110 protein-coding genes (1 of these 110 only partly in view) are annotated in these 112,127 nt (G+C 61.7%); 59 read left to right on the forward strand and 51 right to left on the reverse strand.

What is annotated here, in order from left to right; translation table 11 throughout:
- The 3 genes in view from HU770_RS11195 to HU770_RS11205 are tightly spaced (at most 9 nt apart) and all read right to left on the reverse strand, a layout consistent with a single transcriptional unit that may run on beyond the window.
- A protein-coding gene (locus tag HU770_RS11195) for a COX15/CtaA family protein (protein ID WP_047583839.1) crosses the window boundary here: on the reverse strand, positions 1-293 show its 5' portion. Its footprint begins 781 nt before the window's first position; 293 of the gene's 1,074 nt are visible here — the first part of the coding sequence; its start codon is at positions 291-293; its stop codon lies beyond the left edge, outside the window.
- Positions 294-302: 9 nt separating this feature from the next.
- Positions 303-887, reverse strand: coding sequence for a hypothetical protein (locus tag HU770_RS11200; protein WP_186655364.1), 585 nt, complete (start codon positions 885-887; stop codon positions 303-305).
- A complete protein-coding gene (locus tag HU770_RS11205) occupies positions 853-1,596 on the reverse strand; it encodes an SURF1 family protein (protein WP_186655367.1) in 744 nt (247 codons plus the stop codon). The genes HU770_RS11200 and HU770_RS11205 overlap by 35 nt, the downstream gene beginning before the upstream one ends.
- 52 nt (positions 1,597-1,648) lie before the next feature.
- Between HU770_RS11205 and HU770_RS11210 the strand changes: the two genes are divergently transcribed.
- A complete protein-coding gene (locus HU770_RS11210) occupies positions 1,649-1,852 on the forward strand; it encodes a twin transmembrane helix small protein (protein ID WP_186655369.1) in 204 nt (67 codons plus the stop codon).
- 154 nt (positions 1,853-2,006) lie between these two features.
- Here HU770_RS11210 and HU770_RS11215 read toward each other — a convergent pair whose 3' ends face one another.
- Genes HU770_RS11215 through coxB form a run of 4 tightly spaced genes read right to left on the reverse strand, consistent with a single transcriptional unit; the run spans position 2,007 to position 6,248 of the window.
- On the reverse strand, positions 2,007-2,894 hold the full coding sequence (locus HU770_RS11215; protein WP_033702512.1) for a cytochrome c oxidase subunit 3: 888 nt from the start codon (positions 2,892-2,894) through the stop codon (positions 2,007-2,009).
- A gap of 16 nt (positions 2,895-2,910) precedes the next feature.
- Positions 2,911-3,477, reverse strand: coding sequence for a cytochrome c oxidase assembly protein (locus HU770_RS11220; protein ID WP_033702511.1), 567 nt, complete (start codon positions 3,475-3,477; stop codon positions 2,911-2,913).
- A 10-nt stretch (positions 3,478-3,487) separates the two neighbouring features.
- Positions 3,488-5,077, reverse strand: coding sequence for a cytochrome c oxidase subunit I (gene ctaD, locus HU770_RS11225; RefSeq protein ID WP_186655376.1), 1,590 nt, complete (start codon positions 5,075-5,077; stop codon positions 3,488-3,490).
- A gap of 43 nt (positions 5,078-5,120) precedes the next feature.
- Positions 5,121-6,248 (reverse strand): cytochrome c oxidase subunit II, encoded by a 1,128-nt coding sequence (coxB, locus tag HU770_RS11230; RefSeq protein WP_047582429.1) that lies wholly within the window; start codon positions 6,246-6,248, stop codon positions 5,121-5,123.
- 368 nt (positions 6,249-6,616) lie between these two features.
- Between coxB and HU770_RS11235 the strand changes: the two genes are divergently transcribed.
- Entirely contained in the window at positions 6,617-7,258 is a 642-nt protein-coding gene (locus HU770_RS11235) for a hypothetical protein (protein ID WP_186663677.1), read from the forward strand.
- A gap of 84 nt (positions 7,259-7,342) precedes the next feature.
- Here HU770_RS11235 and HU770_RS11240 read toward each other — a convergent pair whose 3' ends face one another.
- From HU770_RS11240 to prlC, 6 genes are all read right to left on the reverse strand, one after another.
- Positions 7,343-8,875 (reverse strand): SulP family inorganic anion transporter, encoded by a 1,533-nt coding sequence (locus HU770_RS11240; protein WP_033702507.1) that lies wholly within the window; start codon positions 8,873-8,875, stop codon positions 7,343-7,345.
- Positions 8,876-9,065: 190 nt separating this feature from the next.
- A complete protein-coding gene (locus HU770_RS11245; RefSeq protein WP_033702506.1) occupies positions 9,066-9,785 on the reverse strand; it encodes a carbonic anhydrase in 720 nt (239 codons plus the stop codon).
- Positions 9,786-10,095: 310 nt separating this feature from the next.
- Positions 10,096-11,154, reverse strand: a complete 1,059-nt coding sequence (locus HU770_RS11250; protein ID WP_186663678.1) for a PA0069 family radical SAM protein — start codon at positions 11,152-11,154, stop codon at positions 10,096-10,098.
- Between the two features lie 76 nt (positions 11,155-11,230).
- Positions 11,231-13,237, reverse strand: a complete 2,007-nt coding sequence (locus tag HU770_RS11255) for a M3 family metallopeptidase (protein ID WP_186663679.1) — start codon at positions 13,235-13,237, stop codon at positions 11,231-11,233.
- A gap of 132 nt (positions 13,238-13,369) precedes the next feature.
- Entirely contained in the window at positions 13,370-13,651 is a 282-nt protein-coding gene (locus tag HU770_RS11260; protein ID WP_186655386.1) for a YheV family putative zinc ribbon protein, read from the reverse strand.
- Positions 13,648-15,699, reverse strand: a complete 2,052-nt coding sequence (gene prlC / locus HU770_RS11265; RefSeq protein WP_346014122.1) for an oligopeptidase A — start codon at positions 15,697-15,699, stop codon at positions 13,648-13,650. Before prlC ends, HU770_RS11260 begins: the two co-directional genes overlap by 4 nt.
- Before the next feature lie 102 nt (positions 15,700-15,801).
- On the opposite strand from prlC, the gene HU770_RS11270 reads away from it, so the two are divergent.
- The gene (locus tag HU770_RS11270; RefSeq protein ID WP_033702489.1) at positions 15,802-16,350 is read left to right on the forward strand and encodes a gamma carbonic anhydrase family protein; all 549 of its coding nucleotides are present in this window, start codon (positions 15,802-15,804) and stop codon (positions 16,348-16,350) included.
- Positions 16,351-16,369: 19 nt separating this feature from the next.
- Positions 16,370-17,020 carry an HAD family hydrolase gene (locus HU770_RS11275; RefSeq protein WP_033702488.1) on the forward strand — a complete coding sequence of 217 codons (651 nt, stop codon included), beginning with the start codon at positions 16,370-16,372 and terminating at the stop codon, positions 17,018-17,020.
- Between the two features lie 32 nt (positions 17,021-17,052).
- Here the strand turns inward: HU770_RS11275 and HU770_RS11280 are convergent, their stop codons facing one another.
- A complete protein-coding gene (locus HU770_RS11280) occupies positions 17,053-18,144 on the reverse strand; it encodes an aminopeptidase (RefSeq protein WP_238347472.1) in 1,092 nt (363 codons plus the stop codon).
- A gap of 67 nt (positions 18,145-18,211) precedes the next feature.
- Between HU770_RS11280 and HU770_RS11285 the strand changes: the two genes are divergently transcribed.
- Together HU770_RS11285 and HU770_RS11290 are read left to right on the forward strand one after the other, a co-directional pair.
- Entirely contained in the window at positions 18,212-18,625 is a 414-nt protein-coding gene (locus HU770_RS11285) for a hypothetical protein (protein ID WP_186663682.1), read from the forward strand.
- A gap of 55 nt (positions 18,626-18,680) precedes the next feature.
- A complete protein-coding gene (locus tag HU770_RS11290; RefSeq protein WP_033702484.1) occupies positions 18,681-19,094 on the forward strand; it encodes a hypothetical protein in 414 nt (137 codons plus the stop codon).
- A 38-nt stretch (positions 19,095-19,132) separates the two neighbouring features.
- Here the strand turns inward: HU770_RS11290 and HU770_RS11295 are convergent, their stop codons facing one another.
- Positions 19,133-19,366: a DUF1161 domain-containing protein gene (locus HU770_RS11295; protein WP_033702483.1), complete on the reverse strand. Its 234-nt coding sequence runs from the start codon at positions 19,364-19,366 to the stop codon at positions 19,133-19,135.
- 73 nt (positions 19,367-19,439) lie between these two features.
- Positions 19,440-19,865, reverse strand: a complete 426-nt coding sequence (locus HU770_RS11300; protein WP_033702482.1) for an OsmC family protein — start codon at positions 19,863-19,865, stop codon at positions 19,440-19,442.
- A gap of 170 nt (positions 19,866-20,035) precedes the next feature.
- Between HU770_RS11300 and HU770_RS11305 the strand changes: the two genes are divergently transcribed.
- The gene (locus HU770_RS11305) at positions 20,036-21,040 is read left to right on the forward strand and encodes an LLM class flavin-dependent oxidoreductase (RefSeq protein WP_186663683.1); all 1,005 of its coding nucleotides are present in this window, start codon (positions 20,036-20,038) and stop codon (positions 21,038-21,040) included.
- Between the two features lie 36 nt (positions 21,041-21,076).
- Here the strand turns inward: HU770_RS11305 and HU770_RS11310 are convergent, their stop codons facing one another.
- Positions 21,077-21,298, reverse strand: coding sequence for a DUF1161 domain-containing protein (locus HU770_RS11310; RefSeq protein WP_033702480.1), 222 nt, complete (start codon positions 21,296-21,298; stop codon positions 21,077-21,079).
- A 101-nt stretch (positions 21,299-21,399) separates the two neighbouring features.
- Positions 21,400-21,615 (reverse strand): dodecin, encoded by a 216-nt coding sequence (locus tag HU770_RS11315; RefSeq protein ID WP_033702479.1) that lies wholly within the window; start codon positions 21,613-21,615, stop codon positions 21,400-21,402.
- Between the two features lie 149 nt (positions 21,616-21,764).
- Between HU770_RS11315 and HU770_RS11320 the strand changes: the two genes are divergently transcribed.
- Complete coding sequence (locus HU770_RS11320; protein WP_027592031.1) at positions 21,765-22,088, forward strand: DUF883 family protein; 324 nt, start codon at positions 21,765-21,767, stop codon at positions 22,086-22,088.
- Here the strand turns inward: HU770_RS11320 and HU770_RS11325 are convergent.
- Positions 22,085-22,981 (reverse strand): LysR family transcriptional regulator, encoded by an 897-nt coding sequence (locus tag HU770_RS11325; RefSeq protein ID WP_186663684.1) that lies wholly within the window; start codon positions 22,979-22,981, stop codon positions 22,085-22,087. The genes HU770_RS11320 and HU770_RS11325 overlap by 4 nt on opposite strands.
- Before the next feature lie 109 nt (positions 22,982-23,090).
- On the opposite strand from HU770_RS11325, the gene trpB reads away from it, so the two are divergent.
- Positions 23,091-24,308, forward strand: coding sequence for a tryptophan synthase subunit beta (gene trpB, locus HU770_RS11330; protein ID WP_186663685.1), 1,218 nt, complete (start codon positions 23,091-23,093; stop codon positions 24,306-24,308).
- Positions 24,305-25,114 carry a tryptophan synthase subunit alpha gene (gene trpA / locus HU770_RS11335; protein WP_033702475.1) on the forward strand — a complete coding sequence of 270 codons (810 nt, stop codon included), beginning with the start codon at positions 24,305-24,307 and terminating at the stop codon, positions 25,112-25,114. Before trpB ends, trpA begins: the two co-directional genes overlap by 4 nt.
- Positions 25,115-25,234: 120 nt before the next feature.
- Here the strand turns inward: trpA and HU770_RS11340 are convergent, their stop codons facing one another.
- The gene (locus HU770_RS11340) at positions 25,235-25,567 is read right to left on the reverse strand and encodes a DOPA 4,5-dioxygenase family protein (RefSeq protein ID WP_186655399.1); all 333 of its coding nucleotides are present in this window, start codon (positions 25,565-25,567) and stop codon (positions 25,235-25,237) included.
- Between the two features lie 51 nt (positions 25,568-25,618).
- Between HU770_RS11340 and HU770_RS11345 the strand changes: the two genes are divergently transcribed.
- Positions 25,619-26,167 (forward strand): NAD(P)H-binding protein, encoded by a 549-nt coding sequence (locus tag HU770_RS11345; protein WP_186655401.1) that lies wholly within the window; start codon positions 25,619-25,621, stop codon positions 26,165-26,167.
- Between the two features lie 14 nt (positions 26,168-26,181).
- Here HU770_RS11345 and HU770_RS11350 read toward each other — a convergent pair whose 3' ends face one another.
- The gene (locus HU770_RS11350) at positions 26,182-27,081 is read right to left on the reverse strand and encodes a LysR family transcriptional regulator (RefSeq protein ID WP_033702472.1); all 900 of its coding nucleotides are present in this window, start codon (positions 27,079-27,081) and stop codon (positions 26,182-26,184) included.
- Between the two features lie 109 nt (positions 27,082-27,190).
- On the opposite strand from HU770_RS11350, the gene betC reads away from it, so the two are divergent.
- The 3 genes from betC to HU770_RS11365 all read left to right on the forward strand — a co-directional run bounded on the left by betC (position 27,191) and on the right by HU770_RS11365 (position 31,276).
- Positions 27,191-28,708, forward strand: a complete 1,518-nt coding sequence (gene betC / locus HU770_RS11355) for a choline-sulfatase (protein WP_186663686.1) — start codon at positions 27,191-27,193, stop codon at positions 28,706-28,708.
- Between the two features lie 14 nt (positions 28,709-28,722).
- Positions 28,723-29,646 (forward strand): choline ABC transporter substrate-binding protein, encoded by a 924-nt coding sequence (gene choX, locus HU770_RS11360; protein ID WP_186655405.1) that lies wholly within the window; start codon positions 28,723-28,725, stop codon positions 29,644-29,646.
- A gap of 64 nt (positions 29,647-29,710) precedes the next feature.
- A complete protein-coding gene (locus tag HU770_RS11365) occupies positions 29,711-31,276 on the forward strand; it encodes a SulP family inorganic anion transporter (RefSeq protein WP_186663687.1) in 1,566 nt (521 codons plus the stop codon).
- A gap of 27 nt (positions 31,277-31,303) precedes the next feature.
- Here HU770_RS11365 and aroE read toward each other — a convergent pair whose 3' ends face one another.
- The gene (gene aroE / locus HU770_RS11370) at positions 31,304-32,128 is read right to left on the reverse strand and encodes a shikimate dehydrogenase (protein ID WP_033702468.1); all 825 of its coding nucleotides are present in this window, start codon (positions 32,126-32,128) and stop codon (positions 31,304-31,306) included.
- 26 nt (positions 32,129-32,154) lie between these two features.
- Positions 32,155-33,066, reverse strand: coding sequence for an oxygen-dependent coproporphyrinogen oxidase (gene hemF, locus HU770_RS11375; protein ID WP_033702467.1), 912 nt, complete (start codon positions 33,064-33,066; stop codon positions 32,155-32,157).
- A 134-nt stretch (positions 33,067-33,200) separates the two neighbouring features.
- Here hemF and HU770_RS11380 point away from each other — a divergent pair, with 134 nt between their 5' ends.
- Complete coding sequence (locus tag HU770_RS11380) at positions 33,201-34,178, forward strand: NADPH:quinone reductase (RefSeq protein ID WP_186663688.1); 978 nt, start codon at positions 33,201-33,203, stop codon at positions 34,176-34,178.
- A 132-nt stretch (positions 34,179-34,310) separates the two neighbouring features.
- Here the strand turns inward: HU770_RS11380 and HU770_RS11385 are convergent, their stop codons facing one another.
- Positions 34,311-34,868, reverse strand: a complete 558-nt coding sequence (locus tag HU770_RS11385; protein ID WP_033702465.1) for an L-threonylcarbamoyladenylate synthase — start codon at positions 34,866-34,868, stop codon at positions 34,311-34,313.
- 42 nt (positions 34,869-34,910) lie between these two features.
- Entirely contained in the window at positions 34,911-36,008 is a 1,098-nt protein-coding gene (gene dprA, locus HU770_RS11390; RefSeq protein ID WP_186663689.1) for a DNA-processing protein DprA, read from the reverse strand.
- 206 nt (positions 36,009-36,214) lie between these two features.
- Here dprA and def point away from each other — a divergent pair, with 206 nt between their 5' ends.
- The 5 genes from def to HU770_RS11415 are packed head-to-tail and all read left to right on the forward strand — an operon-like array spanning position 36,215 to position 40,739.
- Positions 36,215-36,721 carry a peptide deformylase gene (def, locus tag HU770_RS11395; RefSeq protein WP_033702463.1) on the forward strand — a complete coding sequence of 169 codons (507 nt, stop codon included), beginning with the start codon at positions 36,215-36,217 and terminating at the stop codon, positions 36,719-36,721.
- 60 nt (positions 36,722-36,781) lie between these two features.
- Positions 36,782-37,714 carry a methionyl-tRNA formyltransferase gene (gene fmt, locus HU770_RS11400; protein ID WP_186663690.1) on the forward strand — a complete coding sequence of 311 codons (933 nt, stop codon included), beginning with the start codon at positions 36,782-36,784 and terminating at the stop codon, positions 37,712-37,714.
- Positions 37,711-39,021: a 16S rRNA (cytosine(967)-C(5))-methyltransferase RsmB gene (rsmB, locus tag HU770_RS11405; protein WP_186663691.1), complete on the forward strand. Its 1,311-nt coding sequence runs from the start codon at positions 37,711-37,713 to the stop codon at positions 39,019-39,021. Before fmt ends, rsmB begins: the two co-directional genes overlap by 4 nt.
- A gap of 24 nt (positions 39,022-39,045) precedes the next feature.
- A complete protein-coding gene (trkA, locus tag HU770_RS11410) occupies positions 39,046-40,419 on the forward strand; it encodes a Trk system potassium transporter TrkA (protein ID WP_033702460.1) in 1,374 nt (457 codons plus the stop codon).
- A gap of 11 nt (positions 40,420-40,430) precedes the next feature.
- Entirely contained in the window at positions 40,431-40,739 is a 309-nt protein-coding gene (locus HU770_RS11415; protein ID WP_008096550.1) for a tetratricopeptide repeat protein, read from the forward strand.
- Between the two features lie 136 nt (positions 40,740-40,875).
- Here HU770_RS11415 and HU770_RS11420 read toward each other — a convergent pair whose 3' ends face one another.
- Both HU770_RS11420 and HU770_RS11425 read right to left on the reverse strand, forming a co-directional pair.
- On the reverse strand, positions 40,876-41,763 hold the full coding sequence (locus tag HU770_RS11420) for a lysophospholipid acyltransferase (RefSeq protein WP_033702458.1): 888 nt from the start codon (positions 41,761-41,763) through the stop codon (positions 40,876-40,878).
- Between the two features lie 41 nt (positions 41,764-41,804).
- Positions 41,805-42,356 carry a DNA-3-methyladenine glycosylase I gene (locus HU770_RS11425; RefSeq protein WP_033702457.1) on the reverse strand — a complete coding sequence of 184 codons (552 nt, stop codon included), beginning with the start codon at positions 42,354-42,356 and terminating at the stop codon, positions 41,805-41,807.
- Positions 42,357-42,439: 83 nt separating this feature from the next.
- On the opposite strand from HU770_RS11425, the gene glyQ reads away from it, so the two are divergent.
- From glyQ to HU770_RS11445, 4 genes are read left to right on the forward strand one after another with little or no spacing between them, the layout of a single operon-like run.
- Complete coding sequence (gene glyQ, locus HU770_RS11430) at positions 42,440-43,387, forward strand: glycine--tRNA ligase subunit alpha (RefSeq protein ID WP_033702456.1); 948 nt, start codon at positions 42,440-42,442, stop codon at positions 43,385-43,387.
- A complete protein-coding gene (glyS, locus tag HU770_RS11435) occupies positions 43,384-45,438 on the forward strand; it encodes a glycine--tRNA ligase subunit beta (RefSeq protein ID WP_095063962.1) in 2,055 nt (684 codons plus the stop codon). Before glyQ ends, glyS begins: the two co-directional genes overlap by 4 nt.
- A 3-nt stretch (positions 45,439-45,441) precedes the next feature.
- Positions 45,442-45,969, forward strand: coding sequence for a D-glycero-beta-D-manno-heptose 1,7-bisphosphate 7-phosphatase (gene gmhB, locus HU770_RS11440; protein WP_047582464.1), 528 nt, complete (start codon positions 45,442-45,444; stop codon positions 45,967-45,969).
- 45 nt (positions 45,970-46,014) lie between these two features.
- Positions 46,015-46,800 carry a lysophospholipid acyltransferase family protein gene (locus HU770_RS11445; protein ID WP_033702452.1) on the forward strand — a complete coding sequence of 262 codons (786 nt, stop codon included), beginning with the start codon at positions 46,015-46,017 and terminating at the stop codon, positions 46,798-46,800.
- Between the two features lie 176 nt (positions 46,801-46,976).
- On the opposite strand, the gene HU770_RS11450 is transcribed toward HU770_RS11445, so the two are convergent.
- Positions 46,977-48,596, reverse strand: a complete 1,620-nt coding sequence (locus HU770_RS11450; RefSeq protein WP_033702451.1) for an MFS transporter — start codon at positions 48,594-48,596, stop codon at positions 46,977-46,979.
- Positions 48,597-48,693: 97 nt separating this feature from the next.
- Entirely contained in the window at positions 48,694-50,340 is a 1,647-nt protein-coding gene (locus tag HU770_RS11455; RefSeq protein WP_186663692.1) for a GMC family oxidoreductase N-terminal domain-containing protein, read from the reverse strand.
- A 170-nt stretch (positions 50,341-50,510) separates the two neighbouring features.
- Between HU770_RS11455 and HU770_RS11460 the strand changes: the two genes are divergently transcribed.
- Complete coding sequence (locus HU770_RS11460) at positions 50,511-51,398, forward strand: LysR family transcriptional regulator (protein ID WP_186655441.1); 888 nt, start codon at positions 50,511-50,513, stop codon at positions 51,396-51,398.
- Here HU770_RS11460 and HU770_RS11465 read toward each other — a convergent pair.
- Genes HU770_RS11465 through HU770_RS11475 form a run of 3 tightly spaced genes read right to left on the reverse strand, consistent with a single transcriptional unit; the run spans position 51,387 to position 54,406 of the window.
- Entirely contained in the window at positions 51,387-52,205 is an 819-nt protein-coding gene (locus HU770_RS11465; protein WP_186655444.1) for a sulfite exporter TauE/SafE family protein, read from the reverse strand. The genes HU770_RS11460 and HU770_RS11465 overlap by 12 nt on opposite strands.
- A complete protein-coding gene (locus HU770_RS11470) occupies positions 52,202-53,482 on the reverse strand; it encodes an FAD/NAD(P)-binding oxidoreductase (protein ID WP_186655447.1) in 1,281 nt (426 codons plus the stop codon). The genes HU770_RS11465 and HU770_RS11470 overlap by 4 nt, the downstream gene beginning before the upstream one ends.
- Positions 53,483-53,521: 39 nt before the next feature.
- The gene (locus HU770_RS11475) at positions 53,522-54,406 is read right to left on the reverse strand and encodes an MBL fold metallo-hydrolase (RefSeq protein ID WP_033702447.1); all 885 of its coding nucleotides are present in this window, start codon (positions 54,404-54,406) and stop codon (positions 53,522-53,524) included.
- A gap of 222 nt (positions 54,407-54,628) precedes the next feature.
- On the opposite strand from HU770_RS11475, the gene HU770_RS11480 reads away from it, so the two are divergent.
- Positions 54,629-55,933, forward strand: coding sequence for a sigma 54-interacting transcriptional regulator (locus HU770_RS11480; protein ID WP_186663693.1), 1,305 nt, complete (start codon positions 54,629-54,631; stop codon positions 55,931-55,933).
- Between the two features lie 134 nt (positions 55,934-56,067).
- Positions 56,068-56,490 (forward strand): RcnB family protein, encoded by a 423-nt coding sequence (locus HU770_RS11485; protein WP_047582477.1) that lies wholly within the window; start codon positions 56,068-56,070, stop codon positions 56,488-56,490.
- Positions 56,491-56,559: 69 nt separating this feature from the next.
- On the opposite strand, the gene gyrB is transcribed toward HU770_RS11485, so the two are convergent.
- Genes gyrB through dnaA form a run of 4 tightly spaced genes read right to left on the reverse strand, consistent with a single transcriptional unit; the run spans position 56,560 to position 62,777 of the window.
- Entirely contained in the window at positions 56,560-58,980 is a 2,421-nt protein-coding gene (gene gyrB, locus HU770_RS11490; protein ID WP_033702444.1) for a DNA topoisomerase (ATP-hydrolyzing) subunit B, read from the reverse strand.
- 4 nt (positions 58,981-58,984) lie between these two features.
- Positions 58,985-60,088, reverse strand: coding sequence for a DNA replication/repair protein RecF (recF, locus tag HU770_RS11495; protein WP_033702443.1), 1,104 nt, complete (start codon positions 60,086-60,088; stop codon positions 58,985-58,987).
- 15 nt (positions 60,089-60,103) lie between these two features.
- Positions 60,104-61,207 (reverse strand): DNA polymerase III subunit beta, encoded by a 1,104-nt coding sequence (gene dnaN / locus HU770_RS11500; RefSeq protein WP_027592068.1) that lies wholly within the window; start codon positions 61,205-61,207, stop codon positions 60,104-60,106.
- Positions 61,208-61,247: 40 nt separating this feature from the next.
- Positions 61,248-62,777 carry a chromosomal replication initiator protein DnaA gene (gene dnaA, locus HU770_RS11505; protein WP_033702442.1) on the reverse strand — a complete coding sequence of 510 codons (1,530 nt, stop codon included), beginning with the start codon at positions 62,775-62,777 and terminating at the stop codon, positions 61,248-61,250.
- Positions 62,778-63,373: 596 nt separating this feature from the next.
- Between dnaA and rpmH the strand changes: the two genes are divergently transcribed.
- The 25 genes from rpmH (at position 63,374) to arsH (ending at position 87,039) form a co-directional block, all read left to right on the forward strand.
- Positions 63,374-63,508: a 50S ribosomal protein L34 gene (rpmH, locus tag HU770_RS11510; RefSeq protein ID WP_003253163.1), complete on the forward strand. Its 135-nt coding sequence runs from the start codon at positions 63,374-63,376 to the stop codon at positions 63,506-63,508.
- A gap of 13 nt (positions 63,509-63,521) precedes the next feature.
- Positions 63,522-63,926 carry a ribonuclease P protein component gene (gene rnpA / locus HU770_RS11515; RefSeq protein WP_077068714.1) on the forward strand — a complete coding sequence of 135 codons (405 nt, stop codon included), beginning with the start codon at positions 63,522-63,524 and terminating at the stop codon, positions 63,924-63,926.
- Positions 63,919-64,164 carry a membrane protein insertion efficiency factor YidD gene (gene yidD, locus HU770_RS11520; protein ID WP_015268406.1) on the forward strand — a complete coding sequence of 82 codons (246 nt, stop codon included), beginning with the start codon at positions 63,919-63,921 and terminating at the stop codon, positions 64,162-64,164. The genes rnpA and yidD overlap by 8 nt, the downstream gene beginning before the upstream one ends.
- A gap of 2 nt (positions 64,165-64,166) precedes the next feature.
- Complete coding sequence (gene yidC / locus HU770_RS11525) at positions 64,167-65,849, forward strand: membrane protein insertase YidC (RefSeq protein WP_033702440.1); 1,683 nt, start codon at positions 64,167-64,169, stop codon at positions 65,847-65,849.
- Positions 65,850-65,932: 83 nt separating this feature from the next.
- Complete coding sequence (mnmE, locus tag HU770_RS11530) at positions 65,933-67,303, forward strand: tRNA uridine-5-carboxymethylaminomethyl(34) synthesis GTPase MnmE (protein ID WP_186655452.1); 1,371 nt, start codon at positions 65,933-65,935, stop codon at positions 67,301-67,303.
- A 533-nt stretch (positions 67,304-67,836) separates the two neighbouring features.
- Positions 67,837-69,729 carry a tRNA uridine-5-carboxymethylaminomethyl(34) synthesis enzyme MnmG gene (mnmG, locus tag HU770_RS11535; RefSeq protein WP_186655455.1) on the forward strand — a complete coding sequence of 631 codons (1,893 nt, stop codon included), beginning with the start codon at positions 67,837-67,839 and terminating at the stop codon, positions 69,727-69,729.
- Positions 69,726-70,376 carry a 16S rRNA (guanine(527)-N(7))-methyltransferase RsmG gene (rsmG, locus tag HU770_RS11540; protein ID WP_186663694.1) on the forward strand — a complete coding sequence of 217 codons (651 nt, stop codon included), beginning with the start codon at positions 69,726-69,728 and terminating at the stop codon, positions 70,374-70,376. The genes mnmG and rsmG overlap by 4 nt, the downstream gene beginning before the upstream one ends.
- An 18-nt stretch (positions 70,377-70,394) precedes the next feature.
- Complete coding sequence (locus tag HU770_RS11545) at positions 70,395-71,186, forward strand: ParA family protein (protein WP_027592075.1); 792 nt, start codon at positions 70,395-70,397, stop codon at positions 71,184-71,186.
- 9 nt (positions 71,187-71,195) lie between these two features.
- Complete coding sequence (locus HU770_RS11550; protein ID WP_033702437.1) at positions 71,196-72,068, forward strand: ParB/RepB/Spo0J family partition protein; 873 nt, start codon at positions 71,196-71,198, stop codon at positions 72,066-72,068.
- Between the two features lie 149 nt (positions 72,069-72,217).
- On the forward strand, positions 72,218-72,625 hold the full coding sequence (locus HU770_RS11555) for a F0F1 ATP synthase subunit I (RefSeq protein WP_033702436.1): 408 nt from the start codon (positions 72,218-72,220) through the stop codon (positions 72,623-72,625).
- 16 nt (positions 72,626-72,641) lie between these two features.
- Positions 72,642-73,511 carry a F0F1 ATP synthase subunit A gene (gene atpB / locus HU770_RS11560; protein ID WP_033702435.1) on the forward strand — a complete coding sequence of 290 codons (870 nt, stop codon included), beginning with the start codon at positions 72,642-72,644 and terminating at the stop codon, positions 73,509-73,511.
- Between the two features lie 142 nt (positions 73,512-73,653).
- Positions 73,654-73,911 carry a F0F1 ATP synthase subunit C gene (gene atpE, locus HU770_RS11565; RefSeq protein ID WP_003097235.1) on the forward strand — a complete coding sequence of 86 codons (258 nt, stop codon included), beginning with the start codon at positions 73,654-73,656 and terminating at the stop codon, positions 73,909-73,911.
- Positions 73,912-73,969: 58 nt separating this feature from the next.
- A complete protein-coding gene (locus tag HU770_RS11570) occupies positions 73,970-74,440 on the forward strand; it encodes a F0F1 ATP synthase subunit B (protein WP_003260032.1) in 471 nt (156 codons plus the stop codon).
- A gap of 12 nt (positions 74,441-74,452) precedes the next feature.
- Positions 74,453-74,989, forward strand: coding sequence for a F0F1 ATP synthase subunit delta (locus tag HU770_RS11575; protein WP_003253191.1), 537 nt, complete (start codon positions 74,453-74,455; stop codon positions 74,987-74,989).
- Positions 74,990-75,010: 21 nt separating this feature from the next.
- Positions 75,011-76,555, forward strand: a complete 1,545-nt coding sequence (gene atpA / locus HU770_RS11580; RefSeq protein WP_012274911.1) for a F0F1 ATP synthase subunit alpha — start codon at positions 75,011-75,013, stop codon at positions 76,553-76,555.
- A gap of 48 nt (positions 76,556-76,603) precedes the next feature.
- Positions 76,604-77,464 (forward strand): F0F1 ATP synthase subunit gamma, encoded by an 861-nt coding sequence (gene atpG / locus HU770_RS11585; protein ID WP_033702434.1) that lies wholly within the window; start codon positions 76,604-76,606, stop codon positions 77,462-77,464.
- Positions 77,465-77,491: 27 nt separating this feature from the next.
- Positions 77,492-78,868 carry a F0F1 ATP synthase subunit beta gene (atpD, locus tag HU770_RS11590; protein ID WP_016489910.1) on the forward strand — a complete coding sequence of 459 codons (1,377 nt, stop codon included), beginning with the start codon at positions 77,492-77,494 and terminating at the stop codon, positions 78,866-78,868.
- A 43-nt stretch (positions 78,869-78,911) separates the two neighbouring features.
- Positions 78,912-79,331: a F0F1 ATP synthase subunit epsilon gene (locus HU770_RS11595; RefSeq protein WP_033702433.1), complete on the forward strand. Its 420-nt coding sequence runs from the start codon at positions 78,912-78,914 to the stop codon at positions 79,329-79,331.
- 121 nt (positions 79,332-79,452) lie between these two features.
- The gene (gene glmU / locus HU770_RS11600) at positions 79,453-80,820 is read left to right on the forward strand and encodes a bifunctional UDP-N-acetylglucosamine diphosphorylase/glucosamine-1-phosphate N-acetyltransferase GlmU (protein ID WP_033702432.1); all 1,368 of its coding nucleotides are present in this window, start codon (positions 79,453-79,455) and stop codon (positions 80,818-80,820) included.
- Between the two features lie 260 nt (positions 80,821-81,080).
- Entirely contained in the window at positions 81,081-81,857 is a 777-nt protein-coding gene (locus HU770_RS11605; protein WP_033702431.1) for a DeoR family transcriptional regulator, read from the forward strand.
- 2 nt (positions 81,858-81,859) lie between these two features.
- Positions 81,860-83,695, forward strand: a complete 1,836-nt coding sequence (gene glmS, locus HU770_RS11610) for a glutamine--fructose-6-phosphate transaminase (isomerizing) (RefSeq protein WP_033702430.1) — start codon at positions 81,860-81,862, stop codon at positions 83,693-83,695.
- Between the two features lie 452 nt (positions 83,696-84,147).
- A complete protein-coding gene (locus HU770_RS11620) occupies positions 84,148-84,504 on the forward strand; it encodes a metalloregulator ArsR/SmtB family transcription factor (protein ID WP_033702429.1) in 357 nt (118 codons plus the stop codon).
- A 29-nt stretch (positions 84,505-84,533) separates the two neighbouring features.
- Positions 84,534-85,817: an arsenic transporter gene (locus HU770_RS11625; protein WP_186663695.1), complete on the forward strand. Its 1,284-nt coding sequence runs from the start codon at positions 84,534-84,536 to the stop codon at positions 85,815-85,817.
- A gap of 14 nt (positions 85,818-85,831) precedes the next feature.
- Positions 85,832-86,302: an arsenate reductase ArsC gene (locus HU770_RS11630; protein ID WP_033702427.1), complete on the forward strand. Its 471-nt coding sequence runs from the start codon at positions 85,832-85,834 to the stop codon at positions 86,300-86,302.
- A 23-nt stretch (positions 86,303-86,325) separates the two neighbouring features.
- On the forward strand, positions 86,326-87,039 hold the full coding sequence (gene arsH, locus HU770_RS11635) for an arsenical resistance protein ArsH (RefSeq protein ID WP_186663696.1): 714 nt from the start codon (positions 86,326-86,328) through the stop codon (positions 87,037-87,039).
- Between the two features lie 103 nt (positions 87,040-87,142).
- On the opposite strand, the gene HU770_RS11640 is transcribed toward arsH, so the two are convergent.
- From HU770_RS11640 to lpdA, 7 genes are all read right to left on the reverse strand, one after another.
- Positions 87,143-88,882 carry an FAD-dependent oxidoreductase gene (locus tag HU770_RS11640; RefSeq protein WP_186663697.1) on the reverse strand — a complete coding sequence of 580 codons (1,740 nt, stop codon included), beginning with the start codon at positions 88,880-88,882 and terminating at the stop codon, positions 87,143-87,145.
- 88 nt (positions 88,883-88,970) lie between these two features.
- Entirely contained in the window at positions 88,971-90,689 is a 1,719-nt protein-coding gene (locus HU770_RS11645) for an FAD-dependent oxidoreductase (RefSeq protein WP_186663698.1), read from the reverse strand.
- 43 nt (positions 90,690-90,732) lie between these two features.
- Positions 90,733-91,542 carry a TIM barrel protein gene (locus HU770_RS11650; protein ID WP_186663699.1) on the reverse strand — a complete coding sequence of 270 codons (810 nt, stop codon included), beginning with the start codon at positions 91,540-91,542 and terminating at the stop codon, positions 90,733-90,735.
- Positions 91,543-91,579: 37 nt separating this feature from the next.
- On the reverse strand, positions 91,580-92,923 hold the full coding sequence (locus HU770_RS11655) for an aromatic acid/H+ symport family MFS transporter (RefSeq protein ID WP_186663700.1): 1,344 nt from the start codon (positions 92,921-92,923) through the stop codon (positions 91,580-91,582).
- Positions 92,924-93,172: 249 nt separating this feature from the next.
- A complete protein-coding gene (locus HU770_RS11660) occupies positions 93,173-93,982 on the reverse strand; it encodes an IclR family transcriptional regulator (protein ID WP_033702422.1) in 810 nt (269 codons plus the stop codon).
- Between the two features lie 146 nt (positions 93,983-94,128).
- Positions 94,129-94,935: a shikimate dehydrogenase gene (locus HU770_RS11665; RefSeq protein ID WP_186655521.1), complete on the reverse strand. Its 807-nt coding sequence runs from the start codon at positions 94,933-94,935 to the stop codon at positions 94,129-94,131.
- A gap of 162 nt (positions 94,936-95,097) precedes the next feature.
- On the reverse strand, positions 95,098-96,498 hold the full coding sequence (gene lpdA / locus HU770_RS11670; protein ID WP_186655526.1) for a dihydrolipoyl dehydrogenase: 1,401 nt from the start codon (positions 96,496-96,498) through the stop codon (positions 95,098-95,100).
- Between the two features lie 208 nt (positions 96,499-96,706).
- Between lpdA and cfaB the strand changes: the two genes are divergently transcribed.
- A complete protein-coding gene (cfaB, locus tag HU770_RS11675; RefSeq protein ID WP_186663701.1) occupies positions 96,707-97,891 on the forward strand; it encodes a C17 cyclopropane fatty acid synthase CfaB in 1,185 nt (394 codons plus the stop codon).
- A 67-nt stretch (positions 97,892-97,958) separates the two neighbouring features.
- On the opposite strand, the gene cls is transcribed toward cfaB, so the two are convergent.
- Entirely contained in the window at positions 97,959-99,398 is a 1,440-nt protein-coding gene (gene cls, locus HU770_RS11680) for a cardiolipin synthase (protein WP_186663702.1), read from the reverse strand.
- A 131-nt stretch (positions 99,399-99,529) separates the two neighbouring features.
- Here cls and HU770_RS11685 point away from each other — a divergent pair, with 131 nt between their 5' ends.
- On the forward strand, positions 99,530-100,057 hold the full coding sequence (locus HU770_RS11685; RefSeq protein WP_186663703.1) for a DUF3617 domain-containing protein: 528 nt from the start codon (positions 99,530-99,532) through the stop codon (positions 100,055-100,057).
- Here the strand turns inward: HU770_RS11685 and folE2 are convergent.
- Positions 100,041-100,946, reverse strand: a complete 906-nt coding sequence (folE2, locus tag HU770_RS11690) for a GTP cyclohydrolase FolE2 (RefSeq protein WP_186663704.1) — start codon at positions 100,944-100,946, stop codon at positions 100,041-100,043. The two genes, HU770_RS11685 and folE2, sit on opposite strands and share 17 nt — an antisense overlap.
- A gap of 24 nt (positions 100,947-100,970) precedes the next feature.
- Complete coding sequence (locus tag HU770_RS11695) at positions 100,971-101,351, reverse strand: hypothetical protein (RefSeq protein ID WP_047582508.1); 381 nt, start codon at positions 101,349-101,351, stop codon at positions 100,971-100,973.
- Between the two features lie 115 nt (positions 101,352-101,466).
- Here HU770_RS11695 and zigA point away from each other — a divergent pair, with 115 nt between their 5' ends.
- Genes zigA through HU770_RS11710 form a run of 3 tightly spaced genes read left to right on the forward strand, consistent with a single transcriptional unit; the run spans position 101,467 to position 104,310 of the window.
- A complete protein-coding gene (gene zigA, locus HU770_RS11700; protein ID WP_047582510.1) occupies positions 101,467-102,675 on the forward strand; it encodes a zinc metallochaperone GTPase ZigA in 1,209 nt (402 codons plus the stop codon).
- Positions 102,672-103,298, forward strand: coding sequence for a DUF1826 domain-containing protein (locus HU770_RS11705; RefSeq protein WP_186663705.1), 627 nt, complete (start codon positions 102,672-102,674; stop codon positions 103,296-103,298). Before zigA ends, HU770_RS11705 begins: the two co-directional genes overlap by 4 nt.
- Positions 103,299-103,338: 40 nt before the next feature.
- Positions 103,339-104,310, forward strand: coding sequence for a CobW family GTP-binding protein (locus HU770_RS11710; RefSeq protein ID WP_186663706.1), 972 nt, complete (start codon positions 103,339-103,341; stop codon positions 104,308-104,310).
- Here the strand turns inward: HU770_RS11710 and HU770_RS11715 are convergent, their stop codons facing one another.
- Positions 104,311-104,703: a DUF3301 domain-containing protein gene (locus HU770_RS11715; RefSeq protein WP_095063947.1), complete on the reverse strand. Its 393-nt coding sequence runs from the start codon at positions 104,701-104,703 to the stop codon at positions 104,311-104,313. It abuts the gene before it with no gap.
- A gap of 120 nt (positions 104,704-104,823) precedes the next feature.
- Here HU770_RS11715 and pdxY point away from each other — a divergent pair, with 120 nt between their 5' ends.
- Complete coding sequence (pdxY, locus tag HU770_RS11720) at positions 104,824-105,696, forward strand: pyridoxal kinase PdxY (RefSeq protein ID WP_186655539.1); 873 nt, start codon at positions 104,824-104,826, stop codon at positions 105,694-105,696.
- Here the strand turns inward: pdxY and HU770_RS11725 are convergent.
- Positions 105,693-106,178: an acyl-CoA thioesterase gene (locus HU770_RS11725; RefSeq protein WP_186655542.1), complete on the reverse strand. Its 486-nt coding sequence runs from the start codon at positions 106,176-106,178 to the stop codon at positions 105,693-105,695. The genes pdxY and HU770_RS11725 overlap by 4 nt on opposite strands.
- 321 nt (positions 106,179-106,499) lie before the next feature.
- On the opposite strand from HU770_RS11725, the gene HU770_RS11730 reads away from it, so the two are divergent.
- On the forward strand, positions 106,500-108,260 hold the full coding sequence (locus HU770_RS11730) for a cation:proton antiporter (protein ID WP_186663707.1): 1,761 nt from the start codon (positions 106,500-106,502) through the stop codon (positions 108,258-108,260).
- A gap of 101 nt (positions 108,261-108,361) precedes the next feature.
- Here HU770_RS11730 and HU770_RS11735 read toward each other — a convergent pair whose 3' ends face one another.
- The 3 genes from HU770_RS11735 to uvrD form a co-directional block, all read right to left on the reverse strand.
- Positions 108,362-108,769: an SMI1/KNR4 family protein gene (locus HU770_RS11735; RefSeq protein WP_033702408.1), complete on the reverse strand. Its 408-nt coding sequence runs from the start codon at positions 108,767-108,769 to the stop codon at positions 108,362-108,364.
- A 114-nt stretch (positions 108,770-108,883) separates the two neighbouring features.
- On the reverse strand, positions 108,884-109,738 hold the full coding sequence (locus tag HU770_RS11740; RefSeq protein ID WP_033702407.1) for a TIM44-like domain-containing protein: 855 nt from the start codon (positions 109,736-109,738) through the stop codon (positions 108,884-108,886).
- A 149-nt stretch (positions 109,739-109,887) separates the two neighbouring features.
- Positions 109,888-112,071 (reverse strand): DNA helicase II, encoded by a 2,184-nt coding sequence (gene uvrD / locus HU770_RS11745; protein ID WP_186663708.1) that lies wholly within the window; start codon positions 112,069-112,071, stop codon positions 109,888-109,890.
- Positions 112,072-112,127: the final 56 nt, after the last annotated feature.

Genomic DNA, 112,127 nt, shown 5'->3' on the forward strand with positions numbered 1-112,127 from the left:
CGGCGTACGGCCTGCAAGGCCAGCCAGGCGATCACCAGCGCCAGGGTGCCGGCGAAGTAGCGATGGACCATTTCGGCCCAGCCCTTGGCGGCCTCCACCGGGTGTTCGGGGAAGTGCACTTCGGCGTGGGCCAGCTGAGCGTCGGTCTTGGGCACACTGATGAAACCATAACAGCCTGGCCAATCAGGGCAGCCCAGGCCGGCATGGGTCAGGCGGGTATAGGCACCGAGCAACACGACCAGCAGTGCCAGCAGGGTGGCGAACACAGCGAGGCGCAATCCGGGTCTGGCCATGGCAGGCTCCTAGCCGATGTTGGAGAGCTTGAGTAGGTGGCGCAGGTCGTCCAGCACGTGCTTGCCGTTGGCCTTGCTGTCGTAACGCAGCACCAGGTTGCCGTGGGGGTCGACGATCCACAGTTGCGGGCCAGGCTTGCCTACCTTCTGCAGGTAGTGCGGAGCATCCAGTGGGTAGCGTTGCAGCTGCGGGTACTCGCGACCAAGCAGTGCCTGGTAGTCGGCGGTCAGCGGCTGGGCGGTTGCCAGCGCATGGCTTGCGCGGCTGGCATCGCGGCCCAGGCCGACCTGGATTTGCCGGGCCAGGTACACCAGGCGCTGGCAGTCCTCGGTACAGGCTTCGGGCGCACTGACCAGCAACTGCCAACGCTCGTCCTGGCCTGCCACGCCGATATCCGTGCGGCTTTCACCATTGCCGATCATCGCGCCGTGATAGCTGCGGCCTTCCGGCACCCAGAACTTGAGCTTGTACATGCTGGTGGCCAGGATCATCGGGCCGAGCACAACCAGCAGTATCAGGACCAGCTGCAAACGCCCGCGGGCTCTGGGCTTGCGGCGCTCAGGCACTTCCAGTGGGCTGGTGGTGGCGGCCATGGTGGTTCTCCTTCTTGTTGTTGTGCCAGCCAAAGTAGAGGTAAAGCAGCACCAGCGCGGCGGCCAGGGCAAACCATTGCACGGCGTAGCCCAGGTGCTTTTCCGGGCCCATCGCGACCACTGGCCAGTCCAGGCGATAGGCGGCCGGGCCGGGTTGCAGGCGCAGTTCATGGGCGAAGCCTTCACGGCTCAGCTGCTGCCACAGCTGCGCGGCATCGATGGCGGTCAGCAGGTGCGGCCATTGGCCCCCAACCGGGTCGGGGTGCAGTTGGAAGGTGCTGCCGGGCGCCACATAGACCGAAGCCTCCAGCGCCAACGCCTGCGCCGGGGTCTCGAAGTGCACCGGCACGCGGCGGTCCGGCCAGGCTAACCAGCCACGATTGACCAGCAGCCACAGCCCGCTGGGCTGGTCATGGAAGGGCTGCAGCAGCTCGACACCGGCCTGGCCGTCGCGCATGCGGTTGTCCAGCAGCAGGCTGTGTTCGGCATCGAAACGGCCGTACAGGTGCACGCGGCGAAAAGCGCTATCGTCGCGTTGCTGCAGCTGGGCAGTAGAGAGGGGCGCATCAATGCTGCGCTCGGCATAGGTCGCCAGCAGCGCGCGCTTTTGCTCGGCGCGGCCCAGTTGCCAGCAGCCAAGCGCGATCAAGCCCGGCAGCAGCGCGAGCACCACCAAGGTCGGTAGCCAACCTGGGCGAAACGGCCTCACGGGCGCCTCGCTATACTTATCCACATCACTGCATCCCCCCCGGAGAAGCGCCATGCTCAAGGCCGCAATTGTCCTGATGCTGTTGGCCACGGTTGCCAGCCTGTTCAGTGGCCTGGTGTTTCTGGTCAAGGACGATGAAAACTCGACGCGCTTACTGAAAGCGCTGACCGTACGCGTGACCCTGGCCGCCTTGACCCTCGGGCTGGTGGCTTACGGCTTGATCAGTGGCCAGCTGGTCTCTCACGCGCCCTTCTGAATCACACCCCTGCTTTTTGTAGGAGCGGCCTTGCGTCGCGAAAGGGGCGCGAAGCGGCCCCAGGTTTTGTGTGGTGACATAAATCGCCGGGGCCGCTTCGCTGCCCTTTCGCGACGCAAGGCCGCTCCTACACAAAGCAGTTGCAGGCCAGGTTTCAAAGCACGTACACAAAGATGAACAGCCCAACCCACACCACATCGACGAAGTGCCAGTACCAGCTGGCCGCTTCGAAGCCGAAGTGCTTGTCGGCATTGAAATGCCCGCGCAGGATGCGCACGAACATGACGATCAGAATGATCGTGCCCAAGGTCACGTGGGCCCCATGGAAGCCGGTAAGCATGAAGAAGGTCGCGCCGTAGATCCCCGACCCCAGCGTCAGCCCCAGCTCGGTATAGGCCTCGTGGTACTCGAAGGCCTGCAGGGCGATGAAGCTCAGGCCCAGCACGATGGTCAGCGCCATCCACAGCTTCAGCGGCCCACGGTGGTCACGCCGCAGGGCGTGGTGGGCAATCGTGATGGTCACGCTCGAACTGACCAGCAAAATGGTGTTGATCAGCGGCAGGTGCCAAGGGTCGATGACTTCCTTGGGCGGCGGGAACAGTTTCGGGTCCGGGGTATGCAACAGCGGCCAGGTGAATTCGAAGGTCGGCCACAGCATGTGCGCGACGCCCTTGGCACCTTCGCCACCGAGCCAAGGCCCGGCCAGCACCCGCACGTAGAACAGCGCACCGAAGAAGGCCAGGAAGAACATCACTTCCGAGAAGATGAACCAGCTCATGCCCCAGCGGAACGAGCGGTCCAGCTGCGCGCTGTACAGCCCGGCGCGGCTCTCTTTCACCACCGCGCCAAACCAGCCGAACAGCATGTAGGCCAGGAACAACGCACCGACGAAGAAGATCAGCGGCCCATGCGAGTCGGGGTGCCCGGCCTTCATGTCGTTGAACCAGGTACCCAGGCCGAACACCGTGATGAACATGCCGATGGTGGCGATGATCGGCCACTTGCTCTGCGCCGGAACGTAATAGTGCTCATGACTTGCCATTGCTGTTCTCCTTCCCTTAACGGGCGCCCTGGACGTCCTGGGCCGCAACATGCGCGACCGGCGGGTGGCGAGCGGTGATGTCGAACAAGGTGTAGGCCAGTGTCAGGTGCTTCACGTTGGCCGGCAGGTCGCGGTCAACGATGAAGCGCACCGGCATCTCGATACGTTCGCCGGGCTGCAGCACCTGCTGGGTAAAGCAGAAGCACTCGGTCTTGTGGAAATACGCCGCGGCCTCGGCCGGGGTGATGCTGGGTATCGCCTGGGCGCTCATGGGCCGGTCGGTCGGGTTGCGCGCCACGAAGATCATCTGGTTGACCGCACCGGGGTTCACGTCGATCTGGTCGGCCGTGGAGTAGAAGTCCCAGACCATGTCACTGGCGTTGGTCGACATGAACTGCACCCGCACCGAGCGCGATGGGTCGCTGACCTGGCTGCCCTCGTACTGGCCGCCGGTCTTGCCATTGATGCCGAAGGCCTTGCACATCACGTCATAGATCGGCACCAGGGCGAAACCGAAGGCGAACATCACCACCGTCAGCATCAGCAGGCGCAAGACCAGGCGTTTGAGCGACAGGCCGTTCATGGGCGCTCCTCTACTTCACGTCCGGTGGGGTCTGGAAGGTGTGGTAAGGCGCAGGCGAGGGGACCGACCACTCCAGGCCTTCGGCGCCATCCCAGGGTTTTGCCGGCGCTGGAGCACCGCCACGGATGCACTTGATGACGATGAACAGGAAGAAGATCTGCGTGGCGCCGAACATGAAGGCGCCGATCGAGGAGACCATGTTGAAGTCGGCGAACTGCAGGTTGTAGTCCGGAATGCGCCGCGGCATGCCCGCCAGGCCGACGAAGTGCATGGGGAAGAAGGCCATGTTCATGCCGATGAACGACAGCCAGAAGTGCAGCTTGCCGAGGGTTTCGTCATACATGTGCCCGGTCCATTTCGGCAGCCAGTAGTAAGCCGAGGCGAAGATACCGAAGATCGCCCCGGGCACCAGCACGTAGTGGAAGTGGGCGACCACGAAGTAGGTGTCGTGGTACTGGAAGTCCGCAGGCGCGATGGCCAGCATCAACCCGGAGAAACCGCCGATGGTGAACAGGATGACGAAGGCGATGGCGAACAGCATCGGCGTTTCGAAGGTCAGCGACCCTTCCCACATGGTGCTGACCCAGTTGAACACCTTCACCCCGGTGGGCACGGCGATGAGCATGGTGGCATACATGAAGAACAGCTCGCCCACCACCGGGATACCGACCACGAACATGTGGTGCGCCCAGACAATGAACGACAGGAAAGCGATCGCCCCGGTGGCATACACCATCGAGGTGTAGCCAAACAGCGGCTTGCGCGAGAACGCCGGGATGATCGAGCTGACCGCGCCGAACGCCGGCAGGATCATGATGTACACCTCGGGGTGGCCGAAGAACCAGAACACGTGCTGGAACAGCACCGGGTCGCCACCGCCGGCGGCGCTGAAAAAGCTGGTGCCGAAGTGGATGTCCATCAGCATCATGGTCACCACGCCGGCCAGTACCGGCATCACCGCAATCAGCAGGAACGCGGTGATCAGCCAGGTCCAGACGAACAGCGGCATTTTCATCAAGGTCATGCCCGGCGCACGCAGGTTGAGGATGGTGGCGATCACGTTGATCGCGCCCATGATCGAACTGATGCCCATCAGGTGGATGGCAAAGATGAAGAAGGTCACGCTGGCCGGGGCATAGGTGGTCGACAGCGGGGCGTAGAACGTCCAGCCGAAGTTGGGCCCGCCGCCGGGGCTGAACAGGGTCGAGACCAGCAGCAGGAAGGCCGCCGGCAGCAACCAGAAGCTGAGGTTGTTCATCCGTGGCAGGGCCATGTCCGGCGCGCCGATCATCAGCGGGATCATCCAGTTGGCCAGGCCGACGAACGCCGGCATCACGGCGCCGAACACCATGATCAGCCCATGCATGGTGGTCATCTGGTTGAAGAACGCAGGCTCGACGATCTGCAGCCCGGGCTGGAACAGCTCGGCGCGGATCACCATGGCGAACGAGCCACCGAGCAGAAACATGATGAAGGCGAACCACAGGTACATCGTGCCGATGTCCTTGTGATTGGTGGTCAGCACCCAGCGCATCAGGCCCTTGGCCGGGCCGTGGGCGTGCTCATGGCCGTGGCCGTGGTCGTCGATCACTGCACTCATGTCCTGTCTCCTGCAATCCATTGATTGCCGCGAGTAACCCGGTTCATTGCGCTTCTGCCTGCTTGAGCGCCAGCACATCCTTCGGCGTGACCATGTCGCCCTTGTTGTTGCCCCAGGCGTTGCGCTCGTAGGTGACCACGGCGGCGATATCCACTTCCGAGAGCTGCTTGCCGAACGCGGCCATGGCCGTGCCGGGCTTGCCGTGGAAGACGATGCCGAGGTGGTCTTCCTTCGGCCCGGTAGCGATTTTCGAGCCCTTGAGTGCAGGGAACATCGGCGGCAGGCCCTGGCCTTCGGCCTGGTGACAGGCCACGCAGGTGGTGTGGTAGACCTTGTCGCCACGCTCGACCAGCTCTTCGAGGGTCCACTCCTTGCTGGTCAGCTCCTTGAGCTTGGCGGCCTCGGCCTTGCGCTCGCCGAGCCAGGTGTCGTAGTCGGCCTTGGACTTGACCTCGACCACCACCGGCATGAAGCCGTGGTCCTTGCCACACAGCTCGGTGCACTGGCCGCGGTAGATGCCGGGTTTCTCGATACGCGTCCAGGCCTCGTTGACGAAGCCGGGGATGGCATCACGCTTGACCGCGAAGGCCGGCACCCACCAAGAATGGATCACGTCGGCGGCGGTCACCAGAAAGCGCACTTTCGCACCCACCGGCAGCACCAGCGGCTGGTCGACTTCGAGCAGGTAGTGCTCGTCCTTGGGGGCCTTGTTATGGATCTGGTCGGCGGGGGTGGCCAGGTTGCTGAAAAACTCCACGTCCTGGCCCAGGTATTTGTAGTGCCACTTCCACTGGTAGCCGGTGACCTGTATGTCGATGTCCGATTCACTGGCGTCGTAGATGTCGATGAGGGTCTTGGTGGCGGGGATGGCCATGGCCACCAGAATCAGGAACGGCACCACGGTCCACATGATTTCGACCCAGGTGTGCTCGTGAAAATGCGCAGCTTGCTGGCCGGTCGAACGGCGGTGCACGACCATGGACCAGAACATCGCGCCAAACACCACGATGCCGATGATCACGCAGATCCAGAAAATGGTCATGTGCAGGTCGAAGACGGCGTTGGAGACTTCCGTCGCCCCTGGCGCCATGTTCACGGTCCAGGCGGCGTTGGCCTGACCGAAAACTGTCCACAACAGGAGGCCCATCCAGACAGGTGGATGTCGCATCATTGCGGGTTCCCCTTCTAATTCTTGTTGTCCCGGAGGCGTGGCCTGCGGCAAGAGGGAACGGCGGTCAAGACTGCCTGGCTTCGACGACCGAGCCCCTGCAAAAGCAGTCGGGCCTCATCAACGAATCACGTTCAACGGGAGTATAGACAGCGACCAATGGCACGCAATGACACCAGTGAAATGAACTTCATGAATTTGCCGAATGCCTTGAAAGCCGCGTGCTTGATAGGATGTGGCCCAATAATGGCATTCCGATATGCCACAGCGTGCACACGTTTGCGCGGGTTATAACAAATGCGTCTTAGGTATTCTGTATACCGAGCTAATTTAGTGTCTTCCGTTTGAAACGTAATGTCCCTGGAGTTGTCATGAACATCGCTGCTGTACGCGAGCAGATTAGCCAAGCCCATCAACACGAGCGCCAGACCAACCAACTGAAAGCGCGACTCGAGCAACAACTGCCGCATTTGCACCCTTCGATCCACCTGCCTGAGCAGGACGCCCAGGGTACTTTGGCGCGTTTCGTCAGCGCCTACATCGACCAGGTGCCAGAGCTGCTGGAGGCTGCCCACGAGGTGGCCCGCGAAGCAGGCATCGAATCGCAGATCAAGCCGGTGCTGAAAATTGCCGAGGCTTATTTCATGCAGCCGCCCAGCGTGATGCAAGGGCACGTGGGCCTGGACTGTCTGCTGGATGAGGCGTACCTGGCGCATCGCCTGGTGGAAGAGGTCAACGACCTGTATATCCAACACTTCAAGCAGCCGCTGATTCCGTTCGATACCACCATGGCCAACCTGATTGCCCATCAGCTGATCGGCGAGACGTTCGCCAACCAGCTCGATGAAGTGGTGCACCATTCGGTTGACGAAATGCTCAATGAAGAGAGCTTTGCCAAGGAATCGGTAGAGGCCTATCGCGATACCTTGTGCAGCGCCGAGACGGGCGCTGCCTGGAAGCGTTGGCCATGCCTTTCGCGCCAGCTGGGTGTGGAGCTGGGCCAGCCGGCCTGAATCCAGCATTGATGCAGTCTGATCTGGCCTCATCGCGGGGCAAGCCCGCGAAGAGGCCCGCTCAGGCAACACAACAGCTGAATACTAAGCGCCCACCCCCGCCGTCGTCCGCAAGCGCCCCTCGATGCGCCGCTTCAACCGCCGCTGCTCGATCAGCAACCGCGAGCCATTGGCTGCATTGCTGCGGCTCCAGTCCTCAAGCAGTTCCAGGCACGAGTGGTCGATGTAGCTGAGGTTGCCCAACGGCACATGCAAGGTGGTCCCCGCCGGCACCGTATCCAGCACCTGGGTCAATGCCGGCACCTTGAGGAATGTTGCTGCGCCACTCAGGCGCAATTCCATGTGCCCAGGCTTGGCCAGGCTCACCAGGTTGATCTTCAGCCGCGCCGCCTTGAACGCCAGCTTCAGCAGGGTCAAGGCAAAGCCCAGCAGCACGCCGGTCAGCAGGTCGGTGAAAATGATCGCCAAGGCGGTCGCTGCATAGGTGAACATCGGCATCCGGCCGTACCGGCCCAACCCACGAAACGCCTTGAAGTCCACCAGCTTGACGCCGGTAAACACCAGCACGCCCGCCAGGCTGGCCACCGGGATCTGCTGCAGCACGCTGCTCAACACCACGACGAACGCCAACAACCACAGGCCGTGGAAGATCGCCGAGGCACGGGTTTGTGCGCCGGCCTGGACATTCGCCGAACTGCGCACGATCACCCCGGTCATCGGCAAGGCGCCCAGCACACCGCAGAGCATGTTGCCGATGCCCTGGGCCGACAGCTCACGGTCGAAGTCCGAGCGCTGGCCGCTGTGCATGCGGTCAACCGCGGCAGCCGACAGCAAGGTCTCGGCACTGGCGATGAAGGCCAGGGCGAATGCAGCTACCAGCAGGGTAGGGTCGGCCAGTTTCATCAGGTCATCCAGGCGGATCCAGTCGATGGCCTCGGAAAGGTCTGCCGGTACCTGCACCCGATTCACCGGCAGGGCCAGCCACATGCTGATGGCCGTCATTGCCGCCACGCCCAGCAAGGCACCGGGGATAAAGCGCAGCTTCTGTGGCCGCAAGCGCTCCCAGCCCCACATCACCGCAATGGTGCCCAGGCCAAGCGCACCGGCTTGCCAGCCCGCGCCTGCGCTTTCCATCGGCAGGGCAGCCGCCAGCGTCGAAGGAAACGCCAACAGGTTCTGCAGGCCCGAAGGCTGCGGCGATGTGTCGAACATCACATGCACCTGTGACAACACGATCAGCACGCCGATACCCGCCAGCATGCCGTACACCACTGCCGGTGCAGTGACGCGGAACCAGCAGCCCAGGCGAAAGCGCCCGGCCAACAACTGCAGCAGCCCGGCCAGCAGCAGGATCGGCCCGAGCATGGCCACGCCGTGCTGGCGCACCAGCTCGAACACCAGCACCGCCAGGCCCGCGGCCGGGCCACTGACCTGCAGCGGCGAACCCGCCAGAAAGCCCACCACCAGCCCGCCGATGATGCCGGTGATCAGGCCTTTGGCGGGCGGCATGCCCGATGCGATGGCGATGCCCATGCACAAGGGCAGGGCAACCAGAAATACCACCACCGACGCTAACAACTCTCGCGGCAAGGCCGCTTTCAACTGTGTAATGTTCACCCTGTTTCTCCATTTTCTGTTGCACGGCCATTCCTCTGGCCGTGGGCACGTTGGCCCCTGAAAGGCGCGCAGGCGCGGGCCGCCAGCGAGCATGCCGGCAGGGCAGTCAGGGATTTCAAGGCAGCCGAAGGCCGCGCCACACCCCAGAGGGTGCAGCCGGCTATCAAGGTTTTGACGGTGTCAGGGTCGCTTAGTAGCGGCCTCTCGGAGTAGCGCAGGGCACCGGCTCGCCCGCCGCCAGGGGCAGAAAGCTGTCGCTGGCAGCATCATAGGCTTCGATCTTGCTGGTCTCGATGTCGTAGACCCAACCGTGGATGTACAGCTCACCGGCCGCCAGGCGCGAGGCAACCGATGGGTGCGTGCGCAGGTGATGCAGCTGGGCGATGACGTTTTCCTTGGTCAGCACCTGCATGGTCTCGTGCTCGCTGCCGCAAGAGCAGTTGTTCTCGACCACGGTGCGTGCCACTTCAGCGTGGCGCAGCCAGGCGGAAACGGTCGGCATCTTGGTCAGCGATTGCGGGTTGAGTACCGCACGCATCGCGCCGCAGTCGGAGTGGCCACAGACAATGATGTGGTGCACGCCCAGGGCCAGTACGGCGTATTCGATGGCGCTGGAAACGCCGCCGTTCATCTGGCCATACGGGGGCACTACGTTACCGACGTTACGGGTCACGAACAGGTCGCCGGGCGAGCTTTGGGTAATCAGCTCGGGGACGATCCGCGAGTCGGCGCAGGTGATGAACATCGCGCGTGGCGTTTGCGCGGTGGCGAGCTTCTTGAACAGCTCTTGCTGCTCGGGGAAGACGTCATGATGAAAGCGCAGGAAGCCGTCGACGATGTGCTTCAGAGCGGCATCGGCGCCCTCGGCGGGTACATCCGGAGCGACCTTGGATGGGTCCTTGACGGGCATGATTCATCCTCTTGGCGGTGTGTAGGTAAATCCATTTTACCGGTGAAAGATTCTGGCTATGCAGGGATTTAGATGACACGCACAGGCCACAAATCACAGTCTTCGTTGACTGATTGCCTACGCTAACGGGGAAAACTTAACTGAAACTTAATTCGGAGGCTCTAGAACAGGCGTTCCAGATAGATAAGGCGGGGTCTGAATAATAGCAAAAAAACATCAGTTGCCTAGTACTATTACTGTGATTATTCACTTGGATTAGTGGCACTGGGGTTGCTCCTGGACACAGCCCATGGACCACGCGCCAACACGGTCAGAACAATGCCAACTGGCCACCAGGCGGGCAGAACCTGGAGCAATCGAGTGCCTGCGCTTCACGCCCTTCGAATGCCAGTTTGCGTGAGGCCTTGGCAAAACGCTGAGCCAGCAGCTCGGCAAAAATGCCCTCGCCACGCATCCGTTTACCAAAGCGGCTGTCATACAGCTCACCGCCGCGGCTCTGGCGAATCAGGCTCAACACATGGGCCGCACGCTGGGGGTAATGGTCCTGCAACCATTGCTCGAACAGCGGCGCCACTTCCAGCGGCAGGCGCAACATCATGTAGGCTGCGCTCTGGGCACCCGCTTCCTTGGCGGCCTCGAGCAAGCGCTCCAGTTCGCTGTCGTTGATCATCGGAATCATCGGCGAACACAAGACCCCCACCGGCACCCCCGCCTCGCGCAGCACCCGGATCGCCCGCAACCGCGCCTTGGGCGAGGCCGCCCGCGGTTCCAGCACCCGCTTCACGTCGTCATCCAGCGTCGTCAGGCTGATCATCACCCGCGCCAGGCGCTGGCTGGCCATCTCGGCCAACAGGTCCAGATCACGCAGTACCAGCGAACCCTTGGTGACGATGGTCACCGGGTGCCGGAAGCGCAGGAGTACCTCCAGCAAGCGGCGGGTCAGCAGGTGATCACGCTCGATGGGCTGGTAGGGGTCGGTATTGGAGCCCAGGTTGATGGGCGCGCAGACGTAGCCCGGCTTGCTCAGCTGTTGTTCGAGCACTTCGGCCGCGTTGGTCTTGGCGATCAGCTTGGTTTCGAAATCCAGCCCTGGGGAAAGGTCCCAATACGCGTGTGAGGGGCGTGCGTAGCAGTAGATGCAGCCATGCTCGCAGCCCCGATAGGGGTTGATGGAGCGGTCGAATGGCAGATCGGGCGAGGTGTTGCGGCTGATGACCGTCTTTGCCGTCTCGATTCGCACCTCGGTGCCTTGGCTGATCGGCACCTCCTGGTACCAGCCGTCATCCTCCACCACCGAGTGGTTGGGGGCGAAGCGGTTGTGCGGATTGTGCGCCGTACCACGGCCTTTTTGCGGTGTTGGAGGTAACATGGTGCGCCCCTGTACTGTGTTTATATACAGTACAAAGAAGCGGGCATCCATGCCAGCACCTCTGGTCAGTACAGGCTCAAATCAGACCATGCCAGCGCAGGAAAGGCTCGTGACTCACCGCGCGGCCCAAAAATGCCTGCATACCTTCAAGCAATGGCCGGGAAGCGCCAGGCTCAAGCAACGCCATTTGCAAATCACGCCCCGTTGCCCGGTCTAGCAGGCCGCTGGCTTGAAAACGCGAGAACAGATCGAATGCGAGCACATCAGACCACAGGTAGGCGTAGTAGCCAGCGTCGTAGTAATCCAGCAGGTAATCGAATGCATGGGCCGGATGCTCGTATGCTTCCAGCGGCCAGTACCCGCACCGCGCCCGGGCATCCTCCAGGCGCTGCCGCACGCGCCTGCCGTCATTCGGCGTGGCATGCAAATCCAGATCGAACAGCGCCATCGCCAAGGTCTCGGCAGTGTCCGTGACAGCCCCTTGGCGAAGGCCATCCAGGCAGGCGGCCAACTGCTGCGCGTCCAGCTGGCCAGCCTCTGCGTTCGCAGAAATGCCAGCCAGGTAGCCAGCATCCCACGCCCAGCGCTCGAACAGCTTGCCGAACACCTCGACACCATCGGCGCCAAGCGCGCTGACATTGGAAAGCACCTGATTGTTGGTGCGCACCAGCAGATGGTGCAAGGCATGCCCGAACTCATGGAACAGCTTGCGCAGCGCCATGTGGTCGAGCAAGGGCGGGGTACCATCAATGGTCGAGGGAATATCGCTGAAGACCGCCACGGTGGCCGGGTGGAAACGCCCTTCGGCATCGACCCGACGGTTACGGATGTAACGGGTTTCGACCTGGCCCGGCTGCTTGCCTGGGTATTGCACGACATCCAAGTAAAGGAAGCCAGTCAGTGCATTGTCCAGCCAGACTTCGTACGCCTGGACGCTGGCATGCCATGTCGCCAGTGACTTGCGGACCAAGACCAGGCCAAACAGCCGTTGCGCAAGCGTCAGCAAGGCCTCGATCACGTTGTCCAGGGCAAAGTACGCTCGCACGCTGTCCATGGAGAGCGCCTGCCCAGCCGGGTTTTCGAGCCGATGCAGGTAGCGCCTGTCCCATGGCTGCGCCGTGTCCAGGCCGTTCTTGTCAGCAAGCGCTTGCACGTGCACACGGTGCTTTTCCATGACCGGTTTGACGCGCGCTGCCAGGCCGTGCAGAAAGTGCAGAACCTGGGCAAGGCCGCCGGCACTTTTCGAGTGCAGGCTTAGTGACGGGTAGTCGGCATAGCCCAGCAGATGTGCCTTCTGTTCACGCACCTGGGCCAACTGCAGCAAGAGCTGACCATTGTCATGCTGCACCTCGGCGCTGACCCCACGGCTGTGCTGGTGGCGGTAGATCTGCTCCCGAAGGCTACGGTTCGCGGCATGTTCAAGGACCGTGTTGGTCACGTATTGGTCTGCGGGTATCAACCAGCCGGCTTGCCCAACCTGCAGCGCTTGGGCTTGCAGCTCGCCCAACAACCGTGGAGCAAGGCCTTGCAATTGCCCGGCGTCGAGGATGAGCGTGCCCGGGCGCGCCATGTTCTGGGCAAAACGCCCGGCAAGCTCGCGTACCTGGGCATTGATGGCCGCAAGTTGCATGCGGCCTGGGGCATCGAGCAAGGCACCGTGCAAGGCGAAGTTGTGACGGTACCAGCGCAGGGTCGCTTGCTTGTGCGCGTCCAAATGCTTGCCAATGGCGCTGTTGGCCAGGCGCTCATACAAGGCTTGCAAGGTAGGGTCGGCCATCTTCTGCTCGAAGCGCTCAAGCATGGCGCCGTACAACTCTTCAACCAGTTCGACCCATGGCGCACCCTTGTACATCAGCGGTGAAGCCGCATACAGCACCGCCAGCAGTTGTGCATCCAGGTCATCGATCGCCATGACCAGGTCATCCCAGGTCGGCATGGACTGCTGAGCCAGGAGGGCTTGGGCGATACCTTGTTGATGAGCCGATAGCGCGTAGTCGAACGCTGCACGCAGGTTATCCAGCGTCACCGCGTCGTAATCGACAGGTACGTTGCTGGGTTGCAGAAGGGGGTTGCGGGTGTCCATCACTGTTTACCTTGCTCTGATTGGAGCAAGCGAGCATGCGCCACCAGCGGGCAGGCGCTGGCCTGACTATCTAACACCCAGGGTCGAGCTGAAACCTGCCACCCAGGCCAAGGCCCGGGTGGCAAGACGGCTTCACTCAGCCGGTTTCTTCAATTTGGGGTTGGGGAAGAACTGCACCGTCTGCACCTTGGCCGGCGCCGCCTTGGGCGCCAGGTGGTTGACCCGGGTACCGAGCTCCGACGGTACCGACAGGCCTTGTTCATTCAAGGTATCGGTGAAACCACAGGCCACGCACTCACGGTGCGGTACACCGTCCTCGTTCCACATCATCAACTTGTCCGGCTCGCTGCACGCCGGGCACACGGCCCCGGCGATGAAGCGTTTCTTGGTCTTGTTCACAGCTACCTCACTCATGCCGCTGCGTCCTCGCTCAGCCCGCAATGGCGCAGCAATGCATCGATGGAAGGTTCACGGCCACGGAAGTCGACGAACAGCACCATCGGCTCACGCGACCCGCCTCGGGCCAGGATCGCCTCGCGGAAGGCACGGCCAGTGTCGGCATTGAGCACGCCTTCTTCTTCGAAGCGGGAGAAGGCGTCAGCCGACAATACCTCGGCCCACTTGTAGCTGTAGTAGCCCGCCGCGTAACCGCCCGCGAAAATGTGCGCGAAGCTGTTGGGGAAGCGGTTGTACGCCGGTGGGCGCATGACCGACACCTCGTCGCGCACGCCTTCGAGCACCTGCAGCACGCTGCGGCCATCGCCATGGGTGGCGTGCAGCTCGAAGTCAAACAGCGAGAACTCCAGCTGGCGCACCATCATCATGCCGGACTGGAAGTTCTTGGCGGCCAGCATCTTGTCCAGCAGGTCCTGGGGCAGGGCAGCGCCGCTTTCGTAATGGCCGGAGATCAGCGCCAGGCCTTCCGGCTCCCAGCACCAGTTTTCCATGAACTGGCTCGGCAGCTCGACTGCATCCCAGGCTACGCCGTTGATGCCAGACACACCCGCGTGGTCGATGCGGGTCAGCAGGTGGTGCAGGCCGTGGCCGAACTCGTGGAACAGGGTGGTGACTTCATCGTGGGTCAACAGCGCAGGCTTGCCTGGCGCGGCCGGGTTGAAGTTGCACACCAGGTTGGCCACCGGGCTCTGCAGCACGCCATCGACGGTACGGCGACGGTCGCGCGCACCGTCCATCCAGGCGCCGCCACGCTTGTTGGCGCGGGCATAGAGGTCGAAGAAGAAACGGCCGACGTGCTGGCCGTGTTCCTTGATTTCGAACAGGCGCACGTCCGGGTGCCAGCTGTCGAAGCCTTTGAGTTCGGCGATTTCGATGCCATACAGGCGCTGGACGATGCTGAACAGGCCAGACAACACCTTGTCGATCGGGAAGTAGGCACGCAGGGTTTCCTGCGACACGCTGTAGCGTTGCTCGCGCAGCTTCTCGCCGAAGTAACCGGCATCCCAGCTGGCCAGTTGCGGGCAGCCCTGCTCGGCGGCATAGGCCTTGAGCTGCTCCAGGTCCTGGGCAGCGAACGGCTTGGAACGCTTGGCCAGGTCACGCAGGAAGCTCAGCACCTGGTCGCTGGACTCGGCCATCTTGGTGGCCAGGCTCAACTCGGCGTAGTTCGGGTAGCCCAGCAGTGTGGCCAGCTCTTGGCGCAGGTCGAGGATTTCCTGCATCACCGGGCCATTGTCGAACTGGCCGGCATTGGGGCCTTGGTCCGAAGCGCGGGTGCAGTAGGCGGCATACAGCTCTTCGCGCAGGGCGCGATCGGTGGCGTAGGTCATCACCGCGTAGTAGCTGGGGAACTCCAGGGTGATCAGCCAGCCGTCGAGCGCTTTTGCCTGGGCGGCGGCGGCCATCTGCGCCTTGGCCGAGTCGGTCAAGCCGTCCAGCGCGGCTTCGTCGGTGACGTGCTTGGTCCAGGCCTGGGTGGCATCGAGCAGCTGGTTGGAGAAGCGGCTGCCCAGTTCGCTGAGCTTGCTCTGCACTTCGGCGTAGCGCTGCTGCTTGTCGGCAGGCAGGTCGATGCCCGAAAGGCGGAAATCACGCAGGGCATGTTCGAGGATGGTCTTTTGCGCCACATCGAAGCCAGCCGCCTCCGGGCTGTTGGCCAGGGCCTGGTAGGCGTCGAACAGCGCACGATTCTGGCCCAGTTCGGTAGAGTAGGCGCTCAGCGCCGGCAGGCAAGACTCGTAGGCCTCGCGCAGTTCCTTGCTGTTGCACACGGCATTGAGGTGGCTGACCGGGCTCCAGGCAGCGCCCAGGCGGTCATTGAGTTCGTCCATGGCCAGCACCAGGCCTGCCCAGGAAGGGGTCTTGCCTTGCTGTTCGAGAATCTCGGCAATGGCTTTGCGGTTGTCGGCCAGGATCTCTTCGATGGCCGGCAGCACGTGTTCGGCACGGATCGCCGAGAAGGGCGGCAGATCGTAGGGCTGCAGAAGCGGGTTGTTCGCACTCACGGTTTGGATACCTTGGCAGAAGAAACACTGGACCATCTTAATTACAATCGACGCCGACCGCAGCAGGCAGCCTGCCTATCGGCACAGATGAGAGACCCTATCATGGCCATCCGAAGCTTCCAGCAACACACTCCGAAAGTTGGACCACGGGCCTTCATCGACCGCTCGGCGGTGGTGCTGGGCGATGTGGAGATTGGCGAAGACAGCTCGGTCTGGCCTTTGACTGTAGTACGCGGCGATATGCACCGCATCCGCATCGGCGCCCGCACCAGCGTGCAGGACGGTAGCGTGCTGCACATCACCCATGCCGGCCCTTTCAACCCCGACGGCTTCCCGCTGATCATCGGTGATGAGGTGACCATCGGCCACAAGGTGATGCTGCACGGCTGTACCCTGGGCAATCGCATCCTGGTCGGCATGGGCAGCACAATCATGGATGGCGCCATCGTCGAGGACGAGGTGATCATCGGCGCCGGCAGCCTGGTACCGCCCGGCAAGCGCCTGCTCAGCGGCTTCCTGTATGTTGGCAGCCCGGTGAAACAGGCCCGGCCGCTGACCGACAAGGAGCGCGCGTTCTTCCCCTACAGCGCCGGCAACTACGTCAAGCTCAAGGACCAGCACTTGGCCGAAGGCTACGACCAACCCGAATGACTTGAGTGGAACCGCTTACATGCACCAGCAGAACATCCTCTTCGACCTCGACGGCACCCTGACCGACCCACGGCTGGGCATCACCCGCTCCATCCAGTATGCGTTGGCCAAACTGGGTATCGACGAGCCGGACCTGACCCGCCTCGAACACTTCATCGGCCCGCCCTTGCTGCAGGCGTTCATGCAGTTTTACAGCTTTGACGAAGCCAAGGCGTGGGAGGCGGTGAATTTCTATCGCGAGCGCTTCCGCGTCACCGGCCTTTATGAAAACCAGGTGTTCGAAGGGGTACCGGCGTTGCTCGAAGCCCTCACTGGCCAGGGGCGCACGCTGTATGTGGCAACGTCCAAGCCTTGGGAGTTCGCCCGCGAGATCGCCCGGCATTTCGCCTTCGATCACCACTTCAAGGTGATTTATGGCAGCGAGCTGGATGGCACCCGCACCAATAAGGTCGAGCTGATTCGCCACTTGCTGGACGAAGAAGGGCTGGACCCGGCGCAGACGCTGATGATCGGCGATCGCAAGCATGACCTGATCGGCGCGCGCAGCAATGGGCTGCAGGCGGTGGCGGTGGGGTACGGGTTTGGTAGCGAGGAAGAGTTGAAGGCCGAGACGCCAGCCTTCCATTTCGCCACCCTGGCCGAGATGCATCAGGCCTTCATCAAGGCCTGAAATGGAATGGGGCCGCGCAGCGGCCCGAAATCTCATTGGCTAACGACAAGCCGCTCCAACGCGGCTTTGCGCGCCTCACCCGACAGCCGCCCCAGCGCCTCGACCCGCTGATAAAACCGCGCCCAATCCCCGTCAACCTTCCGGAACAGCGCCGCAAACGCCGGCACCCACTGGTCATACAGCCCAAACGGCAGCAGCTTGGCATTGTTCATCGGCCCATACATCCAAGCGTCATAACGCGTGTCCCCACCCCACTGGCCATCACGCACCTGCCGGTACTCGCGCCGCAACCGCTCGAACTCGGCCTGCTTCGCCGCCCGCTTGTGCGCATCATCCAAGGGGCCGGCGTAGATCCCCTGAAGCCGTTCGCGGCTGGCCAGCACCAGCCGAATGAACTGGTCACGCTGCCCGGCCTGATCATCCTCGATCGCTGCAAGCCCGCGTGCCGCGCGCCATTGCCGCGCGCCTTCGTGCTCGACGAAGGTGGCAAACGACTCGTTGAACGCCGTGTCGTCCTGCACATAGAAGCGCTGATGGGCCAACTCGTGGAAGATCAGCGAGGCCAGCCGTTCGTCCCCCCAGCCGACCATCGAAGACAATAGTGGGTCGTCGAACCAGCCCAGAGTCGAGTAAGCCTCGACACCGCCCACATACACATCCATGCCTGCCTGGCGCATCAACGCCGCCGCGCCACGCGCCGCACCTTGGCGGTAGTAACCACGGTAGGCCACGCAGCCCGCGATCGGGAAACAATGCGTCACCGGCTGCAACGACAACTCCGGCGTGGCAAACACGTTCCACACCACATAAGGGCGGCCAAGGTCGGCGTAAACCCGGTAGCTGCGGTTGTCCGGCAGTTTCAGCTGCTGGCTGGCGAACACTCGGGCCTGTTCGGCATGTTGCAAGCGCGCCCGCAGTTGCGGGCTGCTGGCCGGATCTGCCATCACCTGTTCCACCGGCTGGCGCGCGCGCAACAGCTGCCATTGGCCCTGCGCCAACTGCCCGTAATAGCCAACACTGCTACAACCGTTCAGCAGACCAGCCGCCAGCAGGGGAACAAAGCGGGTGAAAACGCGGTCGAGTGGCCCAGGGCCTGAGCGCTGAAAAAGAAATAGTCGAAGCATCTGGGACTGTCTGACTCGCTCACGGCCAATTCGCGCCAAGACTATCTCGCCAGGGGGGAGTTTCGCCATGCGTCCATTGTTTGCCGCCAGCACACTCATGCTGTTGTCCGCTTGCTCGACCCTGCCGGACCCCGACCCGAACCAGGCGTGGGTCGACCTCACACCCCTGGACGAAACGTCACTGCATGCGGTGAAGGTAGACGAACGCGACTGGGCCGACACGCGCTACTTCGAGGTCGCCCCCGGCAGCCACGAATTGACGGTGCGCTACCAGTTTCCGGTCACCCCGAGCAATATAGGCCCGGTAAACGAGCCGCTGTGGCGCGATTGCCAGCTCAACCTGACCTTCAAGGACTTCAGCGCCGGGCAGCGCTACCAGTTGCAGGCGGGCAGCATTGGCTTCCGGCCTTGGGTCAAACTCTACGATCACCAGCAAAAACTGCTTGGCCAAGGCTTGCCCGCAGGCTGTCAACGCACCTGAGCCGCGCAATCGGCGCTATGCTTGTAACGTGTATATCGCAAGTGGGAGTTTTGCCATGCGCCAGCCCATGATGCTGATCGCCCTCAGTGCACTGGGGGCTTGCGCCAGCCCCTTGCCACCCGTCGACCCCAAGCAGGCCTGGGTCGAGCTTTCTACCATCACCCCCGGCAGAGTCATCATGGCTGATCGCCTTGACGGCAAGCGCCTGGAGGATGGCCGCTATTTCCAGGTGACACCTGGCAAGCATGAGCTGGTGGTGCGTTTCGATTATGAGATCTATGGCGGCGGCATGATGTCCCAGCCAAGGGACCGTACCTGCTACCTGACCGTGCGCTATGACAATTTCAAAGCAGGCGAGCGCTATCGCCTGGAGGCCCGCGCGCCGGTGATGGAGCCGCAGGTGCTGCTGTACGACGCCAGCCGCACAGTGGTAGTGAACGAGCCCAGTAACGTGTTTTGTATTCCATGACAGTTGGGGGCGCTTTGCGCCCCCAACCAAATTAAACCCTAGCGATCATTCTTCTGATAGATGATCTTCTTGGTACCACCCTCGCAGCTGCCTACGACCATGTTCTGGTCCTTGACCTCGCTGTTTGGCACGATCTCCAGGGTGTAGGACGTCACGCCCTGTGCCTGGATCTTGGCCTCGATCTCGGTTTTCAATTCTTCGCACGGCTTCACTGCCGCCAGGGCGGACGTGGCGAGCAGCGAGGCCAGCACGGCGATTGCTACGCGGATCATGGAATGGCTCCTGAAAGGGCAGTCGTGCTGCCGTTGCTGTTTAGACTACAGCAAACCGCCCCCGTTGCGCCGCCTAGCCCACCAGTGAGGCATCCAGGCTGATGGTGGCATTGAGCACCTTCGATACCGGGCACCCGGCCTTGGCCTTGTTGGCAATCTCGAGGAACTGCGCCTCGCTGGCCCCAGGTACCTTGGCCTTCAGAATCAGGTGCACGGCGGTGATGGCGAAACCATCGGGCTGCTTGTCCAGGGTCACCTCGGCAATGGTATCGATGCGCTCTGGGGTCAGGCCCGCCTCGCCGAGCATCATCGACAGCGCCATCGAGAAGCAGCCGGCATGGGCGGCGCCGATCAGTTCTTCCGGGTTGGTCCCAGGTGAGCCTTCAAAACGGGTGTTGAAGCCGTAGGGGTTCTGCTTGAGCGCGCCGCTTTCAGTAGAAAGCAGGCCCTTGCCATCCTTCAGGCCACCTTGCCAGATCGCCGATGCTGTCTTTTTCATGATGCCTCCTGGTCGCTGCATTTACATATCTTGGGGTGACATGCTTATGGGTTCAGAGGCCGGCCGCGTACGGCAAGTTCAGATCAATCTGACCGTAAGCATTGAATCCACCGAATGTGCCCATACAGAGTTTAAAAGGCCTCTGGCCAACCACGTTCAAGGAGGCTCCGATGACGCAGCTGCGTGACCTGAAAATTTCAACCCTCGACTTGGTGCCCGTGCGCGCCGACGGCGGGCCGGCTCAGTCGCTGCATAACTCGCTGGACCTGGCCCAGCACGTGGAACGCTTCGGCTACAACCGCTTCTGGGTCGCCGAGCATCACAACATGGATGGCATTGCCAGTTCCGCGACTTCCGTGCTGATCGGCTACCTGGCGGGTGGCACCTCGAGCATCCGCGTTGGCTCCGGCGGCGTGATGCTGCCCAACCACGCACCGCTGGTGATCGCCGAGCAGTTCGGCACCTTGGCCAGCCTCTACCCCGGCCGTATCGACCTGGGCCTGGGCCGCGCCCCCGGCTCCGACCAGATGACCGCCCGCGCCCTGCGCCGCGAGCGCTCCGGCAGCGCGGACGACTTCCCCGACGATGTCGAGGAGCTGTCACGCTACCTCGGCCCGCGCACCGATGATCAAAAAGTGATCGCCGTGCCTGGGCATGACACCGAGGTGCCGATGTGGCTGCTCGGCTCAAGCCTGTTCAGCGCCCAACTGGCCGGCATGCGCGGCATGCCCTACGCGTTCGCCTCGCATTTCGCGCCGCGCTTCATGCACGAGGCGATCCGCGTCTACCGCAACCACTTCAAGCCCTCCACCACGCTCGACAAACCCTATGTGATGCTCGGCATTCCGATGGTGGTGGCCGAAACCGACGAAAAGGCCGAATACCTGGCTACTTCGGTGTACCAACGCATCCTTGCCCTGATTCGCGGGCAGAGCCTGATGCAGCGCCCGCCCGTTGAGAGCATGGAGGGGCTGTGGCTACCTCACGAACGCGACGCGGTGATGAGCTTCCTGGGCCTGGCGATGATTGGCAGCCCGCAGAAGGTACGGGCCAAGGTGGAGGTGCTGCTGGAGCAGACCGGGGCGGATGAGCTGATCTTTACCTGTGACCTGTATGAGCATGCGGACCGGGTCAGGTCCTATGAGCTGCTGGCGCAGGCTTTGAAGGCCGAGTAACCCTCTTCGCGGGCAACCCCGCGAAGAGGCCGTCCCTCAACCACGCCGGTAGACAATTTCCTTGGTGCCAGCTTCACAGCTGCCAACTACCTTGCCCGCCGGCTCGCCTTTCTTGACGATCTCCAGCGTGTAGCCATTTACGCCCTTGGCATCCAGCTTGGCGGCAATCTCTGCCTTGAGCTCTTCACACGGCTTGCCCGCCGCCAGCGCACCACCCGCCAACGCCATAAGGCCTGCCGCCAGAATCATTTTCTTCATCGTTCGCTTTCCTTGTACAGATGAAAATCAAAGAGGGCGCCGGCTAAGGCGCCCCCTCTGTATTACCCCATCTTGCCAGCGCCAGCTACCCCGGCACTGTTTCAGCTGTTGGCAATACGGAAGCCGACTTTGAGCGTGACCTGAAAATGCTCGACCTTGTTGTCACGCAGGTGGCCCCGGGTATCGATCACTTCGAACCACTCCAGGTGCTTGATGCTCTTGGCCGCTTCGGCCAGGGCATTGTTGATCGCGTCCTCGATGCTGGTGGGCGACGACCCTACCAGTTCGATCTTCTTGTACGTGTGATGATCGGACATGTGCACTCTCCTTGGATGACAGTCTGCTTGAGCCTAGCAGCGCAGGCTTGGTTTACCTGCGAGCCGTCGCCTTGGGCAAAAGTTCGATCGCACTTTCGCAGCCATGCGCAGTCGCAATCCTTACAGCCCACCCCCGAAGGAGATTCAACATGCATCGCAACTCGCTGCGTAAAACATCCCTGGAAAGCATGGAAGCCGAGATCGAAAGCCTTCTGAAATCGCTGGAAAACCTCAAGCACGATGCATCGGAGGAGTCCCAGAAGTCGGTAAAGGCCATCCGCAGCAATGCCGAAAGCGCTCTCAAACATTCGCGCAGCCTGCTGAGCGACGCCTACGAGGAAGTGAAGACCCGCACCCGCCAGACCGGCATCGCCACCCGTGACTATGCCCAGGAGCACCCCATCACCACCGCCGGGGTAGCCGTTGGGGCACTGGGCCTGCTGGCGGCCTGGCTGCTGTACAAGCGCAACTAAGCGATTTGCAGCTGCAGTTCCTGGCGCAGCCATTGCGCCAGTTGCTCGGCGCGCCCATCTGCGGCGCGTCGGGGCACCCACAGCGCCAGCGCGGCACGGGTGGGTGAGAAACCCCAAGGTGCCGCCAACCTTCCAGCACGTAAATCGTCCGCCACCAGCTGTTGCGGCGCGATCGCCACACCCAGCCCGGCCACTGCGGCCTCCAGCAGGTAGTACAGGTGTTCGAATGCCTGGCCGAACTGCAAGGCCCCCGCATCCAGCCCGTGCTGCCCGGCCCAGGCCGGCCATGCCTGCGGACGAGACGTGGTATGCAGCAACGCCTCGCCCAGCAAGGCGTCGGGCGCTGCCCCGCGCAAGCGTTCGAACCCGGCAAAGTGCGGGCTTAGCACAGGCCCGATGCGCTCTTCGGCCAGCACGTGTACTTGCATGTCCGCCGGCCACGGCGGTTCGGCAAACACCAGCAAGGCATCCAGCCCCGGGCGCCTGGGGTCCAGGTCGCCTTCCCCGGCGGAGAGGTGCAGGCGCAGCTCGGGCAAGTCGGCTTTGAGCCGCCCGAGCCGAGGGATAAACCAACGCGCCAGCAGGCTGCCGGAGCACCCGAGCACGAATGGCGCCTCGCGGTTATCCCGGCTCAGTTCGGCACACACCCCCCGCAACCTGTCGAACGCCTCGCCACTGGCATCGCGCAGGCGCACGCCGGCATCTGTGAGTTTGATGCCACGCCCATCCTTGACGAACAGGGCAACGCCCAAGTGTTCTTCGAGTACCTTGATCTGCCGGCTGACTGCCCCGTGCGTCACGTGCAGCGCCTCGGCAGCCTGGCTGACACTGTTCAGCCGGGCAGTGGCCTCAAAGGCCCGAAGGGCATTGAGAGGGGGAAGGTCCTGGGCCATTGTCTTGTGAGTTTTCCTGACAGGTTTGCGCAATCTTATCGGTTTTCAGACGGGCGTTGCGTGGTTACAGTAAAGCCCATCACTCATTCAGTACGCCTTGGAGCGCCCCATGACCCAGACTCAATACCGCCCTGGCCCAGACGTCAACGGCCTGTTCGGCTCGTTCGGCGGCCGCTACGTGGCAGAAACCCTGATGCCGCTGGTGCTGGACCTGGCCCGCGAATACGAAGCGGCCAAGGCCGACCCCGCGTTTCTCGAAGAGCTGGCCTACTTCCAGCGTGACTATATCGGCCGCCCGAACCCGCTGTACTTCGCCGAGCGCCTGACCGAGCACTGCGGCGGCGCAAAAATCTTCTTCAAGCGTGAAGAGCTCAACCACACCGGCGCGCACAAGGTGAACAACTGCATCGGCCAGGTGCTGCTGGCCAAGCGCATGGGCAAAAAACGCCTGATCGCCGAAACCGGCGCCGGCATGCACGGCGTGGCCACCGCCACCGTTGCAGCCCGTTTCGGCCTGCCTTGCGTGATCTACATGGGTGCCACCGACATCGAGCGCCAGCAGGCGAACGTGTTCCGCATGCGCTTGCTGGGCGCCGAAATCGTCCCGGTCACCGCTGGCACCGGCACCCTCAAAGACGCCATGAACGAAGCCCTGCGCGACTGGGTCACCAACGTCGAAGACACCTTCTACCTGATCGGCACCGTGGCCGGCCCGCACCCGTACCCAGCCATGGTCCGCGACTTCCAGTCGATCATCGGCAAGGAAACCCGTGTCCAGCTGCAAGAGAAGGAAGGGCGCCTGCCCGACAGCCTGGTCGCCTGCGTCGGCGGCGGCTCCAACGCCATGGGCCTGTTCCACGCATTCCTTGAAGAACCAAGCGTGCAGATCATCGGCGTCGAAGCCGGCGGCCACGGCGTGCATACCGACAAGCACGCTGCCAGCCTGAACGGTGGCGTACCGGGTGTCCTGCACGGCAACCGCACCTACCTGCTGCAAGACGCTGACGGCCAGATCACCGACGCCCACTCGATTTCCGCCGGCCTGGACTACCCAGGTATCGGCCCCGAGCACGCCTACCTGCACGAAGTGAAGCGCGTCGAGTACGTCAGCATCACCGACGACGAAGCCTTGGATGCGTTCCACGCCACCTGCCGCCTGGAAGGCATCATCCCGGCCCTGGAAAGCGCCCACGCATTGGCCGAGGCGATCAAGCGCGCGCCGAACCTGCCCAAGGACCACTTGATGGTCGTGTGCCTGTCCGGGCGCGGCGACAAAGACATGCAAACCGTGATGAACCACATGGCCGCCCAGGAGAAACAGGCATGAGCCGTCTTGAACAACGCTTCGCCGAACTTGCGGCCGAAGGCCGTGCGGCACTGGTCACCTTCGTAACTGCGGGTGACCCCGGCTACGACGCCTCGCTGCAGATTCTCAAGGGCCTGCCAGCGGCTGGCGCCGACGTGATCGAACTGGGCATGCCGTTCACCGACCCGATGGCCGATGGCGTCGCCATCCAGCTGGCCACCCTGCGTGCGCTGGAAGCCGGCCAGACCTTGGCCAAGACCCTGCAGATGGTTCGCGAATTCCGCGTGGGCAACCAGGCTACGCCGATCGTACTGATGGGTTACTACAACCCGATCCACCGCTTTGGCGTGGAAAAGTTCGTGGCCGAGGCCAAGGATGCGGGCGTCGATGGCCTGATCATCGTCGACCTGCCGCCTGAGCACGACGCCGAGCTGGCGACCCCGGCCCAGGCGTCGGGCATCGACTTCATCCGCCTGACCACACCGACCACCGACGACGCGCGCCTGCCGCGTGTGCTGGAGCGCAGCTCCGGGTTTGTCTATTACGTGTCGGTGGCTGGTGTAACCGGTGCAGGGTCTGCGACAACCCAGCACGTGAGCGAGGCGATTGCCCGCCTGCGTCGGCATACCGCCCTGCCGATCAGCGTAGGGTTTGGCATTCGCACGCCAGAGCAGGCGGCGGCGATTGCGCGCCTGGCCGATGGTGTGGTGGTGGGCTCGGCACTGGTCGACAAGATCGCCCAGGCCAAAGATGCGGATCAGGCTGTTAACGATGTATTGAGCTTGTGCTCGGCGCTGGCTGAAGGTGTGCGCGGCGCTCGACGCTGATTGGCGTTGCCTTCTTTGCGGGGCAAGCCCGCTCCCACCGGTCCACTGCAATCTGTCAGAAAGCACTCGACCTGTGGGAGCGGGGCTCGCCCCGCGAATGGGCCGCATGGCGGCCCCCATCTAGCCACCAAAAATCGACAGTTTCAAAGGCCGCACAGCCCCCATCCAGATCGCATGATCACGGTGATCGGCCAGCTCATCCCCGGTCAGCGGGTGCAGAAACACCACCAACCCGTTGCGATACAACGCCAGCCACGGCAACACCACCCCCACCACCTCCGGCCCGAACGCCAACTGGCAGCTCCAGTCCGGGTGCGGCCCCACCGGTTGCTGGTGCATGCGCCCCATGGTCACGGGGAACAGCCGCGCCGCCTCTTCGCACAATGCCCGCGCCTGCTCGATGGTCGATGCGTCGTAGTACACGTGGGCGTGATAGCCCTTGATCCTCTGCACGATAACTCCTGATTGCGGTCCAACCATCACCACCGCAAAGGAGGTGATGCAGTGAAAAATGCCGAAACCCCCGTGTTCAAGCTGGTGCTGTTCGGGGCCGAGTCTAGCCTTGGCAGTGCGCTGATCGCCGAGCTGCTGGCGCGCCAGCATGAGGTTACCGCCGTGGTCGACGACCTCAACCGCCATGCGCCACGCCCTGGCCTGCATTTCAAGATAGGCGGGCTGGGCGCTGCCGACCAGGCAGAGCAGGGCGCTGCGGGGGGCTCGGCGGTGGTTGCGCTGGTGTCAGCGCTGGCACCCGCTGACCTGCCCGCGCAATGGCGGATGAGCGAGGCGCTGATCGCTGGGCTTGCGCGTACGACTATACGCCGGCTGTTGCTGGTGGGCGATTTCGATGTGCTGGACAGGCCAGGCCATTACACCGATGAACAGCGCGAGGGCGTGGACCATGTGGTCGATGCGCTACAGCGCAGTGCGCTGCACTGGACGCTGATCAATGCGCCGCAGCAGTTGGCGGATTTGGAGAACGTTGCGGCGGGGATGGTGGATATGCTCGACCTGGGCTTGCATCGGGGCGAGCATTTGAACTTCGTATCCTGAGGCCTCTTCGCGGGTCAAGCATTGCGCTCGTCTTCAAGCCAACCCACAAACCGCTCGATCAACGCCCCGCGCCGCTTGCGTGGCGGCAACACCACGTAATACCCCCGCGCCGAACGCAAACTGCCCTCCAGTGGCCGACACAGCAGGCCCTGCTCCACCAGCCCATCGACCAGATGCCCCCAGCCAATCGCCACCCCTTGGCCGGCAATCGCCGCCTGGATCAACAGGGTGTAGTTATCGAAACGCAGTTGCCCCGGCGGTGGCGGGCTGTCCACGCCAAACCCACGAAACACCCCCGCCCAGTCGAACCAGCGGCTGGCTTGTTCGCCGCGCAGGTGAAGCAAGGGCAAACGCTGCAAAGCCACGGCTGACAAGGGTTTGCCATGAGTCAGCCGGGGGCTGCAGACCGGGAATACCTCTTCATCGAACAACCACCGGCTCTCGCCCTGATGAAAACGCCCATCGCCAAACAGCACGGCCACATCAATGTCCGGCCGCAACATCGCCTGGCTGCGCTCACCCGTCACCAGGCTGACATCCACCTGTGGATAAGCCTCATGAAAGCGTTGCAGCCTGGGCATCAGCCAGAACGCAGCGAAGGCAAAGTCGGTGGCCACTTGCAGCACCTCACGCTGGCCCCGGCCACTGGCCAGGGCAAGGCCGTCGTCCATGGCCTGCAGCCCTTGGTGCACCTGCTCGAACAGCACCTGGCCGGCATCGGTCAGCGCGATACCCCGGTAGATCCGGTCGAACAGCCGGGTACCCAACTGAGCCTCCAGGCGCTTCACCTGCTGGCTCACCGCCGGCTGCGTGGTGCCCAGCTCCAGCGCGGCGGCGGTAAAGCCACGCAAGCGTGCCGCAGCCTCGAACACGCGCAGGGTATCGAGCGACAGCTCGGCAAGGCGCTCAAACATAAGCTCAGCTAATCCCAGTCATTGCCCGCCATGGGCTTTACCCATGTTATCCACAGTCGCATCTTGATAGGCAAGCGGTTCGCATAACCTTCAACGATGGAAACCAACCATGACGCGCCCGAATATCCTGTTCATCATGGCCGACCAGATGGCCGCGCCCCTGCTGCCGATCTACGCCCCTTCGCCCCTCCAGATGCCACACCTCGGCCGCCTCGCCGCGCAGGCGGTGGTGTTCGACTCGGCCTACTGCAACAGCCCGCTGTGCGCGCCCTCGCGCTTCACCCTGGTCAGCGGCCAGTTACCCAGCCGCATTGGCGCCTACGACAACGCCGCCGACTTCCCTGCCGATGTGCCAACCTACGCCCACTACCTGCGTCGTCTGGGCTACCGCACCGCCTTGTCCGGCAAGATGCACTTCTGCGGCCCGGACCAGTTGCATGGCTATGAAGAACGGCTGACCAGCGATATCTACCCGGCCGACTACGGCTGGGCGGTGAACTGGGATGCACCCGACGAGCGCCCGAGCTGGTACCACAACATGTCTTCAGTACTGCAGGCCGGCCCCTGCGTGCGCACCAACCAACTGGATTTCGACGAAGAAGTGGTGTTCAAAGCCCGCCAGTACCTCTACGACCATGTGCGCGAAAACGATGGCCGGCCGTTCTGCCTGACCGTGTCCATGACCCACCCCCACGACCCCTACACCATCCCCAAGCGCTACTGGGACCGCTACGAGGGTGTGGATATCCCCATGCCCCGCGCCGAGCTCGGCCAGCACGAGCAGGACCCGCATTCGCAACGCCTGCTCAAGGTCTACGACCTGTGGGACAAGCCGCTGCCTGTGGACAAGATCCGCGATGCCCGGCGTGCCTACTTCGGCGCCTGCAGCTACATCGACGACAACATTGGCCAACTGCTGCAAACCCTTGAGGAATGCGGCCTGGCAGAGGACACGTTGATCGTGTTCTCCGGCGACCACGGCGACATGCTTGGCGAACGCGGCCTCTGGTACAAGATGCACTGGTTCGAGATGTCGGCACGGGTGCCACTGCTGATTCACGCGCCCAAGCGCTTTGCAGCGGCACGGGTAAGCGCCTCGGTCTCGACCTGCGACCTGCTGCCCACCCTGGTCGAACTGGCCGGCGGCACTGTGGACAACTCGCTGCAGCTGGACGGACGCTCGCTGCTTGGCCACCTGCAAGGGCAGGGCGGCCACGACGAGGTGATCGGTGAATACATGGCCGAGGGTACGGTCGGCCCGCTGATGATGATCCGCCGCGGCCCGTACAAGTTCGTGTACAGCGAAGACGACCCATGGCTACTCTATGACCTGAGCCGCGACCCGTACGAGCGGGAGAACCTCACCGGCAGCCCGGACCATCAGGCGCTGCTGCAGGCATTTGTCGATGAAGCCCGGCAACGTTGGGACATCCCCACCCTGCGCCAGCAGGTGCTGGCCAGCCAGCGCCGCCGTCGCCTGGTGGCCGAGGCCCTGGCCATCGGCAAGCTGAAGAGCTGGGACCACCAACCGCTGGTGGACGCCAGCCAACAGTACATGCGCAACCACATCGATCTCGACGACCTCGAGCGCAAGGCCCGTTATCCACAGCCCGCACCTCTGGATTGAGAAGAGAGTCCGCCATGCAAAAGTTCTCTACCGCCGTGCTCGCCCTGGCCTTGAGCCTAGGCGCTGCCTCGACGCACGCCGAAGACGCGCAATGCAACACCGTGAAGCTGGCCGACCCCGGCTGGAGCGACATCGCCACCACCAACGCCATCACCCGCCTGCTGCTGGAAAGCCTCGGCTACCAGGTGAAGATCGACAGCCTGGCCGTGCCGATCATCTACGGTGGCCTCAAGGATGGGCGAGTCGATGCCTTCCTTGGCAACTGGATGCCGGCGCACCAGGGGTTTCATGACAAGTTCGTCGCCACCGGTGATGTGCAGCAGCTGGCCCGCAACCTCGAAGGCACCGAGTTCACCCTCGCGGTGCCCGACTATGTGTGGAATGCCGGGGTGAAGGATTTCGCCGACCTGCAAACGCATGCCGAACAGTTCGACAAGAAGCTCTACGGAATCGGCTCGGGAGCCCCGGCCAACCTGTCGCTCAAGGAGATCATCGACAAGAATGCGTTCAACCTCGGCCAGTGGAAGCTGGTGGAGTCGAGTGAACAGGCGATGCTCGCGCAGGTGGACCGCGCCGTGAAGAAACAGCAGTTCATCACCTTTCTCGGCTGGACACCACACCCGATGAACGTGAAGCTGAAGATGCACTACCTCACGGGCGGCGAGCAGTGGTTTGGCAGCAAGGGCGAGGTCTACACCCTGACTCGCAAAGGTTATGCACAGGCGTGCCCGAATACCGCGAAGCTGCTGGGTAACCTGAGATTTACCCTGGACATGGAAAACAGCATCATGGCCGAGGCTGTGGATAAGAAAATCAGCTTCGACGAGGCGGCCAAGGCGTGGGTCAAGGCGCATCCCGAGGTTCTGGAAGGGTGGCTGGCCGGGGTAACCAGCAAGGCCGGTGGCGATGCAAACGAGGCCGTCAAAGCCAAATTGTAATTCAGACAACCACACTCACCCGCTCCGACAGGGGCGGGTACAACCCCCGGGATTTGAATAAGCCATGCACCGTCTTCACCGCCTGCTGCCCTTCCTCACCTGGCTGCCCCGCCAATCGGGCCGCAGCCTGCGTCAGGACCTGCTGGTGGGCCTGAGCGGTGCCATCCTCGCCTTGCCACAATCCATCGCCTACGCCCTGATTGCCGGCCTGCCTGCCGAATACGGCCTGTTCGCCGCCATCGTCCCGGTGCTCATCGCCTGCCTGTGGGGCTCTTCCTGGCACCTGATCTGCGGCCCGACTGCCGCCATCTCCATTGTCCTGTACGCCAGTGTCAGCCCCTTGGCGGTGCCCGGCAGTGCCGACTACGTCACGCTGGTTCTGCTGCTGACCTTCATTGCTGGCATCTTCCAGCTTTTGCTCGGCCTGCTACGGTTCGGCGCGCTGGTCAATTTCGTCTCCCACTCGGTGGTGCTCGGCTTCACCTTGGGTGCCGCCATCGTCATCGCCCTCGGCCAGTTGCCCAATCTGCTGGGCATGGACCTGCCGAGCCAGGCCACGGCCTTGAAAACCGTCCAGGACCTGGCCAGCCACGCCGGTGAGGTTGACCTGCCATCGCTGATGCTGGGCCTGGCCACGGTGCTCATCGGCGTGGGCTTCAAGCTGTGGCGGCCGCGCTGGCCAAGCTTGTTGATCAGCCTGATCCTGGTCAGCCTGCTGGCCTGGTTGCTGCCTGGCTTCTTTGGCCATGTGCCGAGGGTGCCGGCCTTCACCGGCCAATTACCGCCCTTGAGCCCGCTGCCGTTGCTGGACCTTGAGCTGATGCTGCGGCTGCTGCCGACCGCGGTGGCCGTGGGTATGCTCGGCCTGGTCACCAGCCTGTCGATCGCCAGGTCGCTGTCTTCGCGCTCCGAACAGCTGATCGACGCCGACCAGGAGATCCGCGCCCAAGGCCTGTCGAACATCGTCGGTGCGTGGTTCTCCGGCTACCTTTCATCAGGCTCTTTCACCCGCTCGGGCCTGAGCTACGACGCAGGTGCCAGGTCGCCTATGGCGGGGGTGTTCTCGGCGCTGTGGGTCGCGGTGTTTGCCGTCGCAGGCGCGGGGCTGATCGCCCATCTGCCGATCCCGGCCATGGCGGGCAGCATTCTGCTGATCTGTTGGGGGTTGGTGGATCACCGGGGTATTCGCGCGCTGTTCCGGGTCAGCCGCTCGGAATTCCTGGTCATGGCCCTGACCGCCGCCGCGACCTTGCTGCTGGAACTGCAAACGGCGATCTACGCCGGGGTGCTGGCTTCGCTGTTCTTCTACCTCAAGCGCACTTCACGGCCACGGGTGCAGCAGAGCCGGGAAGGGCAGGCCGATGTGCTGCGGGTGGGCGGGTCGATCTTCTTTGGCGCGGCGCATTACCTGCAGGTGCGCCTGCAACGCTGCCAGGGGCCGCATGTGGTGATCGACGCGCGGCAGGTGAACTTCATCGATTACTCCGGTGTGGATATGTTGCACCGCGAGGCCCGGCGATTGCGGCGTGCGGGGGGTAGTTTGACCTTGCAGCGGGCGCGGCCGCAGGTGGTCGAGGAATTGCAGAAGCTGGAGGGGGTGGCGTTGTGTCCGATCCGGTTTGAAGAATGACTGGGGCCGCTTTAAGGCCCCAAAACCTCAACCCCGCGCCAACTGCCTGCGCAATTCAGCCAGCACCGGCGCCGTATCCGGGCGCACCCCACGCCAGATAAAGAACGCTTCCGCCGCCTGTTCAGCCAGCATCCCCAGCCCGTCCAGCACCTTGGCCGCCCCCAAGTCGGTGGCCCATTGGCAAAACGGCGTAGGCTCCTTGCCATACATCATGTCATAGCAAACCGTACGCCCCGCCTCGACCAGGCTTGCGGCAATCGGCGGCATCTCGCCCGCCAGGCTTGCCGAGGTGGCGTTGATGATCACGTCCACCGGTTCCTGCAGCCAGGCAAACCCACTGGCCACCACCGGCCCGAGTTCATCGAACTCGTGGGCCAGCAGCTCGGCCTTTTCCACCGTGCGGTTGGCAATCACCAGCGACTCGGGGCCGTGCGCCAGGATCGGCTCCAGCACGCCACGTACCGCGCCACCCGCGCCAAGGATGAGAATCCGCTTGCCCGCCAGCTGCACGCCGGCATTCACCGTCAGGTCGCGTACCAGGCCAGCACCGTCGGTGTTGTCACCCTGCAGCGTGCCGTCAGCCAGCTTGCTCAGGGTATTCACCGCCCCCGCCCGCTGGGCACGTGGGGTCAGGCTGTCGCACAGGCGGTAGGCTTCTTCCTTGAACGGCACGGTGACGTTGCCGCCTCTGCCTTGTTTGAAGAAGCCGTAGGCACAATCGCTGAACTCGTCCAGCGGCGCCAACAGGGTGGCGTACTCCAGGTCCTGGCCGGTCTGTTCGGCGAACAGGCGGTGGATCAGCGGCGACTTGCTGTGGCCGATGGGGTTACCGAAAACGACGTACTGGTCCATGGTGGGTTCCTCGGTTATCCACAGGCTTACTGGGCGAGCCAGTCGCGATCTTGCAGGTAGTACTCGGTCAGGCGCGCTTCTTCGCTACCGGGCGCGGCCTTCCAGTCGTAGCCCCAGCGTACCTGCGGTGGCAGCGACATGAGGATCGACTCGGTACGCCCACCCGATTGCAGGCCGAACAAGGTGCCCCGGTCATAGACCAGGTTGAACTCCACGTAGCGGCCGCGGCGGTACTCCTGGAACTCACGCTGCTCGGCGGTGTAGGGCGTGTCCTTGCGGCGCTGGACGATCGGCAGGTAGGCCTCGACGTAGGCGTCGCCGATGGCGCGGATGAACGCGAAGCAGGTGTCGAAGTCCCACTCGTTCAGGTCATCGAAGAACAGCCCGCCGATGCCACGCGGTTCGCCACGGTGCTTGAGGTGGAAGTAGCGGTCGCACCAGGCTTTGTAGCGCGGATAAACGTCGGCGCCAAACGGCGCACAGGCCTGCTCGGCCACGCGGTGCCAGTGGATGCAGTCTTCTTCATTGCCATAGTACGGGGTCAGGTCGAAGCCGCCGCCGAACCACCACACGGCCTCTTCACCCTCTTTTTCGGCGATGAAGAACCGCACATTGGCGTGAGAGGTGGGCACGTGCGGGTTGTGCGGGTGGATCACCAGCGACACGCCCAGGGCCTCGAAGCCACGGCCAGCCAGTTCCGGGCGGTGGGCACTGGCCGAAGGCGGCAGGCCGGTACCGAACACGTGAGAGAAGTTGACCCCGCCTTTCTCGATCAACTTACCGTCACCGATCACCCGCGTACGGCCCCCGCCACCGGCTTCGCGCGTCCAGGCGTCCTCGACGAAGCGGGCGCCGCCGTCCTCGGTTTCGAGGGCGGAGCAGATGCGGTCTTGCAGGTCGAGCAGGTAGGCTTTCACGGCCTCGGTGCGGCTGGTCATCGGGTCACCTGGAGCGGGCAGAGAAGAATTCGCCGCGTAGCATACCACCGGCGGCCGACGCGCCGCAGTTGACGGCGATCAAGCAAAGGCGTCCGATAGAGGGCTGTTACCAATCCCGACAACAGGAGTGCGAGATGGCCAAGCGTATCCAGTTCAGCCAGCATGGCGGCCCGGAAGTTCTGCAGCTTGTAGAGTTCGAACCCGCCCCGCCCGGGCCACAGCAGGTCCGCGTGCGTAACCATGCGATCGGCCTGAACTTCATCGATACCTATTTCCGCAATGGCCTGTACGCGCCGCCTGCACTGCCGTCAGGCCTGGGCACCGAGGGTGCAGGCGTGGTCGAGGCGGTGGGCGAGGGCGTTACCCGCCTGAAAGTGGGTGACCGCGTAGCCTATGGCGGCGGGCCGCTGGGTGCCTACAGCGAGGTGCATACGCTGCCGGAGGCCAACCTGGTCAAGCTGCCGGATAACATCAGTTTCGAGCAGGCGGCGGCGGTGATGCTCAAGGGGCTGACCGTGCAATACCTGCTCAAGCAGACCTATGCCGTGCAGCCGGGCGACGTGATCCTGTTCCATGCCGCTGCGGGTGGCGTGGGTTCCCTGGCTTGCCAGTGGGCCAACGCGCTCGGGGCCAAGCTGATCGGTACCGTCAGCTCTGCCGAGAAAGCCGAGCGGGCCAAGGCGCTGGGAGCATGGGCAACCATCGACTACAGCCGTGAAGACGTGGCCAAGCGGGTGCTGGAGCTGACCGACGGCAAGAAATGCCCGGTGGTGTATGACGGTGTGGGTGCCGACACCTGGCTGACCTCGCTCGATTGCCTGCAACCGCGCGGGTTGATGGTGAGCTTTGGCAATGCCTCCGGCGCGGTGAGCGGGGTGAACCTGGGGATCCTGGCGCAGAAGGGTTCGCTGTATGTCACCCGGCCGACCTTGGCCAGTTATGCCAACAATGCCGAGAACACCCAGGCCATGGCCGATGACCTGTTTGCGGTGATCGCGAGTGGCGAGGTGGTTGTGGATATCCAGCAACGGTATCCGTTGGGTGAAGCGGCCAAGGCGCAGGCGGAGTTGTCGGCGCGGCGGACTGTGGGGTCGACTGTTTTGTTGCCATGATTGAGAAGGCTGCGTTGAAGCGACCAAGTGCCTGCCTTGGTTTTTGTGGTGTTGCGAATATCGAGCGCCGCCCGCGCGGCGCTTCGCGGGGCAAGCCCGCTCCCACAAGGAGGTGTATTGGCGCTTGGCAATTTAGCCCGGACGAACGACTTCGCCAGTCGCCAGGTTGCGAATCACACTCGGGTTCTTCCGCCCGCCCAGCGCCCCGCCCAGTACCAGATCCAACTGCCCATGGAAGTACTGCTCCACCCGCAACCGGGTCTTCGCCGCCGGGCGCCCGCCGGGGTTGCACGAGGTGGAAATCAACGGCCCAACCAATGCACACAACTCACGCACCTGCGGGTGGTCGCTGACCCGCAGCGCCACCGTGTCGTGCTCACCCGTCACCCACTCGGGCAACAGGTCCTGGTGCGGCACCAGCCAGGTATTAGGGCCAGGCCAGGTGCTGCCCATGCGGTCGATCCAGTCCTCGGGGAAATCCTCGAACAGGAAGTCGAACTGGCGGATGTTGTCGGCGACCAGGATCAGGCCTTTATCCACAGGCCGCGACTTGAGCGCCAGCAGGCGGTACACCGCGTCCTCGTTCCACGGGTCGCAGCCCAGGCCCCAGACCGCTTCAGTCGGGTAGGCAATCACCGCGCCCGCCCGGATCTCACGTGCGGCTTGTTGCACACGAAAACTGCTCACCATTTCTCTCTCTCCGCCTATAAACCTTGCTTGCGCGCAGTGTACTTAGCCCGCACGGGCAAACCAACGCCCCGCTTCATTGCTGACCTGGCCTTGCAGCTCCAGTTCGGTCAGTTGCGCCAGCACGTCGGCCAGCGGCTGCTCGCTGCAATGGGCCAGGCTTTCGGTAGTCTGTGGTGCGGCATGCAGCAGAGCAAGCAGGGGGTGGTCATATTCGTCCACTATCGCAGGGGGCAGGTTCTGCCAGCCTCGCAGGCTTTCCAGAATCTGTTCCACGCTCTCCACCAAGAGCGCGCCGTCACGGATCAACTGGTGGCAGCCTTTGGCCCCTGGGTGGTGGATCGAACCGGGGATGGCGTAAACCTCGCGGCCCTGCTCGGCCGCCAGCCGCGCGGTTATCAACGAACCACTGGCCAGGCTCGCCTCCACCACCAGCACGCCCAGCGACAAACCGCTGATGATGCGATTGCGCCGTGGAAAATTGCCCGGCAGCGGCCCGGCATCCAGCGGGTACTCGGAAACCAGTGCGCTACCGCTGTCGATGATCGCCTGGGCAAGCTCGCGGTGGCGCTGTGGATAAAGTTTTTGCAAGCCCGTGCCGAGTACACCGATCGTCCCCCCGCCAGCCTGCAGAGCAGCCCGATGAGCGGCACCGTCGATGCCCAACGCCAGCCCACTGGTAATGGTGAAACCGGCCTGCGACAGGTATCGGGAAAATGCCCTGGCGGTGTCGAGCGCGGGGGGTGAAGCACGCCTGCTGCCCACAATTGCCAGCTGTGGCCGCTCAAGCAAAGCAGGGTCACCGGCGACGAAAAGCAGCGGCGGTGGATCGTCGATTTCACCCAGCAACGCAGGGTAGCCAGGGCTGTCCCACATCAGCAAATGCTGGCCGGGATGCTCTAGCCAGGCCATCGCAGCCAGTGCGCCGTCGCGTACTTCGGCGCTGCGCCGCGCGTCGATGGTGGCCTGCGCCATGCCCAGCGCTCGCCAGGCGCCGGCCGGCGCACTCAGCGCTGAAGAGGCGCTGCCGAAGGCTTGCAGCAAGGTGTGAAAACGACGCAGCCCGGTCTCGGGAAGGCGGTGCAGGCGTAATCGCGCTTCCAGTTCGGCAGGCGGGCAAAGCGACGAGTGGGGGGTCGGCATCGGGATCATCCTTGATCGAAACAGGGCCATTTACGTGGCACAACCTGTGGATAAGTTTGTGGGTAACACTTTGAAAAGCTGTCCATTAATCGGACGCTATCAAGCCCATAGACACCCTAGACGAGCTTGCCAGGTGCCGAAATCGCCGATTACCTTTATTATGTGTGTTCAGTTTTCAACCGAACGCACAGTGACTGCCCGACCTTATGGCCATCTTGAACATTCTCGAATTCCCGGACCCGCGCCTGCGCACCATCGCCAAACCGGTGACGGTGTTCGACGACGCCCTGAGCCAGCTGATCGACGACATGTTTGAAACCATGTACGAGGCGCCTGGCATCGGCCTGGCGGCGACCCAGGTCAACGTCCACAAACAGCTTGTGGTGATGGACCTGAGCGAAGACCGTAGCGAGCCACGGGTTTTCATCAACCCGGTGGTCGAAGAGCTGACCCACGACATGGGCCAGTATCAGGAAGGCTGCCTGTCGGTGCCTGGCTTCTACGAGAACGTCGACCGCCCTCTGCGGGTGCGCGTCAAAGCCCTGGACCGCGACGGCAAGCCCTTTGAGCTCGAAGCCGAAGGCCTGCTGGCCGTGTGCGTGCAGCACGAGTTCGATCACCTCAACGGCAAGCTGTTCGTCGACTACCTGTCCACGCTCAAACGCGACCGAATCAAGAAGAAGCTGGAAAAGCAGCACCGCCAGAACGCCTGATCCCCACCTTCCAGAAGGCTTGCTCCGGCAAGCCTTCTTCTTTTTTGCAGCGAGAACTCCATGCGCATCGTCTTCGCAGGCACTCCAGAGTTTGCCGCCGAACACCTCAAGGCACTGCTCGACAGCCCCTATGAGATCGTGGCCGTCTACACCCAGCCAGACCGCCCCGCCGGCCGTGGCCAGAAGCTCATGCCGAGCGCGGTCAAGGCCCTGGCCGTGGCCCACGACATCCCGGTGCTGCAACCGCCGACCCTGCGCAATGCCGATGCCCAGGCAGAACTCGCCGCGCTCAAGCCCGACCTGATGGTGGTGGTCGCCTACGGCCTGATCCTGCCCCAGGCCGTGCTGGATATTCCCCGCCTGGGCTGCATCAACAGCCACGCCTCGCTGCTGCCACGTTGGCGCGGTGCAGCGCCGATCCAGCGTGCAGTGCAAGCCGGTGACGCCGAGAGCGGCGTAACCGTGATGCGCATGGAAGCCGGCCTGGACACCGGGCCGATGCTGCTCAAGGTGGTCACCCCGATCAGCGCCGAAGACACCGGCGGTACCCTGCATGATCGCCTCGCCGAAATGGGCCCACCGGCCGTCCTACAGGCCATCGCTGGCCTCGCCGACGGCACGCTGCAAGGTGAAGTCCAGGACGACACCCTGGCCACCTACGCACACAAGCTGAACAAAGACGAAGCACGCATCGACTGGAGCCGCCCGGCCGTGGAGCTGGAGCGCCTGATCCGTGCCTTCAACCCGTGGCCGGTGTGCCATAGCACCCTGGACGGCGAAAGCGTGAAGGTGCTGGCGGCCAGGTTGTCCACAGGCAAGGGCGCCCCCGGCGAGATCCTGTCTGCCAGCAAGGATGGCCTGGAGGTCGCTTGTGGTGATCAAGCCTTGAGCCTGACCCGCCTGCAACTGCCCGGCGGCAAGGCGCTGAACTTCAGCGACCTGTTCAACAGCCGCCGCGAGAAGTTCGCCAACGGCAAGGTGCTTGGCCAATGAACCCACGCCTGGCCGCCGCCCGTGCCCTTGCCGCTGTGCTCAGCGGCAAGGCCTCGCTGAACAGTTCGTTGCCGGCGCAACTGGACAAGGTCGATGAACGCGACCGTGGCCTGACCCAGGACCTGGCGTTCGGCACCGCCCGCTGGCAGCCGCGCCTCGACCTGTTGGCCGCGCAGTTGCTGCAAAAGCCGTTCAAGGCCGCCGATGCCGATGTGCAGGCACTGCTGCTGGTCGGCTTGTACCAGCTGTTCTACACGCGCATTCCGGCACACGCCGCCATCGGCGAGACCGTAGGCTGCGCCGACAAGCTGAAAAAACCGTGGGCCAAGGCCCTGCTCAATGCCGTGCTGCGCCGCGCCCAGCGTGAAGGCGAAGCGCTGCTCGCCGGCATGGAGCGCGACCCGGTGGTACGCACTGCACACCCTCGGTGGCTGCAGAAAGCGCTGAAAGCCTTCTGGCCAGAGCAATGGGAAGCCATCTGCGCCGCCAACAACGCCCACCCGCCGATGATCCTGCGGGTCAACCGCCGCCACCACAGCCGCGATGCCTACCTGGCCTTGCTGGCAGAGGCCGGCGTCGGCGCCAGCGCCTGCCAGTTCAGCCGCGACGGTATCGTGCTGAATGAGCCCTGTGATGTGCGCAGCCTGCCGGGCTTCGCCGAAGGCTGGGTGAGCGTGCAGGACGAGGCCGCGCAATTGTCTGCCGACCTGCTCGAACTGGCCCCCGGCCAACGCGTGCTCGACGCCTGCTGCGCCCCGGGCGGCAAGACCTGCCATTTGCTCGAAGCCGAGGCCGGCCTTGCACACCTGGTGGCCATCGACCTGGAGGCCAAGCGCCTGACCCGCGTGCGCGAGAACCTCGAGCGCCTGCAACTGGACGCCGAACTGATCGCCTGTGATGCCCGCGACACCGCCAGCTGGTGGGACGGCAAACCCTTCCAGCGCATCCTGCTCGACGCCCCGTGCTCGGCCACCGGCGTGATCCGCCGCCACCCGGACATCAAGCTGACCCGCCAGGCCGACGACATTCCGGCCCTGGCCATGCTGCAAGGCGAGCTGCTCGATGCCCTGTGGCCAACCCTGGAAGTAGGCGGCATGCTGCTCTACGCCACCTGCTCGAGCCTGCCGACCGAAAACACCGAGGTGATCGAGGCGTTCCTCGCCCGCACTCCGGGCGCCCGTGAGCTGGACTTGGCCACCGAGGCCGGCCTGCGCCAGCCCCACGGCCGCCAGTTGCTGGCCCAGGAAGGCGGCCACGACGGTTTCTATTATGCCAAGCTGATCAAAATCGCCGCTTCACGCGGATAAGCACAACGGTTCAGGGAGTAGCGGATGAAGATCATCATCCTCGGCGCAGGGCAGGTGGGTGGTACGCTGGCAGAGCACCTGGCCAGCGAGGCCAACGACATCACCGTGGTCGACACCGACGGCGAGCGCCTGCGCGACCTCGGCGACCGTCTGGACATCCGCACGGTGCAGGGCCGCGGCTCGCTGCCGACGGTGCTGCGCCAGGCCGGCGCCGACGACGCCGACATGCTGGTGGCGGTGACCAACAGCGACGAGACCAACATGGTGGCCTGCCAGGTCGCCTATTCGCTGTTCCATACGCCGACCAAGATCGCCCGGGTACGCGAATCAGCCTACCTGACCCGCGAAGAGCTGTTCCACAACGACCACATCCCGGTGGACGTGCTGATCAGCCCCGAGCAGGTGGTGACCAACTACATCAAGCGCCTGATCGAGCACCCGGGCTCCTTGCAGGTGATCGACTTCGCCGAAGGCAAGGCGCAACTGGTGGCGGTCAAGGCTTACTACGGCGGCCCACTGGTGGGCCAGCAGCTGCGCCAGATCCGCGCGCACATGCCCAATGTGGACACCCGCGTGGCGGCAATCTTCCGCCGTGACCGGCCGATCACCCCACGCGGTGACACCGTGATCGAGGCCGATGACGAAGTGTTCTTCATCGCCGCGAAAAAAGACATTCGCGCGGTGATGGGCGAGCTGCGGCGCATCGACGAGACCAACAAGCGTGTGGTGATCGCCGGTGGCGGGCAGATCGGCGAGCGCCTGGCCGAGGCCATCGAAAGCCGCTACCAGGTGAAGATCATCGAGATGAACCCGGCCCGCTGCCGCCACCTCTCCGACACCCTGGAAAGCACCGTGGTGCTACAGGGCAGTGCGTCAGACAAAGACCTGATGCTCGAAGAGAACATCGCCGACGCCGACATCTTCCTGGCCCTGACCAACGACGACGAGGCCAACATCATGTCGTCGCTGCTGGCCAAGCGCCTGGGTGCGCGCAAGGTGATGACCATCATCAACAACCCGGCCTACGTGGACCTGGTGCAGGGCGGTGAAATCGACATCGCCATCAGCCCGCAGTTGGCCACCATCGGCACCTTGCTGGCGCACGTGCGGCGTGGCGACATCGTCAGCGTGCACTCCCTGCGCCGCGGCGCGGCCGAGGCCATCGAGGCCGTGGCGCACGGCGATTCGAAATCGAGCAAGGTGGTGGGCAAGGCCATTGAAGACATCGCCCTGCCACCGGGTACCACGATCGGCGCGATCATCCGCGACGAAGAGGTGATGATTGCCCACGACGACACGATGATCGCGTCGGGTGACCACGTGATTCTGTTCGTTGTGGATAAAAAACACATTCGGGATGTGGAGAAGCTGTTCCACGTCGGCTTGAGTTTCTTCTAGGAGAAGTGGGCATGCGCGAGTCGCTGGAGAAAATGCTGGCCAAGGGTGTGGATAACCCACTGCTGAGATTTGGCCTGGGCAAAGCCTGGCTGGATGAGGGCAACGGGGCTGAGGCGGCGGTGCACCTGGCACGGTGCGTGGAGCAGGACCCTAAGTATTCGGCGGCGTGGAAGCTGCTGGGCAAGGCGTATCAGTTGCAGGGTGATTTGGCGGCGGCGCGCAAGGCCTGGGAGGACGGGATCGTGGCGGCGCAGGCCCATGGGGATAAGCAGGCCGAGAAAGAGATGGCGGTGTTCCTCAAGAAGCTGAATAAAGTCTGAAATTGCCGGGGCTGCTTTGCAGCCCATTCGCGGGGCAAGCCCGCTCCCACAAGGTACAGAGTGACCCTCAGGCTGCGCAGGACTTGTGGGAGCGGGCTGGCCCCGCGAATGGGGCGCAAAGCGCCCCCAAAAAATCTCAATACCAGCGCGGCTCACCGGCCGGGCGCTTCTTGAAGCGCTTCATGCTCCACATGTACTGGCTCGGGTACTCGCGCACATACCGCTCGACCACCTTGCTCATGGCCGCCGCCGATTCGGTCACATCCGTGCTGTACATCGCTTCAGGCGCCGCTTCCAGAATCACCCGGAACCCAGAGCCATCCGGCAGACGCAGCGCATGCAGGAACACCCCTACCGCCTTGCCACCGGCCAGCATGTTCGGCACGAACTTGCTGGTCAGCGCCTGGGTACCGAGAAACGGCACGAACACCCCGGCCGATTCCGCCGGCTCCGGGTCGGCTGGGATGCCCACCTGCCCACCGCGGCGCACTTCCTTGATCACACTGAGGATGCCTTCCTTGGTCGAAGGCGCGACGCGGTTACCCATTTGCACCCGCTGCTCACGCAGCAGGTCATCCACGGCCTTCAGTTTCGGCGGGCGGTAGAAGATGATCGGTTTGCACTGGTTGCAGTAGAAGTGGTTCAACACTTCCCAGTTACCCAGGTGGCTGGTGATGCCGACCACGCCCTTGCCCGAGGCAAGGGCCTGCTCCAGCACTTCCAGGCCTTGCACTTCCTTGACCAGCTCCAGCGAACGCTGCGGTGGCCAGATCCAGGCGCACGCGCTCTCGACGAAGGACTTGCCGATATCTCTGAGCGCATGGCCAACCAGCTGCTCACGCGCGACCGGGTCCATCTCGGGGAAACACTTGGCCAGGTTGATACGCACCACGTTGCGCGACCCGTTCGGGACCTTCCACATCAGCCAGCCGATACCGGCGCCGACGCGCTGTACCGCGCCCCAGGGCAACTTGGCGAACAGTCGAAGCACCCCGACCATCAGGGCGCCCTTGAACTTTTCCACAGGCGAATTCCTTATTTCAGCAAGGCGCGCATTGTACCCCTTCAGCGCGCCAAGGCGGCGTAGCGATCACAATCGGTGGTGTGGTCCATGACCATGCCGGTGGCCTGCATGAAGGCGTAGCAGATGGTCGGGCCAACAAAGGTGAAGCCAGCTTTTTGCAAGGCCTTGCTCATCGCCTTGGCTTCGTCGGTGACCGCCGGCACGTCGCTGCGGCCCACGAAATGATTGACCTTGGGCTTGCCGCCGACAAACGACCAGAGCCACTCGGCGGGGTTATCCACAGCCAGCCAGGCCTGGGCGTTGCGCCGGGCGGCCTTGAGCTTGAGGCGGTTGCGGATGATGCCGGCGTCGAGCATCAGCGCTTCGATGCGTTCATCGCTCATCTGCGACAACTTCAACGGATCGAAGCCGTGCAGCACCTCGCGATAGCGCTCGCGTTTACGCAAAACCGTGATCCATGACAGCCCAGCCTGGAACCCTTCGAGCAAAAGCATCTCGAACAGCAACGCCGGATCACGCTGCGGTGTTCCCCATTCCTGGTCGTGGTAGGCCTGGTACAACGGATCGTCGGTACACCAAAAGCAGCGTGGCATAAGGCTCCAATGAGTAGAGGGCGAGGCGAATCAGGTTATACTCCCGCTCTTTACATCCGCATCCCCAGATACAGGTGAATTTCGTGAGCCAGCCTACGCCAGCCGTGCGTACCTTCCAAGACCTGATCCTCGCCCTGCAGAACTACTGGGCAGCTCAAGGTTGTGTGGTGCTTCAGCCCTACGATATGGAAGTAGGCGCCGGCACTTTCCATACCGCCACGTTCCTGCGCGCCGTTGGCCCAGAGACCTGGAACGCCGCCTACGTGCAGCCTAGCCGTCGCCCTGCCGACGGGCGGTATGGCGAAAACCCAAACCGCCTGCAGCACTACTACCAGTTCCAGGTAGTGCTCAAGCCGAACCCGGCCAACTTCCAGGAGCTGTACCTCGGCTCGCTGAAAGCCATCGGCCTGGATCCGCTGGTCCACGACATCCGTTTCGTCGAAGACAACTGGGAATCGCCGACCCTCGGCGCCTGGGGCCTGGGCTGGGAAATCTGGCTGAACGGCATGGAGGTGACCCAGTTCACCTACTTCCAGCAGGTCGGCGGCATCGAGTGCTACCCGGTCACCGGTGAGATTACCTATGGCCTGGAACGCCTGGCCATGTACATCCAGGGCGTCGACTCGGTCTACGACCTGGTCTGGGCCGATGGCCCGTTCGGCAAGGTCACCTACGGCGACGTGTTCCACCAGAACGAAGTGGAGCAGTCGACCTACAACTTCGAACACGCCAACGTCGAGAAACTGTTCGAGCTGTTCGATTTCTACGAAAGCGAAGCCAACCGCCTGATCAAGCTGGAGCTGCCGCTGCCGACCTACGAAATGGTCCTGAAGGCCTCGCACACCTTCAACCTGCTCGACGCCCGCCGCGCCATCTCGGTGACCGAGCGCCAGCGCTACATCCTGCGTGTACGTACCCTGGCCCGGGACGTGGCGCAAAGCTATCTGCAAGCCCGCGCACGCATGGGCTTCCCGATGGCGACCCCTGAACTGCGTGACGAAGTGTTGGCTAAGCTGGAGGCTGCACAATGAGTGCTCAAGATTTCCTGGTAGAACTGGGCACTGAAGAGCTGCCACCCAAAGCCCTGGCCACCCTCGGCGACGCCTTCCTGGCCGGTATCGAGAAAGGCCTGCAGGCCGCAGGCCTGAACTACGCCGCCAAGTCGGTGTACGCCGCGCCGCGCCGCCTGGCCGTGCTGATCCGCCAGCTCGACGTGCAGCAGCCTGACCGCAGCATCAATATCGATGGCCCGCCCCGCCAGGCGGCCTTCGACGCCGAAGGCAACCCGACCCAGGCCGCCCTGGGCTTCGCCAAGAAGTGCGGCGTCGAGCTGGCCGAGATCGACCAGAGCGGCGCCAAGCTGCGCTTCTCCCAGCACATCCCGGGCAAGGCCACCCTCGGCCTGCTGCCGACCATCGTCGAAGACTCGCTCAACGACCTGCCGATCCCCAAGCGCATGCGCTGGGGCGCCAGCCGCGAAGAGTTCGTGCGCCCGACCCAGTGGCTGGTGATGCTGCTCGGTGACCAGGTCGTCGACTGCACCATCCTTGCCCAGCAAGCCGGCCGTGAATCCCGCGGGCACCGTTTCCATCACCCGGAAAACGTGGTCATCACCACCCCGGCCAACTACGTTGAAGACCTGCGCAAAGCCTACGTGCTGGCCGACTTCTCCGAGCGCCGCGAGCTGATCGCCAAACGCACTGCGGAACTGGCCATGCAGCAGGAAGGCAGCGCCATCGTGCCGCCCGCGCTGCTGGACGAAGTGACCGCCCTGGTCGAGTGGCCAGTGCCGCTGGTGTGCTCGTTCGAGGAGCGTTTCCTCGACGTGCCGCAAGAAGCCCTGATCACCACCATGCAGGACAACCAGAAGTACTTCTGCCTGCTGGACAGCGAAGGCAAGCTGCTGCCGCGCTTCATTACCGTGGCCAACGTCGAAAGCCGCGACCCGAAGCAGATCGTCGAAGGCAACGAGAAGGTCGTGCGCCCACGCCTTACCGACGCCGAGTTCTTCTTCAAGCAAGACAAGAAACAGCCGCTGGAAACCTTCAACGAGCGCCTCAAGAACGTGGTGTTCCAGGCTCAGTTGGGCACCGTCTACGACAAGGCCGAACGCGTTTCCAAGCTGGCCGCATTCATCGCGCCACTGATTGGCGGGGATGCCCAGCGCGCCGGCCGCGCCGGCCTGCTGTCCAAGTGCGACCTGGCCACCGAGATGGTCGGCGAATTCCCTGAAATGCAGGGTGTTGCCGGTTACTACTACGCGCTCAACGATGGCGAGCCGCAAGACGTCGCCATGGCCCTGAACGAGCAGTACATGCCGCGTGGCGCTGGCGCTGAACTGCCGCAGACCCTGACCGGTGCTGCCGTGGCCATCGCCGACAAGCTCGACACCCTGGTCGGCATCTTCGGTATCGGCATGCTGCCTACCGGTAGCAAAGACCCGTACGCCCTGCGCCGCGCCGCACTGGGTGTGCTGCGCATCCTGATCGAGAAGCAGCTGGACCTGGACCTGACCGGTGCCGCCGAATTCGCGGTCAAGCAGTTCGGCGCCAAGGTCAAGGCCGCTGGCCTGGCCGAGCAGGTGCTGGAGTTCATCTTCGACCGCCTGCGTGCGCGCTACGAAGACGAAGGCATCGACGTCGCCACCTACCTGTCGGTACGTGCCCTGAAGCCGGGCTCTGCCCTGGACTTCGACCAGCGCGTGCAAGCCGTGCAGGCTTTCCGCAAACTGCCGGAAGCCGAAGCCCTGGCGGCGGTGAACAAGCGCGTATCGAACCTGCTGAGCAAGGCCGAGGGCGCCATCGCCGAACAGGTCGAGCCGAAGTACTTCGACAATGCCAACGAGTTCTCCCTGTACTCGGCCATCCAGCAGGCCGACCAGGCTGTGCAACCGATGGCTGCCGCACGCCAGTACAGCGAGTCGCTGGCCCGCCTGGCTGCCCTGCGTGACCCGGTCGACGCCTTCTTCGAGGCGGTGATGGTCAATGCCGAGGACGCCAAGGTCCGCGCCAACCGTTATGCCCTGCTCAGCCGCCTGCGCGGTCTGTTCCTGGGTGTAGCCGACATCTCGCTGCTGGGGTAAGCCTTGAAACTGCTGATTCTCGATCGTGACGGGGTGATCAACTACGACTCCGACGCCTACATCAAGTCGCTGGAAGAGTGGGTCCCCATCCCCGGCTCGGTCGAGGCCATCGCGCAGTTGAGCAAGGCGGGCTGGACGGTGGCCGTGGCCACCAACCAGTCCGGCATTGCCCGTGGCTACTACTCGCTGGATACCCTGGAGGCCATGCACACGCGCCTGCGTGCGTTGGTGGCCGAGCAGGGCGGTGAAGTGGGCCATATCGTGTATTGCCCGCATGGGCCGGACGAGGGCTGCGCTTGCCGCAAGCCCAAGCCGGGCATGCTGCTGGCAATTGCCGAGCATTACCAGGCCGCCCTGGGCGGCGTGTGGTTTGTCGGCGACAGCCAAGGTGACCTTCAGGCCGCCCTGGCCGTCGGTGCACGACCTGTGTTGGTGAAAACCGGCAAGGGTGAGCGGACCCTGGAAAAAGGCGTCCCTGAAACTACACTGATTTTCGACGATCTGGCAGCTATCGCCAGAGAACTAATTTAAACAGTGCGCCTTCGGGCGCATTTTTCTCAGGCGGGCACGCCCGCAATGGTACAAGCCACTATGTCGATCCTGCAGGCGATCAGAATCTTTCTTTTTTACCTGCTGCTGGGCACCAGCTCGTTGCTGTGGTGCACCCTGAGCTTTTTTGTCGCGCCATTCTTGTCATTCCCCAGGCGTTACAAGTTCATCAACGTGTTCTGGTGCCGTTGCGCGTTATTTTTGAGCCGCACCATCCTTGGCATCGATTACAAGATCACCGGCGCCGAAAACGTGCCCAGTGAGCCGTGTGTGATCCTGTCCAACCATCAGAGCACCTGGGAAACCTTCTTCCTTTCCCAGTACTTCTCGCCGCTCAGCCAAGTGCTCAAGCGCGAGCTGCTGTACGTGCCGTTCTTCGGCTGGGCCATGGCCATGCTGCGGCCGATCGCAATCAACCGCGACAACCCCAAGGAAGCCCTGCGCCAGGTCGCCAGCCAAGGTGACGAGCTGCTCAAGCAGGGTGTATGGGTGCTGATTTTCCCGGAAGGTACCCGCGTGCCATTCGGCACCGTCGGCAAGTTCTCCCGCGGCGGTACCGCGCTGGCAGTCAATGCTGGCCTGCCGGTGCTGCCCATTGCGCACAACGCGGGCAAGTTCTGGCCGAAGGCTGGCTGGGGCAAGCGGGCGGGCACCATCGAGGTGGTGATCGGTGAGCCGATGTATGCCAACGGCACCGGCCCGCGTGCCATCGCCGAGCTCAACGACCGCGCGGCCGCCTGGAACGAGGCCACGCAAAGGGCCTTGGGCTCGCTGCCACCAGTAGATGAAAAGCCACACGAGCAGATGGCCTGACGTTCTGTGGATAACTTGTGAGCAGTTTTTTAATGAGCTGTTGCAAGTACGTGTTAAGTGATTGAATTAGCTGTTTATTTCTTCACGTTACAGATTTGCGAAAAACGTGCATAAGTTTTTAGAGGGCATAAAAAAACCGGCGCTTAAGCCGGTTTTTTTATGGGCGTTTCTCCCCCTCAAACCTTGTCGATATCCACGTCCTTGGTTTCCTTCAGGCAGAAGATCCCTACCACCAGGCTGATGCCGGTCACCAGCACTGGGTACCACAGCCCGTAGAAGATATCCCCGGTATACACCACCAGTGCGAACGACACCGTCGGCAGGAAGCCACCGAACCAGCCGTTGCCGATGTGATAGGGCAGGGACATCGAGGTATAGCGGATACGGGTGGGGAACAGCTCGACCATCACCGCCGCCAGTGGGCCGTAGGTCATGGTCGCGATCAGGATCATCGCCACGATCAGTACCACCACCATCACCTGGTTCACTTGCCCCGGGTCAGCCTTGGCCGGGTACCCCGCCTGCTCGATCGCCGAACGCATGGCGGTTTCGTCGAAACCGTTGATGGTCTTGTCGCCAATGTTGACCACCACCTCGCTGCCGGCCACGCTCACCGAGCTGTACGGCAGCCCCTGCTTGACCAGGAACGTCTTGACCTTGTCGCACGGGCTGTCGAAACGCGCCTTGCCGACCGGGTCGAACTGGAAGGTGCAGCCCTGCGGGTCGGCGGTGACCACGATCGGCGCCTGACGGCTGGCGGCGTCGATCTGTGGGTTGGCGTAATGGCTGAGCGCCTTGAACAGTGGGAAGTACAGCACGGTCGCCAGCAACAGGCCCAGCATCAGAATCGGCTTACGCCCGATGCGGTCCGACAGCCAACCGAAGAACACGAAGAACGGCGCCCCGATCACCACACTGATGATCAGCAGGGTGTTGGCCTGGGCGGGGTCCATCTTGAGCATCTGGGTCATGAAGAACAGCACGTAGAACTGCGCCGTGTAGAAGGTCACCGCCTGGCCAGCGTTGATGCTGAACAGGGCGGTGAGTACCACCTTGAGGTTCGGCCAGGAGGTGAACGATTCACGGATCGGCGACTTGCTGATCTTGCCCTGGGCCTTCATTTTCACGAAGGCCGGCGACTCGTGCATGCTCATGCGGATCCAGGTGGAGATCGCCAGCAGGAAGATCGACAGCAGGAACGGCAGGCGCCAGCCCCAGGTTTCGAACTGGTCGCCACTGATGTAGCGGCTGCCCAACACCACCAGCAGCGACAGCAGCAAGCCAAGGGTGGCGGTGGACTGGATGAAGCCGGTATGGAAGCCGCGCTTGCCTTGCGGCGCATGCTCGGCCACGTAGGTTGCCGCACCGCCGTACTCACCGCCCAGCGCCAGCCCCTGCAGCATGCGCAGGATCACCAGGATGATCGGTGCCGCGATGCCGATGCTGGCATAGGTTGGCAGCAGGCCGACGGCAAAGGTCGACAGGCCCATCAGCACGATGGTCACCAGGAAGGTGTACTTGCGCCCGATCATGTCGCCCAGCCGGCCGAACACCAGCGCGCCGAAGGGGCGAACCAGGAAGCCGGCGGCGAAGGCCATGAGGGCAAAGATGAAGGCCGTGGTGTCGTTGACCCCAGCAAAGAACTGCTTGCTGATGACCGCTGCCAGCGCGCCATAGAGAAAAAAGTCATACCACTCGAAAACCGTCCCGAGGGATGACGCGAAAATGATCTTTCGTTCTTCGCGACGGCTGGTGCCGCTGGCCGTCGCACCCTGCTCTTGGATGTAATCCGACATCGTTGCTGTCCTCGGCCCACAGGCCACAGTGATTATTCTTTTTGTTCCACTGTCGGCAGCTTCCGACCGCAAGCTGCCGGTGTTGCACGCACCCGGGTCAGGGCGTCGGTATTGCGTCTTCGTTTAGGTAGGTCTGGGTTGCGGCTCCTTTGAGGATAAGTTGCGCCGCCTTCTCGGCGATCATCAGGGTGGGTGAACAGGTATTGCCGGAGGTGATCTGCGGCATGATCGAGGCATCCGCCACACGCAGGCCGGGTATGCCGTGCACCCGCAGCTGGTTATCCACAACATCCAGTGGGCCGCTGCCCATGCGGCAGGTGCCCACAGGGTGGAAGATGGTGGTACCGATCTTGCCAGCGGCCTCGAACAGGTCCTCTTCACTTTGCAGGGCTGCGCCCGGCAGGTATTCCTGTGGCGCGAACGCGGCGAGGGCAGGGGCCTGGACTATGCGCCGGGTGATCCGGATGGCGTCGGCGGCAACCCGCAAATCTTCAGGGTCACTGAGGTAGTTGGGGTCGATCCGTGGCGCGCTGTGCATATCTGCAGCACCGATGTCGATGCGCCCGCGGCTGAGCGGCCGAAGGTTGCACACCGAGGCGGTGAATGCCGGGAAGCGGTGCAACGGCTCGCCGAAGCGCTCCAGCGACAAGGGCTGCACGTGGTACTGCAAGTTGGCGGTGGCGTGCTCGGGGCTGGAGCGCACGAACGCGCCCAACTGGCTGGGGGCCATGGCCAGCGGGCCGCTGCGGTCGTACAGATAACGCAGGCCCATGCCCATCTTGCCCCACAGGCTGTTGGCCATCTGGTTGAGGGTGCGGGTGTTGCGGACCTGGTAGATCAGGCGCAATTGCAGGTGGTCCTGCAGATTGCCACCGACGCCAGGCATGTCATGGCGCACGCCGATCCCCAAGTCTTCCAGCAATTTGCGCGGGCCAATACCGGAGCGCTGGAGGATGCCCGGCGAGCCCACGGCCCCGGCACACAGAATGATCTCGCGCCGCGCAGCGAATTCGTGCCAGGCATTCTGCCAGCGGGCTTTTACCGCACGCGCACGGGTGTTGTTGAGCAGCACCTGGTCGACTTCCACGCCGGTCAGCACCGTCAGGTTCGGCCGGCCCATCACTGGCCGCAGAAACGCCTTGGACGCATTCCAGCGCACACCACTGCGCTGGTTGACCTGAAAGTATCCACAGCCCTGGTTATCACCCGTGTTGAAATCGTCGACGTTGGCGATGCCGCTTTGCTCGGCCGCATCGCGGAAGGCGTCAAGAATCGGCCAGCTGTAGCGCTGGCGCTCGACCCGCCATTCACCGGCAGCGCCATGGTGCTCGCTATCACCGGCAAAGTGGTTTTCGCTAGCCTTGAACAGGGGCAGTACGTCCTGCCAGGCCCAGCCTGAGTTGCCTTGCTCGGCCCAGCGGTCATAGTCGGCCGCCTGGCCGCGCATGTAGATCATGCCGTTGATCGATGAACAACCGCCAAGCACCTTGCCCCGTGGGTAACCCAGGCTGCGGCCGCCCAGGCCGTTCTGCGCCTCGGTCTTGAAGCACCAGTCGGTGCGGGGGTTACCGATGCAGTAGAGGTAGCCGACGGGGATGTGGATCCAGGGATAGTTGTCACGGCCACCCGCTTCAAGCAGCAGCACGCGGCAGGAAGGGTCGGCGGACAAGCGATTGGCCAGCAGGCACCCGGCAGGACCGGCACCCACGACCACGTAGTCGAAGACAGAATCGGCTGATGGCATGTGCAACCTCGCGCCTGATTATTATTCTTGTCCCGCACCATCTTATTGATTAATTTCGCTGTGGAAACACGAGATTTCGCGCAGCCGCTGTGCGTTTTAGCACAGCGACAACCATTGAACGCACACGGTCATTGTGGGAACGACCGCGTAATCGAGATGCAGGGATCAGCATGTTCGACTGGAACGATTTGCGGTTTTTCCTCGAGTTGCAACGCAGCGGCCGCCTGCTCACCGCTGCCAAACGCCTCAACACCACCCACAGCACAGTAGCCCGGCATATCGAGAGCATCGAGAAAAGCCTGGGCACGCCCCTGTTCGTGCAGCACGCCCAGGGCTACGACCTGACCCCCTCCGGCCAGGCCTTGCTCAAGCACGCCGAAGCCATGGAAAACGTTGCTTTGCTGGCGCAGGAAGAAATCACCCAGGCCATCACCCCGCTGGGCAAGATTCGCCTGGGGGTGACCGAAGGCATCGGCATCATGTTCTTCACCCCGCGCATGAACGCGTTGTTCGAGCGCTACCCGGGCCTTGAGGTGGAGCTGGTGGCCGTACCGCGCTTCGTCAGCATCCTCAACCGCGAGGCGGAAATCAGCATCCACCTGGAGCGGCCCAATGCCGACCTGCTGATCACCCGCAAGCTCACCGACTATCGCCTGGCCCTGTACGCGAGCCAGGCCTACCTCGACCGCGCGCCGCCGCTGCGCACCCGCGAAGACCTGGCCCGGCACAGCTGGATCGGCTACGTCGATGACCTGCTGTTCAGCCAGGAGCTGCTGTTTCTCAACAGCTTCTGCCGGTCGCCCAGCGTGGCATTTCGCAGCACCAGCGTAATCGCCCAGCAACAAGCCGCACGCGCAGGCCTTGGCATTGCCGTGTTGCCCAACTTCATGGCGCGCCACGACCCGACGCTGGTCCGTGTGCTGCCCAGCGAAACCATCCAGCGCAGTTACTGGATCTGCACGCGGCGTGAGCTGCACAAGTCAGTGCGCCTGCGGGTCGTGTGGGACTACCTGCTGGCGCTGTGTGCCGCCGAACAGGGCGAGCTGTTAGCTCAATAGAACCTTGCCAGCCAGCAGCAGGGCGGCCAACCAACCGGCCACGGCAAACATCTGTTGCAAGCGTGGCCCAGCCAGCCTGGCCGCCAGTGGCCGCGCCAGCAGCAAGCCGGTCACCGCGCCGACCGCAAAGGGGGCACCAACCTGCCAGTGCATTACCCCCGCCAGGCTGGCGCTGACCACGCTACCGGTGGACACCAGCGCAATCACCGCCAGCGAGGTAGAGACGATGCTGGCCATGCGCAGGTTGGTGTAGCGGTTCAAGGCCGGAATAATCACGAAGCCACCGCCCACCCCCAACAGGCCAGACAACAACCCCGACAGCGCACCGGTCAATGCCAGGGCCCGTGCGCAGGGGAGCGTCCAACGCAAACGCCCTTGCAATGGGTTGAGCACGCAAGGCTCGATGTAGCGGTGCGCATCGTTAGCTTCGCCGCGCAGCTCCCTGGCGGCCTTGCGCCAGATGCGCAGGCAGGCGTAGACCAGCACGCAGGCGAATATCAGCACCAGCGGTGTATTGGGCACGCGGTGCGCCAGCATCAAACCAAAGGGGGCGACCGCGATGCCGATCAGGGCAATGAACAACGCCGCCCGGTAGCGCACCAAGCCTTGGCGCAAACCCAGCACGGCGCCCACGGCGGCAGCCAGGCCCACGGCCAACAGGCCGACGGGCGCCGCCTCGACCATCGACAGGCCCAGGCCAAACACCAGCAGTGGCACCGCCAGAATACCGCCCCCGGCGCCGGTCAATGCCAACACCGCACCAATGATCGCGCCCAGGCCCGCGCCCAACAGTTGATGTTCGATCACTTGCCGGCCTCGGCTACCAGTGGCTGCGGGCGCGCCAGCCATTCACGCCCTTTGAGCATGCCTTTCCAGTACAAGGGTGGCAGTACCCGCGCCTTGAGCAACCAGGCCAGGCGCGTCGGCTGGCGGCCATCGAGCAACCAGCGCGGGAAGCTCGGCGCCACCTTGCCGCCATAGGTGAACTCGGCCAGCACGATCTTGCCGCGCTCGACGGTCAGTGGGCACGAGCCATAGCCGTCGTACTGGGCGAGGGTAGGCAGCCTGCCCAGCGCCACCAGCACATTGTTGGCCACTACCGGCGCCTGCTTGCGCGCTGCTGCGGCAGTCTTGGCATTGCTGGTGCTGGCCACGTCGCCCAAGGCATGGATGTTGGTGAATTTCCGGTGGCGCAAGGTCTGCGGGTCGACATCGACCCAGCCTGCGCTATCGGCCAGCGGGCTTTCCCGAATGAATTCGGGCGCCACTTGCGGCGGTACCACGTGCAGCATGTCGAAGGGCTCGATACGGGTTTCATGGCTACCATCGGGCAACGTACGCACGAACGTCGCGCGCTTGCCGGGGCCATCCACCGCCACCAGGCGGTGGGCGTAATTGAGGTCCACGGCGTACTTGTCGATATAGGCCATCAATGCAGGGACGTAGTCGGCTACGCCAAACAGCACGGCACCGGCGTTGAAGAAACTGGCTTTCACATCGCCCAAATGGCCCTGGCGCAACCAATGATCGCAAGACAAGTACAGCGCCTTCTGCGGCGCGCCGGCACACTTGATCGGCATTGGCGGCTGGGTGAACAGGGCACGGCCTTGCCTGAGGTTTTGCACCAGCTGCCAGGTGTAAGGCGCCAGGTCATAGCGGTAGTTCGAGGTCACGCCGTTGCGGCCAAGGGTCTCGCTCAGGCCGTCGATGGCCTGCCAGTCGAGTTTCAGGCCAGGGCAAACCACCAACTGCTCGTAGCTGATGACGCGGCCACCCTCAAGCACGACCAGCTGGCCCAACGGGTCGAAGCCCTGCACCCGCGCCTTGATCCATTGCACACCCCGGGGAATGGTCGAGGCCATGGTGCGCGCCGTGCTCGGCGCCTTGAACACACCGGCGCCGACCATCGTCCAGCCCGGCTGGTAGTAGTGCACGTCGGCAGGGTCGATCAGTGCGATGTCCAATGACGGATCACGGCTGATCAGGCTGGACGCCGTGGCGATACCGGCGGCACCGGCACCGACGATGACCACTTTGTGGTGGTCGGTAGTGGAAGCATTGGCAGGGGACAGCAAGGCAGGCATGGCGGTAGTTCCTGGAAATCTCGTTATGGGTAAAAGCGATCAAAGCGTGTTCAGTGGAATCTTCAGGTAGCTCACGCCATTGGCCTCGGGCTCGGGAAAATGACCGCTGCGCATGTTCACCTGCACTGATGGCAGAATCAGCACGGGCATGTCGAGGGTCTTGTCACGGGCCTCGCGCATGGCCACGAAGCTGTCTTCATCAACGCCGTGATGGATGTGAATATTGCTGCCGCGCTGCTCGGCCACGGTCGTGACGTACTGCATCGCGCGCCCGCCAGGCAGGTAGTCGTGGCACAGGAACAACCGGGTCTGGTCGGGGAAGGCCAGCAGGCGGCGGATCGACCGGTACAGGGTGCGGGCGTCGGCGCCGGGGAAGTCGCAGCGCGCCGTACCGTAATCGGGCATGAACAGCGTGTCGCCGACGAACACCGCCGTTTCACCACCATCCACCACCACATAACTCATGCATGCCGGGGTGTGCCCCGGGGTGTGCAAGGCACGGGCGTGCAGGTTGCCGATACGAAAACCTTCCTCGTCCTCAAGCAGTACATCGAACTGGCTGCCGTCCCGGGCAAAACCCGGCTCGGCATTGAACAGCGCGCCGAAGACTTTTTGCACCTGGGTGATGTGCGCACCGATGGCGGTGTGGCCGCCAAGTTTTTCCTTCAGGTAGGCGGCTGCCGAAAGGTGATCGGCGTGAACATGGGTTTCCAGAATCCACTGCACCTGGCCACCCAGCGCCTCAACCTGGGCGATCAAGCGGTCTGCCGATGCGGTGCAGGTACGCCCGGACTTGGGGTCGTAGTCCAGCACACTGTCGATCAACGCGCACTTGCGCGTCTCGCTGTCCATGAGCAGGTAGCTGATGGTCGAGGTCGCCTCGTCGAAGAAGGCTTCCACGTGAAGGTTGTTACCGATGATCATCACGTTCTCCAAAGTTTCCTGCACCCTTTGTAGAGGCGTAGGCAGTAGCCGGAGGTTTATCAAGATACATGCCAGGGTTTTTCATGGGCATGGGCCAATGAATGCGGCCCTGCCTGGCACGCGCCAGGCAACATGGCAGCCACATTGACAGTCGACTGTCAGCCAATGGCAGTGTTTGGCAGTCCTTGCTACCCTCCGCCGGGTTATCACATCGGTGCCCCCATGCCTGAAGCCCATCACATCATCCTAGCGCTGGTTTCCTACCTCGAACACGATGCGCTGCCCACCATCGTGCTGGATACCGACTACAACATCCTCGCCGCCAACGCCGCCTACCGCCGCCAGTTCGGCCGAGACGAGCAGGCGCCGTTGGGTGAAAAGTGCCACAAGGTCTCGCACCACTACGCGGTGCCTTGCGACCAGGCAGGTGAACATTGCCCGATGCGCAAGGCGTGGCACAGCAAGGTGCCGGAGCGCGTGCTGCACATTCATCACACCCCGCGAGGCCCTGAGCATGTGGATGTCGAACTGCGGCCGATCCTGGACGAGCAGGGCAGGGTGGTCGCCTTTGTCGAGCGGCTCACCACGATCACCCTAGCCTCGGCGCAGCCCCAGCAACAGGGCTTGGTCGGGCGGGCGCCAGCGTTCAAGGCGGCGCTGGCCAGCCTGCAGCGCGCCGCCCCCGCGCAAATTCCGGTGTTGCTGCAGGGTGAATCGGGTACCGGTAAAGAGCTGTTCGCCCGCGCCATCCACATGGGCAGCCCGCGCGCCAGTGGGCCGTTGGTAGTGGTCGACTGCACCGGTTTGACCGAATCACTGTTCGAGAGCGAATTGTTCGGCTACGAGAAGGGCGCGTTCACCGGCGCCAACCAGCGCAAGATCGGCCTGGCCGAAGCGGCCCATGGCGGCACGTTGTTCCTCGATGAAATTGGCGAGGTGCCGATGGCGATGCAGGTGAAGTTGCTGCGCCTGATCGAATCCGGAAGCTTCCGCCCGGTGGGCAGCCTGCGGACCGTGCACGCGGATTTCCGCCTGGTGTCGGCAACACACAAACCGCTCAAGAAGATGGTCGCTGAGGGTACTTTCCGTGAGGATCTGTATTACCGCATCAGTGGCTTTCCGATCCGGCTGCCCGCACTGCGCGAGCGTGTGGAAGACCTGCCATTGCTTGCCGAGAGCCTCCTTCAGCGTATGGCTGGCAAGCCGACGCCGAGCCTGACCGATGGCGCGCTGAAACAGCTAGGCCTGCATCCATTCCCAGGCAACATCCGCGAGCTGCGTAATATCCTGGAAAGGGCAAGGCTGTTTGCCGATGACGGGCTGATCCGCCCCGAGCATCTACCCGAAGATATCGGCCCGCAGAGCGCGCCAGGTTTCACCAAGGGCAGGGGGCATGGCGACTTGAGTGAGCTGGCGCAGGCGCTGGATCAGTTTCAGGGGCCACGCAGTGAACTGGCCCGGCATCTTGGCATGAGCGAGCGCACGCTCTATCGGCGGTTGAAGGCGCTGGGCCTGGGCACGATGTGATCGCCTGGTTCACCTTTACCCGACCTTTACCTCTGGCCAAGGATTAGGCTGGCAAAACCGCTGTCTGAACAGTTAACCGCACCAGGCGCTCAGTGAGTTGCGCCGGGCCTTAACATGCAGAGGATCAGCATCACATGAAGAAAACCCTGACCGTGCTTTGCGCCGCGCTGATGTTCAGCGTACCGCTGGCCAGTTTCGCTCAACCTGGCCCGCCCCAGGGGCATGACAACGGTCCCGCCCATCAGGGCAACCCTCAGCATGGCGGCCCCCAACATGGAAAGCAGCCGCAACAAGGGCGCCCTGGCAACGGCCACGCGCCGGCCTACAAAAATCCAAACTACCGCCCTCAAGCGGGGATGCCGGTACCGCATCAGCAATGGCAACGCGGTCATGCCGTTGACCCCCGTTACCGCGGCGACCGCTATTGGGTGACTGACTGGCGCGCACGTCACCTCTATGCACCGCCGCGTGACCACCGTTGGTTGTCCGTGAACGGCGATTACGTGCTGGTGGCCATCGCCAGCGGGGTGATTGTAAATATTCTCAGTGGGTACTGAGGTCGCCAAAATCGAGGTAAAAAAAAGCCCGCTTGCGCGGGCTTTCTTATGGCGGTTGTCTGAACCTGATCAGAAGTCCAGGTTCGACACCGACAGCGCATTGCTTTCGATGAACTCGCGGCGAGGCTCCACCGCGTCACCCATCAGGGTATTGAAGATCTGATCGGCAGCGATCGCGTCTTCGATAGTGACCTTGAGCATGCGGCGCACGGTTGGGTCCATGGTGGTTTCCCACAGCTGGTCCGGGTTCATCTCACCCAGCCCTTTGTATCGCTGGATGGTGTGGCGCTTGGTGCTCTCGTTCATCAGCCAGTCCAGGCCTTCCTTGAACTCGACAATCGCCTTGCGACGCTCACCGCGCTTAACATAGGCACCTTCACCCAGCAGGCTGGACAGCTTGGCACCGATGTTGACCACGGTACGGTAGTCGTTGCTGCCGAAGAAATCGCGGTTGAACGTGATGTAGCTGGCCAGACCGTGCGAGGTGATTTCCACTTCCGGCAGCCAGACATTGCGCTCTTTGTCTTCGCGAAGGCTGGCATTGTAAGCCAGGCCCGACTTCTGGGTATTGCTCAGACGCTCCTGGAACTTGGCCAGCCAGGCCTGCATCACAGCGTGGTCGCCCAACTGCTCCAGGGTGACTTCCGGCAGGTAGATGAAGTGCTCGGTCAGCTCCTGTGGGTACAGGCGCGACAAACGCTTGAGGGTCTTCATCACCCCACGGAACTCGTTCACCAGGCTTTCCAGTTGTACACCGGAAACCGCTGGCGCCGACTCGTCCAGGTGCAGGCTGGCATCTTCCAGGGCCGATTGGGTCATGTATTCTTCCATGGCCTCGTCGTCCTTGATGTACTGCTCCTGCTTGCCTTTCTTCACCTTGTACAACGGTGGCTGGGCAATATAGATATAGCCACGCTCGACCAGCTCAGGCAGCTGACGGAAGAAGAAGGTCAGCAACAAGGTACGGATGTGCGAACCGTCAACGTCAGCATCGGTCATGATGATGATATTGTGATAACGCAGCTTGTCGATGTTGTACTCTTCGCGACCGATACCACAGCCCAGCGCAGTGATCAGCGTGCCGACCTCCTGGGACGAGATCATCTTGTCGAAACGAGCCTTCTCGACGTTGAGGATCTTGCCCTTCAGCGGCAGGATAGCCTGGGTGCGACGGTTGCGACCTTGCTTGGCCGAGCCACCTGCGGAGTCACCCTCCACCAGGTACAGTTCGGAAAGGGCAGGGTCCTTTTCCTGGCAGTCAGCCAACTTGCCAGGCAGGCCAGCGATGTCCAGTGCGCCTTTGCGACGAGTCATCTCACGCGCCTTGCGCGCCGCTTCACGCGCTCGGGCAGCGTCGATCATCTTGCCGACAACGGCTTTGGCTTCGTTCGGGTTTTCCAGCAGGAAGTCCGAGAAGTACTTGTTCATCTCCTGTTCCACGGCAGTCTTCACTTCCGAGGAGACCAGCTTGTCCTTGGTCTGGGAGCTGAACTTGGGGTCCGGGACTTTGACCGAGATGATCGCGGTCAAGCCTTCACGGGCGTCATCGCCAGTGGTTGCGACCTTGTTCTTCTTGGCCAGGCCTTCCTGCTCGATGTAGCTGTTCAGGCTACGGGTCAGCGAAGAACGGAAGCCCACCAGGTGAGTACCGCCATCACGCTGCGGAATGTTGTTGGTGAAGCACAACAGGTTCTCGTTGAAGCTGTCGTTCCACTGCAGGGCGACTTCAACGCCCACGCCATCTTCACGCTGAACACTGAAGTGGAACACCTGGGTGTTAACCGGCGTCTTGTTGGTGTTCAGGTACTCGACGAAAGCCCGCAGGCCACCTTCGTACTTGAAGAACTCTTCCTTACCGCTGCGTTCATCCTTGAGCAGAATGCCGACGCCCGAGTTAAGGAACGACAGCTCACGGATCCGCTTGGCCAGGATATCCCAGCTGAAGTGGATGTTTTTGAACGTCTCAGCCGAAGGCTTGAAATGGATGTGGGTACCGGTCGTTTCGCTGTCACCGACAATCGCCATCGGTGCCTGGGGGACACCATGAACGTAGGTCTGCTCCCAGATCTTGCCGCTGCGACGTACTGTCAGTACCAGCTTTTCGGACAGAGCGTTCACTACAGAAACACCCACGCCGTGCAGGCCGCCGGATACTTTGTACGAGTTGTCGTCGAACTTACCGCCGGCGTGCAGCACGGTCATGATGACCTCCGCTGCGGAAACGCCTTCTTCTTTGTGCACATCAACCGGAATGCCGCGACCGTTGTCGCGCACGCTGATGGACTCATCCGTGTGGATGATGACGGTGATGTCATCGCAATGACCGGCGAGGGCTTCGTCGATCGAGTTGTCGACCACTTCGAAGACCATGTGGTGCAGGCCGCTACCATCATCGGTGTCGCCAATGTACATGCCGGGACGCTTGCGTACGGCATCCAAACCTTTCAGCACCTTGATGCTGGAGGAGTCGTACGTTTGATTTTCGCTCATGCCTTCACTCCCGATGGTCGTGGGTCTGGGTGATACAGCCTTGTTCCACGTGGAACAAAGCAACTGGCGTTTCCGTCTGCCAGCCTTCCCTCAGTAATTCGTGATCTACACAGGTGATGAACACCTGGCAGCGTAATTCTTCAAGCAAGCGGCACAATGCGCGGCGGTGTTGCTCGTCCAGTTCTGACGGCAAATCATCCACGAGATAAATACAGTGACCGCGGCGAGCCTGACTGACGAGGTGCCCTTGGGCAATGCGTAGCGCACACACCACAAGTTTCTGCTGCCCTCGCGACAGAATGTCGGCTGCGTTGTTGGCAGCCAATCGAAGTCGTAGATCAGCACGCTGCGGACCGGCCTGGGTATGGCCCATCTGCTGATCACGAAGGAGAGAGGAGGCGAGTACTTCGTTGAGTTCCCGGTCCTTGTCCCAGCCTCGGTAATAGCTCAGGGTCAACCCGTCAAGCTCGACCAGTTCGCTCAGGGTTCGCTCGAAGACGGGCTTCAAGGCCATGATGTAGTTGCGACGGTATTCATCTATTTCCGCGCTGGCCAGGCACAATTCCCGGTCCCAGGCGGCTTGCGAAGCTGGGTCAAGTGTACCATGCCGCAACCACGAGTTTCGCTGCCTGAGCGCCTTCTGCAGGCGCTGCCAGGCAGGCAAAAACCGAGGTTCCACGTGGAACACTCCCCAATCCAGGAACTGGCGGCGAATTTTCGGGGCGCCCTCCAGCAACCTGAAACTGTCTGGGTTGATCAGCTGCAATGGCAACAGTTCGGCCAACTGCGCAGCACTTTTGGCATTCTGCCCGTCGATGCGAATTGTGAATTCGCCTTGCCGTTCCCGAGATACCCCCAGGTTGCTGGTGCCTCCCGACGTCAACTCGACCTCGCCAAACACGGTGCACGCTGGCTGCTCGTATTGGATGACGGGGTTAAGACGCGTACTGCGGAAGGACCGCGCCAGCCCAAGCAGGTGCACAGCTTCAAGCACACTGGTCTTGCCGCTGCCATTAGCACCGTAGAGGATGTTGATGCGGGGAGAAGGTGAGAGGGTCACCGGGTGCAGGTTGCGCACCGCGGTGACCATGATACGTCGAAGGGACATTCGCTCTGCTACAGGTTACAGACGCATCGGCATGACAACGTAGGACGAATCATCATTGCCAGCCTCCTGCAGCAGCGCACTGCTGTTGGAGTCGGACAGAATCAGACGCACCTGCTCGGTTGTCATGACGCCCAGCACGTCCAGCAGGTAGCTGACGTTGAAGCCGATTTCCAGCGCGCTGCCGTTATAGTCGACACTGATTTCTTCTTCAGCTTCTTCCTGTTCCGGGTTATTGGCCTGAATCTTCAATTGGCCAGCGGCCAGTTGCAGGCGAATACCGCGGTACTTCTCGTTGGACAGGATGGCGGTACGGCTGAAGGCCTCACGCAGTGCCTGACGATCACCCACCACCAGTTTGTCGCCGCCCTTGGGCAATACGCGCTCGTAGTCAGGGAATTTGCCGTCCACCAGCTTGGAGGTGAAGGTGAATTCGCCGGTGGTCGCGCGGATATGATGCTGCCCCAGGACGATACTGACCATGCCTTCAGGGTCGGTCAGCAGACGCGCCAGCTCAAGGATACCTTTGCGCGGCACGATGACCTGATGGCGATCATCCTGCTCGATGGGGGCACTCATCGAGCACAGTGCCAGGCGGTGACCATCGGTAGACACCGCACGCAAGGTATTACGCGATACCTCCAACAGCATGCCGTTGAGGTAGTAGCGAACATCTTGCTGGGCCATGGCGAAGCTGGTGCGCTCGATCAGGCGGCGCAGCTTGCTCTGCTCCAGGTTGCAGGTCAGCGAGCCCGGGCCTTCTTCCACAGTCGGGAAGTCATTGGCAGGCAGGGTCGACAGGGTAAAGCGGCTGCGGCCGGCCTTGACCAACAGTTTTTGCTCGTCGACCTTGATATCGATCAGGACGTCGTTCGGCAGGCTTTTGCAGATGTCCATCAGCTTGCGCGCCGGGACAGTGATTTCGCCAGGCTCGGCTGGCTCTTCGAGTTGCACGCGGCCTACCAGTTCGACTTCCAGGTCGGTACCGGTCAACGACAGCTGCTGGCCTTGCACAACCAGCAATACGTTAGACAGGACCGGCAAGGTCTGACGGCGCTCGACGACACCGGCGACCAGTTGCAGGGGTTTCAACAGGGCTTCGCGTTGAATGGTGAAATGCATGGTCTAGTCCCTTGCCTTCAATTAGCTGCGCAGACGGCCATCAGGTCGTCAGCGTCCGCAGCAGGTTCTTGTAGTCCTCGCGGATGTCCGCGTCGGATTCCTTCAGTTCGTTGATCTTGCGGCAGGCGTGCAGCACGGTCGTGTGGTCGCGACCACCAAACATGTCGCCGATCTCCGGCAGACTGTGGTTGGTCAGCTCCTTCGACAGGGCCATGGCCACCTGCCGCGGCCGCGCGACAGAGCGCGAGCGCCGTTTGGACAACAGATCGGAGATCTTGATCTTGTAGTACTCGGCCACGGTGCGCTGGATGTTATCCACACTGACCAATTTGTCCTGCAGTGCCAGCAGATCCTTCAGCGATTCGCGAATCAGTTCGATGGTGATGTCGCGGCCCATGAAGTGCGAGTGAGCAATCACCCGCTTCAGTGCCCCTTCAAGTTCACGGACGTTGGAACGGATGCGCTGGGCAATGAAGAAGGCTGCGTCATGGGGCAGCTCGACTTTGGCCTGGTCGGCCTTCTTCATCAGGATCGCCACACGGGTTTCCAGCTCTGGCGGCTCGACTGCAACGGTCAGGCCCCAGCCGAAGCGGGACTTCAGGCGTTCTTCCAGGCCTTCGATTTCTTTCGGGTAGCGGTCGGAGGTGAGGATCACCTGCTGGCCGCCCTCGAGCAGGGCGTTGAAGGTGTGGAAAAACTCTTCCTGCGAGCGCTCCTTGCGGGCGAAGAACTGGATATCGTCGATCAGCAGCGCATCGACCGAGCGATAGAAGCGCTTGAATTCGTTGATGGCATTGAGCTGCAGCGCCTTGACCATGTCGGCGACGAAACGCTCCGAGTGCAGGTAGACCACCTTGGCATTCGGGTTTTTCTTCAGCAGGTGGTTACCCACAGCATGCATCAAGTGGGTTTTGCCCAGGCCGACGCCGCCATAAAGGAAGAGCGGGTTGTAGCCATGCTTGGGGTTGTCGGCGACCTGCCAGGCGGCCGCACGCGCCAGCTGGTTCGACTTACCTTCGACGAACGTGTCGAAGGTGAACGTGCGGTTCAGGTAACTGGTGTGCTTGAGCGCGCCTTCAACCTGAACGGTGCGCTGTTCGGTACGGGTGCTGGTAGCCGGCACCGGCGCAGGCTCGGCCATGGCATCGAAGCTGTCGCGCGACGACGGCTCAGCCACCTCGTTGACCAGCACAGGCTCTACCGGTGCAGCGGCAGGTTCTGCCGACACAACAGCGGGCGCAGCCTTGTGTACCTGGGTCTGCGCCAGCGAAGCAGCCACAGCGGCACTGACAGGCGCATTGGGGGCGGCACGCGGCGCAGAGCTGCGACGGCTGCCTATTAATAAGGAAAGGGCAGGTGCAATGCCGCTGCCGTTTTCACCCAACAGCTCGAGCAGACGACCCAGGTACTTTTCATTGACCCAATCGAGAACGAAACGGTTAGGCGCATAGACGCGCAACTCGTCGCCTTCGGCTTCGACCTGTAGCGGACGGATCCAGGTGTTGAATTGCTGGGCAGGCAGTTCATCGCGCAGAAGCTCCACGCACTGCTGCCAAAGTTCCACTGACACGGATATCCCCTGAGTTTGAAAGCCGGATGAGGCAAAAGCAAACCGCCATTGTACCGGTCGAGCGATCAGTTATCCACATGTGGATACGTTAGGAGTCATGGCAAAACAGCCATTTATCGACCAAAACGTCTTTATACAGCTGTGCATAAACCTTGTGGATAACCGCACCTGAGGGCTATGCACAACCCTGGGTCGAGATCTGTGGATAATTCGACTGTGGATAAAGCGTGTTTTTATACACAGATTCTACGCAGGCGCAGCACAAGCGCAGCACCGGATACCGACAGGGTTTCAAAACTCTGTACAGGCTGATTTTCCTGGGCTGTAGAACGTTATCCACAGAAAGTTATCCACTTAAGATTTATAAGTTCTTTAAGAAAGCTTTTTAAATGTCTCTTCTTTTTTATCATGTTATCCACGGTGGGGGGATCCCGAATGGCTCGTGTCTGGGCAACCGCTGGCCGAGCAAACGCATCACGCCGTCTATAAGGAATGACTGGTTGGAAATTGACCTATTGCCTTGCTTTCTCTAGAATCGCCGGTCTCTTAAAAAGGGGGCCATCCCGGCCGTCGTCGACAAACCCAGGTAACACGCCATGAAACGTACTTTCCAACCAAGCACCATCAAGCGCGCGCGCACTCACGGTTTCCGTGCTCGTATGGCTACCAAGAACGGCCGCGCTGTTCTGTCGCGTCGTCGTGCCAAAGGCCGTAAGCGTCTGGCCATTTGATTTTTCGGCACAGGTGGTGAGTCAGGACTTCAGTCGGGAAAAGCGACTGCTTACACCCCGACATTTCAAAGCGGTCTTCGACTCCCCAACCGGCAAGGTTCCAGGGAAAAACCTGCTGATCCTTGCTCGCGAGAACGGCCTCGATCATCCACGCCTTGGCCTGGTGATTGGCAAGAAGAGCGTCAAGCTCGCCGTTCAACGCAATCGCCTCAAGCGCTTGATGCGCGATTCCTTTCGTCTGAACCAGCAGATACTCGCTGGCCTGGACATCGTGATCGTCGCGCGCAAGGGATTGGGTGAGGTAGAAAACCCGGAATTGCATCAACACTTTGGCAAGCTCTGGAAACGCCTGGCGCGCAGCCGGCCATCTCCAGCAGTTAGCGCCGATTCCGCAGGGGTAGACAGCCAAGATGCGTAAACTGGCACTCGTTCCGATCCAGTTTTACCGTTATGCCATCAGTCCACTGATGGCCAATCACTGTCGTTTCTTCCCCAGCTGCTCCTGTTACGCTTACGAAGCCATCGAAAACCATGGCCTCTGGCGTGGTGGGTGGCTGGCCGTTCGTCGCCTGGGGCGTTGTCATCCGTGGAACGACGGCGGTTTCGACCCCGTTCCACCCGCTCCTTCCTCCCGAACTTCTTCGATAGCCGAGTAATCATGGATATTAAACGCACGATCCTGATCGCCGCGCTGGCAGTCGTGTCCTACGTCATGGTCCTGAAGTGGAACGATGACTACGGCCAAGCTGCCCTGCCGACTCAGAATACTGCTGCCAGCACTGTTGCTCCGGGCTTGCCCGATGGCGTGCCGGCCGGTAACAACGGTGCCAGCGCCGATGTACCGAGCGCCAACGCCGAATCGAGCCCTGCCGAACTGGCACCGGTCGCACTCAGCAAGGATCTGGTCCGGGTCAAGACTGATGTTCTGGAACTGGCTATCGACCCGGTCGGTGGTGACATCGTCCAGCTGAACCTGCCGAAGTACCCACGCCGTCAGGACCACCCGAACATTCCGTTCCAGCTGTTCGACAATGGCGGCGAGCGTGTGTACCTGGCCCAGAGCGGCCTGACCGGCGCCAACGGCCCGGACGCCCGTTCCACTGGTCGCCCGCTGTACGCGGCCGAGCAGCGCAGCTACCAGCTGGCCGATGGCCAGGAACAACTGGTGGTCGACCTGAAGTTCAGCGACAACGGTGTGAACTACATCAAGCGCTTCAGCTTCAAGCGTGGTGAGTACGACCTGACTGTCAGCTACCTGATCGACAACCAGAGCGCACAGCCCTGGAGCGGCAACATGTTTGCCCAGCTCAAGCGTGACGCCAGTGGCGATCCGTCTTCGAGCACGGCAACCGGCACCGCCACCTACCTGGGCGCCGCCCTGTGGACAGCTGCCGAGCCGTACAAGAAAGTGTCGATGAAAGACATCGACAAAGGTAGTTTGAAAGAAAATGTGTCCGGCGGCTGGGTCGCCTGGCTGCAGCACTACTTCGTAACCGCCTGGATCCCGGCCAAGTCGGACAACAACGTTGTCCAAACCCGCAAGGACAGCCAAGGCAACTACATCATCGGTTACACCGGCCCGGCCATCAGCGTCCCTGCTGGCGGCAAGGTCGAAACCAGCGCCATGCTGTACGCCGGTCCGAAGATCCAGTCCAAGCTCAAGGAGTTGTCCCCAGGCCTGGAACTGACCGTCGACTACGGTTTCCTGTGGTTCATTGCCCAACCGATCTTCTGGCTGCTGCAACATATCCACAGCCTGCTGGGTAACTGGGGCTGGTCGATCATCGTGCTGACCATGCTGATCAAAGGCCTGTTCTTCCCGCTGTCGGCTGCCAGCTACCGCTCGATGGCGCGCATGCGTGCCGTGGCGCCAAAGCTTGCCGCGCTGAAGGAACGCTTCGGCGATGATCGCCAGAAGATGTCCCAGGCGATGATGGAGCTGTACAAGAAAGAGAAGATCAACCCGCTGGGTGGCTGCTTGCCGATCCTGGTTCAGATGCCGGTATTCCTGGCCCTGTACTGGGTACTGCTGGAAAGCGTCGAGATGCGCCAGGCCCCATGGATGCTGTGGATCACTGACCTGTCGATCAAGGATCCGTTCTTCATCCTGCCGATCATCATGGGCGCCACCATGTTCATTCAGCAGCGTCTGAACCCGACGCCGCCGGATCCGATGCAGGCGAAGGTCATGAAAATGATGCCAATCATCTTCACCTTCTTCTTCCTGTGGTTCCCGGCTGGTCTGGTGCTGTACTGGGTTGTGAACAACTGCTTGTCGATTTCCCAGCAGTGGTACATCACCCGCCGTATCGAAGCAGCGAGCAAGAAAGCTGCTGCTTGACGGGCTGCTAGTCTGTGAATAAAAACGCCCCCTAGTGGGGCGTTTTTGCTATCTGTCGTTTTTTGTCGTAGAGGCTTTCGAGCATGAACACTGTGCGTGAGACCATCGCCGCCATCGCTACCGCCCAGGGCCGCGGAGGCGTGGGCATTGTCAGGTTGTCCGGCCCGTTGGCTGCCCAGGCAGGCCAGCTCATCACCGGCCGTACCCTGACGCCTCGCCACGCCCATTACGGGCCGTTTCGCGATGACCAGGGCCTGGTGCTGGACGAAGGCATCGCCTTGTACTTCCCAGGGCCCAACTCGTTCACCGGTGAAGATGTGCTCGAGCTCCAGGGGCATGGCGGGCCTGTGGTCCTGGACATGCTGCTGCAGCGCTGTGTACAACTCGGTTGCCGGCTGGCCCGCCCGGGTGAGTTCAGCGAGCGTGCGTTTCTCAACGACAAGCTCGACCTGGCACAAGCCGAGGCGATCGCCGACCTTATCGAGGCCAGCTCCAGCCAGGCGGCGCGCAATGCCTTGCGCTCGCTGCAGGGGGAGTTCTCCAAGCGTGTGCACAGCCTCACCGAGGCGCTGATCGCCTTGCGCATCTACGTGGAGGCGGCGATCGACTTCCCCGAGGAGGAGATCGACTTCCTCGCCGATGGCCACGTGCTGTCGATGCTGGATACCGTGCGCAGCGAGTTGTCCACAGTACAACGCGAAGCCGGGCAGGGCGCGCTGCTGCGCGATGGTATGACGGTGGTGATCGCCGGCCGCCCGAATGCGGGTAAATCCAGCCTGCTGAACCGCCTTGCCGGTCGCGAAGCGGCCATCGTTACCGACATCGCCGGCACCACCCGGGACATCCTGCGTGAACATATCCACATCGACGGCATGCCGTTGCACGTGGTGGACACCGCTGGCCTGCGTGATACCGATGACCATGTGGAAAAGATAGGTGTCGAGCGGGCGCTCAAGGCCATTGGCGAAGCTGATCGTGTATTGCTGGTGGTCGACTCCACGGCACCCGAAGCCAGCGATCCCTTCGCCCTCTGGCCGGAGTTCCTCGATCAGCGCCCGGACCCTGGCAACGTCACGTTGATCCGTAACAAGGCCGACCTCAGCGGTGAAGCCGTGGGCCTGGAGCAGTGTGACGACGGCCATGTGACCATCACCCTCAGCGCCAAGGATGACGATAGCGGCTTGCAGTTGCTGCGTGACCACCTCAAGGCCTGCATGGGCTACGAACAGACTGCAGAGAGCGGTTTCAGTGCCCGCCGGCGCCACCTGGATGCCCTGCGCCAGGCCAGCGATCACCTGGAGCATGGCCGTGCGCAGCTGACCCTGGCTGGCGCCGGTGAACTGCTGGCAGAGGACCTGCGCCAGGCTCAGCACGCCCTGGGAGAGATCACAGGGGCGTTCAGCTCGGATGACCTGCTGGGGCGTATCTTCTCCAGTTTTTGCATCGGCAAGTAATCCACAGGCCTTCACAAGGCCATTGGCGACACCAGGCCGCTCCTTCGGGAGCGGTTTTTTTTGCTCGTCAGTCACCTCACTGGCTGTGCGTTGGCCAAGAAGGCCGTCCAGATCCTGGTTTTTTTCATCCACAGGTGAAAATAGGTGCGCCTGTACCCTGGGGATAACCCACCTTCAGGTCTCTTGATAACCCACTCTTTTTCTTGAGGAAAAACCGGCCTGTGGGTAAATAGGCATTTAATCCACAGGTTAAATGACGTTATCCATAGCCCTCATGGCACTTGAATAACAGGGTTTAATTTCTCTGTACACAGCGCCATATAAGGCCTGTGTAATCTTATCCACAGAAAGGTGTGTGCATAAGAATAAACATAAAAACAAAGCTTTTTAAATTCTTCTTCTTTGATTTCTGTTGTTTGCCACTCATCCACAGCCTGATCAAATTTTGCGCAAACGGTTCCTTTGCAAGGGGGTAAGTCCCTATACTTGTCGGCTTACCTTCTCTATTCGCAAAAACAGGCACGAGGTGCGTGGTGGATTTCCCTTCCCGTTTTGAAGTGATCGTCATCGGCGGCGGCCATGCCGGTACCGAGGCTGCGCTTGCGTCTGCACGCATGGGTGTCAAAACCCTGCTGCTGACCCACAACGTGGAAACCCTCGGTCACATGAGCTGCAACCCCGCGATTGGCGGTATTGGCAAAAGCCATCTGGTCAAAGAGATCGATGCGCTCGGCGGCGCCATGGCGCTGGCCACCGACAAGAGCGGCATTCAGTTCCGCGTGTTGAACAACCGCAAAGGCCCGGCCGTACGCGCCACCCGAGCGCAAGCTGACCGCGCCATCTACAAGGCAGTGGTTCGCGAAATCCTGGAAAACCAGCCAAACCTGTGGATATTCCAGCAGTCCTGCGACGACCTGATCGTCGAACAGGACCAGGTCAAAGGCGTGGTAACCCAGATGGGCCTGCGGTTCTTCGCCGAATCCGTGGTGCTGACTACCGGTACCTTCCTCGGTGGGCTTATCCACATCGGGTTGCAAAACCATTCCGGCGGCCGCGCCGGCGATCCGCCCTCGATCGCGCTGGCACACCGCATGCGTGAACTGCCGCTGCGCGTCGGCCGACTGAAAACCGGTACCCCGCCACGTATCGATGGCCGCTCGGTGGACTTCTCGGTGATGACCGAACAACCGGGCGACACACCGATCCCGGTCATGTCGTTCATGGGCAATGCCCAGATGCACCCGCGCCAGGTGAGCTGCTGGATCACCCACACCAACGCACGTACCCACGAGATCATCGCCTCGAACCTCGACCGTTCGCCGATGTACTCTGGTGTGATCGAAGGCGTCGGCCCGCGCTACTGCCCGTCGATCGAAGACAAGATCCATCGCTTCGCCGACAAGGAAAGCCACCAGGTGTTCATCGAGCCGGAAGGCCTGACCACCCATGAGCTGTACCCCAACGGTATTTCGACTTCGCTGCCGTTCGATGTGCAGCTGGAGCTGGTGCGTTCGATCCGCGGCATGGAAAACGCCCACATCGTGCGCCCGGGTTATGCCATCGAGTACGACTACTTCGACCCGCGTGACCTGAAGTACAGCCTCGAGACCAAAGTCATCGGCGGCCTGTTCTTCGCCGGCCAGATCAACGGCACTACCGGTTACGAAGAAGCCGGTGCGCAAGGCCTGCTGGCCGGTACCAACGCTGCGCTGCGCGCGCAAGGCCGCGAAAGCTGGTGCCCGCGCCGCGACGAGGCGTACATCGGCGTACTGGTCGACGACCTGATCACCCTGGGTACCCAGGAGCCGTACCGCATGTTCACCTCGCGTGCCGAATACCGGCTGATCCTGCGCGAGGACAACGCCGACCTGCGTCTGACCGAGAAAGGCCGTGAACTGGGCCTGATCGATGACCAGCGTTGGGCGGCGTTCTGCACCAAGCGTGATGGCATCGAGCGTGAGGAACAGCGCCTCAAGTCGACCTGGATTCGCCCTAATACCCCGCAGGGGCAGGCGGTTGTGGATAAGTTCGGTACGCCGTTGAGCCACGAATACAGCCTGCTCAACCTGTTGGCACGGCCAGAAGTGGATTACGCCGGCCTGATCGAGGCTACCGGGGGGGATGCCATCGACCCACAGGTTGCCGAACAGGTCGAGATCAAGACCAAGTACGCGGGCTACATCGACCGCCAGCAGGACGAGATCGCCCGTCTGCGCGCCAGTGAAGATACCCGCCTGCCTGTGGATATCGACTACACCACGATTTCCGGCCTGTCCAAGGAGATCCAGGGCAAGCTCGGCCAGACCCGTCCCGAGACGCTGGGCCAGGCTTCGCGTATTCCTGGTGTGACGCCAGCGGCCATTTCGCTGCTGCTGATTCATCTGAAAAAACGCGGCGCAGGCCGCGAATTGGAGCAAAGCGCTTGAGTTCCCTGGTCACCCCGCAACACGCCGAAGAATTGTCCACAGGCGCGCGCCAGCTCGGCATCGAGCTGAGCGCGCAGCAGCGCACGATGCTACTGGGCTACCTGGCCCTGTTGATCAAATGGAACAAGGCCTACAACCTCACTGCCGTGCGCGATCCGGACGAGATGGTTTCCCGGCACCTGCTCGACAGCCTCAGCGTCATGTCGTTTATCCACAGCGAGCGCGACAACTGGCTGGATGTCGGCAGCGGGGGTGGCATGCCGGGCATTCCCTTGGCTATCCTGCACCCGCACAAGCGGGTGACGGTGCTGGACAGCAACGGCAAGAAGACCCGCTTCCTGACCCAGGTGAAAATGGAGCTCAAGCTGGACAACCTGCAGGTTATCCACAGCCGGGTTGAAGCCTTCAAACCGGCGCAACCGTTCAGCGGAATCATCTCGCGTGCCTTCAGCAGCATGGAGAACTTCACCAACTGGACCCGCCATCTGGGCGACACCGGGACGCAATGGCTTGCAATGAAGGGGCTGCATCCTGCCGATGAACTGGTAGCATTGCCCGCAGACTTCACAGTGGAAAGCGAGCAGGCCCTGACCGTTCCAGGTTGCCAGGGCCAGCGCCATCTGCTGATACTGCGCCGCAAGGCATGACTGGGAACACGCGCATCAATGGCTAAGGTATTCGCAATCGCGAACCAGAAAGGTGGTGTGGGCAAGACCACCACCTGTATCAATCTCGCGGCATCGCTGGCCGCGACCAAACGTCGTGTGCTGCTGATCGACCTCGATCCGCAAGGCAACGCCACCATGGGCAGCGGTGTCGACAAGCACGAGCTCGAGCACTCGGTATACGACTTGCTGATCGGGGAATGCGACCTGGCTCAGGCCATGCATTACTCCGAGCACGGTGGTTTCCAGCTGTTGCCGGCCAACCGTGACCTGACCGCCGCCGAAGTGGTGCTGCTGGAAATGCAGGTCAAGGAAAGCCGCCTGCGCAACGCCCTGGCGCCGATCCGCGAGAACTACGACTTCATTCTCATCGACTGCCCGCCGTCGTTGTCGATGCTGACCCTCAACGCGTTGGTGGCTTCCGATGGGGTGATCATCCCCATGCAGTGCGAGTACTACGCACTGGAAGGCCTCAGCGACCTTGTGGATAACATCAAGCGCATCGCCGCCCGGCTGAACCCAGAGCTGAAGATCGAAGGCCTGCTGCGGACCATGTTCGATCCGCGCCTGAGCCTGAACAACGATGTTTCGGCCCAGCTCAAGGAACACTTCGGCGAGCAGCTGTACGACACGGTCATTCCGCGCAACATTCGCCTGGCCGAGGCCCCGAGCTTCGGCATGCCGGCCCTGGCCTACGACAAGCAGTCGCGTGGTGCGCTGGCTTATCTGGCCCTGGCCGGGGAACTGGTGCGCCGTCAGCGCCGTCCATCACGCACTGCACAAACAACTTAAGGAATCCGTATGGCCGTTAAGAAACGAGGTCTCGGACGTGGGTTGGATGCTCTGCTCAGTGGTCCTTCCGTCAGCGCGCTCGAAGAGCAGGCTGTCAAGATCGACCAGAAGGAACTGCAACACCTGCCGGTCGAGCTGATCCAGCGTGGCAAGTACCAGCCGCGTCGCGACATGGACCCGGTGGCGCTGGAAGAACTCGCGCACTCGATTCGCACCCATGGCGTGATGCAGCCGATTGTGGTTCGCCCGGTGGGCGACAACCGCTACGAGATCATCGCCGGTGAGCGCCGCTGGCGCGCCACCCAGCAGGCTGGCCTGGACACCGTGCCGGCCATGGTCCGCGAAGTGGCGGACGAGGCGGCCATCGCCATGGCGCTGATCGAGAACATCCAGCGCGAAGACCTCAACCCGCTGGAAGAGGCCCTCGCCCTGCAGCGCCTGCAGCAGGAGTTCGAACTGACCCAGCAGCAGGTGGCCGATGCCATTGGCAAGTCGCGGGTTACCGTGGCCAACCTGTTGCGCCTGATCACGCTGCCTGAAGCGATCAAGACCATGCTCGCCCATGGCGACCTGGAGATGGGTCATGCTCGCGCTTTGCTCGGCCTTGAAGAGAATCGTCAGGAGGAGGGGGCGCGTCATGTTGTCGCACGTGGCCTCACCGTGCGCCAAACCGAGGCACTGGTACGTCAGTGGCTCAGTGACAAGCCTGATCCGGTCGAACCGAGCAAACCTGATCCGGATATCGCACGCCTTGAACAGCGGCTCGCAGAGCGCCTGGGCTCGGCCGTGCAGATCCGTCATGGGAACAAGGGCAAAGGGCAGTTGGTTATTCGCTATAACTCGCTTGACGAGTTGCAAGGCGTCCTTGCTCACATCCGCTGAAACAATTCCTGTTGTAGCGCGCAGTCGGAAATCACTACCGAAGAGTTGAATAGGGGTTAATCCACCCCTATACTCTGCGCGCATTTTGTCGGCACAAATTATGCCAAGTCATAGCTGACTTGTTGGTCGACTTCCGAGGAGCAGTTGTGATGGAAATCCGCACGCCAAACCGCTTGCCTTTCCATCGCTGGGCGGTTTTTCCGGTACTGTTGACTCAATGTGTAGTACTTCTGCTGGCAACCTTGGTGGTGTGGCAGTGGAAAGGGGCGGTCAGTGGATATTCAGGTCTCTGCGGAGGTTTGATTGCCTGGCTACCCAATGTGTATTTCGCCTGGAAGGCGTTTCGCTTTAGCGGAGCCCGGGCAGCGCAGGCCATCGTCAAGTCGTTCTACGCTGGCGAGGCAGGCAAAATGATTTTGACGGCAGTGCTGTTTGCATTGACCTTCGCAGGAGTGAAGCCATTGGCGCCGTTAGCAGTATTCGGCGTCTTCCTGCTGACCCTAATGGTCAGCTGGTTCGCGCCACTGCTAATGAATAAAAGACTTTCGAGACCTTAGGGCGTTTGAGGCAACCATGGCAGCAGAAACCGCTTCGGGCTATATCCAGCACCACTTGCAGAACCTGACCTACGGTCAACTACCAGACGGCAGCTGGGGCTTTGCCCATTCGGCTGCAGAAGCCAAGGCAATGGGCTTCTGGGCGTTCCACCTGGACACCCTGGGTTGGTCCGTTGCGCTGGGTCTGATCTTCCTGTTCATCTTCCGCATGGCGGCGAAGAAGGCGACCTCCGGCCAACCCGGCGGCCTGCAGAACTTCGTCGAAGTGATGGTCGACTTCGTCAACGGCAGCGTGAAGGACTCCTTCCACGGCCGTAGCCCGGTGATCGCTCCGCTGGCACTGACCATCTTCGTCTGGGTATTCCTGATGAACGCCGTCGACCTGGTACCGGTCGACTGGATTCCTCAGCTGGCCATCCTGATCTCCGGTGATCCGCACATTCCGTTCCGCGCCGTGTCGACCACCGACCCGAACGCGACCCTGGCCATGGCCTTCAGCGTGTTCGCCCTGATCATCTTCTACAGCATCAAGGTCAAGGGCCTGGGCGGCTTTATCGGTGAGCTGACCCTGCACCCGTTCGGCAGCAAGAACATCTTCGTTCAAGCCCTGCTGATCCCGGTTAACTTCCTGCTGGAATTCGTCACCCTGATCGCCAAGCCGATCTCGCTGGCACTGCGTCTGTTCGGCAACATGTACGCCGGTGAGCTGGTGTTCATCCTGATCGCCGTCATGTTCGGCTCGGGCCTGCTGTGGCTGAGCGGCCTGGGTGTGGTGCTGCAATGGGCGTGGGCTGTGTTCCACATCCTGATCATCACCCTGCAAGCTTTCATCTTCATGATGCTGACCATCGTCTACCTGTCGATGGCGCACGAAGATAACCATTAAGACCGCCTGGCGTGTCTGATAGCCTTCCCCGCCGGTACGGGGGGAGGGCTTAAAAAGTCCGCAAGGGCAGCTGTACTCACGATTTGTTTTACCGCTTCAAACTAAAAACCTAACCAATACGACGTAAAAGTCGGGAGGAAAGATGGAAACTGTAGTTGGTCTGACCGCTATCGCTGTTGCTCTGCTGATCGGCCTGGGTGCTCTGGGTACCGCCATTGGTTTCGGCCTGCTGGGCGGCAAATTCCTGGAAGGCGCTGCTCGTCAACCAGAAATGGTTCCGATGCTGCAGGTCAAAATGTTCATCGTTGCCGGTCTGCTCGACGCCGTAACCATGATCGGTGTTGGTATTGCTCTGTTCTTCACCTTCGCGAACCCCTTCGTTGGTCAGATCGCCGGCTAATCACTCGTCACAACGAGTTGATGTGCTGTGATGAATTAAGACCGAGCGAGGTGTTGGCGTGAACATTAATGCAACCCTGATTGGCCAATCCGTTGCTTTCCTGATTTTTGTACTCTTCTGCATGAAGTACGTATGGCCTCCGGTCATCACTGCTCTGCAAGAGCGTCAAAAGAAGATTGCCGACGGCTTGGACGCTGCCAACCGCGCAGCTCGCGACCTGGAGCTGGCCCAAGAGAAAGCGGGTCAGCAACTGCGTGAAGCTAAAGCACAGGCAGCCGAAATCATTGAGCAAAGCAAGAAACGCGCTGCTCAGCTTGTCGAGGAAGCCCGTGATCAGGCCCGCGTCGAAGCTGACCGTGTGAAGGCTCAGGCTCTGGCCGAGATCGAACAGGAACTGAACAGCGCTAAAGACGCCCTGCGTGCCCAAGTGGGTGCCCTGGCCGTTGGCGGTGCTGAAAAGATCCTTGGCGCCACAATCGATCAAAACGCGCATGCGGAGCTGGTTAACAAACTGGCCGCTGAAATTTAAGCGAGGGCGATCATGGCAGAACTGACCACGTTGGCCCGACCTTACGCTAAGGCTGCCTTTGAGCATGCCCAGGCCCATCAGCAACTGGCCAATTGGTCAGCCATGCTCGGCCTGGCTGCTGCGGTGTCGCAAGACGACACCATGCAGCGCCTGCTCAAGGCCCCGCGACTGACGAGCGCAGAAAAGGCCGCCACGTTCATTGACGTGTGCGGTGACAAGTTCAATGCACAGGCACAGAATTTCATTCATGTTGCCGCGGAAAACGACCGTCTCCTGCTTCTGCCGGAGATTGCCGCTCTGTTCGACCTGTACAAGGCCGAGCAAGAGAAATCCGTGGACGTGGAAGTCACCAGTGCCTTCGCGTTGAACCAAGAACAGCAAGACAAACTCGCCAAGGTTCTCAGTGCACGGTTAGGCCAGGAAGTGCGCCTGCACGCGTCGGAGGATGCCAGCCTGATTGGCGGCGTCGTCATCCGCGCTGGTGACCTGGTAATCGATGGCTCTGTTCGCGGCAAAATCGCGAAACTGGCCGAAGCATTGAAATCTTGAGTTTGAAGGGGCAGCAGAGCAATGCAGCAACTCAATCCTTCCGAAATTAGTGAAATCATCAAGGGCCGCATCGACAACCTCGATGTGAGCTCCCAAGCCCGTAACGAAGGTACCGTCGTTTCGGTTTCCGACGGTATCGTGCGGATCCACGGTCTGGCCGACGTCATGTACGGCGAAATGATCGAGTTCCCTGGCGGCGTCTACGGCATGGCCCTGAACCTGGAGCAAGACTCCGTAGGTGCAGTGATCCTGGGTGCCTACGACACCCTCGCCGAAGGCATGAGCGCCAAGTGCACCGGCCGCATCCTGGAAGTTCCAGTTGGTAAGGAACTGCTGGGTCGCGTCGTCGACGCACTGGGCAACCCGATCGACGGCAAAGGTCCACTGGGCAACACCCAGACCGACGCGGTCGAGAAAGTTGCTCCAGGCGTGATCTGGCGTAAGTCGGTAGACCAGCCTGTACAGACTGGCTACAAATCTGTCGACGCCATGATCCCTGTCGGCCGTGGCCAGCGTGAGCTGATCATCGGTGACCGTCAGATCGGCAAGACCGCCATGGCCATCGACGCCATCATCAACCAGAAAGACTCCGGTATTTTCTGTGTTTATGTTGCTGTCGGCCAGAAGCGTTCCACCGTCGCCAACATCGTTCGCAAGCTGGAAGAAAACGGCGCCCTGGCCAACACCATCGTGGTTGTTGCCAGTGCTTCGGAATCCGCCGCACTGCAATTCCTGGCGCCATACGCCGGTTGCACCATGGGCGAGTTCTTCCGTGACCGCGGTGAAGACGCACTGATCGTTTACGATGACCTGTCCAAGCAGGCTGTTGCCTACCGTCAGATCTCCCTGCTGCTGCGCCGTCCACCAGGACGCGAAGCATACCCAGGCGACGTGTTCTATCTCCACTCCCGTCTGCTGGAGCGTGCATCGCGCGTTTCGGAAGAGTACGTCGAGAAGTTCACCAACGGTGCTGTGACTGGCAAAACCGGTTCCCTGACCGCGCTGCCGATCATCGAAACCCAGGCTGGCGACGTTTCCGCGTTCGTTCCGACCAACGTGATCTCGATCACCGACGGTCAGATCTTCCTGGAATCGGCCATGTTCAACTCGGGCATCCGCCCTGCAGTGAACGCCGGTGTTTCGGTATCCCGCGTAGGTGGTGCCGCTCAGACCAAGATCATCAAGAAGCTGTCCGGTGGTATTCGTACCGCGCTGGCTCAGTACCGTGAACTGGCTGCATTCGCCCAGTTCGCGTCCGATCTGGACGAAGCGACCCGCAAGCAGCTGGAGCATGGTCAGCGCGTTACCGAGCTGATGAAGCAGAAGCAGTACGCGCCGATGTCCATCGCGGACATGGCCCTGTCGCTGTACGCCGCTGAGCGTGGCTTCCTGACCGACGTAGAAGTCTCCAAGATCGGCAGCTTCGAGCAAGCACTGATCGCCTTCTTCAACCGTGATCACGCTGAACTGATGGCGAAGATCAACGTGAAGGGTGACTTCAACGACGAAATCGACGCAGGCCTGAAAGCCGGTATCGAGAAGTTCAAGGCCACCCAGACCTGGTAAGCCGCAGCGGGGGCCCTGGCCCCCGCTTGCTAACCTGATAGGTGATACATGGCAGGCGCAAAAGAGATTCGCAGTAAGATTGCGAGCATCAAAAGCACGCAAAAAATTACCAGCGCCATGGAGAAAGTGGCGGTCAGCAAGATGCGCAGGGCACAAATGCGCATGGCTGCTAGCCGTCCTTACGCGGAGCGTATCCGCCAGGTGATCGGTCATCTGGCCAACGCCAACCCGGAATACCGCCACCCGTTCATGATCGAGCGCCCTGTAAAGCGCGCCGGTTATATCGTGGTGAGCAGTGACCGTGGTCTGTGCGGTGGCTTGAATACCAACCTGTTCAAGGCCCTGGTCAAGGACATGAGCGCAAACCGCGAACAGGGCGTGGAAATCGACCTGTGCGTGATCGGCAGCAAGGGTGCGACTTTCTTCCGCATCTTTGGCGGCAACGTCGTAGCAGCGATCAGCCACTTGGGCGAAGAGCCATCGATCAACGATCTGATCGGCTCCGTCAAAGTGATGCTGGACGCCTACATGGACGGCCGTATCGATCGCCTCTCGGTGGTTTCGAACAAGTTCATCAACACCATGACCCAGAAGCCAACGGTCGAGCAATTGGTACCGTTGGTGGCAACCCCGGATCAGGAACTCAAGCACCACTGGGACTACCTGTACGAACCCGACGCAAAAGAGCTGCTGGACGGCTTGATGGTGCGTTACGTGGAGTCGCAGGTATACCAGGCGGTGGTCGAGAACAACGCTGCTGAACAAGCGGCCCGGATGATCGCCATGAAAAACGCCACAGACAACGCCGGTGATTTGATCAAAGAGCTGCAATTGATCTACAACAAGGCGCGTCAGGCTGCGATCACCCAGGAGATCTCGGAAATCGTCGGCGGCGCTGCCGCGGTTTAACGGTTCACATATTCAGAGGATCCAGCTATGAGTAGCGGACGTATCGTTCAAATCATCGGCGCCGTCATCGACGTGGAATTCCCACGTGACGTCGTGCCGAGTGTATACAACGCGCTGAAAGTACAAGGCGCGGAAACCACCCTCGAAGTTCAGCAGCAGCTGGGCGACGGCGTGGTTCGTACCATTGCGATGGGCTCCACCGAAGGCTTGAAGCGCGGTCTGGATGTCGTCGACACCGGTGCTGCCATTTCCGTTCCTGTTGGTAAGGCCACTCTCGGCCGTATCATGGACGTACTGGGCAACCCGATCGACGAAGCCGGCCCGATCGGTGAAGAAGAGCGTCGCGGTATCCACCAGCCAGCGCCTTCGTTCGCTGACCAGGCAGGCGGCAACGACCTGCTGGAAACCGGCATCAAGGTTATCGACCTGGTTTGCCCGTTCGCCAAGGGTGGTAAGGTTGGTCTGTTCGGTGGTGCCGGTGTCGGCAAGACCGTAAACATGATGGAACTGATCCGTAACATCGCCATGGAACACAGCGGTTACTCCGTGTTCGCTGGTGTGGGTGAGCGTACTCGTGAGGGTAACGACTTCTACCACGAGATGAAGGACTCCAACGTTCTCGACAAAGTAGCGCTGGTCTACGGTCAGATGAACGAGCCACCAGGAAACCGTCTGCGCGTAGCGCTGACCGGCCTGACCATGGCTGAGAAGTTCCGTGACGAAGGTAACGACGTTCTGCTGTTCGTCGACAACATCTATCGTTACACCCTGGCCGGTACCGAAGTATCCGCACTGCTGGGCCGTATGCCTTCGGCAGTAGGTTACCAGCCGACCCTGGCTGAAGAGATGGGCGTTCTGCAAGAGCGCATCACCTCCACCAAGGAAGGTTCGATCACCTCCGTGCAGGCCGTATACGTACCTGCGGACGACTTGACCGACCCGTCGCCAGCGACCACCTTCGCCCACTTGGACGCCACCGTCGTTCTGTCCCGTGACATCGCCTCCCTGGGTATCTACCCAGCGGTCGATCCACTGGACTCGACTTCGCGCCAGCTGGACCCGAACGTGATCGGCAACGAGCACTACGACACTGCGCGTGGCGTTCAGTATGTTCTGCAGCGCTACAAAGAGCTGAAGGACATCATTGCGATCCTGGGTATGGACGAACTGTCCGAGACCGACAAGCAACTGGTAGCCCGCGCTCGTAAGATCCAGCGCTTCCTGTCGCAGCCGTTCTTCGTGGCCGAAGTCTTCACCGGTTCGCCAGGCAAGTACGTTTCCCTGAAAGACACCATCGCTGGCTTCAGCGGCATCCTCAAAGGTGACTACGACCACCTGCCAGAACAAGCGTTCTACATGGTCGGCAGCATCGACGAAGCGATCGAGAAAGCCAAGAAACTGTAATTCCTGCGCCCCGCAAGGGGCGCTATCAGGTTGAGGCAAGCAGATGGCTATGACAGTCCATTGCGATATCGTCAGCGCGGAAGGAGAAATTTTCTCCGGTCTGGTCGAGATGGTGGTTGCGCACGGTAACCTGGGTGATCTTGGTATCGCTCCAGGCCACGCGCCGCTGATCACCAATCTGAAGCCAGGTCCGATCACGCTGACCAAGCAGGGTGGCGCACAAGAGGTGTTCTACATCTCTGGTGGTTTCCTCGAGGTTCAGCCGAACATGGTCAAGGTGCTTGCCGATACCGTGCAACGTGCTGCAGACCTGGATGAAGCGCAGGCTCAGGAAGCCCTCAAGGCTGCCGAGAACGCCCTGAATACGAAAGGCGCGGACTTCGACTACGGCGCCGCCGCCGCACGTCTGGCCGAGGCCGCAGCTCAGCTGCGTACCGTCCAGCAAATGCGCAAAGGCAAGTAATCGGCCACGGCTGATGACTTCTGTTGCGATTGAGTAAAAGGGTAGCCTCGGCTACCCTTTTTCTTTTTTTGATTTCCCCCCCCCGGTCATTTCACTGACCGCCCAGGATTGGTAGCCAGTAATGTCACTCGATATCGTTATTCTCGCCGCCGGCCAAGGTACCCGCATGCGCTCGGCGCTGCCCAAGGTACTGCACCCGGTTGCCGGCAACTCCATGCTCGGCCATGTTATCCACAGCGCGCGCCAGCTTCAGCCGCAAGGCATCCACGTGGTCATTGGCCACGGTGCCGAGCAGGTACGTGAGCGCCTGGCAGCTGACGACCTGAACTTCGTCATGCAGGACAAGCAGCTGGGTACAGGCCATGCCGTGGCTCAGGCGCTGCCGGCGTTGACCGCAGACACCGTGCTGGTGCTGTACGGCGATGTGCCGTTGATCGAAGTGGAGACCTTGCAGCGTCTGTTGGCCAAGGCCAACGACGAGCAACTGGGGCTGCTCACGGTCACCCTCGAAGACCCGACCGGCTATGGCCGTATCGTGCGTGACGAGCAGGGCAAGGTAACGGCGATCGTTGAGCACAAGGATGCCAACGACGCGCAGAAAGCGATCAAGGAAGGCAACACCGGTATTCTGGCCCTGCCTGCCGCGCGCCTGGCGGACTGGATGAGCCGTTTGTCGAACAACAATGCCCAGGGCGAGTACTACCTGACCGATGTCATCGCCATGGCGGTGTCCGACGGCCTGGTGGTAGCGACCGAGCAGCCCCATGACCCGATGGAAGTGCAGGGCGCCAACGATCGTCGCCAGCTGTCCGAGCTGGAGCGCCACTATCAGTTGCGCGCAGGCCGCCGCCTGATGGCCCAGGGTGTCACCCTGCGCGACCCGGCGCGGTTCGATGTGCGCGGTGAAGTGACCGTAGGCCGTGATGTGCTGATCGACATCAACGTGATCCTCGAAGGCCAGGTAGTGATCGAGGACGATGTAGAAATCGGCCCCAACTGCGTGATCAAGAACAGCACCCTGCGCAAGGGTGCGGTGGTCAAGGCCAACAGCCACATCGAAGGTGCGGTGATGGGCGAGGGTAGCGATGCCGGCCCGTTCGCGCGCCTGCGCCCGGGCAGCGTGCTGGATGCCAAGGCCCATGTGGGTAACTTTGTCGAACTGAAAAACGCTCACCTGGGTGAGGGCGCCAAGGCCGGCCACCTGAGCTACCTGGGCGATGCCGAAATCGGTGCGCGCACCAACATCGGCGCTGGCACCATCACCTGCAACTACGATGGCGCCAACAAGTTCAAGACGGTGATGGGCGAAGACGTGTTCATCGGCTCGAACAACTCGTTGGTGGCGCCTGTGGATATCCAGGCTGGTGCTACTACTGCGGCAGGCTCGACCATCACCCAGACTGTTGAAGCAGGGCAGCTTGCTGTGGGCCGTGCGCGCCAGCGCAACATCGACGGCTGGAAGCGGCCGGAGAAGATCAAGAAGAGCTGAGTTATACACAGTTGTTTCGATCGAAAGCCGACCTGTGTGAATGGGTCGGTTTTTTTTGGGCTGTTGGAAAGCTGGGAGGGCTTTGCCCTCCTTTCGCGACGCGAGGCCGCTCCTACAGGGATACGCGCCACCTGGAGGGTAGCGAAAGGGCCGCGTGAGCGGACGGCAACAGACTTATCCACAGTTCATGGCGCTTGACGAAACGAGCGTCTTAGGTTTTGATTGCAACCATTATCTTTCGAATCGAAACTTAAGCGCTCATGTCGAAACGTAACACCCCCCAACGCCGGCACAACATCCTGGCCATGCTCAGCGAGCAGGGCGAGGTGAGTGTGGACGCGTTGGCCAAGCGCTTCGAAACGTCAGAAGTCACCATTCGCAAGGACCTCGCAGCCCTGGAAACCAATGGCCTGCTATTGCGACGCTACGGCGGTGCGGTGCCGGTGCCGCAAGAGTTGCTCGGCGAACCTACCCAGCCCGTGTCCGCCTACAAGAAGGCCATTGCCCGCGCTGCTGTAGGGCGTATCCGCGAACATGCGCGGATCATCATCGACAGTGGCAGCACCACTGCTGCGATGATCCCTGAACTGGGCCGCCAACCGGGCCTGGTAGTAATGACCAACTCATTGAACGTGGCCCGCGCCATCAGCGACCTGGAGCATGAGCCGGTGCTGCTGATGACCGGCGGCACCTGGGACCCGCACTCCGAGTCGTTCCAGGGGCAGGTGGCCGAGCAGGTGTTGCGTTCCTACGATTTCGACCAGCTGTTCATCGGTGCCGATGGCATCGACCTCAACCGGGGTACCACCACCTTCAACGAGCTGCTTGGCCTGAGCCGAGTCATGGCCGAGGTGGCCCGGGAAGTGATCGTGATGGTCGAGTCCGACAAGGTAGGGCGCAAGATCCCTAACCTCGAGCTGCCCTGGGGCAGCGTGAATACCCTTATTACAGACGAACGCCTGCCCGCAGCGGCACGCGAACACATTCAAGCCCGCGGCATCAACCTGATTTGCGCCGCGATCAGCCAGGAGCAATAACCATGTGTGGAATCGTTGGTGCCGTAGCCGAGCGTAATATCACCGCCATTCTGATCGAAGGCCTCAAGCGCCTCGAATACCGCGGGTACGACAGTGCCGGCCTGGCTGTCTTCAGCCAGCAAGGTGAGCTGGAGCGTCGCCGCCGTATCGGTAAAGTCAGCGAGCTGGAAGCCGCCGTCGCCGCCGACCCCCTCACCGGCCAGCTGGGCATCGCCCACACCCGTTGGGCCACCCATGGTGCGCCCACCGAAGGCAACGCCCACCCACACTTTTCGGCCAGTGAAGTGGCGGTCGTGCACAACGGCATCATCGAAAACCACGAAGAGCTGCGTGAAGAGCTGAAAGAGCTCGGCTACGTATTCACTTCGCAGACCGATACCGAAGTCATCGTTCACCTGATCCACCACACGCTCAAGACTGTCCCGGACCTGACCGATGCGCTGAAGGCCGCTGTGAAGCGCCTGCACGGTGCCTATGGCCTGGCCGTGATCAGTGCCAAACAGCCAGACCGCCTGGTAGCCGCTCGCAGCGGTAGCCCGCTGGTGATCGGCCTCGGCCTTGGTGAGAACTTCCTGGCTTCGGACCAGTTGGCCCTGCGCCAGGTCACCGACCGTTTCATGTACCTGGAAGAAGGCGACATCGCCGAGATCCGCCGTGACCAAGTCAGCATCTGGGACCAGGCCGGCACCAAGGTCCAGCGTGAAACCGTGCAGTACCACGAAGGCGCTGAGGCGGCCGACAAAGGTACCTACCGTCACTTCATGCTCAAGGAAATCCACGAGCAGCCAAGCGTGGTCCAGCGCACGCTGGAAGGCCGCCTGGGCAAGGATAATGTTCTGGTGCAGGCCTTCGGCCCTAATGCCGCCGAACTGTTTGCCAAGGTTCGCAATGTGCAGATCGTCGCTTGCGGTACCAGCTACCACGCCGGCATGGTTGCCCGTTACTGGCTCGAAAGCCTGGCCGGCATCCCTTGCCAGGTCGAAGTGGCCAGCGAGTTCCGCTACCGCAAGGTCGTGGTCCAGCCAGACACCCTGTTCGTCTCGATCTCGCAATCCGGTGAGACCGCCGACACCCTGGCCGCCCTGCGCAATGCCAAGGAACTGGGCTTCCTCGGCAGCCTGGCCATCTGCAACGTCGGCATCAGCTCGCTGGTGCGCGAATCCGACCTGACCCTGCTGACCCTGGCCGGCCCAGAGATCGGTGTTGCCTCGACCAAGGCATTCACCACCCAGCTGGTTTCGCTGATGCTGCTGACCCTGGCCCTGGGCCAGGTGCGCGGTACCCTCGAAGCCGGTGTGGAAGCCGAGCTGGTTGAAGAGTTGCGCCGCCTGCCGACCCGCCTGGGCGAGGCACTGGCCATGGACGCGACCGTCGAGAAGATCGCCGAACTGTTCGCCGACAAGCACCACACCCTGTTCCTGGGCCGTGGCGCCCAGTACCCGGTGGCGATGGAAGGTGCGCTCAAGCTCAAGGAGATCTCCTACATCCACGCCGAAGCCTACCCGGCGGGCGAGCTGAAGCACGGCCCGCTGGCGCTTGTGGATAACGACATGCCGGTGGTCACCGTGGCGCCGAACAACGAACTGCTGGAGAAGCTCAAGTCCAACCTGCAGGAAGTACGTGCCCGTGGCGGTGAGCTGGTGGTGTTCGCCGACGAGCACGCTGGCATGACCAACGGTGAAGGCACCCACGTGATCAAGGTGCCGCACATCGCGGACGCTCTGGCGCCGATCCTGTACACCATTCCGCTGCAGCTGCTGTCGTACTACGTCGCCGTGCTCAAGGGTACCGACGTTGACCAGCCGCGTAACCTGGCGAAATCGGTGACGGTCGAGTAAGCCACAGCGGTTAATGGCGATGGTGGTTTCGATGCATTAGAACTGTTGTCGAACAATTGAAACTGTTGCCGGTAGAGGGAAGCGCTCGCTTCCCTTCATCGGGCGCTTCACCCTCCTCCCCGCTTCACCCCTCCCTACCTAGATCTGGCGTTCTCTGATGCCCCTTGCCGTTCAGGGTCATGAATCTCTGGGCTCCGTCAGCTTCCGCTATTCGCTCAAGTGCTCTGAGCAGCAGGGTACCGATCCCTGACTTTCGCTGGGCCGGTCCGACAACCCGTGAGCGAATCAGACGAGTCCGACCACTTCCTTAGGGCCCAGAGCGCGGGCTATTTCCTGTTTTATGACGTCCCGTAAGGCGCGGCGATTGTGAATATCTGGTTTACCACATATTCGAATAGGCATATATTTGGATTTCCAGATATTAGTCGTACACGCATTCCCCAGGAGGTCACATGCGGGAAACACTGACTCCCCCCATCGTTTTCAAATGCCTGGCTGATGACACTCGGGCCCGGATGACCCTGCTGATCGCCCGCGAAGGCGAACTCTGTGTCTGCGAACTTACCCACGCGCTGGAGCTGAGCCAGCCGAAGATCTCCCGGCATTTGGCCCAGTTGCGCGAGGCTGGACTCCTGATGGATCGCCGCAAGGGTCAATGGGTGTACTACCGACTGCACCCCGAACTGCCGCAGTGGGTGGACGCGATGCTGAAGGGAGTGGTCGATGCGAACCAGCAATGGTTGAGCCCCGATGCGTTGCGCCTTGCCGAAATGGGCGAGCGGCCGCAGAGCCCTGTTGCTTGTGCTTGATACTTTCCTTCGCTGATTGAGTTGTCGTCATGCTGATCGCATTTCTGATTTTTCTGGTGACGATCGTTCTCGTCATCTGGCAGCCCAAGGGCTTAGGCGTGGGCTGGAGTGCAGCTCTAGGAGCTGTCGTGGCGCTGCTGGCTGGCGTCGTAAGCCTGTCCGATATTCCAGTGGTCTGGCAGATCGTGTGGAACGCCACCGCAACGTTCATCGCCGTCATCATCATCAGCCTGCTGCTGGACGAGGCGGGGTTCTTCGAGTGGGCGGCATTGCACGTAGCCCGCTGGGGCAAGGGCAGCAGCCGCAAGCTGTTCGCCTTCATCATCCTGCTGGGCGCCGCCGTCTCGGCGCTGTTCGCTAACGACGGTGCGGCACTGATCCTGACCCCGATCGTCATCGCCATGCTGCTGGCCCTGCGCTTCTCCCCGGCGGCGACGCTGGCATTCGTCATGGCGGCGGGCTTCATCGCCGATACCGCGAGCCTACCGCTGGTGGTTTCCAACCTGGTGAACATCGTCTCCGCCGACTACTTTGGCATTGGCTTCAGCGAATACGCCTCGGTCATGGTGCCGGTGAACCTGGTCAGTATCGCCGCCACCCTGGGAATGCTGCTGTGGTTCTTCCGCAAGGACCTGCCGCGTACCTATGAACTCGACCAACTCAAGGCTCCCGAAGCCGCTATCCGCGACAAGGCGACGTTCGTTGCCGGCTGGTGGGTGCTTGCGCTGTTGCTGGTCGGCTTCTTTGCCATCGAGCCGTTGGGCGTTCCGATCAGCGCCATCGCTGCTGCCTGTGCGCTGATCCTCTACTTGATCGCCGCCCGCGGGCACGTGATTTCTACCCGCAAGGTGCTCAAGGACGCGCCTTGGCAGGTCGTGGTGTTCTCGCTTGGCATGTACCTCGTGGTTTATGGCCTGCGTAACGCCGGCCTCACCGACTACCTGACGCAGATCCTCAATGTCTTCGCCGGGTACGGGATCTGGGGCGCATCCCTCGGCACGGGGCTGCTCGCCGCTGGCCTGTCGTCGGTCATGAATAACATGCCCACTGTGCTGGTAGGCGCCTTGTCGATCCATTCCGCTGAGGCCACCGGCATCGTGCGCGAGGCCATGATCTACGCCAACGTCATCGGCTGTGACCTCGGTCCGAAAATCACCCCCATCGGCAGCCTGGCCACCTTGCTGTGGCTGCACGTGCTGGCCCGCAAGAACATCGTCATCACCTGGGGTTACTACTTGCGCACCGGCATCGTCCTGACGCTGCCGATCCTGCTTGCCACCTTGGCCGCATTGGCCATCCGCTTGAGCTTTTGAACCGGAGATACCTGATGAAAGTCTTGTTCATGTGCACCCACAACAGCTGCCGCAGCATCCTGTCCGAGGCGCTGTTCAATCACCGGGCCCCCGAGGGTATGGAAGCTGTGAGCTCGGGCAGCTTCCCAAGCGGCAAGGTCAATGAGCGGGCACTGAAAACCTTGGAAGCCGCCGGTATCCCCACCGCTGGTCTTTCAAGCAAGGCCTCGGATGCCTTCGAGAGCTCTCCTCCCGACATCGTTGTCACCGTGTGCGACCGCGCTGCCGGCGAAGCCTGCCCGATCTTCTTCGGTCCATCGCTCAAAGCCCACTGGGGTCTGGCCGACCCTTCGGCGGTCATCGGGAGTGAGGCCGAAATCGAAGAAGCCTTCCAGGCCACACTTGCGAAGATCGATGAGCGCGTGCGCGCCTTCATTGCGCTGCCTCTCTCGCAACTGAGCGAGGACGAACTGAAAGCCGAACTTGCCCGTATTGGCGCCCTGTAGGCCCTGGATCAATGGAGACCGAAATGAACGACCACCTGCCAAATGTCCAACCAGAACTGATTGATTTGCCGTCGCTGGAGCGGCTGGCGCCGAAGGATCCTTCCACGCACAAACCGCGCATCCTGCTGCTGTACGGATCGACCCGCGAACGCTCATTCAGCCGCTTGATGGTTGAGGAAGCTGCGCGCCTGCTGGAAGCGTTCGGCGCCGAAACCCGTATCTTCGACCCTTGCGGCCTGCCGCTGCCGGATGACGCTCCGAACTTCCACGAGAAGGTGCTGGAACTCCGCGAGCTGATGCAATGGTCCGAAGGCCAGGTGTGGTGCTCGCCCGAGCGTCACGGCTCAATGAGTGCTGTCTTCAAGGCGCAGATCGATTGGGTACCGCTGGCCATGGGCGCCGTTCGCCCAACCCAGGGCAAGACCCTCGCGGTGATGCAGGTGTGTGGAGGCTCGCAGTCATTTAACGTGGTGAACCAACTGCGCGTGCTTGGTCGCTGGATGCGTATGTTTACCATCCCGAACCAGTCGTCGGTGCCGAAAGCCTTCCTGGAGTTCGATGAAGCCGGGCGCATGAAGCCGTCTTCTTTCTACGATCGACTGGTCGACGTGATGGAGGAACTGACCAAGTTCACGCTGCTGCTGCGTGATCGCCAGGATTATTTGGTAGACCGCTACTCCGAGCGCAAAGAGTCGGCGGAAGAACTATCCAAGAGAGTCAACATTAGGTCTATTTGAGGTCATGAGCATGTCGCACCCTTACTCATTGAAATCGTTGCCCCATGCTCCGGGTGTGCTGCTTTTGACGCCTTGTCCGGGCACCCCGCTCGACCCGTGAGCGTCACGGCTGGAGCGCACCGGGCATGCCCCTCTTGGCACCCTCCAACCCCGCCGCATGCCGGGCCACCCGCCAGCCGAACACAATCGCAGGCCCCAGGGTGGTACCTGGGCCAGGGTAGGTGCCGCGAAAGATCGAGGCCAGGTCATTACCGCAGGCGTATAGCCCCTCGATCACCTGGCCTTGGGTGTCCAGCACCTGGCCGTCGGCGTTGCCGCTCAAGCCTGCGCTGCAGGCGAGGTCGGCGGGTTGTACGGTGACGGCATAGTAAGGCCCCTCGCCCAGCGGGCGCACGCAGGGGTTGGGTGTTTGCTGTGGGTCGCCATTGTGACGGTTCATGGGGCTGCTGCCACGGTTGAATGCCGGGTCTTCACCGTGTGCGGCGGAGGCGTTGTAGGTGTTGACCGTGTTTGCGAGCCCCTCGGCATCGATCTTGAGCTTGCTGGCAAGCTCGGCCAGCGTGCTGGCTTTGACCAGGTAGCCGGCCTTGACGAAGCTGGCGATGTTGGCGGCGGTGCGCAGCGGCATCACCAGGCCCAGGCCATAGCGGCGTAAGAAGGCTTCATCGCAGATCAGGTGAGCGGTGGGGCTGCTATCGGCGAGCATGCCCATGACGAAGTCGTGGTAGGAGTCCGACTCATTGACGAAGCGCAGGCCCCGGCGGTTGACTGCGATCAGCCCTGGCTTGGCACGGTCTAGCAGGATGTGTGGCCAGACGGCCTGGTAGCCGTCCTTGCTTGTGCGGATCGAACAGGGCATCCATAGACCCGGGCTGTCATGGCCGTTGTCGAGCTGAGCGTTAGCCTTCAGCGCGCGATCGATGCCGTCGCCGGTATGGGTCAAGGGCGCCAGTGAAAGGGGTTGGGCCGCGGCGGGGAACAGTTGCTTGCGCAACGTCGGGTGGCGGGTCACGCCGCCGGTGGCCATCACCACGCCTCGGCGGGCGCGGATGCGCTGGGGCTGGCCATTGTGCAGCACCACAGCGCCCACCACCTTGCCGTTCTCCTGGATCAAGTCGTGCAAGGGCGTTTCAAAACGAATGGTAACGTTGCGCTGGCGCAGGCTGTAGAACAGGCGGGCAACCAAGGCGTTGCCCATCACCAGGTTGGTGCCACGGGGGTGGCTCAGGCGGTCGATGCAATAGCGGCCGACAACGCTCAGGGTACGGGTCAGGTTTTTCAGCGAGGTAAAGGGCGACAGCAGCGCGTCGAGGTCGGCGCGGGGCACCATCATGCCGCCGAGCCCCATGAACTCCGGGCGTGGTGGCCGTACGCGGGCGAAATCTTTCCCCAGTAGCCTGGCGTCGAACGCGAGCGGTGCCAGGGCGCGGCCACCGAACGCTGCTCCTGGGCCGCTGACATAGTCGGGGTGGGCTGCGGCGGCCACGAATTTGACTTCGCTGATGCGCTCCAACTCGTCAATTGCCTGCGGCCCGCTGGCCAGAAAGGCTTCGCGTAAGGCTTCACCACCGCGCTCACCGACCACCGCCTTAAGGAAGGTTGCAGCATCTGCCACGCTGTCCGGTACTCCGGCGCGCTGGCTCTGGGTGGTGCCGGGTACCCAGGTGGTACCGCCTGAGGTCGCACTGATGCCGCCCACGGCAGCGGTTTTTTCACACAGCAGCACGTCCAGCCCGTGGTGCTTGGCCATCAACGCTGTAGTCATGCCTGCGGTGCCTGCGCCGAACACCAACAGGTCGACTTCCTGGTCCCAGCGTGGGGGAAGGGGGGTGATGGTGCTCATCGTACGTTCTCCTGAGTGGTAAGGGCGAAGGGCTTGGAAGCAAACGACATGGGGGATCCCTCGAGGATCAAGGCCTGTAGGCCGGGCGTTATTCGTAGGCTGTGGCGCCAGCCAGGTGGCGCCCGGCGATATAGCCGAAGGTTGCGGCTGGCCCCAGGTTGATTCCGCCGGCCGGATAGTGCCCGCCCATGATGCTGGCCATGTCGGACCCCGCTGAATAAAGGCCTGCGATCGGCTGCCCGTGAGTGTTGAGGACTTGCGCATGGGCATTGGTCTTGAGGCCTGCGAAGGTGCCGAAGCAGCCTGCCTCGACCTTCACCGCATAGAATGGGCCCTGCTCGATTGGCGCGACGCAAGGATTTGGCGCGTGCTGCGCATCACCCTGCTTGCGGTTGTAGGGCGTAGTGCCGCGACCGAACTGGGGGTCTTCACCGTTGCGGGCGTGGCGGTTGTACTCGGTCACAGTCTGGCTCAGGCCCGCGGGGTCTATCCCGCACGCCAAGGCCAACGCCTCGATGGAGTGGCCAGTCTTCAGGTAACCCGAGCGGATGAATGGCTCAACGGGCAGTGGGAAAGGCCGGGAAACGCCCAGCCCATAACGCCGCTGAAACGCGCGGGTGCAGATCAACCAGGACGCGACCTCGGTGCCGGGTGCGGCCGCGACCATGGCGGCAACATAGTCATAGTAGCCATTGGCTTCGTTGACGAACCGTTGGCCGTTGGCGAGGACGCCGATGATGCCGGGCTTGCCGCGTTCGATGATATGCGGGAAGTGGCCGGCGCTACCGTCCTTGTAAGGTACTCGAGACACGGGCGCCCAAGCGGCGGCACTGGCCAGGTCTTCAGCGACCTGGCCGCCGACGCTCTCGCCCAGGCGCAAACCATCGCCATTGACGCCCAGAGGCGGCAACGCCAGATGTTCATGGCCCGTTGGCGTGCGCGGGAACAGTGCCTTGCGTCGTTCGATGTCATTGGCAAAGCCACCTGCAGCCAGCACCACACCCTTGCGCGCCCGAATGGCGATACGGCCTTTTGCTGTTTCGACGACGGCGCCGACGACCCGGTCGTGTTCATGGATCAGTTCAGTGGCCGGCGCTGACTCCCAGAGCTGTACGCCAAGGTCTTCGGCTGACTTGGCCAGGCGGGCGATCAAGGCGACGCCGTTGACGAGGTGCATGGCGCGCCCCTTGAGCGCAAGGTCGATCAAGTGTTTGCCGAAGCGTTGGGTCACGTGCAGCAGCGAACGCCAGGAGCGTGTCAGGGTGAGGAAGGCAGTCAGGTCACGGCCGGCCATGATCGGCATGCCCATGAACGAGGTTTCGCGCATCGTCTTGCGCAGCCGCTTTAGCAGTTTGCCTACCGCGTAGGCATTGTAAGGGGCGGCGATCACCGACCGACCGCCGGTGCCGGCGCCTGGCGTATCCCCGTGGATATCAGCAATTGCGTTACCGTCGGCGAATTGCAAAGCGGTATGGCGCTCAAAAAAGGAGACCATGTTGGGCGCTGCTTCGAGAAAGGCATCGATCATGGTCGGGTCGAAGTGGTCACCCAATTCATGTTCAAGGTAGGTCCGTGGCAGCGAGCGGTCCTCAATGATCCCGGCGCGCTGAGCCAACGGATTGCACGGCACCCACATCCAGCCACCCGACCAGGCGGTGGCACCGCCGAACACCTCATCCTTCTCGACCACGATCACCCGCTGACCATGCCACGCGGCGGTCACGGCTGCGCTAAGCCCGGCTGCACCAGAGCCGATGATCAGGACATCGCAGTCCACCGTGGCGTGCAGGGAAGTGTCGGTAAGCATCAAGAGGTCTCCTGGTGTAGTGGGCTTGGTCAGCGTCAATGATTTACAGGGGCTCAATGATTGCCTTGGCTGCCGCCAACGCCTCTCGGGCCCAAGCCTCTACCCCCACTTGCGCTACCCTGCGGTCATTCGGGATCTCGACACTGACCGGAACCTCGGCTGCCAGGCTGCGCCATATCCTGGCCAGATCGATGTCACCTTCCCCCGGTAGCAAACGCCCGCAGCGCGCCGCCTGGATCAGTCCCTCATGGGTGTCGGGGCGCATCGCAGGGCCGTCGCATATTTGTGCGTAGTGCAGCCACTGCGCTGGGATTCGCTGCAAATCCTCGAAGCGGCTGTCTGAACGATCAAAATGCAGGGCGTCTACCAGGATGCCGCCGTTGGCTCGATCGGCCTGTTCCACAATATGCAGAGCACTGGCCAGGTCATTGACGGCCGTCCACGGCATGAATTCGAGGTCTGCTGAGAGGCCGAATGGTTGCATTGCGTCGCATAGCCGAGCGTAGTGCTCTACAAGTCGGCCTTGCTCCGGATCGTCCCCGGCTACCAGTACCGCCTTGGCCCCTAGCTGCGCACCAACCTCGAAAAACGGCAGGTAGCGTTGCAGATCGAATTGGGCATCGAGGCGTATCAATTCCAGATCGAAGACCTTCACGCCGGTGTCGTTCATCCGTGCGAGCGTTTCACGCAGCATGCGTGCGTCATCCATCAGTGGATAGGCGACGGCCCCTGGCGCGACGGGTAACAACCGCACGCCAGCCTGGTCATAGCCGGTGCGGGCAGCCAGTTCGATGATTTCGGGCGGGCTGAAATCGAGAGCGGTCAGTTGGGCGATGGAATAGCTAGCTTGCATGGCAGGTCTCCGTAGAGGGGGTTAAGCGCGCTGGAATTCAGTTGGCTGGGTTGGGAATCGCCGACGTTCTGTGCTGACGGCCTTTGACCCATAGCGCCGTGACCCCGAGCAAGGAAGGGATGGCGAGGAACAAGAAGACCTGGCTGAAATCCCATTGGGCAGCCAGCATGAGTGCGCCGATCCCGGCGCCGCTGATAGCGCCCAGGCGACCGATGCCGGTTGCCCAGCACACCCCGGTGGCACGGATCTGGGTTGGGTAGAAAGCGGCTGCCAACGCATAGCCACCGACGTTGACGCCATTGAGGAAGTAGCCCAGCAACAGGATCAGCGGGCAGAGAACCTGCATCGTCGGCTGCTGCAGCGCGATTAGCACCGCGCAGGCGCCACCGCAGAACACCGTAATGCCGACCACCTTATGGTGATCCCAGCGGTCCATCTTCATGCCGACGGTAAAGTTGCCCAGCATGCCGCCAATTTGCAGCAACGAGCCCAGCAGTGCCGCATCGCCCATGCTAAGGCCGGCATCGCGGGTCAGCAGCGGCAGCCAGCTCGACAGCAAGTACATGGTCAGCAAACCCATGAACAGCGTGATCCAGATCATGCAGGTACCGAGGCTATAACCGGACGCGAACAACGCGCTGACCTTGCCAGCCTGTTGGATCGACGCTTCGCTGATATGAAATCGGGTACGGGCGTTGGCCAAGCCAGGGGCAACTTTGTTGATCTCCTTGATCAGGCGTTCCTTCAACGCACTGTTCTGGGCCAAAAAGCGGATGGACTCCGGCAGGCTGAAAAGCAGCAGGAGCGCAAAGGCAATGGGCAGCACACCGCCGACCACCAATACCGATCGCCAGCCAAAATGGGCGATCAGCCACTCACTGCCCAGGCCACCCAGGGCCGCGCCAAAGGCGAAACCGCAGTAGATGAAAGAGACCATATGAGAGCGGTAACGCTTGGGTGCGAATTCGGAAATCAGTGTCGCGGTATTCGGCATTGATGCACCCAGACCGACCCCGGTCAGAAACCGCAGCACTGTCAGGCTGACGACCCCGGTGGCCCAGGCCGAAGCTAGGCTCCACAGGCCGAACAGCAGCACTGAACCGATGATGACCGGCCTGCGGCCAAAACGATCTGCCAACGATCCGGCAGTCAATGAGCCGAAGGCCAGCCCGAGCAGGCCGCTCATCATCACGGGCCCAAGGTCATGTCGCTGCAAGCCCCAGTCGTCGACCAGCGCGGGTGCTATGAAACCGATCGAGGTCGTATCGAACCCATCAAAGACAAGCACCATGAAGCCCAGAAACAGCACCAGCCATTGCCTGGCGCTCATTTTTCTAGCGTCCATGAAGGTGCTGACATCAAGGTTGGGAGAACTCGACATAGATGACTCCTGTTTTTGTTTTTATCAGAACGCCTTCTGGCAGCGGCATCTTTTGCAGAACACCAGGCTTTCTCAGTGGGCGGTGATGACACTATCATAAATGGAAGATCATTCCAAAAGTAAAAAGCATTCCATTTATGATTTTGATCGGCAGGAGTCAGCGCGCTTGGTTTGACGCATTCGACAGCAGAGCTTGAGGAGAGGAGGCGGCCACGTCGGATGACAGGCCGCGTTCGATCGGTGGTCCGATCAGCCGGTCTGATCGGTGATCCGGGAGGTCATCATCGACAGCTTGGGAAGACTGTCCAGACTGATTGCGGTGATTTCTTCGGCGGCCTCGAACAATGCCGCTTTGAGAGCCTGCATACGCTCTTGGGTCAAGCGAACGCTTGGGCCGGCTATGCTGATCACGCCGATGACGTGTCGCTGCGAATCGAGGATTGCGATAGCCATCGCCGCCGCGCCAATTTCAAAACTCTCGTCAACTGACGCATAGCCTTGATCACGTGCGAGCTGCAGGTGTTTAAGCAGCTGGTCGATCGTGGTCGCTGCGTTGGGCCCATATTCACCGGCTTTGGCCAGGCCTTGACGGTAAACCAGCTCCAGCGCGCGTTCGTCACTCAGACAGCTCAACCAAGCAAGCCCCGACGCTGTACAGCAGAGTTTGGCTTCGGCACCGGCATCAGGGTCGTAGCGAAGCCCGGAGCGCGTGCCTTGCGCTTTGGAGATCCACACCAGGTTGTCGCCATCGACAATGCTCAAACGCACCAGTTCGCCAGACACACGGGCTAGGCGTTCAAGGATCGGTTTGGCGAGGTCGACGATGTCGCTCTGGGACAGGTGCTTCAGTGCAAGCGATACCACCTTGAGGGCGAGAACATAATTACCGTGCTGAGGGTCTTGGCGCACAAAACCCTGTTCAACCAAGCAATTAAGCATGCGGTGAGTGGCGCTCGGCGGAATGTCCAAGGCTTCGGCAACTTGCTGAAGAGGCAGCCCGGTGCGTTTCCCGGCCAATAGCTCAATAGCGTGCAGGCCGCGTTCCAGCGCATTGCTCATAGTTGTTCCTTGATGTGTGAGAGATGAGCTCCCGTAGAAAATGCATTGAAGGCTACCCATGACGCGTTGCAAAAGAAAGGGATGCCTATATTGACGCCAGCGTACAGGGGCCGCCAATCAGGAGTTATGTGCACGCTGTTAAGGCCTCAGATTCTGAAAAACTTCCTGTAGCAGCCCAATTGCTCACTCAGCATGTAGCTGCCTGGATGCACAGGGTGCCCCAGCGCTTGCGCCTCGCTTAGCAGGCGAGTCTCAACGGGTTGCATGATGATGTCTGCCACCAGCGTTCTGGGGGCCAGGGCAGCCAGATCAACAGGAAGCGGGTCTTCATCCGAGAGCCCTAACGGCGTTGCGTTGATAACGATATCGGCTAGCCCGAGGTGCTGGCGCTGAGCGACCTCACATCGCCCCGGCCAATGTTGGTCCAGCCTGGAGAGCAGTGCATCGGCTTTGACGGTATCCGGTTCTTGCAGAGATAACTGGCCGATTCCTGCTTGCAGTAATGCGACAGCAATCGAACTTCCCGCACCCCCACCTCCGGCCAGTACGACACGCTTGCCGGCCAGCGCGTACCCCTTGCGCTGCAGGCCCAGGACAAACCCTGTCCCGTCGAAGTTGTCAGCTTCCCATACGCCTTGTTCGTTGCGCCGCAATGCGTTGGTGCTGCCGGAGACCTGGACGGCAAGGCTGACCTCATCGGCAAATTCGCGAGCGGCAAACTTGTGAGGAATGGTGATCAGCATGCCCGAGAAATTTTCCATCGCTTGCAGGCCGCGTATTACCGTCGCGAGCTGTTCAGGCCGGGCATGCACTGCAATCATTACCGCGTCCACAGCTTGCTCAGCGAATACCTTGTTGAGCAGCTGCGGGGCCTTCACTTGCTTTACCGGGTCACCTACGACCGCAAAGATTCGGGTATTGCCTGTAGGGCTGGGTATCAACAATTGGGACATTGAGTTCTCCGTGGGTAGGCCGCGCCAGCGTTGCAGCACAAACTTATCACACGGATATCGGAATATCATTCCATTTAAGAAACAGATTCCTTTATGGTGGGCAAATGTGGATAGCGAAGAGTGTCAGGCAATGCCGGGGCCGCATTGCCTGAGCGCGATCTGTCAGATCTGCATTGCCATCCCGTCCACATTCATCGCCGCCTGGCGCAAGGCCTCGGAGCGGGTCGGGTGTGGGTGGCAGGTGAGGGCGATGTCTTCTGCCGAAGCCGAAAACTCCATGGCTACGCAGAACTCGCCGATCATTTCGCTGACGCTCGGGCCCACCAGGTGCACGCCCAGTACTTCATCGGTGTTTGCGTCGGCAATGACCTTGGCGAAGCCTTCGGTCTCGTGGTTGATCTTGGCGCGGCTGTTGGCGCTGAAGGGGAACTTGCCGACCTTGTAGGCGCGCCCTTCGGCCTTGAGCTGTTCTTCGGTCTTGCCCACACTGGCCAGTTCCGGGCGGGTATAGATGACGCCGGGGATGAGGTTGTAGTTGACCTCATGGGCCTTGCCGGCGATGCGCTCGATGCACGATACCGCTTCATCTTCGGCCTTGTGCGCGAGCATTGGGCCAGAGGTGACATCGCCGACCACCCAGATGCCGGGCACCGCACTGCGGTGGTGGTCATTGCTCAGCATGCCGCGCTTGTCGGTCGAAAGGCCCACGCTTTCCAGGTTCAGGCCCTGGGTGTACGGGCGGCGGCCGATGGCCACCAGCACATAGTCGGCTTGCAGGGTTTGTGCGTCGCCACCGGCGGCGGGTTCCAGGGTCAGGCTGACGCCATCGGCCGACGGCGTGGCTTGTGTCACCTTGCTGCCGAGCTTGAAGCTCATGCCTTGCTTGGCCAGGGCCTTTTGCAGGGTCTTGGCGGTTTCTTCATCGGTGCCCGGGCAGATGCGGTCGAGGTATTCGATGACGGTGACCTGGCTGCCCAGGCGGCGCCAGACCGAACCCAGCTCCAGGCCAATCACGCCGGCGCCGATGACGATCAGGTGCTTGGGAACCTGGGGCAGGGACAGTGCACCGGTCGAGTCGATGATGCGTTGGTTGTCGATGGTCACGCCTGGCAGGGGTGTGGGTTCTGAGCCGGTGGCAATGACAATGTCCTTGGCCTGCAGCGTGGTTTCGCTGCCGTCTTCGGCCTTGACCACGACCTTGCCAACGCCATCCAGCCGGCCCCAGCCCTTGACCCAGTCAACCTTGTTCTTACGGAACAGGTACTCGATGCCCTTGGTCAGGCCGGTCACGCTCTCGTCCTTCTGTTTCATCATCTGGGCGAGGTTCAAGGTCGGCTTCACTTCGATGCCGAGGTGGGCGAATTCATCGCCGCTGGCGGCCTCGTACAGCTCGGATGCATGCAGCAGCGCCTTGGATGGCATGCAGCCAACATTGAGGCAGGTGCCGCCCAGGGTCGAGCGGCCTTCTACACAGGCAACACTCAGGCCCAGTTGGCCTGCACGGATTGCCGCGTTATAGCCGCCAGGGCCACCGCCGATGATCACCACGTCATAGGATTTCATGGGTTCCACTCCAGGATGAAGAAGCGCGAGAGGGGCACAAGGTTAGTCTGTGTGCTTAGAATTGTATACAATCTGCGTGTTTTTCATGTCGGTTGGTTCTAGACCATCGTCGCGTTTAGCCCAAAATCTACAGCTATGAACTACCCTGACTCCGTGGCGTCCGAATTTATGAGGCGTGGCGCCCCGTTACCTGAAGGGAGGGTCATTGATGCTTGCGCAACTTCCACCTGCGTTGCAGAGCCTGCATTTACCTTTGCGTCTGAAGTTGTGGGACGGCAACGAGTTCGATCTTGGGCCGAGCCCGCAAGTGACGATCCTGATCAAGGAGCCTCAGCTGATCAGCCAGTTCACCCACCCAAGCCTTAACGAGCTGGGTGAGGCCTTCGTTGAAGGCAAGCTGGAGCTCGAGGGTGATATCGGCGAGGTTATTCGCGTGTGCGACGTACTCAGCGAGGCCCTGCTGAGTGACGATGACGATACGACGCCACAGCGTATTGCCCATGACAAGGACACCGACGCCGAAGCCATTTCCTATCACTACGACCTGTCCAATGCGTTCTACCAGTTGTGGTTGGACCCGGACATGGCCTACTCCTGTGGTTACTTCCGTGAGGCGGACAACACGCTGGCCCAGGCCCAACAGGACAAGTTCGACCACCTGTGCCGCAAGCTGCGCCTGCAGGCGGGTGACTACCTGCTGGATGTGGGCTGTGGCTGGGGCGGCCTGTCACGCTTTGCCGCACGTGAGTACGGTGCCAAGGTATTCGGTATTACCTTGAGCAAGGAGCAGCTCAAGCTGGCCCGTGAGCGGGTGAAGGAAGAGGGGCTGGCCGGGCAGGTCGACCTGCAGATTCTCGACTACCGAGACCTGCCCCAGGATGGCCGTTTCGACAAGGTGGTCAGTGTCGGCATGTTCGAACATGTCGGGCATGCCAACCTGCCTTTGTATTGCCAGAAGCTGTTCGGTGCGGTGCGTGAAGGTGGCCTGGTCATGAACCACGGCATCACCGCCAAGCATGTGGATGGGCGACCGGTAGGGCGGGGGGCGGGTGAGTTCATCGACCGTTATGTCTTCCCCCACGGCGAGCTGCCGCATCTGTCGATGATCAGCGCCAGCATTTGTGAGGCGGGGCTTGAGGTCGTCGATGTAGAAAGCCTGCGCCTGCATTACGCCAAGACCTTGCACCACTGGAGCGAGAACCTGGAAAACCAGCTGCATCGTGCGGCGGCCATGGTGCCGGAAAAGACCCTGCGCATCTGGCGGCTGTACCTGGCCGGTTGTGCCTACGCCTTCGAGAAGGGCTGGATCAACCTGCACCAGATATTGGCCGTGAAACCTTATGCCGATGGCCGCCATGACCTGCCATGGACCCGTGAGGATTTGTACCGCTAGGCTGAGTGTTTCACGTTCGACCACACATACCAGGGGCCGCTATGCGGCCCCTGGTTATTAGTGCCTGTTAAAGAATCGGCGAGATCAACCGAGCAATCCGCATCCCTAGTTGTTGCAGGCGATGGGTATCCAGGCTGTCCTCCGCAGTGATCTCCCGAGCCTGCTCGAAGTCGTTGGCCAACATGGTTTGCACCTGATCGGCAAATGCACGGTCCACCGTCAGCAAGGTGATCTCGAAGTTCAGGCGGAACGAACGGTTGTCCAGGTTGGCACTGCCGATCGCGCTCACATCGTCATCCACCAGCACCACCTTCTGATGCAGAAAGCCTGGCTGGTAGCGGAACATGCGCACACCGGCGCGTACCGCTTCGAAGGCAAACAGGCTGGAGGCGGCATAGACGATCCGGTGGTCGGGCCGTGACGGAATCAGGATGCGAACATCCACCCCCCGCAGCACCGCCAAGCGCAAGGCGGCGAACACTGCCTCATCGGGGATGAAGTAGGGGCTGGTGATCCATACCCGACGCGTAGCCGAATGGATCGCTTCAAGGAAGAACAGCGAGCAGGTTTCCTGCGGGTCCGCTGGCCCGCTGGCAAGCGCCTGGCACAACACGCCGTTCTCCGGGTAGGTGTCGGGCAGGATCAACGGTGGCAGTTGGCGGGTTGCCCAGTACCAGTCCTCGGCGAACGACTCCTGCAAGCAGGCCAGCACGGGCCCACCGATTTGCACGTGGGTATCTCGCCAAGGCGACAGTTGCGGATGCGCACCCAGGTACTCATCACCCACATTGTGCCCGCCAATGAAACCGACCAGGCCATCCACCACCACGATCTTGCGGTGGTTACGGAAGTTCACCTGAAAGCGGTTGAACCAGCCACGGCGCGTGGCGAAGGCATGAATCTCCACACCACCCGCTCGCAGCACCTGGCTATAGCTTGCCGGCAAAGCATGGCTACCGACCCGGTCGAAGAGGACGAACACTTTCACCCCTTCGGCCGCTTTGCGCAGCAGTAACTGCTGTAGCGCTTTGCCCAGGTTGTCGTCGTGAATGATGAAAAACTGTACCAGCACCACTTCGCGGGCTTGATTGATTGCGGCGAAGATGGCATCGAACGTCGCTTCACCATCGATCAACAGCTTTACCTGGTTGTTCGCTAGGCAGGGCATGCGTCCGAGCTTTGGCATGGCACGCAACGCAGCATAGCTTTCGGACTCGCGGGCGGTGAGCGCCTCTTCTACCCACGGGCGCCAGTTGAGGTTGGCCATGGCCACGTGCATTTCCTGGTTGGCTTGGCGCCGTGCCTTGATGTAGGCATAGAAAGAGCGAGCGCCGAAGATCAGGTAGGGGATCAAGGTCAGGTAGGGAATGAAGACCAGTGGCATGGCCCAGGCAATCGCACCTTGGGCGGTACGCACGGTGAACACTGCATGCAGTGCGGCGATGATGCCCAACAGGTGAATCAGGCCGAGCACATAACCGAAGAAGTAGGGGCTGTGGTAATCCATATGCATCCTGCTTGCCGAGTACACTGTGGGTAACAGAACACGTTCCCGGTCCGGCTTGCAACCTGCAGGTGGATTTGGCGTCTAAGGCTCAGCCCGGCCCGTTGGCCGGTTTATTCCAGGAGCGTTTGCCCATGAAGATTCGTCTGCCACTGTTGGCGTTGGCCCTTGGCCTGAGCAGCCCGTTGGTGCATGCACAGATGTTGCAGCCCGGCTTGTGGGAGCTGACCACCAGCAACATGCAGGTCGATGGCAAGCCGTTACCCGACATGGCGTTCATGCTCGGCCAATTGAAGAACCTGCCGCCGGAGCAGCGCGCCATGATGGAGGGCGTGTTGGCCAAGCAAGGGGTGACAGTGGGGGGTAATGGGGTGCGCTCGTGCCTGACGCCAGAGCAGGTGGCAACCAATGATATTCCGCTGCAAGACCCTAAGTCGGGCTGCACGCAGCAGATTACCGACCGCACTGGCAACGTATGGAAGTTCCAGTTCAGTTGCCCCAAGGCCCAGGGCACTGGCCAGGCTACCTTTCTGAGTGACAGAGAGTTCACCACTCAGGTCAGCGGTACGTTCAATGGGTCTGGTGTGCAGCAGCAAGGCAGCATGAACACCCGTGCGGTCTGGCTGGGCAATGACTGCGGGGCGGTCAAACCGCGTAGCTGATTTGCCACTGCCATTGGCTGGTGGCGACTGCGTCGTGGGCATGCAGGCTCTCTGCATGTTCCACGCGCAGTTTGAAGGCAGTGGCCCATTTCAATTGTCGTAACGACTGGTGCAACTGTCGTGCGGCGTCTTCGCAGAACATCAAGTTCTGTCCGTTGGCCAACGCGAACGCTTGTTCATCTGCGCGCTTGACCGCAGTTTGCACGGCAGTTCCCAGGCTGGCCTCCACACGGTTGATCAACTCGGTCACCGGCAGCTCCAGCACATTGCTTTTCAAGCGCACGTGAATTTGAGCGCTACTGCGCTGACTATGGGGCGTCGCCACGATGCCCTGGCTGCTACCAAGCCACGCCATCACCCTGTCCTTATCCACCTGCTGCTCGGCAAAATCCGCTTGGAATTGTTGTTGAATCAGCTGCCTGGCAAGCGCAGCCGAACATGGGCATGTGGATGAGTAGGGCACGGAAACAAATAGTTCCACGTGGAACATCTCACTTTCGATGCGTGCATCGAGAGTTACTGGATAGCTTTTCCAGCCTGCCAACGGGCTGACCAAGGCCGGCCGTTTAAGCAGGTGGTCGAAGGACAGGCGTAGGTAGGCCGCTGATGAGAGCCCTTCATGGCTGTTCAGAAAATCAGCCAATAGCTGACGAATAACCAGCGCGGTGAGTGGCTGACCTTCCAGTGATTCAAGTGCCAGGTAAAGGCGCGACATGTGGATGCCGCGTGAGCTGCCGTCCACCAGGCTGACACCTGCGTCGACCTTGGCTGCGGCGATACGGCCCTCGAATTGCACCGGCAAGTCAATGCCACACATGCCCACCCAGTCCAGCGGTAAGGCGTGCTGCTGGGCTTGGCTGGCGATATCGGGAAGCTTGAGCTGGGTCATGGGTAATTCCAAATGAAAAGGCGATCAGCGGCAACCGCCAAGCAAGCTGCAGTGCAGGTTGAAGCGCTGCCCGCTGGAGCTGGAAACACGGTTCAAGGTGGTCCATCCGATGCGGCGGCTATAGCCCACCCACGCTTCGCCATCGCTTGCCAGGCCCGTGTAAAAGGTCAACGTGCCGTAGCGGCTGTTGGTCTGTGCCCACAAACGGCGGCTTTCGTAGTCGTAGCCACGTAGATAAAACGTGCTGCCTTCGGTGCGTACGCTGTAGTAACTGCCCTTGCCGTCCTGGCAGGCCAACAGGGTTGCGCTGCGGGTGCACAGCGCCAACGGGTTGCCCTGTGGCATGGCCGACAGTACCGATGGCACAACCAGCAATAGCAATAACACCGCACGCGACGGCTTCATATTTCATCTCCGGGGAGCATTCATCCGACGAGAACAGCTTGGCGAAATTGTATTGTTACTTTATAACATTATGCAATGCATCGTTTCGAATGCCTTCGCCTGAAGAGGTTTCGCCATGTCCAACCGTCTCCCCGTTACCGTTCTGTCCGGCTTCCTTGGTGCCGGCAAGAGCACCCTGCTGAACCATGTGCTGCGTAACCGCGACAACCTGCGAGTCGCGGTGATCGTCAACGACATGAGTGAAATCAACATCGATGCCAGCGAGGTTCAGCGTAACGTCAGCCTCAACCGTGCTGAAGAAAAGCTGGTGGAGATGAGCAATGGGTGCATCTGCTGCACGCTGCGTGAAGACCTGCTTGAGGAGGTTGCGCGGTTGGCTGAGGAGGGGCGCTTCGATTACCTGTTGATCGAGTCCACCGGGATCTCGGAGCCGTTGCCGGTGGCCGAGACGTTTACCTTTCGCGACGAGCAAGGCCGTAGCCTCTCCGACATGGCGCGCCTCGATACGATGGTCACCGTGGTCGATGGCCTGAACTTTCTTCGCGACTATCAGGCGGCAGACAGCCTGGCCAGCCGTGGCGAAACCCTGGGTGAGGACGATGAGCGATCGATCAGCGACCTGCTGATCGAACAGGTCGAGTTCGCCGATGTGCTGCTGTTGAGCAAGATCGACCTGATCGGCCAGCACGAACGGGAAGAGCTGATCGCCATTCTGCGCAGCCTCAACGCCAGGGCGCAGATCGTGCCCATGGTCATGGGCGAGGTACCGCTGGCGCGTATCCTCGACACCGGCCTGTTCGACTTCGACCAAGCCGCGCAGGCGCCCGGCTGGTTGCAGGAGTTGCGCGGCGAGCACGTTCCGGAAACCGAAGAATACGGCATCGCCGCCAGCACATGGCAGGCTCGGCGTCCGCTTCATCCACAGCGCTTTTTCGACTTTATCCACACCCCTTGGACCAACGGTAGGCTGCTGCGCTCGAAAGGTTTTTTCTGGTTGGCCAGCAAGTATCAAGAGGCCGGCAGCTGGTCGCAGGCAGGTGGCATGATGCGCCATGGCATGGCTGGCCGCTGGTGGCGATTCGTGCCGCGTGAACAGTGGCCACAGGATGTGGATAACACGGCGGCAATACTGAAAAACTGGGCCGTCGAGAGCGGTGACTGCCGCCAGGAGCTGGTGTTCATCGGGCAGAATATTGACTTCGAAAAGTTATCCACAGAGCTGCAATCATGCCTGTTGACGGATGAAGAAATGGGCCTGGGGCCGATGGGCTGGCTGCGCTTGCCAGATCCGTTCGGTCCTTGGCACGAGGAGGCGGCAGCATGATCGTCGCACACAAGCCTGTGGATATCTTTCAGGTGTCGGGTGACTCGCCGCAAGTACTGACCGAAGTTCTGCAGGACAATGTGAACCTGGCGGTATGGCGTCGGCGCATGCCGGCTCAACTGGAGGATTTCGCCCAGCTGGTCGTCAGCCTTGGTCAACCCCTGGCTGACCAGCGGGTAATCGATGTGGACGAACAGCAGGCACCGGCGTTACCGGGCTTGTTGCATGAAACCGCAGACTTGCAGGGTTATGAGAGCTTTGTCGCCGACGTGGCCTGGCTGGTGGCCGCCTATACCTGCCTGCTCGGCGCACGACGGTTGGGCTTGCGCCTGCGCGTGCTGGATGCACCGATGTGCCCGCGCTTTCATGTGGACCACGTGCCGCTGCGCTTGCTCACAAGCTACGCGGGGCCGGGCAGTGAATGGCTGCAGGAAGGTGCGATAGGCCGGCGTGAACTGCACCAGGCAATGCCTGCTGTGGATAACATTCAACGGCTGCAGGCGGGCGATGTGGCCGTGCTCAAAGGCGAAAAATGGCAAGGCAATGAGGGCGCCGGGCTGGTGCATCGCTCGCCATCCGGGCACCAACGGCGCTTGCTGCTGAGCCTTGACTGGTTGGCGTGACGGCGCATAGTGAGGCCTACCTCCAGCCCGAAGTCATGCCATGTTGCAGAACATTCCTACCCACGTGATTGCCGGCCCACTGGGCGCCGGCAAGACCACATTGATCCGCCATTTGCTGGCGCAGCGCCCGCCTGACGAACGTTGGGCCGTGTTGATCAACGAATTTGGCCTGGTGGGGCTCGACGCTGCGCTACTCAGCCGCGATGAAGACGGCATTGCCATCGGCGAGGTCGCAGGGGGCTGCCTGTGCTGTGTCAACGGCATGCCGTTTCAGGTTGGCTTGGGCCGGTTGCTGCGCAAGTCTCGGCCTGATCGGCTGTTCATCGAGCCTTCCGGCCTCGGCCATCCCTTGCAGTTACTCACCCAACTCAAGCAGGCCCCTTGGGCAGGAGTGCTGACAATCCAGCCGCTTTTGATGGTTGTGGACGCACAGAAAATGGCACGGGGCGAGGCCCTGCCTGAGGCTCAACTGCAGGCTTTTGATGCTGCCAAGGCTGTGGTTTTCAACAAGTCAGAGGCTGTGGATGAATGCCATAGGTTGTTGATAACTAAGAAGTTTAATGAAAAAGATATACTGTGGGCCAGCCACGGAAACCTACCACTTTCGGTGCTTCCCGTTTCATCCACAGGGGCTATTTCCACTGAATATGTGGATAACAGGATTGTCGACAATCTTGGAAATACCCCCGCAGCCCTATGGAATAGGCCCGATGAGCCTATCTGCCTGGTGCAACAAGGTGAGGGGGGCTGGAGTATTGGCTGGCGCTGGCATCCGAGTCGGCAGTTTTATCCACAGCGGATTCGGGCGTTTTTACACGGCTGGCCATGGCTCCGTGCCAAGGGAGTTATCCACACTGCGCACGGCTGGCAATCATTCAATGGGCTTGAGGGTGTGCTGCCGGACTGGCAGCCGAGCGACTGGCGCAGGGATACGCGCATCGAGCTGATTTTTGCTCAAGCTCAACCGCAGCCGGCTCTGCAGGCCGGTTTGAGGGAATGCCTTGGCGTCTGATCAGTTGCGCCAGCGGTTATGCTCTTGGCGCCACTGCTGCATCTCGATGACATTGTCGGTGCGTGGCGGCGTCTTGATCTCGAACGGGTAGGGCGCCAGTTCGATCTGCACGCTGTGGGCACCGAACTGGGTCACCGTGCCTGGGTGGCGTTGCTCGCCGGTGACGGTGAACTCGAAGGCGTAGATCCGCGCCAGGCGCTTCTTGCCGTTGGCATCACGAACAAAGCCGATGCGCTTGAGGGCGACGGCATCGTCCAGCAGTTCTAGGTCGAGCTTGGCGCAATGCTGCTTGACCCGCTCCAGGGCTTTTTCGCGCAGCCCATGGTTATGCCACAACCAGGCGCCTGCCGTGGCTACCAGCATCAGGACGAAGACATTCTCCAGGGTCAACATTTGCATATGCTCCAAACAGGTCGAACCAGCTTAACTGCGTCCCTGGCCTGTCGTACAGGTGGCAATCGAGTTCATACTGCGCTGCGCACAATCCTTGAAACAGCTTTGGAAATCTCCCGCATGAAACGTACCCCGCACCTGCTCGCCATCCAGTCCCACGTGGTGTTCGGCCACGCCGGCAACAGCGCCGCGGTGTTTCCCATGCAGCGTATCGGGGTCAATGTCTGGCCGCTCAATACCGTGCAGTTCTCCAATCATACTCAGTATGGCCAGTGGGCTGGCGAAGTGCTTGCTCCCGCGCAAATTCCTGCGTTGGTGGAAGGTATTTCCAACATCGGCGAACTGGGCCACTGCGATGCGGTGCTGTCTGGCTACCTGGGCAGTGCTGAACAAGGGCGGGCGATCCTGGCTGGTGTCGAACGCATCAAGGCGGTGAACCCCAAGGCGTTGTACCTGTGCGACCCGGTCATGGGCCACCCTGAGAAAGGCTGCATCGTGCCGCACGAGGTCAGCGAGTTTCTGCTGGAGGAGGCGGCCGCCAAGGCGGACATCCTTTGCCCTAACCAGTTGGAGCTGGACAGCTTCTGTGGCCGCCGCGCACAGTCGCTGGAAGATTGCGTGCAGATGGCGCGCAGCCTGCTCGCGCGTGGGCCGCAGGTCGTCGTGGTCAAGCACCTGGCCTACCCGGGGCGCGCCGAAGACCAGTTCGAGATGCTGCTGGTGACGGCCGAGCAAAGCTGGCACCTGCGTCGCCCGCTGCTGGCGTTTCCGCGTCAACCGGTGGGGGTGGGCGACCTGACCTCGGGCCTGTTTCTGGCCCGTGTATTGCTCGGGGACAACTGGTTGCAGGCGTTCGAGTACGCTGGCGCTGCGGTACATGAAGTACTGCTCGAAACCCAGGCCAGCGCCACCTACGAGTTGCAGCTGGTGCGGGCCCAGGATCGCATCGCCCACCCGCGCGTACGCTTCGAGGCGCAGCGCCTGGCGTACTAGTTGGCGTCGGTTTTCAGATCCTGGTAGCGCTTTTCCAGCTCTTGGCGGATCTGCCGGCGCTGCTGGCCCTGCAGGAACCGGCGCTTTTCCTCGCTGCTGTGCGGCTGGCGCGGCGGCACCGCTACCGGGCGGCGGTTGTCGTCGACCGCCACCATGGTGAAGAAGCAGCTGTTGGAGTGACGCACGGAGCGTTCGCGAATGTTCTCGGTCACCACCTTGATGCCCACCTCCATCGAGGTGTTGCCGGTGTAGTTGACCGACGCAAGGAATGTCACCAGTTCGCCGACGTGCACGGGTTCGCGGAAAATCACCTGGTCGACCGACAAGGTCACCACGTAGCTGCCGGCATAACGGCTGGCGCAGGCATAGGCCACTTCATCCAGGTATTTGAGCAGGGTGCCGCCGTGCACGTTGCCGGAGAAGTTGGCCATGTCCGGGGTCATCAGGACGGTCATGCTCAGCTGGGCGTTTCCAGGTTCCATAGTGTGCTCACGGTGTGGTTGCGCTGAATCGGGGCGGGTATCTGCTGACACTTCTGTTTCCCCTCTTTGAGTTTGCCTTCCTGGTACGGGACGTTGGCTGACGCTCCGTCGTCACGCTGATCACGCCATCGGCAGCGCTTAACCTGCCGATCTGTTTCTACATATTGCACCGACGTTGAGCGGCGGGGTGCGATGTTAACCTGAGTACGCCCATGCAACATGGGCTTTCCTGCATTCAATACAGTATGTACTTGCTGCTCGCTCGGTTTGCCTTGGCAGAGGAGCGGTCTGCCCGGGCATCGAGAAAAGGAGAATCGCGCCATGCATGCCATCAGCTTCATCCAGGACCTGGCAGTGATCATGCTGGTAGCCGGGGTGGTCACGATTATTTTCCACCGGCTCAAGCAGCCCGTGGTGCTGGGCTACATCGTCGCCGGCTTCATCATCGGCCCGCACACGCCGCCATTTGGCCTGATCCACGACGAAGACACCATCAAGACCCTGGCCGAGCTGGGGGTGATCTTCCTGATGTTCTGCCTGGGCCTTGAGTTCAGCCTGCGCAAGCTGTTCAAGGTCGGTGCCACGGCGTTTATCGCGGCGTTCCTGGAAATCGTGCTGATGATCTGGATCGGTTTCGAGATCGGTCGCTGGTTTGGTTGGAACACCATGGACGCGTTGTTCCTCGGCGCCATCCTGGCCATCTCCTCGACGACCATCATCGTCAAGGCACTCAACGACCTGAAGATGAAGAACGAGCGCTTCGCCCAGCTGATTTTCGGCGTGCTGATCGTCGAGGACATTCTGGGTATCGGCATCATCGCCTTGCTGTCGGGCATCGCCGTCAGCGGCACGGTCAGCTCTGGCGAGGTGTTTTCCACGGTCGGCAAACTGTCGCTGTTCATGATCGTCGCGCTGGTCATCGGCATTTTGCTGGTGCCGCGTTTGCTGGCATATGTGGCGAAATTCGAAAGCAACGAGATGTTGCTTATCACCGTGTTGGGCCTGTGTTTCGGTTTCTGTTTGCTGGTGGTGAAGCTGGAATACAGCATGGTCCTTGGTGCCTTCCTGATTGGCGCGATCATGGCCGAGTCGCGTCAACTGCTGAAGATCGAACGGCTGATCGAACCGGTACGCGATCTGTTCAGCGCCATCTTCTTTGTCGCCATCGGCCTGATGATCGACCCTCAAGTACTGATCGACTACGCCTGGCCGATCGTGGTCATCACCGTGGCGGTGGTGCTGGGCAAGATGTTGTCCTGTGGCATGGGAGCGTTTATCGCCGGTAATGACGGCCGCACTTCGCTGCGGGTTGGCATGGGGCTTTCCCAGATTGGCGAGTTCTCTTTCATCATCGCTGCGCTGGGCATGACGCTGCAGGTAACCAGCGATTTCCTCTACCCGGTGGCCGTGGCGGTTTCGGCAATCACCACGCTGCTGACGCCTTACCTGATCCGTGCGGCCGACCCGCTCTCGCTGAAACTTGGCAAGGTGGTGCCCAGCCGTCTGGCGCGTGTGCTGTCGCTGTATGGCGAGTGGTTGCGCAACATCCAGCCGCAGGGCGAGGGTGCCGTGCTTGCGGCGATGATCCGGCGCATCCTGTTGCAGGTTGGCGTCAACCTGGCGCTGGTGATCGCCATCTTCTTCAGCGGGGGCTACTTTGCCGGGCGCATTGGCAATTGGCTCAGCGAGTGGGTCGCCGATATCAGCCAGCAAAAGGCGATGATCTGGGGCGCGGCGTTGCTGCTGTCGCTGCCCTTCCTGATTGCGGCGTATCGCAAGCTCAAGGCGCTGTCGATGCTGCTGGCGGAAATGGGCGTTAAGCCTGAAATGGCGGGGCGCCATACCCAGCGAGTGCGGCGGGTGATCGCCGAGGTGATCCCGCTGCTGTCGTTGCTGGTGATCTTCTTGCTGCTGTCGGCGCTATCGGCCAGCATCCTGCCCACCAGTGAACTGCTGCTGGTGATTGCGGTAGTGGCGGCGGTGGTGGTGGCGTTGCTGTGGCGTTGGTTCATCCGCGTGCATACCCGCATGCAGATTGCCTTGCTGGAGACGCTGGAGAACAGCCGCGAGAATACGCATTGAGGCAGCAAGGCTCACTGCGCAAGATTTCACCGTCGTCCGAGGGGGTGGAGCGGTAGCGATGTCGCCAGGCGTAGAAAGCCTGGCGACTTGTAGGCGCGCGATCAGCTTTCCAGCCACACGTCCCGCGCCCAGTGCCACACCGATTCCCAGCTGTCTTCACCCACGATCTCGTCTTCGGCATCCCACAGCACTACCGTGCCGTCTTCCTCGACGCAGTAATAGTTATCACCGTCCTGGCAAATCGGGATCAGGTCGCGTGGCACGCCAGCATCCCAGGCATTGGATGCAACGTCCGGCAGGTAGGTATGCGATTGCGGGTCGGTGATCGTGACCGGTTCGAGCGAGCCGTAGACCACATCACTGACGGTCAGCAGGAACTCCTTGAACACAAAGGGAATGTTGATGAACAGCTGTTCTTCGACTTCCACCAGCTGATCTTCATCGGGAAGCTCCAAGGGCACCGGTACCGGCTCATTGGCTTCACGGAGTTGTTCGATCACTTCTTCCACGGTTCACTTCCTCTGACCTTGATGACAACGCTGCGCGTTATACCCTAGTAGGCCGCTGTGGCAAAAGCAAAAACCCCGGGACAGAGCCCGGGGTTTTTGTACAACGCGTGTCGGTTAACCGTTTTGACGGATACCGGCGACCAGCCAAGGCTGGTTCTCGCCCTGGGCGCGAACCATGTGCCAGCTTTCGCTGAACACTTCGCCCTGGTCGAAGCGCGAGGTCTTCGACACGCCACGGAAGGTCAGAGTGGCGTCGGTACGGTCGGCGCGATCATCGACACCATCCAGCTGTACTTCGAGGTTGTCGATGTAGGTAGCCTGGAAGCCATCACCCAACTCGGCGCGCTCGCGCTTGAGGAACTCGAGCATCTGCGGCGTGACGAACTCGGCGATCTTGTCCATCTCGTTGGCATCCCAGTGCTGCTGCAGCGACTGGAAGTGGCTTTGCGCGGCGGCCAGGAAGCTCTGCTCATTGAACCAGGCCGGCGCTTTGATCACCGGAGCGGCTGCGGCAGCAGGTGCGGCCGAACCACCGAAGACCGACGGCTGGGCAGGCTGGCCGTGAGCTTCACGCTGGAACGGCGCATGGCCAGGTGCGGCCATTTGCGGCTGCTGCTGGCGGCGACGCGCGGCAATGAAGCGGAACACCAGAAACGCGATCAGGCCCATGATCAGGAAGTCCATGATCTGCATGCCTTGGAAGCCGTCCCCCATGAACATGGAGGCCAGCAGGCCACCGGCGGCGAGGCCGGCCAGTGGGCCCAGCCAGCGCGAAGCACCGCTGGCGGCGGCCGGCGCACGGCCAGGTGCGGTCGGCGCGGCGGCAGGCGTGGTTGGCGTGGCCTGGCGGGTCTGGTGAATAGGCGCGGAGCCCGAGCTCTTGCCGCCGCCGAAACGCTTGGCGCTGGCGTCCAGGCTCAGCGTCAAGCCGACGCAGAGCGCCAGAGCGATGCTAAGAAAACGTTGCATAAGTGGGATATCCCCTGTTGTGGATTGCACGCGCGTCATGGTGCACAGGTTCCCGGGCACATGACCAGCGACATAATGTTTCGAGCTTTTGCCTGAATGTTACAAGCGTGCCTGTAACCGCCTGTACGCGGGGCTGCCCGCGTACAGCCTCAGATGGCCTCCAGCTTGGCATACCCCAGCATCAGCCACTTGCTGCCTTCGGCAAAGTTCACCTGTACCCGTGCCTGGGCGCCAGAGCCCTCGAAGTTGAGTATCACCCCCTCGCCAAACACCGCATGTTGCACGCGCTGGCCGAGGTTGAAGGCGGTCTGCGGAATATTGGCATTGGCGAACAGGTTGCTGGTGGCGACCTTTGCGCCGCCGAACGGGCGGCTGACACTGTTGGACAAGCGCACTTCCTGAACCAGACCTGGCGGAATCTCGCGTACGAAACGCGACACTTTATTGTAGGTCTCGCTGCCATACAGGCGACGTGTTTCGGCATAGGTCATGACCAGCTGGCGCATGGCACGGGTAATGCCCACATAGGCCAGGCGGCGTTCCTCTTCCAGGCGGCCAGGCTCTTCCAGGCTCATCTTGTGCGGGAACAGCCCTTCTTCCATGCCCACCAGGAACACATAGGGGAATTCCAGGCCTTTGGCGCTGTGCAAGGTCATCAGCTGGATGCTGTCTTCATGTTCATCGGCCTGGGCGTCGCCCGCTTCGAGCGAGGCGTGGCCGAGGAAGGCCGAGAGCGGCGAGAGGTCGGCGTCTTCGTCGCCGGCCTCGAAGTTGCGCGCTGCGCTGACCAGTTCCTCAAGGTTTTCCACCCGTGCCTGGCCCTTTTCACCCTTTTCTTCCTGGTGATAGATGATCAGGCCGGACTGTTCGATGGTGGTCTGGGTCATGGTATGCAGCGGCATGTCCACGACCTTGGCGGCCAACCCCTCGATCAGTTCTATGAAGGCACCCAACGCACTGGCAGCACGGCCCTTGAGGGCCTTGGCGGCGAGCAGCTGGCACATGGCTTCCCACATCGACAGCTGGCTGTGGCGGGCGTGATCGCGAATGGCTTCGACGGTTTTTTCGCCGATACCGCGCGGCGGCACGTTGATTACCCGCTCCAGCGCCGCGTCGTTGCCACGGCCTTCGAGCAGGCGCAGGTAGGCCATGGCGTTCTTGATTTCGGCACGTTCGAAGAAGCGCTGGCCGCCATAGATGCGGTAGGGGATGCGTTCGCGCAACAGGGCTTCTTCCAGCACCCGCGACTGGGCGTTGGAACGATACAGAATAGCGATTTCGTTGCGCGCATTGCCTTGCTTGACCAGGCTCTCGATGGTTTCTACCACATAGCGCGCTTCATCGTGTTCGTTGTAGGCCGCGTACAGGGTCAGCGGCTCGCCTTCGCCCATGTCGGTCCACAGTTCTTTGCCCAGGCGCCCGCTGTTGTTGGCGATCAGGGCGTTGGCCGCCTTGAGGATGCCGCCGGTGGAGCGGTAGTTCTGCTCCAGGCGGATCATTTCGGCGTCTGGGAAGTCGGCTGTGTACTGGTGGATGTTCTCGATCTTGGCGCCGCGCCAGCCATAGATCGACTGGTCATCGTCGCCCACCGCCATCAGGCTCTGGCCGCCGCGCGCGAGTAGGCGCAACCAGGCGTACTGCACGGCGTTGGTGTCCTGGAACTCATCCACCAGCACATGGCTGAAGCGGCGCTGATAGTGCTCCAGCAGCCCGGGGTGATCGCGCCACAGGTCGAGGGCGCGCAGCAGCAGTTCGGAGAAGTCGATGACCCCAGCGCGTTCGCAGGCCTGTTCGTAGGCGGTATAGACATCGCGCATGGTCGACAGGAACAGGTCACCGCCGGGCTGGATATGCTGAGGGCGCAAGCCTTCGTCTTTCTGGCCGTTGATGAACCATTGAGCCTGGCGTGCCGGCCACTTTTGTTCATCCAGACCGAGCTCGCGCATCACCCGCTTGACCAGGCGCTGCTGGTCGTCGCTGTCGAGAATCTGGAAGTTCTGCACCAGCCGGGCTTCCTGCCAGTGAGCCCGCAGCAAGCGATGGGCCAGGCCGTGGAACGTGCCCACCCACATGCCGGCCGGGTTTATCCCCAGCAACTGCTCGATGCGCTGGCGCATTTCTGCCGCGGCCTTGTTGGTGAAGGTCACCGACAAGATCGAATGCGGCGAGGCCTGCTCGACCTGGATCAGCCAGGCGATGCGGTGCACCAGCACGCGGGTTTTACCGGAACCGGCGCCGGCAAGCACCAGTTGACGCCCAAGCGAGGCGGCTACGGCCTGGCGTTGGGCGTCATTGAGGGAGTTCAGCAGGAGGGAGAGGTCGTCTGTGCGCATCCGGCCATTCTAGGGGCAGGCTGGTTACGGGGCAAACGCCTACTGTATGAATTTCC

It is taken from the genome of Pseudomonas sp. SWRI68 (assembly GCF_014269165.1).
GTDB lineage: Bacteria > Pseudomonadota > Gammaproteobacteria > Pseudomonadales > Pseudomonadaceae > Aquipseudomonas > Aquipseudomonas capeferrum.

What these genes read in the sequence shown, in the direction of transcription:
- HU770_RS11200 (WP_186655364.1), bottom strand. Translation starts at nt 887, where the DNA reads ATGGCCGCCACCACCAGCCCACTGGAAGTGCCTGAGCGCCGCAAGCCC.
- HU770_RS11210 (WP_186655369.1), top strand. Translation starts at nt 1,649, where the DNA reads ATGCTCAAGGCCGCAATTGTCCTGATGCTGTTGGCCACGGTTGCCAGC.
- HU770_RS11215 (WP_033702512.1), bottom strand. Translation starts at nt 2,894, where the DNA reads ATGGCAAGTCATGAGCACTATTACGTTCCGGCGCAGAGCAAGTGGCCG.
- HU770_RS11220 (WP_033702511.1), bottom strand. Translation starts at nt 3,477, where the DNA reads ATGAACGGCCTGTCGCTCAAACGCCTGGTCTTGCGCCTGCTGATGCTG.
- ctaD (WP_186655376.1), bottom strand. Translation starts at nt 5,077, where the DNA reads ATGAGTGCAGTGATCGACGACCACGGCCACGGCCATGAGCACGCCCAC.
- coxB (WP_047582429.1), bottom strand. Translation starts at nt 6,248, where the DNA reads ATGATGCGACATCCACCTGTCTGGATGGGCCTCCTGTTGTGGACAGTT.
- HU770_RS11235 (WP_186663677.1), top strand. Translation starts at nt 6,617, where the DNA reads ATGAACATCGCTGCTGTACGCGAGCAGATTAGCCAAGCCCATCAACAC.
- HU770_RS11245 (WP_033702506.1), bottom strand. Translation starts at nt 9,785, where the DNA reads ATGCCCGTCAAGGACCCATCCAAGGTCGCTCCGGATGTACCCGCCGAG.
- HU770_RS11250 (WP_186663678.1), bottom strand. Translation starts at nt 11,154, where the DNA reads ATGTTACCTCCAACACCGCAAAAAGGCCGTGGTACGGCGCACAATCCG.
- HU770_RS11255 (WP_186663679.1), bottom strand. Translation starts at nt 13,237, where the DNA reads ATGGACACCCGCAACCCCCTTCTGCAACCCAGCAACGTACCTGTCGAT.
- HU770_RS11260 (WP_186655386.1), bottom strand. Translation starts at nt 13,651, where the DNA reads ATGAGTGAGGTAGCTGTGAACAAGACCAAGAAACGCTTCATCGCCGGG.
- HU770_RS11270 (WP_033702489.1), top strand. Translation starts at nt 15,802, where the DNA reads ATGGCCATCCGAAGCTTCCAGCAACACACTCCGAAAGTTGGACCACGG.
- HU770_RS11275 (WP_033702488.1), top strand. Translation starts at nt 16,370, where the DNA reads ATGCACCAGCAGAACATCCTCTTCGACCTCGACGGCACCCTGACCGAC.
- HU770_RS11280 (WP_238347472.1), bottom strand. Translation starts at nt 18,144, where the DNA reads ATGCTTCGACTATTTCTTTTTCAGCGCTCAGGCCCTGGGCCACTCGAC.
- HU770_RS11285 (WP_186663682.1), top strand. Translation starts at nt 18,212, where the DNA reads ATGCGTCCATTGTTTGCCGCCAGCACACTCATGCTGTTGTCCGCTTGC.
- HU770_RS11290 (WP_033702484.1), top strand. Translation starts at nt 18,681, where the DNA reads ATGCGCCAGCCCATGATGCTGATCGCCCTCAGTGCACTGGGGGCTTGC.
- HU770_RS11295 (WP_033702483.1), bottom strand. Translation starts at nt 19,366, where the DNA reads ATGATCCGCGTAGCAATCGCCGTGCTGGCCTCGCTGCTCGCCACGTCC.
- HU770_RS11300 (WP_033702482.1), bottom strand. Translation starts at nt 19,865, where the DNA reads ATGAAAAAGACAGCATCGGCGATCTGGCAAGGTGGCCTGAAGGATGGC.
- HU770_RS11305 (WP_186663683.1), top strand. Translation starts at nt 20,036, where the DNA reads ATGACGCAGCTGCGTGACCTGAAAATTTCAACCCTCGACTTGGTGCCC.
- HU770_RS11310 (WP_033702480.1), bottom strand. Translation starts at nt 21,298, where the DNA reads ATGAAGAAAATGATTCTGGCGGCAGGCCTTATGGCGTTGGCGGGTGGT.
- HU770_RS11315 (WP_033702479.1), bottom strand. Translation starts at nt 21,615, where the DNA reads ATGTCCGATCATCACACGTACAAGAAGATCGAACTGGTAGGGTCGTCG.
- HU770_RS11320 (WP_027592031.1), top strand. Translation starts at nt 21,765, where the DNA reads ATGCATCGCAACTCGCTGCGTAAAACATCCCTGGAAAGCATGGAAGCC.
- HU770_RS11325 (WP_186663684.1), bottom strand. Translation starts at nt 22,981, where the DNA reads ATGGCCCAGGACCTTCCCCCTCTCAATGCCCTTCGGGCCTTTGAGGCC.
- trpB (WP_186663685.1), top strand. Translation starts at nt 23,091, where the DNA reads ATGACCCAGACTCAATACCGCCCTGGCCCAGACGTCAACGGCCTGTTC.
- trpA (WP_033702475.1), top strand. Translation starts at nt 24,305, where the DNA reads ATGAGCCGTCTTGAACAACGCTTCGCCGAACTTGCGGCCGAAGGCCGT.
- HU770_RS11350 (WP_033702472.1), bottom strand. Translation starts at nt 27,081, where the DNA reads ATGTTTGAGCGCCTTGCCGAGCTGTCGCTCGATACCCTGCGCGTGTTC.
- betC (WP_186663686.1), top strand. Translation starts at nt 27,191, where the DNA reads ATGACGCGCCCGAATATCCTGTTCATCATGGCCGACCAGATGGCCGCG.
- choX (WP_186655405.1), top strand. Translation starts at nt 28,723, where the DNA reads ATGCAAAAGTTCTCTACCGCCGTGCTCGCCCTGGCCTTGAGCCTAGGC.
- HU770_RS11365 (WP_186663687.1), top strand. Translation starts at nt 29,711, where the DNA reads ATGCACCGTCTTCACCGCCTGCTGCCCTTCCTCACCTGGCTGCCCCGC.
- aroE (WP_033702468.1), bottom strand. Translation starts at nt 32,128, where the DNA reads ATGGACCAGTACGTCGTTTTCGGTAACCCCATCGGCCACAGCAAGTCG.
- hemF (WP_033702467.1), bottom strand. Translation starts at nt 33,066, where the DNA reads ATGACCAGCCGCACCGAGGCCGTGAAAGCCTACCTGCTCGACCTGCAA.
- HU770_RS11380 (WP_186663688.1), top strand. Translation starts at nt 33,201, where the DNA reads ATGGCCAAGCGTATCCAGTTCAGCCAGCATGGCGGCCCGGAAGTTCTG.
- HU770_RS11385 (WP_033702465.1), bottom strand. Translation starts at nt 34,868, where the DNA reads ATGGTGAGCAGTTTTCGTGTGCAACAAGCCGCACGTGAGATCCGGGCG.
- dprA (WP_186663689.1), bottom strand. Translation starts at nt 36,008, where the DNA reads ATGCCGACCCCCCACTCGTCGCTTTGCCCGCCTGCCGAACTGGAAGCG.
- def (WP_033702463.1), top strand. Translation starts at nt 36,215, where the DNA reads ATGGCCATCTTGAACATTCTCGAATTCCCGGACCCGCGCCTGCGCACC.
- fmt (WP_186663690.1), top strand. Translation starts at nt 36,782, where the DNA reads ATGCGCATCGTCTTCGCAGGCACTCCAGAGTTTGCCGCCGAACACCTC.
- rsmB (WP_186663691.1), top strand. Translation starts at nt 37,711, where the DNA reads ATGAACCCACGCCTGGCCGCCGCCCGTGCCCTTGCCGCTGTGCTCAGC.
- trkA (WP_033702460.1), top strand. Translation starts at nt 39,046, where the DNA reads ATGAAGATCATCATCCTCGGCGCAGGGCAGGTGGGTGGTACGCTGGCA.
- HU770_RS11415 (WP_008096550.1), top strand. Translation starts at nt 40,431, where the DNA reads ATGCGCGAGTCGCTGGAGAAAATGCTGGCCAAGGGTGTGGATAACCCA.
- HU770_RS11425 (WP_033702457.1), bottom strand. Translation starts at nt 42,356, where the DNA reads ATGCCACGCTGCTTTTGGTGTACCGACGATCCGTTGTACCAGGCCTAC.
- glyS (WP_095063962.1), top strand. Translation starts at nt 43,384, where the DNA reads ATGAGTGCTCAAGATTTCCTGGTAGAACTGGGCACTGAAGAGCTGCCA.
- HU770_RS11445 (WP_033702452.1), top strand. Translation starts at nt 46,015, where the DNA reads ATGGTACAAGCCACTATGTCGATCCTGCAGGCGATCAGAATCTTTCTT.
- HU770_RS11450 (WP_033702451.1), bottom strand. Translation starts at nt 48,596, where the DNA reads ATGTCGGATTACATCCAAGAGCAGGGTGCGACGGCCAGCGGCACCAGC.
- HU770_RS11455 (WP_186663692.1), bottom strand. Translation starts at nt 50,340, where the DNA reads ATGCCATCAGCCGATTCTGTCTTCGACTACGTGGTCGTGGGTGCCGGT.
- HU770_RS11460 (WP_186655441.1), top strand. Translation starts at nt 50,511, where the DNA reads ATGTTCGACTGGAACGATTTGCGGTTTTTCCTCGAGTTGCAACGCAGC.
- HU770_RS11470 (WP_186655447.1), bottom strand. Translation starts at nt 53,482, where the DNA reads ATGCCTGCCTTGCTGTCCCCTGCCAATGCTTCCACTACCGACCACCAC.
- HU770_RS11475 (WP_033702447.1), bottom strand. Translation starts at nt 54,406, where the DNA reads ATGATCATCGGTAACAACCTTCACGTGGAAGCCTTCTTCGACGAGGCG.
- HU770_RS11480 (WP_186663693.1), top strand. Translation starts at nt 54,629, where the DNA reads ATGCCTGAAGCCCATCACATCATCCTAGCGCTGGTTTCCTACCTCGAA.
- HU770_RS11485 (WP_047582477.1), top strand. Translation starts at nt 56,068, where the DNA reads ATGAAGAAAACCCTGACCGTGCTTTGCGCCGCGCTGATGTTCAGCGTA.
- gyrB (WP_033702444.1), bottom strand. Translation starts at nt 58,980, where the DNA reads ATGAGCGAAAATCAAACGTACGACTCCTCCAGCATCAAGGTGCTGAAA.
- recF (WP_033702443.1), bottom strand. Translation starts at nt 60,088, where the DNA reads ATGTCCCTTCGACGTATCATGGTCACCGCGGTGCGCAACCTGCACCCG.
- dnaN (WP_027592068.1), bottom strand. Translation starts at nt 61,207, where the DNA reads ATGCATTTCACCATTCAACGCGAAGCCCTGTTGAAACCCCTGCAACTG.
- rpmH (WP_003253163.1), top strand. Translation starts at nt 63,374, where the DNA reads ATGAAACGTACTTTCCAACCAAGCACCATCAAGCGCGCGCGCACTCAC.
- yidD (WP_015268406.1), top strand. Translation starts at nt 63,919, where the DNA reads ATGCGTAAACTGGCACTCGTTCCGATCCAGTTTTACCGTTATGCCATC.
- yidC (WP_033702440.1), top strand. Translation starts at nt 64,167, where the DNA reads ATGGATATTAAACGCACGATCCTGATCGCCGCGCTGGCAGTCGTGTCC.
- mnmE (WP_186655452.1), top strand. Translation starts at nt 65,933, where the DNA reads ATGAACACTGTGCGTGAGACCATCGCCGCCATCGCTACCGCCCAGGGC.
- HU770_RS11545 (WP_027592075.1), top strand. Translation starts at nt 70,395, where the DNA reads ATGGCTAAGGTATTCGCAATCGCGAACCAGAAAGGTGGTGTGGGCAAG.
- HU770_RS11550 (WP_033702437.1), top strand. Translation starts at nt 71,196, where the DNA reads ATGGCCGTTAAGAAACGAGGTCTCGGACGTGGGTTGGATGCTCTGCTC.
- HU770_RS11555 (WP_033702436.1), top strand. Translation starts at nt 72,218, where the DNA reads ATGGAAATCCGCACGCCAAACCGCTTGCCTTTCCATCGCTGGGCGGTT.
- atpB (WP_033702435.1), top strand. Translation starts at nt 72,642, where the DNA reads ATGGCAGCAGAAACCGCTTCGGGCTATATCCAGCACCACTTGCAGAAC.
- atpE (WP_003097235.1), top strand. Translation starts at nt 73,654, where the DNA reads ATGGAAACTGTAGTTGGTCTGACCGCTATCGCTGTTGCTCTGCTGATC.
- HU770_RS11575 (WP_003253191.1), top strand. Translation starts at nt 74,453, where the DNA reads ATGGCAGAACTGACCACGTTGGCCCGACCTTACGCTAAGGCTGCCTTT.
- atpA (WP_012274911.1), top strand. Translation starts at nt 75,011, where the DNA reads ATGCAGCAACTCAATCCTTCCGAAATTAGTGAAATCATCAAGGGCCGC.
- atpG (WP_033702434.1), top strand. Translation starts at nt 76,604, where the DNA reads ATGGCAGGCGCAAAAGAGATTCGCAGTAAGATTGCGAGCATCAAAAGC.
- atpD (WP_016489910.1), top strand. Translation starts at nt 77,492, where the DNA reads ATGAGTAGCGGACGTATCGTTCAAATCATCGGCGCCGTCATCGACGTG.
- HU770_RS11595 (WP_033702433.1), top strand. Translation starts at nt 78,912, where the DNA reads ATGGCTATGACAGTCCATTGCGATATCGTCAGCGCGGAAGGAGAAATT.
- glmU (WP_033702432.1), top strand. Translation starts at nt 79,453, where the DNA reads ATGTCACTCGATATCGTTATTCTCGCCGCCGGCCAAGGTACCCGCATG.
- HU770_RS11605 (WP_033702431.1), top strand. Translation starts at nt 81,081, where the DNA reads ATGTCGAAACGTAACACCCCCCAACGCCGGCACAACATCCTGGCCATG.
- glmS (WP_033702430.1), top strand. Translation starts at nt 81,860, where the DNA reads ATGTGTGGAATCGTTGGTGCCGTAGCCGAGCGTAATATCACCGCCATT.
- HU770_RS11620 (WP_033702429.1), top strand. Translation starts at nt 84,148, where the DNA reads ATGCGGGAAACACTGACTCCCCCCATCGTTTTCAAATGCCTGGCTGAT.
- HU770_RS11625 (WP_186663695.1), top strand. Translation starts at nt 84,534, where the DNA reads ATGCTGATCGCATTTCTGATTTTTCTGGTGACGATCGTTCTCGTCATC.
- HU770_RS11630 (WP_033702427.1), top strand. Translation starts at nt 85,832, where the DNA reads ATGAAAGTCTTGTTCATGTGCACCCACAACAGCTGCCGCAGCATCCTG.
- arsH (WP_186663696.1), top strand. Translation starts at nt 86,326, where the DNA reads ATGAACGACCACCTGCCAAATGTCCAACCAGAACTGATTGATTTGCCG.
- HU770_RS11640 (WP_186663697.1), bottom strand. Translation starts at nt 88,882, where the DNA reads ATGAGCACCATCACCCCCCTTCCCCCACGCTGGGACCAGGAAGTCGAC.
- HU770_RS11645 (WP_186663698.1), bottom strand. Translation starts at nt 90,689, where the DNA reads ATGCTTACCGACACTTCCCTGCACGCCACGGTGGACTGCGATGTCCTG.
- HU770_RS11650 (WP_186663699.1), bottom strand. Translation starts at nt 91,542, where the DNA reads ATGCAAGCTAGCTATTCCATCGCCCAACTGACCGCTCTCGATTTCAGC.
- HU770_RS11655 (WP_186663700.1), bottom strand. Translation starts at nt 92,923, where the DNA reads ATGTCGAGTTCTCCCAACCTTGATGTCAGCACCTTCATGGACGCTAGA.
- HU770_RS11660 (WP_033702422.1), bottom strand. Translation starts at nt 93,982, where the DNA reads ATGAGCAATGCGCTGGAACGCGGCCTGCACGCTATTGAGCTATTGGCC.
- HU770_RS11665 (WP_186655521.1), bottom strand. Translation starts at nt 94,935, where the DNA reads ATGTCCCAATTGTTGATACCCAGCCCTACAGGCAATACCCGAATCTTT.
- lpdA (WP_186655526.1), bottom strand. Translation starts at nt 96,498, where the DNA reads ATGAAATCCTATGACGTGGTGATCATCGGCGGTGGCCCTGGCGGCTAT.
- cfaB (WP_186663701.1), top strand. Translation starts at nt 96,707, where the DNA reads ATGCTTGCGCAACTTCCACCTGCGTTGCAGAGCCTGCATTTACCTTTG.
- cls (WP_186663702.1), bottom strand. Translation starts at nt 99,398, where the DNA reads ATGGATTACCACAGCCCCTACTTCTTCGGTTATGTGCTCGGCCTGATT.
- HU770_RS11685 (WP_186663703.1), top strand. Translation starts at nt 99,530, where the DNA reads ATGAAGATTCGTCTGCCACTGTTGGCGTTGGCCCTTGGCCTGAGCAGC.
- folE2 (WP_186663704.1), bottom strand. Translation starts at nt 100,946, where the DNA reads ATGACCCAGCTCAAGCTTCCCGATATCGCCAGCCAAGCCCAGCAGCAC.
- HU770_RS11695 (WP_047582508.1), bottom strand. Translation starts at nt 101,351, where the DNA reads ATGAAGCCGTCGCGTGCGGTGTTATTGCTATTGCTGGTTGTGCCATCG.
- zigA (WP_047582510.1), top strand. Translation starts at nt 101,467, where the DNA reads ATGTCCAACCGTCTCCCCGTTACCGTTCTGTCCGGCTTCCTTGGTGCC.
- HU770_RS11705 (WP_186663705.1), top strand. Translation starts at nt 102,672, where the DNA reads ATGATCGTCGCACACAAGCCTGTGGATATCTTTCAGGTGTCGGGTGAC.
- HU770_RS11710 (WP_186663706.1), top strand. Translation starts at nt 103,339, where the DNA reads ATGTTGCAGAACATTCCTACCCACGTGATTGCCGGCCCACTGGGCGCC.
- HU770_RS11715 (WP_095063947.1), bottom strand. Translation starts at nt 104,703, where the DNA reads ATGTTGACCCTGGAGAATGTCTTCGTCCTGATGCTGGTAGCCACGGCA.
- pdxY (WP_186655539.1), top strand. Translation starts at nt 104,824, where the DNA reads ATGAAACGTACCCCGCACCTGCTCGCCATCCAGTCCCACGTGGTGTTC.
- HU770_RS11725 (WP_186655542.1), bottom strand. Translation starts at nt 106,178, where the DNA reads ATGGAACCTGGAAACGCCCAGCTGAGCATGACCGTCCTGATGACCCCG.
- HU770_RS11730 (WP_186663707.1), top strand. Translation starts at nt 106,500, where the DNA reads ATGCATGCCATCAGCTTCATCCAGGACCTGGCAGTGATCATGCTGGTA.
- HU770_RS11740 (WP_033702407.1), bottom strand. Translation starts at nt 109,738, where the DNA reads ATGCAACGTTTTCTTAGCATCGCTCTGGCGCTCTGCGTCGGCTTGACG.
- uvrD (WP_186663708.1), bottom strand. Translation starts at nt 112,071, where the DNA reads ATGCGCACAGACGACCTCTCCCTCCTGCTGAACTCCCTCAATGACGCC.